Source organism: Alphaproteobacteria bacterium LSUCC0396, assembly GCA_041228345.1.
Classification (GTDB): domain Bacteria; phylum Pseudomonadota; class Alphaproteobacteria; order Puniceispirillales; family Puniceispirillaceae; genus UBA3439.
Window position 1 is genome coordinate 805,316 of record CP166131.1, and the last position, 115,343, is coordinate 920,658.

General features: G+C 50.7%; 97 protein-coding genes and 3 tRNA genes (2 of these 100 running past the window's edge). 38 read left to right on the forward strand and 62 right to left on the reverse strand.

What is annotated here, in order from left to right; genetic code table 11:
- Window positions 1–528, reverse strand: the start of a protein-coding gene (tcuB, locus tag AB8881_04090) for a tricarballylate utilization 4Fe-4S protein TcuB (protein XDZ64507.1). It extends 582 nt beyond the left edge of the window; 528 of the gene's 1,110 nt are visible here — the first part of the coding sequence; it begins with the start codon at window positions 526–528; its stop codon lies off the left edge, out of view.
- A 31-nt stretch (window positions 529–559) separates the two neighbouring features.
- Window positions 560–1,975, reverse strand: coding sequence for an FAD-dependent tricarballylate dehydrogenase TcuA (tcuA, locus tag AB8881_04095; protein ID XDZ64071.1), 1,416 nt, complete (start codon window positions 1,973–1,975; stop codon window positions 560–562).
- Between the two features lie 59 nt (window positions 1,976–2,034).
- Here tcuA and AB8881_04100 point away from each other — a divergent pair, with 59 nt between their 5' ends.
- The 4 genes from AB8881_04100 (at window position 2,035) to AB8881_04115 (ending at window position 6,003) form a co-directional block, all read left to right on the forward strand.
- Complete coding sequence (locus tag AB8881_04100) at window positions 2,035–2,748, forward strand: GntR family transcriptional regulator (protein ID XDZ64072.1); 714 nt, start codon at window positions 2,035–2,037, stop codon at window positions 2,746–2,748.
- Between the two features lie 102 nt (window positions 2,749–2,850).
- Window positions 2,851–3,954, forward strand: coding sequence for an AbrB family transcriptional regulator (locus AB8881_04105; protein ID XDZ64073.1), 1,104 nt, complete (start codon window positions 2,851–2,853; stop codon window positions 3,952–3,954).
- A 16-nt stretch (window positions 3,955–3,970) separates the two neighbouring features.
- A complete protein-coding gene (locus AB8881_04110; GenBank protein XDZ64074.1) occupies window positions 3,971–4,912 on the forward strand; it encodes a D-2-hydroxyacid dehydrogenase family protein in 942 nt (313 codons plus the stop codon).
- A gap of 368 nt (window positions 4,913–5,280) precedes the next feature.
- Entirely contained in the window at window positions 5,281–6,003 is a 723-nt protein-coding gene (locus AB8881_04115; GenBank protein ID XDZ64075.1) for a lysophospholipid acyltransferase family protein, read from the forward strand.
- A gap of 22 nt (window positions 6,004–6,025) precedes the next feature.
- Here AB8881_04115 and AB8881_04120 read toward each other — a convergent pair whose 3' ends face one another.
- Both AB8881_04120 and AB8881_04125 read right to left on the reverse strand, forming a co-directional pair.
- Window positions 6,026–8,362, reverse strand: coding sequence for a DUF3604 domain-containing protein (locus AB8881_04120; protein ID XDZ64076.1), 2,337 nt, complete (start codon window positions 8,360–8,362; stop codon window positions 6,026–6,028).
- Between the two features lie 52 nt (window positions 8,363–8,414).
- Window positions 8,415–9,170, reverse strand: coding sequence for a sulfite exporter TauE/SafE family protein (locus AB8881_04125; protein XDZ64077.1), 756 nt, complete (start codon window positions 9,168–9,170; stop codon window positions 8,415–8,417).
- Between the two features lie 396 nt (window positions 9,171–9,566).
- Here AB8881_04125 and AB8881_04130 point away from each other — a divergent pair, with 396 nt between their 5' ends.
- Window positions 9,567–10,343: a sulfite exporter TauE/SafE family protein gene (locus AB8881_04130; GenBank protein ID XDZ64078.1), complete on the forward strand. Its 777-nt coding sequence runs from the start codon at window positions 9,567–9,569 to the stop codon at window positions 10,341–10,343.
- A 12-nt stretch (window positions 10,344–10,355) separates the two neighbouring features.
- A complete protein-coding gene (locus AB8881_04135; protein XDZ64079.1) occupies window positions 10,356–11,990 on the forward strand; it encodes a GMC family oxidoreductase in 1,635 nt (544 codons plus the stop codon).
- 15 nt (window positions 11,991–12,005) lie between these two features.
- On the opposite strand, the gene AB8881_04140 is transcribed toward AB8881_04135, so the two are convergent.
- Window positions 12,006–12,905 (reverse strand): zinc ABC transporter substrate-binding protein, encoded by a 900-nt coding sequence (locus AB8881_04140; GenBank protein ID XDZ64080.1) that lies wholly within the window; start codon window positions 12,903–12,905, stop codon window positions 12,006–12,008.
- A 481-nt stretch (window positions 12,906–13,386) separates the two neighbouring features.
- Here AB8881_04140 and AB8881_04145 point away from each other — a divergent pair, with 481 nt between their 5' ends.
- Both AB8881_04145 and AB8881_04150 read left to right on the forward strand, forming a co-directional pair.
- On the forward strand, window positions 13,387–13,761 hold the full coding sequence (locus AB8881_04145) for a cupin domain-containing protein (GenBank protein XDZ64508.1): 375 nt from the start codon (window positions 13,387–13,389) through the stop codon (window positions 13,759–13,761).
- Window positions 13,762–13,765: 4 nt separating this feature from the next.
- Window positions 13,766–14,428, forward strand: a complete 663-nt coding sequence (locus tag AB8881_04150) for an RraA family protein (protein XDZ64081.1) — start codon at window positions 13,766–13,768, stop codon at window positions 14,426–14,428.
- Window positions 14,429–14,762: 334 nt separating this feature from the next.
- Here the strand turns inward: AB8881_04150 and AB8881_04155 are convergent, their stop codons facing one another.
- The 6 genes from AB8881_04155 to AB8881_04180 form a co-directional block, all read right to left on the reverse strand.
- The gene (locus AB8881_04155; GenBank protein ID XDZ64082.1) at window positions 14,763–16,097 is read right to left on the reverse strand and encodes a TRAP transporter large permease; all 1,335 of its coding nucleotides are present in this window, start codon (window positions 16,095–16,097) and stop codon (window positions 14,763–14,765) included.
- Window positions 16,090–16,620: a TRAP transporter small permease gene (locus AB8881_04160; protein XDZ64083.1), complete on the reverse strand. Its 531-nt coding sequence runs from the start codon at window positions 16,618–16,620 to the stop codon at window positions 16,090–16,092. Before AB8881_04160 ends, AB8881_04155 begins: the two co-directional genes overlap by 8 nt.
- Window positions 16,621–16,670: 50 nt before the next feature.
- The gene (locus tag AB8881_04165) at window positions 16,671–17,663 is read right to left on the reverse strand and encodes a TRAP transporter substrate-binding protein (protein XDZ64084.1); all 993 of its coding nucleotides are present in this window, start codon (window positions 17,661–17,663) and stop codon (window positions 16,671–16,673) included.
- A gap of 227 nt (window positions 17,664–17,890) precedes the next feature.
- Window positions 17,891–18,637 (reverse strand): sulfite exporter TauE/SafE family protein, encoded by a 747-nt coding sequence (locus AB8881_04170; protein ID XDZ64085.1) that lies wholly within the window; start codon window positions 18,635–18,637, stop codon window positions 17,891–17,893.
- Between the two features lie 12 nt (window positions 18,638–18,649).
- Complete coding sequence (locus tag AB8881_04175) at window positions 18,650–19,540, reverse strand: DMT family transporter (protein ID XDZ64086.1); 891 nt, start codon at window positions 19,538–19,540, stop codon at window positions 18,650–18,652.
- 74 nt (window positions 19,541–19,614) lie between these two features.
- Window positions 19,615–20,100 carry a tetratricopeptide repeat protein gene (locus AB8881_04180; GenBank protein XDZ64087.1) on the reverse strand — a complete coding sequence of 162 codons (486 nt, stop codon included), beginning with the start codon at window positions 20,098–20,100 and terminating at the stop codon, window positions 19,615–19,617.
- A 133-nt stretch (window positions 20,101–20,233) separates the two neighbouring features.
- Between AB8881_04180 and AB8881_04185 the strand changes: the two genes are divergently transcribed.
- Window positions 20,234–20,398 (forward strand): hypothetical protein, encoded by a 165-nt coding sequence (locus tag AB8881_04185; GenBank protein ID XDZ64088.1) that lies wholly within the window; start codon window positions 20,234–20,236, stop codon window positions 20,396–20,398.
- Window positions 20,399–20,428: 30 nt separating this feature from the next.
- Here AB8881_04185 and AB8881_04190 read toward each other — a convergent pair whose 3' ends face one another.
- Window positions 20,429–21,304 carry an NAD(P)-dependent oxidoreductase gene (locus AB8881_04190; protein ID XDZ64089.1) on the reverse strand — a complete coding sequence of 292 codons (876 nt, stop codon included), beginning with the start codon at window positions 21,302–21,304 and terminating at the stop codon, window positions 20,429–20,431.
- Between the two features lie 79 nt (window positions 21,305–21,383).
- A complete protein-coding gene (locus AB8881_04195) occupies window positions 21,384–22,160 on the reverse strand; it encodes an SDR family NAD(P)-dependent oxidoreductase (GenBank protein ID XDZ64090.1) in 777 nt (258 codons plus the stop codon).
- Between the two features lie 196 nt (window positions 22,161–22,356).
- Between AB8881_04195 and AB8881_04200 the strand changes: the two genes are divergently transcribed.
- Both AB8881_04200 and AB8881_04205 read left to right on the forward strand, forming a co-directional pair.
- Window positions 22,357–23,970, forward strand: coding sequence for a flavin-containing monooxygenase (locus AB8881_04200; GenBank protein ID XDZ64091.1), 1,614 nt, complete (start codon window positions 22,357–22,359; stop codon window positions 23,968–23,970).
- A 37-nt stretch (window positions 23,971–24,007) separates the two neighbouring features.
- The gene (locus AB8881_04205) at window positions 24,008–25,630 is read left to right on the forward strand and encodes a GMC family oxidoreductase (protein XDZ64092.1); all 1,623 of its coding nucleotides are present in this window, start codon (window positions 24,008–24,010) and stop codon (window positions 25,628–25,630) included.
- Window positions 25,631–25,651: 21 nt separating this feature from the next.
- On the opposite strand, the gene AB8881_04210 is transcribed toward AB8881_04205, so the two are convergent.
- The 8 genes from AB8881_04210 to AB8881_04245 all read right to left on the reverse strand — a co-directional run bounded on the left by AB8881_04210 (window position 25,652) and on the right by AB8881_04245 (window position 35,327).
- On the reverse strand, window positions 25,652–26,539 hold the full coding sequence (locus tag AB8881_04210; GenBank protein ID XDZ64093.1) for an NAD(P)-binding domain-containing protein: 888 nt from the start codon (window positions 26,537–26,539) through the stop codon (window positions 25,652–25,654).
- 154 nt (window positions 26,540–26,693) lie between these two features.
- The gene (gene pheT, locus AB8881_04215; GenBank protein ID XDZ64094.1) at window positions 26,694–29,099 is read right to left on the reverse strand and encodes a phenylalanine--tRNA ligase subunit beta; all 2,406 of its coding nucleotides are present in this window, start codon (window positions 29,097–29,099) and stop codon (window positions 26,694–26,696) included.
- A complete protein-coding gene (gene pheS, locus AB8881_04220) occupies window positions 29,099–30,184 on the reverse strand; it encodes a phenylalanine--tRNA ligase subunit alpha (protein ID XDZ64095.1) in 1,086 nt (361 codons plus the stop codon). Before pheS ends, pheT begins: the two co-directional genes overlap by 1 nt.
- 165 nt (window positions 30,185–30,349) lie before the next feature.
- Window positions 30,350–30,703 carry a 50S ribosomal protein L20 gene (gene rplT, locus AB8881_04225; GenBank protein ID XDZ64096.1) on the reverse strand — a complete coding sequence of 118 codons (354 nt, stop codon included), beginning with the start codon at window positions 30,701–30,703 and terminating at the stop codon, window positions 30,350–30,352.
- A 13-nt stretch (window positions 30,704–30,716) separates the two neighbouring features.
- Window positions 30,717–30,914, reverse strand: coding sequence for a 50S ribosomal protein L35 (gene rpmI / locus AB8881_04230; protein ID XDZ64097.1), 198 nt, complete (start codon window positions 30,912–30,914; stop codon window positions 30,717–30,719).
- 258 nt (window positions 30,915–31,172) lie between these two features.
- Entirely contained in the window at window positions 31,173–31,676 is a 504-nt protein-coding gene (gene infC, locus AB8881_04235; GenBank protein XDZ64098.1) for a translation initiation factor IF-3, read from the reverse strand.
- Window positions 31,677–31,889: 213 nt separating this feature from the next.
- Window positions 31,890–33,812 carry a threonine--tRNA ligase gene (thrS, locus tag AB8881_04240; GenBank protein XDZ64099.1) on the reverse strand — a complete coding sequence of 641 codons (1,923 nt, stop codon included), beginning with the start codon at window positions 33,810–33,812 and terminating at the stop codon, window positions 31,890–31,892.
- Window positions 33,813–34,124: 312 nt separating this feature from the next.
- The gene (locus tag AB8881_04245) at window positions 34,125–35,327 is read right to left on the reverse strand and encodes a glycosyltransferase family 4 protein (protein ID XDZ64100.1); all 1,203 of its coding nucleotides are present in this window, start codon (window positions 35,325–35,327) and stop codon (window positions 34,125–34,127) included.
- Window positions 35,328–35,432: 105 nt separating this feature from the next.
- Here AB8881_04245 and AB8881_04250 point away from each other — a divergent pair, with 105 nt between their 5' ends.
- On the forward strand, window positions 35,433–36,194 hold the full coding sequence (locus AB8881_04250; protein ID XDZ64101.1) for an alpha/beta hydrolase: 762 nt from the start codon (window positions 35,433–35,435) through the stop codon (window positions 36,192–36,194).
- 70 nt (window positions 36,195–36,264) lie between these two features.
- Here AB8881_04250 and AB8881_04255 read toward each other — a convergent pair whose 3' ends face one another.
- From AB8881_04255 to AB8881_04270, 4 genes are all read right to left on the reverse strand, one after another.
- A complete protein-coding gene (locus tag AB8881_04255) occupies window positions 36,265–36,939 on the reverse strand; it encodes a glutathione S-transferase family protein (protein ID XDZ64102.1) in 675 nt (224 codons plus the stop codon).
- Window positions 36,940–37,014: 75 nt separating this feature from the next.
- Window positions 37,015–37,518 (reverse strand): GNAT family N-acetyltransferase, encoded by a 504-nt coding sequence (locus AB8881_04260; protein ID XDZ64103.1) that lies wholly within the window; start codon window positions 37,516–37,518, stop codon window positions 37,015–37,017.
- 66 nt (window positions 37,519–37,584) lie between these two features.
- On the reverse strand, window positions 37,585–42,123 hold the full coding sequence (gene gltB / locus AB8881_04265) for a glutamate synthase large subunit (protein XDZ64104.1): 4,539 nt from the start codon (window positions 42,121–42,123) through the stop codon (window positions 37,585–37,587).
- A 24-nt stretch (window positions 42,124–42,147) separates the two neighbouring features.
- Window positions 42,148–43,593 carry an NAD(P)-dependent oxidoreductase gene (locus AB8881_04270; protein ID XDZ64105.1) on the reverse strand — a complete coding sequence of 482 codons (1,446 nt, stop codon included), beginning with the start codon at window positions 43,591–43,593 and terminating at the stop codon, window positions 42,148–42,150.
- A 729-nt stretch (window positions 43,594–44,322) separates the two neighbouring features.
- Here AB8881_04270 and AB8881_04275 point away from each other — a divergent pair.
- Entirely contained in the window at window positions 44,323–45,135 is an 813-nt protein-coding gene (locus tag AB8881_04275; GenBank protein XDZ64106.1) for an undecaprenyl-diphosphate phosphatase, read from the forward strand.
- Here AB8881_04275 and AB8881_04280 read toward each other — a convergent pair.
- Window positions 45,132–46,082, reverse strand: a complete 951-nt coding sequence (locus AB8881_04280) for a complex I NDUFA9 subunit family protein (protein XDZ64107.1) — start codon at window positions 46,080–46,082, stop codon at window positions 45,132–45,134. The two genes, AB8881_04275 and AB8881_04280, sit on opposite strands and share 4 nt — an antisense overlap.
- 330 nt (window positions 46,083–46,412) lie before the next feature.
- On the opposite strand from AB8881_04280, the gene AB8881_04285 reads away from it, so the two are divergent.
- From AB8881_04285 to AB8881_04310, 6 genes are all read left to right on the forward strand, one after another.
- A tRNA-Leu gene (locus AB8881_04285) sits at window positions 46,413–46,499 on the forward strand.
- Between the two features lie 110 nt (window positions 46,500–46,609).
- Window positions 46,610–47,221, forward strand: coding sequence for a ribonuclease D (locus AB8881_04290; GenBank protein XDZ64108.1), 612 nt, complete (start codon window positions 46,610–46,612; stop codon window positions 47,219–47,221).
- A gap of 98 nt (window positions 47,222–47,319) precedes the next feature.
- Window positions 47,320–48,036, forward strand: a complete 717-nt coding sequence (gene lptC / locus AB8881_04295) for an LPS export ABC transporter periplasmic protein LptC (protein ID XDZ64109.1) — start codon at window positions 47,320–47,322, stop codon at window positions 48,034–48,036.
- 116 nt (window positions 48,037–48,152) lie between these two features.
- Entirely contained in the window at window positions 48,153–48,977 is an 825-nt protein-coding gene (locus AB8881_04300; protein ID XDZ64110.1) for an LptA/OstA family protein, read from the forward strand.
- 131 nt (window positions 48,978–49,108) lie between these two features.
- On the forward strand, window positions 49,109–49,891 hold the full coding sequence (gene lptB, locus AB8881_04305; GenBank protein ID XDZ64111.1) for an LPS export ABC transporter ATP-binding protein: 783 nt from the start codon (window positions 49,109–49,111) through the stop codon (window positions 49,889–49,891).
- A 124-nt stretch (window positions 49,892–50,015) separates the two neighbouring features.
- Window positions 50,016–50,477, forward strand: a complete 462-nt coding sequence (locus AB8881_04310) for a PTS sugar transporter subunit IIA (protein XDZ64112.1) — start codon at window positions 50,016–50,018, stop codon at window positions 50,475–50,477.
- A 235-nt stretch (window positions 50,478–50,712) separates the two neighbouring features.
- Here the strand turns inward: AB8881_04310 and AB8881_04315 are convergent.
- Both AB8881_04315 and AB8881_04320 read right to left on the reverse strand, forming a co-directional pair.
- Window positions 50,713–50,788, reverse strand: a tRNA-Ala gene (locus AB8881_04315).
- Between the two features lie 242 nt (window positions 50,789–51,030).
- Window positions 51,031–51,432 (reverse strand): TIGR02300 family protein, encoded by a 402-nt coding sequence (locus AB8881_04320; protein ID XDZ64113.1) that lies wholly within the window; start codon window positions 51,430–51,432, stop codon window positions 51,031–51,033.
- A gap of 277 nt (window positions 51,433–51,709) precedes the next feature.
- Between AB8881_04320 and aroA the strand changes: the two genes are divergently transcribed.
- The 10 genes from aroA (at window position 51,710) to AB8881_04370 (ending at window position 61,642) form a co-directional block, all read left to right on the forward strand.
- Window positions 51,710–53,053, forward strand: a complete 1,344-nt coding sequence (gene aroA, locus AB8881_04325) for a 3-phosphoshikimate 1-carboxyvinyltransferase (GenBank protein XDZ64114.1) — start codon at window positions 51,710–51,712, stop codon at window positions 53,051–53,053.
- Complete coding sequence (cmk, locus tag AB8881_04330) at window positions 53,050–53,697, forward strand: (d)CMP kinase (GenBank protein ID XDZ64115.1); 648 nt, start codon at window positions 53,050–53,052, stop codon at window positions 53,695–53,697. The genes aroA and cmk overlap by 4 nt, the downstream gene beginning before the upstream one ends.
- 242 nt (window positions 53,698–53,939) lie before the next feature.
- Entirely contained in the window at window positions 53,940–55,652 is a 1,713-nt protein-coding gene (gene rpsA, locus AB8881_04335; protein XDZ64116.1) for a 30S ribosomal protein S1, read from the forward strand.
- A gap of 244 nt (window positions 55,653–55,896) precedes the next feature.
- A complete protein-coding gene (locus AB8881_04340) occupies window positions 55,897–56,175 on the forward strand; it encodes an integration host factor subunit beta (protein XDZ64117.1) in 279 nt (92 codons plus the stop codon).
- Window positions 56,176–56,187: 12 nt separating this feature from the next.
- Window positions 56,188–56,583: a LapA family protein gene (locus tag AB8881_04345; protein XDZ64118.1), complete on the forward strand. Its 396-nt coding sequence runs from the start codon at window positions 56,188–56,190 to the stop codon at window positions 56,581–56,583.
- A gap of 37 nt (window positions 56,584–56,620) precedes the next feature.
- A complete protein-coding gene (locus AB8881_04350; GenBank protein ID XDZ64119.1) occupies window positions 56,621–57,271 on the forward strand; it encodes a phosphoribosylanthranilate isomerase in 651 nt (216 codons plus the stop codon).
- A gap of 58 nt (window positions 57,272–57,329) precedes the next feature.
- Complete coding sequence (gene trpB / locus AB8881_04355; GenBank protein XDZ64120.1) at window positions 57,330–58,553, forward strand: tryptophan synthase subunit beta; 1,224 nt, start codon at window positions 57,330–57,332, stop codon at window positions 58,551–58,553.
- A gap of 35 nt (window positions 58,554–58,588) precedes the next feature.
- Complete coding sequence (gene trpA / locus AB8881_04360) at window positions 58,589–59,422, forward strand: tryptophan synthase subunit alpha (GenBank protein XDZ64121.1); 834 nt, start codon at window positions 58,589–58,591, stop codon at window positions 59,420–59,422.
- 10 nt (window positions 59,423–59,432) lie between these two features.
- Entirely contained in the window at window positions 59,433–60,302 is an 870-nt protein-coding gene (gene accD, locus AB8881_04365) for an acetyl-CoA carboxylase, carboxyltransferase subunit beta (GenBank protein ID XDZ64122.1), read from the forward strand.
- On the forward strand, window positions 60,302–61,642 hold the full coding sequence (locus tag AB8881_04370; protein XDZ64123.1) for a folylpolyglutamate synthase/dihydrofolate synthase family protein: 1,341 nt from the start codon (window positions 60,302–60,304) through the stop codon (window positions 61,640–61,642). Before accD ends, AB8881_04370 begins: the two co-directional genes overlap by 1 nt.
- 36 nt (window positions 61,643–61,678) lie before the next feature.
- Here AB8881_04370 and trxA read toward each other — a convergent pair whose 3' ends face one another.
- The 11 genes from trxA to AB8881_04425 form a co-directional block, all read right to left on the reverse strand.
- Entirely contained in the window at window positions 61,679–61,999 is a 321-nt protein-coding gene (trxA, locus tag AB8881_04375; protein ID XDZ64124.1) for a thioredoxin, read from the reverse strand.
- A gap of 115 nt (window positions 62,000–62,114) precedes the next feature.
- Window positions 62,115–65,489, reverse strand: coding sequence for a double-strand break repair helicase AddA (gene addA / locus AB8881_04380; GenBank protein XDZ64125.1), 3,375 nt, complete (start codon window positions 65,487–65,489; stop codon window positions 62,115–62,117).
- A complete protein-coding gene (addB, locus tag AB8881_04385) occupies window positions 65,482–68,487 on the reverse strand; it encodes a double-strand break repair protein AddB (GenBank protein XDZ64126.1) in 3,006 nt (1,001 codons plus the stop codon). Before addB ends, addA begins: the two co-directional genes overlap by 8 nt.
- Window positions 68,488–68,598: 111 nt before the next feature.
- Window positions 68,599–69,105 (reverse strand): tRNA (adenosine(37)-N6)-threonylcarbamoyltransferase complex ATPase subunit type 1 TsaE, encoded by a 507-nt coding sequence (tsaE, locus tag AB8881_04390; GenBank protein XDZ64127.1) that lies wholly within the window; start codon window positions 69,103–69,105, stop codon window positions 68,599–68,601.
- A gap of 23 nt (window positions 69,106–69,128) precedes the next feature.
- Window positions 69,129–70,523, reverse strand: coding sequence for an adenosylhomocysteinase (gene ahcY, locus AB8881_04395; protein ID XDZ64128.1), 1,395 nt, complete (start codon window positions 70,521–70,523; stop codon window positions 69,129–69,131).
- Between the two features lie 136 nt (window positions 70,524–70,659).
- Window positions 70,660–71,541 (reverse strand): RNase adapter RapZ, encoded by an 882-nt coding sequence (rapZ, locus tag AB8881_04400; GenBank protein ID XDZ64129.1) that lies wholly within the window; start codon window positions 71,539–71,541, stop codon window positions 70,660–70,662.
- Between the two features lie 37 nt (window positions 71,542–71,578).
- Window positions 71,579–73,141 (reverse strand): stimulus-sensing domain-containing protein, encoded by a 1,563-nt coding sequence (locus tag AB8881_04405; protein ID XDZ64130.1) that lies wholly within the window; start codon window positions 73,139–73,141, stop codon window positions 71,579–71,581.
- Window positions 73,138–73,299, reverse strand: a complete 162-nt coding sequence (locus AB8881_04410; protein ID XDZ64131.1) for a hypothetical protein — start codon at window positions 73,297–73,299, stop codon at window positions 73,138–73,140. The genes AB8881_04405 and AB8881_04410 overlap by 4 nt, the downstream gene beginning before the upstream one ends.
- Window positions 73,300–73,992 carry a response regulator transcription factor gene (locus AB8881_04415; GenBank protein XDZ64132.1) on the reverse strand — a complete coding sequence of 231 codons (693 nt, stop codon included), beginning with the start codon at window positions 73,990–73,992 and terminating at the stop codon, window positions 73,300–73,302.
- A gap of 153 nt (window positions 73,993–74,145) precedes the next feature.
- Window positions 74,146–77,049, reverse strand: a complete 2,904-nt coding sequence (gene polA / locus AB8881_04420; GenBank protein ID XDZ64133.1) for a DNA polymerase I — start codon at window positions 77,047–77,049, stop codon at window positions 74,146–74,148.
- A 170-nt stretch (window positions 77,050–77,219) separates the two neighbouring features.
- Window positions 77,220–77,420 carry a zinc-finger domain-containing protein gene (locus AB8881_04425; GenBank protein XDZ64134.1) on the reverse strand — a complete coding sequence of 67 codons (201 nt, stop codon included), beginning with the start codon at window positions 77,418–77,420 and terminating at the stop codon, window positions 77,220–77,222.
- A 297-nt stretch (window positions 77,421–77,717) separates the two neighbouring features.
- On the opposite strand from AB8881_04425, the gene AB8881_04430 reads away from it, so the two are divergent.
- Both AB8881_04430 and AB8881_04435 read left to right on the forward strand, forming a co-directional pair.
- Complete coding sequence (locus AB8881_04430) at window positions 77,718–78,707, forward strand: ABC transporter ATP-binding protein (protein XDZ64135.1); 990 nt, start codon at window positions 77,718–77,720, stop codon at window positions 78,705–78,707.
- Window positions 78,708–78,903: 196 nt separating this feature from the next.
- Window positions 78,904–78,980 (forward strand) — tRNA-Arg (locus AB8881_04435).
- A 79-nt stretch (window positions 78,981–79,059) separates the two neighbouring features.
- On the opposite strand, the gene AB8881_04440 is transcribed toward AB8881_04435, so the two are convergent.
- Entirely contained in the window at window positions 79,060–79,449 is a 390-nt protein-coding gene (locus tag AB8881_04440; protein ID XDZ64136.1) for a cytidyltransferase, read from the reverse strand.
- A gap of 2 nt (window positions 79,450–79,451) precedes the next feature.
- The gene (locus AB8881_04445) at window positions 79,452–79,865 is read right to left on the reverse strand and encodes an adenylyl-sulfate kinase (GenBank protein XDZ64137.1); all 414 of its coding nucleotides are present in this window, start codon (window positions 79,863–79,865) and stop codon (window positions 79,452–79,454) included.
- 238 nt (window positions 79,866–80,103) lie between these two features.
- On the opposite strand from AB8881_04445, the gene AB8881_04450 reads away from it, so the two are divergent.
- A complete protein-coding gene (locus AB8881_04450) occupies window positions 80,104–82,200 on the forward strand; it encodes a tetratricopeptide repeat protein (GenBank protein XDZ64138.1) in 2,097 nt (698 codons plus the stop codon).
- A 315-nt stretch (window positions 82,201–82,515) separates the two neighbouring features.
- Here the strand turns inward: AB8881_04450 and AB8881_04455 are convergent, their stop codons facing one another.
- Both AB8881_04455 and AB8881_04460 read right to left on the reverse strand, forming a co-directional pair.
- A complete protein-coding gene (locus AB8881_04455; GenBank protein ID XDZ64139.1) occupies window positions 82,516–84,501 on the reverse strand; it encodes a GNAT family N-acetyltransferase in 1,986 nt (661 codons plus the stop codon).
- 328 nt (window positions 84,502–84,829) lie between these two features.
- Complete coding sequence (locus AB8881_04460; protein XDZ64140.1) at window positions 84,830–86,236, reverse strand: short-chain fatty acyl-CoA regulator family protein; 1,407 nt, start codon at window positions 86,234–86,236, stop codon at window positions 84,830–84,832.
- A 140-nt stretch (window positions 86,237–86,376) separates the two neighbouring features.
- On the opposite strand from AB8881_04460, the gene AB8881_04465 reads away from it, so the two are divergent.
- Window positions 86,377–87,567: an aminotransferase class V-fold PLP-dependent enzyme gene (locus AB8881_04465; GenBank protein XDZ64141.1), complete on the forward strand. Its 1,191-nt coding sequence runs from the start codon at window positions 86,377–86,379 to the stop codon at window positions 87,565–87,567.
- Window positions 87,568–87,858: 291 nt separating this feature from the next.
- Here AB8881_04465 and AB8881_04470 read toward each other — a convergent pair whose 3' ends face one another.
- The 4 genes from AB8881_04470 to AB8881_04485 all read right to left on the reverse strand — a co-directional run bounded on the left by AB8881_04470 (window position 87,859) and on the right by AB8881_04485 (window position 91,483).
- Window positions 87,859–88,263: a GFA family protein gene (locus AB8881_04470; protein XDZ64142.1), complete on the reverse strand. Its 405-nt coding sequence runs from the start codon at window positions 88,261–88,263 to the stop codon at window positions 87,859–87,861.
- Window positions 88,264–88,287: 24 nt separating this feature from the next.
- Complete coding sequence (locus AB8881_04475) at window positions 88,288–89,088, reverse strand: SDR family NAD(P)-dependent oxidoreductase (GenBank protein XDZ64143.1); 801 nt, start codon at window positions 89,086–89,088, stop codon at window positions 88,288–88,290.
- Window positions 89,089–89,236: 148 nt separating this feature from the next.
- Complete coding sequence (locus tag AB8881_04480; protein ID XDZ64144.1) at window positions 89,237–90,043, reverse strand: phosphosulfolactate synthase; 807 nt, start codon at window positions 90,041–90,043, stop codon at window positions 89,237–89,239.
- Window positions 90,044–90,526: 483 nt separating this feature from the next.
- Entirely contained in the window at window positions 90,527–91,483 is a 957-nt protein-coding gene (locus AB8881_04485; protein ID XDZ64145.1) for an arginase family protein, read from the reverse strand.
- A gap of 231 nt (window positions 91,484–91,714) precedes the next feature.
- Here AB8881_04485 and AB8881_04490 point away from each other — a divergent pair, with 231 nt between their 5' ends.
- Complete coding sequence (locus AB8881_04490; protein XDZ64146.1) at window positions 91,715–93,025, forward strand: NAD(P)/FAD-dependent oxidoreductase; 1,311 nt, start codon at window positions 91,715–91,717, stop codon at window positions 93,023–93,025.
- A 39-nt stretch (window positions 93,026–93,064) separates the two neighbouring features.
- Here AB8881_04490 and AB8881_04495 read toward each other — a convergent pair whose 3' ends face one another.
- The 8 genes from AB8881_04495 to AB8881_04530 form a co-directional block, all read right to left on the reverse strand.
- A complete protein-coding gene (locus AB8881_04495; GenBank protein XDZ64147.1) occupies window positions 93,065–94,204 on the reverse strand; it encodes an NAD(P)/FAD-dependent oxidoreductase in 1,140 nt (379 codons plus the stop codon).
- A complete protein-coding gene (locus AB8881_04500) occupies window positions 94,204–95,586 on the reverse strand; it encodes an NAD(P)/FAD-dependent oxidoreductase (GenBank protein ID XDZ64148.1) in 1,383 nt (460 codons plus the stop codon). The genes AB8881_04495 and AB8881_04500 overlap by 1 nt, the downstream gene beginning before the upstream one ends.
- Before the next feature lie 3 nt (window positions 95,587–95,589).
- Window positions 95,590–95,892: a (2Fe-2S)-binding protein gene (locus AB8881_04505; protein XDZ64149.1), complete on the reverse strand. Its 303-nt coding sequence runs from the start codon at window positions 95,890–95,892 to the stop codon at window positions 95,590–95,592.
- A complete protein-coding gene (locus AB8881_04510; protein XDZ64150.1) occupies window positions 95,885–97,000 on the reverse strand; it encodes an NAD(P)/FAD-dependent oxidoreductase in 1,116 nt (371 codons plus the stop codon). The genes AB8881_04505 and AB8881_04510 overlap by 8 nt, the downstream gene beginning before the upstream one ends.
- Window positions 96,997–98,253: an NAD(P)/FAD-dependent oxidoreductase gene (locus AB8881_04515; protein ID XDZ64151.1), complete on the reverse strand. Its 1,257-nt coding sequence runs from the start codon at window positions 98,251–98,253 to the stop codon at window positions 96,997–96,999. Before AB8881_04515 ends, AB8881_04510 begins: the two co-directional genes overlap by 4 nt.
- Window positions 98,250–98,606, reverse strand: a complete 357-nt coding sequence (locus AB8881_04520) for a cupin domain-containing protein (GenBank protein XDZ64152.1) — start codon at window positions 98,604–98,606, stop codon at window positions 98,250–98,252. The genes AB8881_04515 and AB8881_04520 overlap by 4 nt, the downstream gene beginning before the upstream one ends.
- On the reverse strand, window positions 98,606–100,699 hold the full coding sequence (locus AB8881_04525) for a TRAP transporter permease (GenBank protein XDZ64153.1): 2,094 nt from the start codon (window positions 100,697–100,699) through the stop codon (window positions 98,606–98,608). Before AB8881_04525 ends, AB8881_04520 begins: the two co-directional genes overlap by 1 nt.
- Window positions 100,700–100,784: 85 nt before the next feature.
- Window positions 100,785–101,777, reverse strand: a complete 993-nt coding sequence (locus AB8881_04530) for a TAXI family TRAP transporter solute-binding subunit (GenBank protein ID XDZ64154.1) — start codon at window positions 101,775–101,777, stop codon at window positions 100,785–100,787.
- 318 nt (window positions 101,778–102,095) lie between these two features.
- On the opposite strand from AB8881_04530, the gene AB8881_04535 reads away from it, so the two are divergent.
- Window positions 102,096–103,025 (forward strand): LysR family transcriptional regulator, encoded by a 930-nt coding sequence (locus tag AB8881_04535; protein ID XDZ64155.1) that lies wholly within the window; start codon window positions 102,096–102,098, stop codon window positions 103,023–103,025.
- A 71-nt stretch (window positions 103,026–103,096) separates the two neighbouring features.
- Here AB8881_04535 and AB8881_04540 read toward each other — a convergent pair whose 3' ends face one another.
- Both AB8881_04540 and AB8881_04545 read right to left on the reverse strand, forming a co-directional pair.
- Window positions 103,097–104,860 carry a TRAP transporter permease gene (locus tag AB8881_04540; GenBank protein ID XDZ64509.1) on the reverse strand — a complete coding sequence of 588 codons (1,764 nt, stop codon included), beginning with the start codon at window positions 104,858–104,860 and terminating at the stop codon, window positions 103,097–103,099.
- Between the two features lie 96 nt (window positions 104,861–104,956).
- Window positions 104,957–105,913: a TAXI family TRAP transporter solute-binding subunit gene (locus tag AB8881_04545; GenBank protein XDZ64156.1), complete on the reverse strand. Its 957-nt coding sequence runs from the start codon at window positions 105,911–105,913 to the stop codon at window positions 104,957–104,959.
- Window positions 105,914–106,197: 284 nt separating this feature from the next.
- Between AB8881_04545 and AB8881_04550 the strand changes: the two genes are divergently transcribed.
- The gene (locus tag AB8881_04550) at window positions 106,198–107,592 is read left to right on the forward strand and encodes a M20 family metallopeptidase (protein XDZ64157.1); all 1,395 of its coding nucleotides are present in this window, start codon (window positions 106,198–106,200) and stop codon (window positions 107,590–107,592) included.
- A 47-nt stretch (window positions 107,593–107,639) separates the two neighbouring features.
- Window positions 107,640–109,091 (forward strand): amidase, encoded by a 1,452-nt coding sequence (locus tag AB8881_04555; GenBank protein XDZ64158.1) that lies wholly within the window; start codon window positions 107,640–107,642, stop codon window positions 109,089–109,091.
- A 12-nt stretch (window positions 109,092–109,103) separates the two neighbouring features.
- Here the strand turns inward: AB8881_04555 and AB8881_04560 are convergent, their stop codons facing one another.
- From AB8881_04560 to AB8881_04580, 5 genes are all read right to left on the reverse strand, one after another.
- A complete protein-coding gene (locus AB8881_04560; GenBank protein XDZ64159.1) occupies window positions 109,104–110,063 on the reverse strand; it encodes an ABC transporter ATP-binding protein in 960 nt (319 codons plus the stop codon).
- Window positions 110,060–111,061, reverse strand: a complete 1,002-nt coding sequence (locus AB8881_04565; GenBank protein ID XDZ64160.1) for an ABC transporter ATP-binding protein — start codon at window positions 111,059–111,061, stop codon at window positions 110,060–110,062. Before AB8881_04565 ends, AB8881_04560 begins: the two co-directional genes overlap by 4 nt.
- Before the next feature lie 9 nt (window positions 111,062–111,070).
- Window positions 111,071–111,961, reverse strand: a complete 891-nt coding sequence (locus AB8881_04570; GenBank protein XDZ64161.1) for an ABC transporter permease — start codon at window positions 111,959–111,961, stop codon at window positions 111,071–111,073.
- Window positions 111,961–112,878, reverse strand: a complete 918-nt coding sequence (locus tag AB8881_04575; GenBank protein ID XDZ64162.1) for an ABC transporter permease — start codon at window positions 112,876–112,878, stop codon at window positions 111,961–111,963. Before AB8881_04575 ends, AB8881_04570 begins: the two co-directional genes overlap by 1 nt.
- Window positions 112,879–112,944: 66 nt before the next feature.
- Window positions 112,945–114,468 (reverse strand): ABC transporter substrate-binding protein, encoded by a 1,524-nt coding sequence (locus tag AB8881_04580; protein ID XDZ64163.1) that lies wholly within the window; start codon window positions 114,466–114,468, stop codon window positions 112,945–112,947.
- A gap of 276 nt (window positions 114,469–114,744) precedes the next feature.
- On the opposite strand from AB8881_04580, the gene AB8881_04585 reads away from it, so the two are divergent.
- Window positions 114,745–115,343, forward strand: the 5' portion of a protein-coding gene (locus AB8881_04585) for a DMT family transporter (GenBank protein XDZ64164.1). Its footprint extends 352 nt past the window's final position; the window shows 599 of its 951 coding nt (coding positions 1–599); it begins with the start codon at window positions 114,745–114,747; its stop codon lies off the right edge, out of view.

The following is a 115,343-nucleotide window of genomic DNA, read 5'->3' on the forward strand; positions in this document are numbered from 1 at the left end:
CGCGCCTGTATGGCGCCAGTAACGCCGCCAGCCCATAATAAACGACATCAGCACAAAAGCTGAAATCGCCAGCGGAATACCTGCCATGACTGTATGCGGCATGATCTTGTAAAATGCGCCCTCACCGACATGCACACCCCAAAATAGCTGCGGCGCAATCATCGCCAGCATCACCCCAACGGTGATTGCCAAACCAAGCGAAATTACCGATGTAACAAACAGCCCGTTACGCCTGAACAATCCGGCCATTGGCGCGGGCCAAGCATAGGCGGCATAGCTGTCGTTCCGCGCCGCCGCCAGCGCCTGCGGCACATTCACGCCAAATTCATGCGGCGGTGCATATTGGCACGCATGATAACAGGCGCCACAATTATGGCAAAGATTGGCAAGATAGCCGACATCACCCTCGTCAAATGAACGACGACGGGTCATCGCCGGAAACACGGCACAAAACCCCTCGCAATAACGACAGGCGTTACAGATTTGCATGACCCGGGTAACCTCACTGGCCGCATCAGGGTCAAGCAGTGCCTTAAGGTCAAACCCCTCAGCTTCGATTTTATCGGTTAAGGACACGTGCCGCCTCCGCTCCTGCAATGCGGCCAAAGACGCCGCCGATTGTCATGCCAATTCCGCCCAAATACCCTTGGCCAAGAACATTTCCGGCCATAATTTCACCGGCAGCAAAAAGATTTGCCGCAGGCCTGCCATCCTGCATCAAAACCTGCGCCCGATCATTCACCGCAACCCCCATATAGGTAAAGGTAATCCCTGGTCGCAGCGGGTATCCGTAGAAAGGCGGCTTTTGAAGTGGTGCCGACCAATTGGTTTTTTCCGGGGTCAGGCCAGTCGTGGCTTTGCCATCGAGTATCATCTGGTCGATCGGGCCAGAGGGACAGGCTGCATTGAACGCATCAATCGTTTTCTTTGCCGCAGTGGGATCAATGCCGAGCTGGCTTGCCAGCCCCTCAATCGTATCGTCAACAATCGGTGTAAAGACCGAAGGCATGAACCGTTCCACCCCTTCAGAGTCAACGATTGCATAGGCAATTTGATCCGGCTGCGCGGCCACCAAACGCCCCCAGATCGCATAGCGCTTTGGCCAAAAATCTTCACCCTCGTCATAGAATCGCTCAGCGCTATTATTAAGCACCACACCAAACGGAACCCCATCAACGCGGCTGGCAATTCCGCCATCATATTTCGGCGCGCGGGCGTCAATTGCCACTGCATGGCATTGATCAAGCGCACCCACCGGCTGTGCCCCACGATCAAGCAACACGCGCAACACTCTGCCTTTATTATACGGCGTGCCGCGAACCAGAAAATTCTTGGCGGCGTCTCCCCAGCCCTCGGCCAGCCAATCGAGATCAGCCTCAAACCCGCCTGCCGCGGTAATAAGCTGTTTGCAACGGATACGATGCGATTGACCCTGCCAAGAAACGTCAACCGACTCACAAAAGCCGTTTTCAAGCGCAATATCGGTTACTTCAGCCTCATAGATGAACTGCACCCCAACCGACTCCGCATGACGGCACAGGCTGTTCAGCATTGCCCGGCCACCGCCAAGGAAAAAGGCATTCGTATGGTTCAGGTTTAATGTGCCAGATAAGGCGGTTTGGAATCTGACCCCGCGCTCAATCAACCATTCCATCAACGCTTGTGAACTTTCCAATGTTAGTTTTGCAAGATGCTCATTTGTAACGCCTTTGGTAACCCTCATAAGGTCATCCCAATATTCCTCAAAGGTGTAGCGATCCGACATAACATCTGTTGGCTCGTCATGAACCGAGCGAAGGTTTCGAGTATGCCGCGTATTGCCACCACGGAATTCGCGAGGTGCGGTCTCTATAACCAAAATTGAACACCCACGCTCAGCGGCGGTAATAGCTGCGCAAACGCCAGCATTTCCACCGCCAATAACCACGATATCCCACGATCTTTCAAAAAGAGACTGACTGTCGTTATCTAACATTCAGGGCGCCTTGATCTATTGCATACATTTGCATACAATATACGAAAGAGGAGGCGTTCATGTCAACAGACTGGGCGGCACATGACCTAATTGTACAGGATCATTACGGCAACAATCTATCGGCGACGGCGCGGATAAGGCATATTCTGCTGGCGGCGATTACGGCGGGTGATATTGGACCGGGTGCGCGGCTAAAAGAAATTGACCTTGGGCAAAAGCTAGGGGTCAGCCGGACCCCGCTTCGCGAAGCTATTGCAGGGCTCAAGGCTGAGGGCATTCTGTCGATCGGTGACGATGGTGGGCTGCGGGTGCGCAAGCTTGGCTATCAGGACATCCACGCGCTCTATCAATTCCGCACCGAATTGGAAGCGATGGCGGCCGCGTTGGCCGCAACACAAGCAAGCCCAGCCGAACGAGAATTTATTGCCGAGATCAGAGCTCGCGAAACGAGCCTTGTCATTGCAGACAGTGATCCGGCAGCTCTTGCCAAAATCAACGGTCAGTTTCATCAATCGATCGCTCTTGCCAGTCACAATTCTTTTCTGATCGAAACCTTGCAGCGCCTCAGCACCCTGATGGTTTTGCTTGGCCCGACCGCCTATAGCCTGAGCGTGCGTGTGCGTGAAATCGGCACCGAACATGATGCGATAAATGCCGCCATTCAGACGCATGATCCAGTCGCAGCCAAGCTGGCAGCCGGAACGCATTTACAAAATGCTGTCAAGGCGCGCCTGCAAATCATCGCAACTGGCCATAAGGAAAATATTGATTAGCCTGCTTATTAACTAGATGTCACATAACCGAACTTTATAAAACGTGATGTCATAAAGGGGCGCAAGCCGCCCGAATATGACCCACCCCTTAAAGGAGTTTCCATGCGGCCCGTGCTGTCGGATATCCCAAACATCATTGTTACCGCAACCATTGCCTTTGGTACCGGCTATGCCTTTCAGTTTATTGGCCTGCCTGCACCGTTCCTGCTTGGTAGTCTTTTTGGCGTTTGGATTATCGGCGCGGCCGTGCCGCCCATTCAAACCCGTATCGGCATTCCGCGCTGGCTTCATGTGCCGGTTATTCTTGGGCTTGGCACATTGATCGGGGCCAATTTCCGGCCCGATGTTCTGGCGCATATAGGATCGGCTGGCATTACTGTTGCGGCAATGATTTTTGCAACGGTTCTGGCGACCTTAGTTGGCCTTTTTTATCTGATGCGGGTGCGTAAATACAGCTTTGTGATGGCTTTATTGAGCTGCATTCCGGGCGGCCAGGCAGAGGTGATCGTGATGAGCCGCGATCTGGTGGAAAAAGACTATGTTGTGGCATTATTTCATCTGGTGCGTGTTGCACTTGTATTCTGCTCAACCCCTTTGATCCTCGCATTGGTTGAGGGTCAGGCAGCGGTTGCGGCGTCAAATACGGCCCTGCTGGCCATGCCAAGCATCGTCAACATCGATATAGAGACCATGCTGACGTTTTTGGCGATTGCCACATTCAGCTTGCCACTAGCGCGGCTGCTCCGTATTCCGATGCCGCATCTAATCGGGCCCCTATTGTTCAGCTCGTTACTCCATATCATCGGATGGGTCGAGTTACCGCGGATTAGTGAATTTGTTATCATCGCCCAGATCATCATTGGCGGGTCGGTTGGCGGGCGGCTGGCGCGGGTACCATTTATCGAGCTATCTGTCTATTTACGCGATGCTATGGTCAATTCGGTCATCATATTGCTGGCCTATGGCGGCACTGCTTATGCAATCGCCGCCCTGACCGGTGTTGATTTCATTATGATGCTTCTCGCCTTTGTTCCCGGCGGCCTTTATGAAGTGACCTTGCTGGCTTTGATATTCGGATTTGATGTCGCCTTTGTCGCCTTTCATCATACGATTAGAGTGATGTTGGTATTCATCAGCCTGCCGTTTATCGTCGCCTATGCACAGAAACGAAACCTCATTCCAAATAACGCAAAATCACCGCATTAAAGATAAGGACTGAAAAATGAAAATAGCAATTCTCGATGACTGGCTTGATTGCGCGTTAACCAGCTGTGACTGGAGCCGACTTGGCGAACATGTCCAAATCGACATATTTCGCGACACCATCACCGGCGATCCGCTTGTTGCACGCTTGCAGCCCTATGACATCATTTGCATGATGCGCGAGCGCACCCCCATTACCGCTGCCGTAATGGATAAGCTGCCTAACCTAAAGGGCATTGTGACCAGCGGCATGCGAAATGCAGCACTGGATATTGATGCGGCCAAAGCCCGAAACATCATGCTAAGTGGCACCGGATCACCTGGCCATGCGACCTCAGAGCTTGCCTTTAGCCTAATTGCAATGCAGGCCCGCCACCTCTTTGAGAGCGCAACTTCAATGCGCAATGGCGGCTGGCAGACACATCTTGGGCGTGATCTTCGCGGTAGCAATCTTGGCATTTTAGGGCTTGGCCGCCTCGGAGGACAGCTCGCCAATTATGCCAAGGTTTTTGGCATGAATATTCAGGCGTGGTCGCAGAACCTGACGGTTGAGAGGTGTAACGAGGTCGGTGTTTCCTATGTTGATCGCGATACGTTGTTCAAAACTTCGGACTTTATCTCAATCCATTTGAAACTATCTGATCGGGTTCGTCACCTGGTCGCGGCAAAAGAATTGGCGATGATGAAGCCAGACGCATATTTAGTAAATACATCACGCGCCCCAATCATTGATATGCAGGCATTGACCACCGCGCTCGCCACCGGACAAATTGCCGGCGCGGCAATTGATGTTTATGATCTTGAACCTGTGCCAGCAGATGATCCCTTGCGTAAAACACCCAATCTGTTGATGACCCCCCATATAGGTTATGTCACGCGCGAGACTATGGCAATTTTCTACGGTGAGACCCTCGAAGCAGTTGCGGCAATGATTGCTGGCCAGCCGATCCGCGGCTTATAGCAATAGCATCTCCATGCGGCAATTTTCTGCCAAAAATGCCGAATAAGGCTGCGCTCAATCTGTAAAAAATGCCGTCGTCAGTTTTGGTTTTCATAAGCCAAAACATCGCGGCGCAGAATTATTTCTGGGGCTGATTTGGATTTTTCATGCCAAAATCAGAAAATGCTGCTTTCACAGCACCTAAAAAATGCTATCTTTGGGTAGTATAGGATGGTTTCCAGAGGAATCCGCTGCGTATGCGACCAAATGTCTCTCACCCCACCGATTTGCACCCTATCTTTTCGTTTGCGAACGGCGAAATGGGCGCACTCTCAAACCATTTTATCAGGTCAATTGAAAAAATCACCGGGCAACCTCGGATCCGCAAATTGTACTTTGATTATGTTAAAGACGATTTACCACCCGAGAATTTCTGGTCTGATGCGCTCCGACGGCTGAATATTTCAATTGATCTGACACGCAGCAATACCGACGGCATTCCCGCCTCGATTCCGGCTACAGGCCGGGTTCTGGCGATTGCCAACCATCCATATGGGGTGATCGATGGTTTGGCGTTATGCGCACTAATGGCTGATGTGCGGCAGGATTATAAGATCATCACACATCGGGTTTTGCGCCAGGCACCTGCAGTTATGGACAAGATTTTGCCGGTTGATTTTGATGAAACCGAAGCCGCACTTGCCAGTAATTTGAAAACCCGTGCCGACGCTACTAAACACATGAAAAATGGAGGCGCGGTGATTATTTTTCCAGCCGGAGCAATTTCTCTAGCGCCCAACTTTGTTGGCAACGCTATCGACACCGACTGGAAAACTTTTGCGGCAAAGCTGGCGCAAGTTCCCGATACAACGACGATCCCGTTTTATTTTGATGGACGAAATTCACTATTATACCAGATGGCGCGCAGGATTAGTGTCACATTGGGCTATTCACTAATGTTCCGTGAAATCTGTAAAAAAATGGGACACTCAATCTCCCTACATATGCGCCAGCCAATTCATGCCAGCACATTATCGCAGTTTGGCTCCCGCACCGAAGTAACTGAGTATTTGCGCCGCTGCACATATGGCAGTGATAATATTCAGCGATAAAGTTCGGCTATAGTGATAGGCTCTAGCGATAGAGGTAGGTCGGGCTGGTCCAGCACAAGGTGCCATCTTCTAGCGTCACCCGAATAAAGATTGGATTATCCCCGTCGCCATCAAGCGCGACCTTGCGCTCGAACTGCAAGGTTTGATGCGGATTAATTGTCGGCAGCCGAAATAGCTTTAGGTAGCGCGGCAGAACCCCGCTATTATCAAACACCTCATCTTCAAAACCAATATCTTCCAGTGGAACACCAGCCTTGATCAATGGTGTTTCGATCTTCAGCGTGCCGCTATAAGGATCGGCTAGTATCATATCAAAGCCGCCAATATTTCCTGTCGTTAATGCACGCCAGTTCAATTCAACAGGTGATGGCTGGTTCAGCGTTTTATCCTTGTTGAAAAAATTAATCGAACTTGCCGAAATAATTTCATTTTCTGACAAGAAGGCTGATCCATCCCAGATCACCTGCCTGAAACGGCCCCGATATTCAGCGCCTTCCCAGATTACGCGAATACGGCTGCCAAGATCTTCCTTGGCATAGGGGCGAATAGTTTCAATCAAGTTTAAACCGTTGAAGATATCAACACGTTCAATTGCCACACTGGCACGGATATCTACCTTGATCGACACATCGCCCGATGGCAAATGGACAATATCACCCATAATTGCCTGATCTGCCGCTTTACCCGTGTCACGCCCATGGCGGGGATCTTCATGGAATTTTGTGCCGCCTTGCGGAAAATCTACATCAAGCGTGATCAATGGCCGGCCGTTTTCACCGCCAGTGGTGGCGTAATGGTGACGTTTCCGGATTGCCTCTAAAATCGCTTCACGGCTTAGTTTATCTATCAAAAAGCAAGTCAGCCCACCTACTGCCCCGAACAGCGCAGCGCCTGGATAGCTGGCACCAGGCCGGCCCTTATGCCCATCTGAATTAGCAACGATACCGACACGGTAACCAAGACGAAACGCATCTTGCACCAGCCATTCGAAACTGCCCCAGCTTGAATGAATTTCCATGGCCTTTTCAAACCGCCCGTCGTGTGCCAGTTCAATATCGGCATAACGGCCACCACAATGCGCGAAAACAACAACATCATCCTCGCCGTGCTCTGCAAAAGCGGCAAATAGCTCAATAGCTGAATTACAGTCAGTATCAATGTCAGAATGGTCGCTTACCAAGGCGTGCGACGACCGACGGATGGTGCGTCCTTCGGTTGGGAAATAGATATTGCGGTCACCGCCAAGCCCGGTATTGCCAGACCATTCATAGCCCGGAATGGCAACAAATTTACCATCCTCGTTAAACGCTTTACATAGGCGGTCAAGCTCACCCCATAAATCACCAGTAATCTGAAAATCGTTACCCTGATGACCTGTGGCATCAACAAACGCATAGTCACGCGCAAACCTGAAATAGGCCTCAGCGCTGCCGGTGCCGATGGTTTCCTCCGACTGGCCATGAAGGTCACCCCAGAAATGTCTCGATACTGGACTATCCTCAATCCGGATTGGGTTTGTCCGGCAAATTACGGTGCCTGACCGATCCAGAAAATCCACATGTAGATCAGCTGCCTCTGCAACCAAAAGGTCAGCAATCTCACCAGAAAAAGACCCGGGCTTCAGACTAACACTCTCGGGCAGCCCTTTAACAGGATGACTGGAGCGAGGATATAACACAATATCGCACTGGTCTGACGGATTGCCCCATTTATCCTCACCCTTGAATTTAATTGAAAACACCTCATTCACCGCACGGATTGTTGGTGCGACCGCCAAATAACGATCCGGCTTACCTGGAATAATTGTAATCGCCGGTTGGACGGGCATCGGCTGATAACAATAGGTCGCAATCGGATCAACCAATACATGGAACTCATAGCTCTCTTCACAGAATGTCTGCAACCGCATCCCCGGCGAGCCACCAGACCGGTCACCAAAGGTGATGGTAATTTGATCACCTTCACGCAAAAACCCACGCACAACTTTCACATAAAGCGTTCTATCCCACGGGCGCACATTACCCTTTGGATCATAATGATACGTGAGAATAGCATTGTTAGACGCTTCAATAGTCGTGTAGTTCGGCCCCTCTGGATCTTCAAATTGTGGTCGAGTTTGGTCACTAGCAAACCGAAAACAAACCCGGATTGATCCAGAATCATCAATGCCAAATTTGCCCGCTGTATAGGTAAGCACAAATGTTTGATAACTTCCCGCCTCAAAGGCGCCGTCGGGGGAAATAGAGACACTGCCCAGTTCATCAGCCGGAATGGGAAATGCAACTGGCGAGCTAGTTGTACCACCAGTGCCGCCTCCAGCAAGAACATCATCCCGGCTTCCCATTGGCATTTCAGTCATAACAACACCTTTGAAACTGATTGTTAAACTTCAGAATGGAGCAATTAAACACCTACATTGATGTTATGATAGCAGTTAATTCGCGTCCCGCAAGAACAAGACCAGATGCAAGAATCAACCATATGAGCAGCCGTTGAAACTGCTGATCATTTAACCGGCGAAACACAAAAATGCCAGTTTGCGTGCCAATAATCGAAAATGGAAAGGCCACCGCAACAATCAGCCAGATATGCTGGTCAATTAACCCACGCAACGCCATCAAAACCATCACCGTTCCCAAAACGATCATGTTAAACGGCTGTACCAGTGCGCGCCGACGCGCCTTGGACCAATCATAAAGTGAGCATCCCATAGTTAAAATCGCTCCGGACATTCCAGCCACCATTCCAAAGAGACCACCAATAAACCCAACAAACACATCGGCTAAAAGATAACGCTTGGTCAATTTTGGCAAAGTCTTACGAAAGGTAAAAAACCCACCAAACAGGATCAGCAGGCTCGCTGCCAAAAATTTCAGTATGGCGACATTGACCGCGTCCAAAACCAGATAGCCAATGATGATGCCAAACAGTGCCGGTACTAAAAACCGAAATTGGTCGGCCTTATCAATCGCATTGCGGACAGCATATAGGCCTTGTACCCCCCCAACTAGCGACATGATCACAACCGTGACAACCGCATCCAGTGGTGGCATCGCCGCCAGCCACCAACCAAGCGCAAAAAGGCCGGTGCCAAATCCAGCAAGACCATTGGCAAAACCACCAGCAAGCGCACCAGCGATGATCAACACTATTACATCAATGCTCATCACAGCCCAATTCTTCAAGCAAAGGTGCGGAGATAAATGGTCCAGGCATGACGGTTTCTAAACATGGGTAGAGCCGAAGGGCTACTGGCTTTGAATCAACCAACACTTGCCTAATAAATCTGCTCATAGGAGCCCCCGCTAACTCCAAAAGTCGTTCGGCCTCATACGCCGCAAACCACCCTTTGGGGCCTGCCGACGTTAGGCTTATTTTTTTAAACCGACAATCCCTTTCACCCTAGACTACCCATAAACTGTGTCATCATATTACTCTTGAAATAAAATTAGCGGCTTCGTCCACATAGATGATTAATGTAAATTGTGAGGTAAAACTAACACAGCATCATGTTTTCAAGCTGAACACAATCTCAGCCGTTGTTTATATCAGGATATAACAAGATGATTATTGAAGCTCAAATTTCAGCCGATTTTATAATCGTGATAACGGCAGTTCTTCTTGGCTGTTTTGTAAAGGGCGCGTTGGGATTTGGCCTGCCGCTGATTGCTACACCCATTATGCTATTTGCACTCTCGCTTCCCGAAACTGTTGCTATTCTTGCTTTGCCGATAATCGTGGCCAACATCCAACAAATCTGGCTGAACCGATCGCATTGGCGTATTTTGAGACAATTTTGGCCACTTGTCGGCGTCGCTACACTAATAATGCTAGTTGGGGCGCCAATTATGGTAACGGTTGATAGTCGTTTGCTCGGCATCTTGATTGGATCACTTATTGTGCTTCACGCTACCTTGTCCAGCTTTCCATTGCCCCAACTTCGCCAACGACGGATCAAAGCCAAAAGCCTCAAACGACTCATTGTTCCAGCAGGTATTACATCCGGCGTTCTAGGCAGTTTTACCAGCATGTATTCTTTTCCGAGCGTTCAGTTATTTATGATGATGCGTATTGATAAAAACGACTTTGCGATGTTACTTGGCGTGTTTCTATCGATGGGCTATACCGCTTTGTGGCTGGGTATTTCTAATGCTGGCTTTCCTGTTGGTGATAGCTTGTTTTTATCAGCTACCATGATTATTCCAGCCATCGTTGGACAACAAGCGGGGCACTTAACACGACAGCACATCACTGAAGAAACCTTTCGTCATTTTGTCCATTTTGCTCTGGCTTGCGGTGGTTTCACGCTTATGATACGGGGTCTGTGCAGTATTGTTTAAGGAGCAGCGGTAATGGCATATGATCACAATCAACCTGACTATATTGTCATTGGGGGCGGATCTGCTGGCTGCGTGATGGCCGCCCGTTTAAGTGAAGATCCGGCTTGTCATGTGGTGCTTCTTGAGGCCGGTGGCGAAGACCGCAACCCGCTAATTCATATTCCGGCAGGCTATATCAAGACGATGGTTAATCCGGCAATGAACTGGATGTTTGAGACCGAGCCCGAAGACAGCAGCGGAAACCGCCGGATCGCCATTCCGCGAGGTAAAGTGCTTGGCGGATCATCTGCGATTAATGCAATGCTATATGTTCGCGGCCAGTCAGCTGATTATGATGGCTGGGCCCAACGCGGCAATCGTGGCTGGTCATATAATGATGTGCTGCCGTATTTCCGTAAGGCCGAGCATTGTGAAGCATTGGCAAATGGTGATGATGATTTTGACAGCGAGATCCATGGCATTGACGGGCCGTTGAATGTGGCGCCGGTACGCACGCGCTATGAAGCCCTTGATATGCTGATTGATGCCGCGGAGAAGCTGGGCTATCCGCGCAACAAGGACTATAATGGCGCCAGTCAGGACGGGTTTGGCTATTATCAGGTAACGCAGAAAAACGGGCTGCGGTTTTCGGCCAAAAAAGCCTACCTACAACCTGCGCGAAGCCGGCCTAACCTTCGTGTTATCACCCATGCGCATGTCACCTCGATCAGCCTAAGCGGAAAGCGCGCCGATGGGGTTCATTATATCCGCCGGGGCAAGGCGCATCATCTAAAGGCGGGGCGCGAAGTTATCCTGTCGGCCGGTGCAATTCAATCGCCGCAAATTCTCGAATTGTCAGGCATCGGCGCGCCCGATCATATCAACCGTCACGGCATCAGTGTTTGCCATGAATTATCCGGTGTTGGCAGTCATCTAGCCGATCATTATATCTCGCGTTTATCATGGCGGTTGCGGCGGAATATTTCGCTTAACAACCGCGCGCACGGGCTTGGGCTTGCTGCCGAGATTATCCGCTATGGCCTGACCCGTCGCGGCCTGCTCAGCCTGCCGGCCGGGGTCCTTAGTGGGTTTGTTAGATCGCGTGACGGTCTTGCCGGTCCCGACATTCAATATCACATTGCTCATGCCAGCTTTGCTAACCCGGCAAAACGCGTCTTTGATAAATTCCCCGGCATGACCTTTGGCCCTTGCCAGCTTCGGCCAGAAAGCCGTGGCTCGGTTCATATCAAATCATCCGATCCTATGGCAGCGCCCGAAATCCGGCAATGTTACCTAAGCACTGATGAAGATTGCCGGGTGCATGTTGCCGGCATGAAAATCGCCCGATCAATCATGCAAAGTGAGCATATGGCACCGCTGGTTGAATCAGAAATGCGTCCGGGCAAAGAGCTTGATACCGATGATGCGCTGCTGGCTTATGCGCGTGAAACCGGCGTGACCCTTTATCATCCGGTTTCAACCTGCCGTATGGGGCCTGATGCAAAATCGGGTGATGTTGTTGATGCGCGGCTTCGGGTTTACGGCCTTGAGGGGCTGCGCGTAGTTGACGCGTCCATCATGCCAACATTGGTGTCCGGCAACACTAATGCACCGACGATCATGATTGCCGAAAAAGCGGCTGATATGATTATTGCTGATCAGCACTAGACCGGGCGGTTAATCCTAATTGCCGCTGAAGCAGGCTTGCATCGCTGTGGCATAGCTTTGCAAAAGATCGGGGTAAAGCTCGACGCCAGCAGGCAGATTACTGGCCACCGGATCTAACCTCCCAATGCGAACCTTGCTGCCCTCGGCGATCAGGTCTAAGGCTTTCTGTCCCAACAACGGTTCAGCGAAAATACAATCAATCTGATGTGTGCTGAGTTCGGAACGTAGCGCCTTTATCCGCGATGCCGTTGGCATGACGTCAGGCTCGCTTGTAATTGCCCCATGATTGCGCAAACCGAACCGACGCTCAAAATAACTATGTGCATCGTGCAGCACCAGAAATCTGGCGGCGGAATATGGTGCCAGCTGCCTTGCAATATCGGCCTGCAAACCTGCAAGACGCACCGACATCTGATCAGCATTCGCCGCATAGATCTTGGCATTTTCTGGATCGGCCTTGCCAAGCCGCGATGAGATCTCCCGAAGCATTACCTGAGCATTTTGCGGATCAAGCCAGATATGCGGATTAATCATATGGCCGTCGTGATCACCATGTTTTTCGTGCCTATCGTGATCGTCACGCTGTTCAAGGCCAGGCTTTTGATGTGCGGGCGCATCGTTGTTAAATTCAAGCAACATCAGACCAGTGGCATTGATCAGCGGTGTCGTTTGGGCGTGTGGCGCAAGCGTCGCCAGTGCTTTTGTTAGTGGCTGTTCCATCGTCGGGCCAACCCAGAAGACGATATCCGCCGCCTGTAAAATGCGGGCCTGTGAAGGTTTTAAGGTAAAATGATGCGCCGATGACGGCGCCTTAAGCAGCAATTCCGGCGTACCAATATCACCCATCACCGCCGCAACCAATGAGTAAATTGGTTTTATTGAAGCAACCACAGATAATGGTCTCTGCGATGCCATTGCAGTAGAATGTACCCCAATTAGGAGCAAGCCCAGCCCACAGAACCTAAAGAAACTGATCAGATGATTTATCGATCCTCGTACCATCATTGTCTTTCCCTAATCCATAATGCTGCAAGCTAGCTTGCGGTTGGGCTTAGTCGATAGTCAGCGCAGTCGACCACGCGTCGAAAGTTCATAATGTAATGTTATACTATAACAAACCAGAAAACTCAACCGACTTTTAATGATACCAGCATCTATGCAGCTGCCGGGTCATTCGCGCCGAGCTGATCGAATCACAAAGTGAGTGAAAACCGCCGCATATAATCTGGGGTGAATCGTGCGGCACCGGTGGTTTTGGTGTTTTCTGCTTGATTTCATCATTCCAGCGGCGTCAAACTAAACCTATCACTCAGTTGGCGGTCGCCAGGTGACGCTGTTCACATCATGATGTACTCCGTTATCAAGAGACAATTCCACCGTTTTTTTAGAGGTTATGATGAGCCAGAAAGATACTAATTTTTTCAATATTGATGCCATGGATCAAGGGATTGCTCGCACCCTTGGCGAGGGGCTTACGACCCGTATTTTCCCCGGTGATCACGCGATGTTATCAGTGGTCCGCATTGCGCCAAATGCTGTTGGCGCAATCCATGGTCACCCGCAGGAACAATGGGGGGTGATGCTGGAAGGCAGCGCGATCCGCATTCAAGCCGGTGAAGAAATTCCCGTTCAAAAGGGTGATTTCTGGTGCAGCCCGTGCGGCGTTGAACATGGCATTATTGGCGGGCCTGACGGTGCTGTCATCCTCGATGTCTTTAGCCCACCACGCCCAGAATATACCCGCCCCGGAAGTGGTTTTGCAACGGAGTAAATAAATGTCAGTTCAAATTTTTAAAAATGACTTCGCCCCGCTATCTGCCGAGAAACTGATACAATGGGCCAGCATACCTCCAGCAATTGCCGGTGATGTGATGAACCGTCAGAATGTCATGGCGGGTCGCATCTCGCCGCTATCAACCGGAATGACAATCGTTGGACAGGCACGAACAGTCAGCGTTCTTGCAGGCGATAATGCCGCCCTTCATGAGGTGATTGGCCGCTTGAACCCAAAGGAGGTTCTGGTGATTGACGCAGCAAACTATAGCGATCGCGCGGTCTGGGGCGGAATTTTGAACACACGCGCGAAGTTGCGCGGCATAAACGGAGTTGTGCTTGATGGCGCGGCGAGAGATGCAGCTGAAATGCGAGCTATGGGGTTGCCAGTTTTTTTGAGTGCTTTATCGCCTGCAGGACCGCACAAAGGCTGGGGCGGCTCAATTGATGATCGCATCAGCTGTGGTGGAGTTGTTGTCATGCCAGGTGATATAATTCTCGGTGATGACGATGGCGTTACTGTTGTGCCACTAAACCGCGCCGATACCATACTTGAGGCGTCACTTGCGCGTATGGCATATGAGGCTGATATATTGGAAAAGTTAGCGTCAGGAGCCGATGTAAGCGGATTATTTCCATCACCAGAATTGGAAATAATATCTTAGTTCAACTTTGCGCAATAAGATAGGTGAGCACATCTTATTACACGCTAATTTTGCAGACTTAAACATATTTTGGGATATATAATTTCCATAGCCTCATGTGAATCACAATAAGACACCTGACTTTTCAATTTAATGAACCTAACGTCAATGCTTGAAAGACGGGCTTACATTATTTCATGTTAATCTCTGGAGCCAAACTTACGTTAGGGAGAGCACCAGAACCTATTTGAAAGGCAGGGACGAAACAAAAACCAACTTCGCACAGTTGTTATACAAAACTGCATGAAAAGCTCAGCTCTCCGCTAAACTTTAAAACATTCACCAGACACTGACCCTAGCCGAACTTACCATAGACCAAATTCGGCAACCAAGTGACGACATCTGGGAAGAGCGCAACAAGCACAAGCACACCAATATAAGCCAGAAGAAACGGGAGAACCGCAACCGAAATCTTGTCAATTCCAAGGTTTGTTATTCGCGCAGCAACGAAAAGGTTTGCGCCAACAGGCGGCGTCAAAAAGCCCACCTCACAGGAAATTACCATCACAATGCCAAATACTATAGGATCAATACCGAGCGCCACCACGATAGGCAGCAGCAAAGGCGTAAGAAGAATAATCTGAGCAATTGACTCAAGGAACATGCCAGTAATTATCAAGATTACTGAGATAATCATCAGCAGCAAGAATGGGTTTTCCGTCACGCCACTTAAAGCTTCTCCAATCATGTCCGGAACAGACAAAAGGCTCATCAACTCCCCAAAAGCTTTGGCTGGACCTACAATAATCAAAACTGCACCTGAAATCATTGCGGTCACTTTTAGGCAGACCAGTATTTTTTTAACTGTTAGCTCTCTGTAAACAACACCACCAATCAGTAATGCATAAAAAACAGCTACAGACGCGGCTTCTGTGGGGGTAAAAGCCCCACTGTAGATACCCCCGAGAATTATGAATGGAGCAAGTATGGCCCATTTCCCATCAGCCATTGTCCTCCCAACCTCTGCCCAAGAGAAAATTGAACCATCACCAACATAATTTCGCCGTTTGGCGATTATATAGACCGTTAACATCAACAGAGCAGTTGCAAAGAAACCAGGTATGAAGCCAGCGAGAAATAAACGCGGAATGGATTGTTCGGCAACAATACCATAAATAATCATTAGGTTACTTGGCGGAATGAGACTCCCAAGCGCACCGCCAGCTGCAGCAATTGCACCGCCCATCGCAGGATCCCAACGCTGCTTAATCATTGATGGTATCATAACAGCGCCGATAGCAGCGGTAGTCGCTGGGCCAGACCCAGACAAGGCTGCAAAAAAAGCACAGCCCAGAACTGCCACTAGACCCAAACTTCCCGTATAATTGCCGATCATTGATTGCGCCATATTCACAATACGGCGTGCCATACCTCCCTGCTCCATTAAGGAGCCCGCGAAAACAAATAATGGAACTGTTACCAGCGGGAATGGCTCCACGCCAGTATACATGGACAGCACAACTTGAACCAAATTCAGGTCCATCATAAAATAACCAATCGCTGTACCTATAGCGACAGCTATTGGAATTGGAACTGCGAGAACAATCATTAAGATCATTGAGCCAAACATGATCAAAGCCTGCTGGCCTTCTGACAGGTCAAAAATAAAGTCCATCAAAAGGTCAAGCATGAGGTAAATCCTCATCGTCACGGGGCTCTAGGATTGGCTCGCCATATTTTATCCAGCGATAATAAACCTGCGCCAACCTCAAAGTCATCAGACCAAAGCCAAGGATAAGGCACATGTATGGCCATTTTTGATCAATATCTAACGCTGGTGAACGGTATTCGTCTTTCCAGAAAGACAGGTCCAACAAAATGCTCTGATAGGTGAGAAAAATTCCAAAAAGAAACCATATAAGATCACTAAAAATTGTCATCCCAAGGGCCATTTTTGATGGCAACAATTGTACAAAATTCATCACACGAATGTGCGCGCGCTCTCGAACTGCCCATGCGACTGAGATATAAACTGACCACAACATTGCATAAATTGCCAATTCGTCGGACCAAGAGGTCGGCATATTAAACAAGTAGCGCATGACGACCTGGAAAAACACCATCGAAGCCATGAACATCACAAGAATACCAGCTAAAATTTCTTCAAAATGTTTTTCTAAAAATTTCCACATTTTAGCAATCTCACTTGTCAAAATGTAAAAGCTGGCCCCCAGGTTTGGGAGCCAGCTTGTAAGTTACTTATTTACTTTGCCGCTGCATAGATCTTATCCATGATTGCGGCATACTCGGGACCGCGCTCCTTGGCGAAAGCAGTGTGCACAGCCTTTGCCTTTTCAACCCAAGGGCCGATATCTGGCTGAGTAAACGTCACACCGGTCGCTTCCATCTTTTTTTGCACGATAGACATACCGTAGTTAGTGTGGAACCGTGATGCAGCAGTGGCAATCTTCGCCGCCATTTGCATAGCTTCCATTTGACTGTCGTCAAGCTTTTTCATAAACGAGTCACTAACAAAAAATGGCGGAGCCAGGACAAAATGTCCAGTCATCGCTACATGCTTTGCAATGTCGTGGAACTTCTGTGAGTACTGAACGTCCAAAGGCAAGTCACCGCCATCAACAGTTCCAGTCTGCGTAGCGGTCAGCGCCTCTGACCAAGCAATTGGCACAGGGTCTGATCCAAACGCCTTATATGTATCAACCATCACAGTGTTTTTTGGCACCCGATACTTCATTTTTGCAAAGTCAGCTAGATTGTTGATAGGCATCTTAGTGTTGTAGATGTGACGGAATGAGAACAGTGGGATCGTGACAAGGTGAACACCAACTTCTTTTGGCATTCCACCCCAAATGTCTTGACCAACCGGACCATCTGCAATCTTCACAGCATGATCATAGTTTTGGATCATATAGGGCAGCACCAACAAATCAATTTTTGGGTAAAATGGTCCGGCGTTGTTCTGCGCAATCATTGTCCCATCAAGAGTGCCAAGCTGAAGTTTCTTAAATTGCTCCTGCTCACTACCCATTTTATGGCAGCAGTGCACCTTCACACGTACCGTGCCGCCTGAAAGTGTCTCGAAGCGCTCAGCAAACAAATGCATGAAAGTGCCATATGGGTGGCCTTCGTTAACCGAGTAACCAATGTTCATCGTTACTTTTTTTGCGTTTGCAGGTCCTGCTACTAGCAGCAGAGCCGCAAACATTGAGCCAAGAACTGGCTTTAAAATTTTCATTTCTTCCTCCCTAAAATCAAATCCAACAAGCCTATAACTTCACTAGGCAATTAACTTTGATTAAAAAAACGTTCCAAAATTTTAATGGTTTTGCAAGTTAATTGATCACTTATCTGCCGGTGTATGAAAAAGAATGTTCTTTAGTCTCAAAAATAATTAAATTTTATCGCCAAAAGAATTTGGTGTTAACGCCGCTGGACCAGATTGAACCCTGAATGCCTGAGCTTCTATGATAAGTTTGTGTAAATTGTTACAATGGCAATCAACGCAAGCGCAATGAGTGCCGCACGGCGAAAATGTTCGTTGCCCTGCTGACGAAAAAACTGTGCGCCCAAATAATTTGACAACACATATATGGGGGCACTGATGATGCCAAACGTTAAAACGTCATTGCTGAACTGACCGTAAACAAGTAAAGCAGCAAAGTTAATCAATGACATTGAACTGAGTGCAATGACAATATTGCCGCGGGTAGTGCTTGCATTATCCGGTAATGACATTAACGCTGTCACTAGGGGAGGCCCGCCCATTCCAGCAGCGCCTTGTATAAATCCGCCTACCAACCCTGAACCTGACATAACAGACTTGCCGACAACACCCTTTATACGCCAGCCCGAAGCGAGAAGAGCCACGGTCATTAGTAGAGTAAAAGAAATGACCAGTTTCATTTTAGCGGGATTGACCTCAACTAAAACAGCGGTACCTAAGGGCACGGCAACAATAATACCGATTAACATCGGCATAACAGTCTTTAAATTCGAATCACGAATACTAGTTGGCACGAGGTAAAGTATCGTTGGAATCTCAATTATAACGAGTATAGCAACAGCAACAACTGGCGGGAGTGTGAAACTAAGCGTTGGCACAATTACAAGTGCTGCGCCGAAACCGAGAAAGCCCCGCATGAACCCCCCAGCCACTATGCTAAGCAGACAAATTAATAAATTTTCATAACCAAGCCCAAGAAAATCCATTTTTCTAATTTATCAACCCTTAGTTCGCTGTTTACAAATTTCATACATCGCCAAGCCAAATACAGATAAAAAGATTAGCCCCCCGCCAAAAAGGGTACCGTGACTTGCGAACTCATCAAAGAAGATCCAAACCCATATTGGTCCAAGCGCAAATTCAAGAAGCATAATAAGAGGGATTTCAGCAGCCTTTAAAACTTTTGTAGACAGCACTAGAAGGGTTTGCCCACAACCTTGCAAGACGCCGCCCCAAATAAAACATAATGCTATGTCGCGTATTTCTGGTACAGCGCTCCACTGACTAAAGATCAATCCAACGACCATGCTAAAGAGCCCAGTAAGTAATAGCACTGGCAACATTTCTACATGCCTATTTCGCCGAAGGGTGACAGCAAAGCAGGAAAAACAAAAGGCTGTCATCAAAGCAAAGACTACGCCCACCAATCCCTCTGAAGTAACGTCATTAGCTATAATAGAGAAGATACCAATGCTCGCAGTGGCCATCGCGAGCTGGGTGGCTCTGTCAATGCGCTCCCCTATCACAAAAAATGCAATTAGGGCCGTAATAAAGGGCGCGAGGGCAATGGTAAATGTTGTATTGGCAACTGTAGTGTTTGAGAAAGCAAAAACATAAAAGGTCTGAGCTCCAGTAAAAAACAGGGCGCCAAGTATACCTTGCCTTCCAATGCTCCAGATTGCCGAAAAAACCCGCTGCCTGTAAAGAGCAGTCAAGACGACTAACATCACAAATGAAAGTGCGAGCCCTCGAAAAAAAACAACTCCAAACGGATCAATATTGTCTAAGCTGCGAAAAATAAGGCCAGCAGTGCTCACAATGGTTGCTGATGCAATCATCATTTTAATTGCTGAGTGCCGTTTTACAACTGAAGAAAGAAAAGTCACCATCGATAAGTCCAAAGGCCTGCAAGTTTTGGGAGAACCGGGTAAAAGCTAAATTTTGACTTAACAGACAAAGCGGCTTAAAAACGGCATTCAGAGTACTGGCTGGCTTGACATGCAGTCGCCTGCGCGACAATTTCATCAAAAGTTCGCGCTGGCAATTCTGCAGCAATTGCCTGAACCATAAACGCAGCGTTGGGGTCAAATTCAGCTGATAACAAGAACCAATACAGCGCCTTTCTTAGACTTTTTTCGACACCCATTCCTTCGTGGTAGCTGTTTGCAAGAGCCGTAAAAGCAAACGGATAACCCTGCTTCGCCGATTGCCTAAAAAGCTCAACAGCTCGCAGTTGGTCTTGGGCCACCCCCTGGCCAGTCTGGTAGAGCAAACCAAGACTTGCCTGTGCAACTTTGTCACCAGATTCTGCCAATGGTACCCATAGTTTGACTGCCTCATCTGGTTTGCCCTCTGAGAGTTTTACAAAGCCAGAATTTAAATCATCTGCAACGGCTGAGGACATATAAAACGCAACCATGGCGATCAATATTATCTTTAGCCACTGCAAATTTTTCTCTCCTAAATATGAGCTTTTGGGCAAATCAAATTGGCAAACATTAAATTTTAGCCATATGATCTTAAAACATGTAGGCTATGAGCGACTTTTTAAAAGTTAAACATCAATCATGTGAGGCGCGTCAATGATCATTTATCGATCAGCAAAAGTGATTGAAGAACTATTCTTGTCAGCCATCCAGAAAATCACTGCACCCAAATCCGTAAAAGATACAATTTACGGAACCTTTCTTGCCCTTGCAGCTTTGTTCTGCCTGTTGTTTGCATTTGAGCAGTTGATTGGCCGTTGACATGTTGATTGATTAGCTTTTAATGCGCAGTCACTGGGAGCCCATGAAATATTCAAGAATAGCTGTTTGATCAAGGGTCCCCATCCCAGCTTTTTCTGCACTGATGAACTCTTCTCGAGCCACTCTTCCAAATTGAACTTTGTGGTTTGCAATTTCTGCAAGCTCTATTGCCATATTCAAATCCTTAACCGCCATAAAAATCGGAAAGTCTGGCGTCAGGTCGCCTGCAAGAACTTTTTTAGGATAATTTGTATTGAGTTGACCAAGCCCAGCCGCCGTTGAACTCATCAATTTTGCCATAGCCCTTACATCAAGTCCCGCAGCCTTTGCTAGAGAAAGCGTTTCTCCAGTCAATGCGTTATTGACCATAGCCATGTAATTATTGACAAGTTTTGCTTTCAAGCCGCAACCTACTGGACCAACATGAAGAATTGTATCGCCAACGGCGTTGAAAACACCATCAAGCGCTGCAACGTCATCTGCCTCTCCACCCGCCATCACGAGAAGGTTGCCGGTGATTGCCTCCCGAGGTGTCCGGCCAACAGGTGCATCAACAAATCTGTGACCCCGGTTGGCAACACGCTTTGCTGTTTCCATCAATTGTGGGTATGAGCCTGTCGACATATCCACAATAAGGCTGTTTGGTGCACAGGTTTCCAAAACGCCACCCTTATCAAACAACACTGCATCAACAACATCACTGTTTGGCAGTATCATCATAATTACATTACGTTGATCAGCCGCCTCACAGGGATTAGTCGATCCGGCCAAGGCGACGCCCTTAAATCCGTCGACAACATTCTGCTGAATGTCGCACACAGCAACGTCAAAGCCCTCTCGAATAATGTTTTTTGCCATTGGAGCTCCCATAATTCCGAGCCCAATAAAAAGGATTTTTTGTTCCACAGTTCCCAACACTTCCTAAAGCTACACTCACATAAGAATTTGATTAAAAGAAAGTTTGATCAATACAGATACATATTGTCTACTTAGGTAACTCTCCATATGGAAGATATCCGCCGGCAAGTGTTATGCCACAATCAGCAACAGTGACAGAACCTGTCATGGCGCTCGATAAATCAGATAACAAAAACAAAGCAATATTGGCAATCTCTGACGGCAAGGCCATTCTGCCCAGCGGCGTCATGTTGAGAATTGGTGATAAATCCCGTCCCGCTGCTTCCTGTTTTCTGATAAATGGGGTGTCAACCCAACCCGGACAGATTGTGTTGACACGGATATTTTTTTTGCTCCATTGAACAGCCATGGCCTGGGTAAGATTCTTTATTGCTGCTTTACCAGCGCCATATCCTAGTACAGGCCCAGGTCTCAAGGCCAACACTGATGACATTGTAACTATAGAACCTCCACCTGTGGCTAGCATTCGCCTGCCAACTAATTTGCAAGTAACGAATGTGCCGTTGATATGATTTTCAAGCACTCTTTTAAAATTTTCTAGTGGCATTTCTTCTATTGGTTCTCGGGTTGGCATTATGCCCGCGGAGGTCACACAACCGTTAAAGGCAGGCATGCTTGTAGAGAGCTTCTCCAGCGCAGCATCTATTGATCCTTCAGACTCAACATCACCAACCGCAAAGTGAGCGCGACGGCCAAGCGCTGTGCATAACTCTTGCGCCGCATCACCATTAATATCAATGATACCAACCGTAGCCCCTTCTTTATGCGCAGCAGTGCAAATAGCGGCTCCAATACCGCTGGCACCACCTGTAACTACGATCGATTTTTGTTGAAGTCTAATCATCAAACCACAATCCTTTTCAAAGAATTTTTATCGCAAGGAGAAACGATTACACCATCACGGACCTACAACTGCAAATTTTTCATATTTGAACAATTCGCATGAGTTGGTAACTTTGCATACAACCGTAGTACAGCTAATCGCACTGAGTACAATTTCTAGTTGAATTGAAAAAAATAATTTCTTGAAAGTTGGTACAATGAAACATGACAATCACACCCTTGACGCTATCGTTGTTGGTGCAGGGTTTTCAGGCCTATATCAGCTGTATTGCTTGCGTGAAAAACTAAATCATAAAGTTAAGGTTCTTGAGGCTGGAGGTGATGTAGGGGGCACCTGGTATTGGAACCGCTACCCCGGTGCGCGTTGTGACTCTGAAAGTCATACTTACTGCTACTATTTTGACAAGCATTTGCTTGAAGAATGGTCATGGTCTGAACGGTATCCTGGACAAGCAGAAATCTTGCGCTACCTAAATTTTTGCGCCCAAAAACTGGACCTCAAAAAAGACATTCGTTTTAATGAGCGTGTGATAAAAGCCGAGTGGGACGCTAATTCACAACTTTGGCACGTAAAAACACAAACTGGTCAGACTTTCATAGCGCGTTTTTTAATTACTGCCGTTGGGTGTCTTTCTTCAGCAAATATGCCAGATATTGATGGCCTTTCTGATTTTAAAGGTGAAATTTATCACACTGGTCAATGGCCCCATGACACAGTTGATTTTGAAAAAAAGACAATCGTCGTTATTGGTACAGGCTCAACCGGAATTCAGGCAATTCCTGAAATTGCGAAGTATGCGAAAAAACTTTACGTGCTTCAGAGAACGCCTAATTATAGCGTACCCGCGCGTAATAGGCCGCTATCCAAAGATTTCCATTCGGCATTCATCGAAGACATTGATTCTTGGAGATCAAAAATGCTTAAGTCACGCCATGGACACCCATGGATAGCACCGGATCGTCAGGTCCGGAAAACCTCACCAGAGGAACGCTACAGGATTATGGAATCTGCATGGGAACATGGTGGGCTCAGTTTTCGTGAAAGTTTTGACGATGTACTCCTAGATGAAGAGTCAAACAACATAATGTCTGAATTTATCAGGCAGAAAATCATGAGTACCGTCCGCAATGTCGAAACAGCGAAAAAATTATTACCGAAAGATCACCCGTTTGGTACCAAGCGGCCACCAATCGATACTAATTATTTTGAGACATACAACCTTGAACATGTGCATCTTATTGACGTCAGGCAAAACCCTATAGCTTCATGCTCCTCTGCAGGAATAATATTTACCGATGACACAAAAATAGAAGCGGATATGATAGTCTTTGCGACAGGCTTTGACGCGATGACCGGAGCACTGCAAAAAATGAACCTTAAAGGGAGGGACGGCCTAAAACTAGAGGAAGCGTGGCTTACTGGCCCACAAACATATCTAGGTCTAGCTGTCCCAAAATTCCCAAACATGTTCACCATAACTGGGCCTGGCAGCCCATCAGTATTAACAAACATGCCACGCGCAATTGAACAGCATGTCGATTGGATTACAGATTTGCTATGCCACATGGTTCAGAGAGGTTACTCCAAGGTTGAAGCCAGCGAGGCAGCTGCCAACGAATGGACCGAACATGTTACCGATGTAGCCAACAAAACGCTTTTACCGAAAGCTAATCATTCCTGGTACCTTGGGGCAAACGTTCCCGGAAAACCACGGGTCTTTATGCCATACGTTTTTGGATTAAATCATTATCGGAACCACTGTGATTCCATCGCGGCAAGCGGATACCAAGGCTTTCTAATCACTGAGTAAATTTACCCAAGCCGGTCAGAAAACGGAGTGGTGAGTTATGACTGAAAACGTTGAAATTTTTGACTACATAATAATAGGCGCAGGCTCGGCAGGGTGCATTCTAGCAAACCGCCTCAGCGCATGCGGTAAGTATAGTGTCTGCGTTATTGAAGCAGGCCCAAAAGACTGGCACCCTATGCTTCATATACCAGCTGGTTTTGTCAAAACTTTAGTTAACCCAAAATTCAACTGGATGTATTCGAGCGAACCAAGTGCGGGCACCAATGGCCGCACCATACCAGCTCCCCGAGGTAAAGTGCTTGGTGGATCAAGCTCAATTAATGGAATGGGGTTCAACAGAGGCCAGAAAATGGACTTTGATGTCTGGGCACAAAAAGGCAATACAGGTTGGTCCTATGACGATATTTTGCCTTATTTCCGAAAATTTGAGAGTTATCAGTCCCAGGATGATCAGTCCTATCGCGGCACCGATGGTGAAATGACCATCAGTGATCTCGATTGGCGAGACCCTCTCTGTGAGGCCTATATCAAAGGAGCAGAGAGTCTAGGCATTTCAAGGAATGCAGATTACAACGGTGCGACACAAGAGGGGATTTCATATCTTCAACGTACCGTACGTGGGCGGTTTCGCATGAGTGCTGCCCGAGCTTTTTTAAACCCAGCTAAAAGACGTCCTAATTTGCGAGTGGTTACAAACGCCCACGTTACCCGCATTCTTTTACAAGGAAAGCGCGCAACTGGCGTCACATTCAAACTCGTTAAAAATCAAGAAATAGAGCGGCAAATTGATGCAGGCCGAGAACTGATTTTATGTGCCGGCGCTATTAATTCTCCGCACCTTTTACAGCTATCAGGAATTGGCGACGCGGATCATTTAAAAGAGATTGGCTGCGAGGTACGTCATGACCTGCCAGCTGTGGGAACCAATTTTCAGGACCATTACGCGACCCGGTTGACGTACCGGGTTCGCGGAGTTAACACAATCAACAATCGCGCGCATGGACTGCCATTGATTGCTGAGATTGCAAAATACTGTTTTGGTAAAAAGTCGATATTAAACCTTGGCCCAACAGCCGTTTTTTGTTTCCTTAAGTCAAATGAGAGTCTGAGCTCCCCTGATATCCAGATCAACTTTACCCCGGGAACGCACCAACGTGGCATGCAGTCTACGTTGGAGAAACAGGCCGGATTTACCATGGCGACCTGGCAACACCGTCCCGAGAGTCACGGATATATCAAGGCAAAAAGCTCAAACCCATTTGAGCACCCAGAAATTCAGCCAAATTACCTGGCCGCCGAAACTGACCAAAACGTAATTTTGGCGGCAATCAAAATATGTCGTAAGCTCGCTCAAACTGATGCCTTGAGACCTTTTATTGTAGAAGAGACTTTTCCAGGTGTTGCCTGCCAAAATGATGAGGAATTGTTGAATTCAGCGCGTGAAATCGGTCAATCAATATACCATTTGATGGGAACCTGCCGTATGGGTACCAGAAATGACAAAACTGCCGTTGTGGATGCAGACCTAAAGGTTCATGGCATTGAAAATATTCGGGTAATTGACGCATCTATAATGCCAACTATGGTATCGGCAAACCTAAACGCAGCGGTAATGATGATTGCTGAAAAGGGGGCAGACATGGTTCTTGGGAGCAATTGATAGTCTTTTAATCAAAAAAAACTATTCCGATATTTTTGAGAGGTTTTTTAAAGTTCTGTATATTCCTGTTGTCCAATCCTCCTCCCCACGTCCCGCTGCACTTGCAATATTGTATACCTCACGGGCAACAGAACCTGTGGATAACGGTACTTTGGAGGATGCTCCAGCCGTTAGGGCTAGACCAATGTCCTTACGCGCCAGATCCAACATAAAAGCTGGCAAGGGATTGTCGCATAAGGCTTTCTCTGGCCAAGCCGTGGTGATGTGCCCAAGCCCTGCCGGAGTCTTAGAGATCACTTCCACCATTACGTCTTGACTAACACCCGACTTAAGGCCTAGTGCTAACCCTTCTGCCGTAACAAGGTTAGATACGGCTGAAATATAGTTGTTAACTAACTTTACGACAGAACCTGAACCTAGTTCACCACAGTATGTTATAGCCTCTCCCATGCATTCCAGGAATGGCACCACACGATCAATATCTTGTTTTTTGCCTCCAACCATGAAAGTTGACTTCCCATTGATTGCATGCGCCGATGTTCTGCCTACAGGAGCATCAACCATAGAAAACCCCCGATCGACAAGGCGTTTGCCAATCTGACGAGTTTCGTCTGGCAGTATCGTGCTCATATCAACAAATATTGCATTACCAGACATTCCATCCGCAATTCCATCTGGACCGAAAACAACCTTTTCTACTATTGATCCAATCGGCAAAATGGCAAAAATCGCCTCGCAGCCTTGTGCGGCTTCTTTTGGTGACTTCGCACCTTTTGCGCCTTGCTTTTCAAGGGCAGCTACAGCTTCTTGCGAAACGTCATAGACCGTAACGTGGTGACCATTTTTTATAAGATGAGGGCACATTGCGCTACCCATCTGCCCTAGGCCTACAAATCCAATTTTTGCCATATGCGCGCCCTTTCCAAGCGACTATATAGAAAATCTAATAGTGATACTTCTAAGAATATTACGCAATAATGCGACACTCACTGTTAGCCTAGACCAGATTTTTTTTGAGGAACCCGACAAAACAAAAGACTGTCCTCTTCAGCACAACGCCAAATTATCCACGAATCACAGCACCGCAGTTTTTGCTGGCAGCGGCAATCACAGCATCACTGATCGCGTCGATTTCAGCCTCACTCAAAGTCGCCTTTTGCGGCGTCAATGTGATTGTAACTGCCAATGATTTATGACCTTCGGCAATCGTCCTTCCCTGATAAACATCGAACAGCTGAACATCACTTACCAATGGTCCCGCTGCCGATTTCACCGCGCGAAGCAGCTGGCTTGCGGCCACATCTTCGGCAAGGATAAAGGCAAAATCCCGACTGACCGGCTGGAATGGCGACATTTTGAGATAGGTACGCGCCGGCCCTCTTGATTTGGCGACCGGCACGTCTTCCAAGAATAATTCAAACCCCACAAGTGTGCTGCGCAAACCGAAATGTGCGGCAATTTGTGGGTGCAATTCACCAAATTGTGCAAGCAGGTTACGCCCTTGCAACAACCGGCCAGAACGACCCGGATGGAAATAATCAGGCCCACCTGCCTCAACCTGAAGGCTGCCGCGCCGCACGCCCAGAACCGCCAATGCCGCCTCGGCATCTGCTTTAGCATCAAATAAATCAACCATCCGGCGACTACCATGCCATTCACGTGGTGCCATCGCCCCATGCCGGATTGCCGCCACTGCAATGCGCTGCTGATCTGGCTCATCACCAAGGAAAACCGGACCAATTTCAAACAGTGCAACGTCGGCCTCGCCGCGATCCTGATTACGCGCCGCCGCTGACAAAAGGTTGGGCAGCGCAGACGGTCGCATGAATGACAACTCCGCGCTAATCGGGTTGACCAGTTTCAGACTGGCATCACCACCGCCAAAAATGACCGCTTCTTTTTCTGCAAGAAACGAAAAGGTAACCGCCTCGGTCAAGCCGCGTTCAGCCAGCGCACGACGTAAGCGTAACGGGCGCACCTGTTTGGCATTGACCGCGGGCTGTGCGACCACATGTTCGCGGGGCAGATGCGTCATTGGCAAATGATCAAACCCGAATATACGGCTCACCTCTTCGACCAGATCGGCCGCACCGTCGATATCACCGCGCCATGCGGGAGGGCTGACCTGCCATCCACCGGCATCATCACGAACTGTAAAGCCAAGGCTTTCCAGAATTGCCTGCTGGCGGGAGGGCGGTACTTGCATACCGGTCAACCGCTCAACCTTATCAGCGGCAAGGAAAATCTCACGCCGCCATTTAGCACCGTCGCCAGCGGTCACGACATGGCTTGCCTGTCCGCCGCAAATCTCGAGAATCATGCGCGCAACATAACCTGATGCCCATTCAGGCGAGGTTACATCTAGACCGCGCTCAAACCGAAAGCGTGCGTCGGAATGAATATTCAGCTTGCGACCGGTTGTGGCAACCGCAATCTGATCAAAGATTGCAATCTCTAAAAACATCTTATCGGTGGCATCGCTGACCCCCGAGCGTTCACCGCCCATGATGCCAGCAAGATCATCCGGCCCGTTCGCATCGCCGATGACGAGCATGTCCTCATTAAGCTCATAGGTCTTTTCATTCAAGGCCGTCATGGTTTGGCCAGATTTGGCCGGGCCGATAATCAACTTACCACCATCAATCTTATCGATGTCATAGGCGTGTAACGGGCGGCCAAGATCAATCATAATATAGTTGGTGATATCCACCAGGGCGCTAATCGGGCGCTGTCCAATTGCGGTTAGCCGGTTTGCCATCCATGCGGGGCTGGCACCATTTTTAAGGCCTGTAAAAGCCCGACCTGAAACCAGCGGGCAGAGATGCGCCTGCTCCGGTTTTAAGTTCAGTTCCCATGATATCGGGCTATCAAAACTGCCGTCCAGCGGGCTGGTGTCGAGTGCTTTCAGCGTGCCATAACCTGCTGCCGCCAGATCACGCGCAACGCCACGAACGCCAAGACAATCAGCGCGGTTCGGGGTAATCGCGATTTCAATGATCGGATCATCGAGACCGGCATAGGTGGCAAAAGCCATGCCAACAGGTGCATCAGCAGCTAGGTCAATAATGCCGTCATGCTCGTCAGAAAGCTTCATTTCGCGTTCAGAACATAACATGCCATTCGACAGCTCACCGCGAATCTCGCCAGTTTTCAGGGTCAGATCAATTCCCGGAACATACGCCCCAACTGGTGCAAAAACACCCTTCATGCCAGCGCGGGCATTTGGCGCGCCGCAGACAACTTGCACGGGCTCACCCGCACCAATATTGACCATGCAAACCCGTAATTTATCTGCATTTGGATGCTGTTCTGCCGAAATCACCTCGGCAATAACGAACGGCGACAATATCTCGGCACGGTCGACAAGGGATTCAACTTCCAGCCCAAGCATGGGCAAAACGTCAATAATCTCGGCCAATGGGCGATCTGTCTCGAGATGCGAGAAAAGCCAGTCACGGGTGAATTTCATTAGACAGCCCCCCCAGCAAGACCGGCATGGATAGACGGCGCATCAAACGGCAGAAATCCGTAATGGCGCATCCAGCGCAAATCGCTGTCATAGAAAGTGCGCAAATCAGGAATGCCATATTTCAACATGGCAATACGCTCGATCCCCATACCAAAGGCAAAGCCCTGATATTTTTCCGGATCATAACCACAATTTGCCAACACCCGCGGGTTGACCATGCCAGACCCCAGAATTTCCAGCCAATCATCACCCGCACCGATTTTCAGCGCGCCATTTTCACGGGTACAGCCAATATCAACTTCGGCTGACGGTTCGGTAAAAGGGAAATAGCTTGGCCGGAATCTTACCGGCAAATCATCAACGCCAAAAAAGGCGCGGCAGAAATCAATCAGACACCCTTTAAGATGCCCCATATGAATACCGTCGCCGATCACCAGACCCTCGCATTGATGAAACATCGGCGAATGGGTTGCGTCATGGTCAGACCGGTAAGTACGGCCCGGCACAATGATGCGGATTGGCGGCTCGTTCGCCTCCATCGTGCGGATTTGTACTGGCGATGTGTGGGTGCGCAGCACTTTGCGCTTACCATCGGCATCAGCTGGCAGATAAAATGTGTCATGCTCCTGACGGGCGGGATGTTCAGGCGGAATATTCAGCGCGGTGAAATTATAGTAATCGGACTCGATATCGGGGCCTTCGGCGACCTGAAACCCCATCTCGGCAAAGATTGCAATCACTTCTTCGATTGTACGCGACAATGGATGAAGGCGGGCCTCGGTTTCCGGCCGGCTTGGCAAGCTGACATCAATCCGTTCCGCCGCCAGCCTTGCATTTAATGCGGCCGCGGCCAATGTGGTCTGCTTGGCGTCAATCGCCGCAGCAATCATATCCTTGACCTTGTTCAGTGCCTGTCCGGCCTGTTTGCGTGCCTCGGCATCCATGCCGCCAAGGTCGCGCATCATCACTGAAATCCGCCCCTTTTTGCCAAGCGCATCAATGCGGATCGCCTCCAGCGCATCAAGATTGTCGGCGGCACCAATGGCGTCGATAATTTCTGTGGATACAGCATCAAGGCTTTGCATTATGTGTCACCGTTGGTCGTCATGTCGTTTTGAACAGAAATTTAGCTTTAAAAAAACGAGCCGCTGTGATCGCAGTCGCCAGATCAATCATGGTCAAAACCAATCATTTTTTCTGGCACCGGTCAACACAACGGCTCGTCTGTCGTCTCGATTTTGGGATGATCCCTAGCTTGCCGCTTTTGACCGCTCTACCAGGGCCTCAAATGCGCGTGGCTCGTTCACTGCCAGATCGGCAAGCATCTTGCGATCAATCTCGATTCCAGCTTTGATCAGGCCGCCCATCATCTGTGAATATGTCACACCATATAGGCGTGCCGCAGCATTAATCCGCTGAATCCACAAGGCGCGAAACTCCCGCTTGCGCACACGCCGGTCGCGATAGGCATATTGACGTGCCTTGTCGACGGCTTGGGTCGCGGTTCTGAATGTGTTTTTACGACGTCCGTAATAGCCTTTTGCCGCCTTGATTACCTTGGCGTGCCGGGCGTGAGTCGTGGTACCTCTTTTAACGCGTGCCATGTTCCAGCCTCCGTTAAGCGTATGGAAGGAAACGTTTTACAATGCGCGCATCGGCATCACACAAGATCATGGTGCCACGAGCTTGACGTTTCATTTTCTGGGAACGGCGACGTAGGTTATGGCTGAGGAAGGCAGCTGAGCCGCGAACCTTGCCATTTGCGGTGAGGCGAAACCGTTTTTTCGCACCGCTTTTGGTCTTCATCTTGGGCATTTTGACCTCTTTCTTCTTAAAAGGAAGCTTGTTCCATCCCCATCAATCGATAGGCATGAAAAAGCGATAAGCCGGCCGGGCATGCCCCGTTTTTTCAGGCCCGGACGCGACGCAAGACTTTTGATGGCCGGTTTATATAGCCAAAGCCCAGTGGAATCAAGCCCTGATCCCACTGAACGATAAATGTTTGTGACGCAGAAATGCTAGCGTGCGGATGCGATCCAGAAATCGTGATCGTCGATCAAAGTCCGAAAGCGGTTATTTTGGTGCCAGAACCATAATCATCTGGCGACCTTCCATTTTCGGCATGGCCTCGACCTTGGCAAATTCGTCAGTTTCGTTGCGAACTCGTGTCAGAACAACCGCACCAAGATCTTGGTGTGCCATTTCCCGGCCGCGAAAACGCAAGGTCACTTTGACCTTATCACCACCGCTCAGGAATTTCTGCACGCTGCGCATTTTGACCTGATAATCATGCTCGTCAATATTCGGACGAAGCTTGATTTCCTTGACCTCGATGATCTTTTGTTTTTTACGGGCTTCGTTGGCGCGTTTCTGCGCTTCATACTTGAATTTACCGTAATCAAGTATTTTACAAACTGGCGGGTCAACATTCGGTTGCACCTCAACCAGATCAAGCCCGAAATCTTCGGCTTGACGAATTGCTTCTGTTGTATCCAGAACGCCAAGCTGGTTACCTTCTGGATCAATGCAGCGTACTTTTGGTGCACGAATGGCGCCATTGACGCGCGGGCCATCCAAAGTGGGCGGCGTATTACTATGTGGACGTGCTATTTAACTCTCCTATAGCGGTGTATATTGCTCAGTTTGATGCAAACCATTCATCGGCAAGCCTGCAACCGTTATTTAATTACCAAAAACAGCGGATTGATACCAGTTTTTTCGATTTTCTCAACATTCAATTATCATCACTGGTGTTTTTATCTCTCAAGATAGCCCTTGATGACCAGATACCTAGCCAGCCATATCCGGGGCCAGACTTTCGCCTTTCAGCATTGCTAGTGCGTCTGCCATATCAATAACCTGCTGATCAGTCGAGCCAAGACGGCGAAGCGCAACAGTTTTCGCCTCGGCTTCACGCCCGCCAACCGCCAGAATAAATGGCACTTTCATGACACTATGTTCGCGAACCTTATAGCTGATCTTCTCGTTCCTCAGATCGGTCTCAACCCGCAGGCCCATCGCCGCTGCTGCATCGGCAACCTCGCGGGCATAATCATTGGCCTGATCGGTAATCGACGCGACGACAATCTGCACCGGTGCCAACCATGCCGGCATCCGCCCAGCATATTGTTCGATCAAAATGCCAATCCAGCGTTCCATTGACCCCAGAATCGCACGATGCAGCATAACCGGACGATGCCGGTTACCATCTTCGCCGACATATTCGGCATTCAGCCGGTCAGGCAGAACAAAATCGACCTGCAAGGTACCGCATTGCCAGTCGCGCCCAATGGCGTCGCGCAACACAAATTCCAGTTTCGGGCCATAAAACGCACCTTCTCCCGGGTTCAATATTGTATCCAGCTTGGCCGCCTTGGTGGCATCGGTCAGCGCCGCCTCGGCGCGGTCCCATGTGGCATCACTGCCGGCACGCACGTCAGGACGATCAGAAAACTTCACCCGTACATCGGTAAAGCCAAAATCAGCATAGATGGATTGCAACAGCGAACAGAATTTCACCGACTCAGCAGTGATCTGATCCTCGGTACAGAAAATATGCGCATCATCTTGGGTAAAGGCGCGCACCCGCATGATGCCATGCAGCGCTCCAGACGGCTCATTACGATGGCAAGATCCAAATTCAGCCATCCGCAATGGCAGGTCACGATAGGATTTAATGCCCTGCCGGAAAATCTGGACATGACAAGGGCAATTCATCGGCTTTAGCGCCAATGTGCGCTCATCTTCCGATTGCGCGGTAAACATATTCTCACCGAATTTTTCCCAGTGACCCGACGCCTCCCACAGGCTGCGGTCAACCAGTTGCGGGGTTTTGACTTCGCTATAGCCGGCGGCATCAAGACGGCGCCGGACATAGGCCTCAATTTCGCGGTAAAGCACCCAGCCCTTGGCGTGCCAGAACACCGACCCAGCCGCCTCTTCTTGCAAATGGAACAGGCCAAGCTGACGCCCCAATTTACGATGATCACGTTTTTCAGCCTCTTCCAGCATATGCAGATAGGCCGCCAAATCCTTTTCATTTGCCCATGCGGTGCCATAGATGCGCTGTAGCATCGGCCGCTTGGAGTCGCCCCGCCAATAGGCACCGGCGACTTTCATCAATTTAAACGCATGACCCAGCTTTCCGGTTGAAGGCAGGTGCGGTCCACGGCAAAGATCAATAAAATTGCCTTGCTGATAAAAGGTAACGGTTTCATCCGCAGGAATCGCCTCAACAAGCTCAATTTTGAACGGCTCATGGTTTTTCTTGTAAAAGGCGACCGCCTCATCGCGGCTCCAGACGTTGCGGATAATCGGCTCATCACGATCAACAATTTCATGCATCCGCGTTTCAATGGCGGCTAGATCATCCTCGCTAAAGGCGGTTTCGCGGTGGAAGTCATAGTAAAATCCGTTTTCGATTGCGGGGCCGATGGTAACTTGTGTTTCGGGAAACAGTTCCAGCACTGCCTCGGCCATTACATGGGCGCAATCATGACGCAACAATGCCAGTGCCTGCTCATCCTTTAGCGTGACCAGCGATAGCCGCGCATCGGTCTCGATCGGACGGGTTAGATCCCACTCAGCATCATCAACCACTGCCAGCAATGCCGCCTTGGCAAGACCCGGCCCAATATCGGCCGCAATCGTTGCAGGTGTTACCGGCGCGGCATATGATCGCTGTGATCCATCGGGAAGCGTAATATTTGGCATTATTGTTCGAAACCTCTTATTATCAATGCGGCCAGTTTTTGTGAAACCGCGTCACTCTGCGCCCGTGCCGACCATAGCCTCACCCTCGCTTAAACTCAAGCACACTAAACGTAAATAGACTGGTAAACGCAAGTACACTGGTGCTTTACCATGTTAAACTTTGGGCATGGTGCTTTGGGTGTCAGATGTTGGGTGCAAATCATGTGCCGTACCTAGACACAGCATGGCAGCTATTATCCGTGCCGGCACAATCCGCCAAAAAACACGTTCACAATTGCCGTGTATTCCCTATGCAGAATTGCCGTGTATTGCCTATGATTTTTTGCCGTGCTTTGCCGCATTCTGATCCAGCACACGCCGGTAAATTTTCATCGTTTCCCAACACATTGTTTCAGTGGAGAAATGCGCCTCAATATGCTGGCGCGCGGCGATCGAAAGAGCCTTACGTTTGCGCGGGCTAAGGTCAAGCGCCGCCTTTATTGCGGCGGCAAGACTATCAACATCTCCCGGGATTGCCAGCCAACCGGTTTCACCATGCTTGATCGACTCGATGGCACCGCCATGTTCGAACGCCACAACCGGCCGCCCCATTGCCTGCGCCTCGAGGGCGACGCGGCCAAACGGTTCAGGGGTGATCGATGGCATCACAACCACATCCGCAACCATAAGCGCGGCGGGCATATCATCAACAATCGGCGTCAGGCGGAACCGGCCTTCCAGCCCCAATTGCTGACCATACCGCACCAAGTCGGACACAAAGGCCGGCTTACCGTCACCAGCACCAACCATCAGACAGATAAAGGGCTGGTCTTTGATTTTCACCAGCGCCTCTAACAATATCCGGTGGCCTTTCCATGCGGTGGCACGGGCTGGCAACATGATCACCGGCGCATCTTCGGGAATTGCCATGCTATCGACAAAATTAACAATCCGCGTCTGGTTTACCTTTCCGGGATTAAACAGATTTGTATCAACGCCGCGATGCACCACTGTCATCCGGTTCTCGATGCCGACATATTGCTGGGTGATTAATTCTTTCACATAATTTGAAATCGCAATCACATGATCGGTTTTCAGCAATTTCGCATTGTAGAACCGTTTGAGCGCAGATATGGCGACAAAGCGGCCATGGACGGTACTGACCGTGCCGATCCCAAGGGCAGCAGCGGCAGGCAGCGCAATCCAAGCCGGCGCGCGGGAGCGTACATGGACAAGATCCGCGCCTTCACTGCTAAGAATAGCCTTTAGCCGGCGCCGGATCTGCGGCCAGCGAAACGGGTTTTTGCTATGCACATCAAGCTGATGGTGGGTAACCCCAAGCCGATCAAGATGGCGCACCATGGGCCCCCCGCACGACACAACAACCGCACGACCACCATGTCGTTGAATGGCATCAGCCGTTTCAACCGTGCCGCGTTCAACGCCGCCACGCACCAATGCTGGCAGGATCTGCACAATCGTTGGCGCGCTCCTGCAACGCTGTTTCAGCAAATTTGATTCTGGTGATAATGTCATTGGCTTTCTAAGATGGCTATGATTTGCAAGATTGGTCAAGATTTATTCAGGATAGAACCAAATGATAAAAGAACTGGCGATTACCGGATCAAGAAAGATAGGCTTATGGACTCTATTTCGCGGCACACAATAAACCACTCAACCAAGATCGCCTATAAAAGACTTGTTGGTAAGGCACCGGGCATTATCTTTTTATGTGGTCATGGCTCAGACATGGAAGGCAGCAAGGCGCTATTTCTTGAAAATTGGGCGCAACAACAAGGTCGTGCCTTTCTGCGGTTTGACTATAGCGGGCATGGCCGCTCGGATGGCGTGTTTCTGGAAACCAATATTTCCAACTGGACAGCCGATGCAATCGCAGTTCTCGATGATTTGAGCGAAGGCCCGCAAATCCTTGTCGGATCATCACTCGGCGGCTGGATCATGCTGAATGTCGCGCTGGCCCGGCCAGATCGGGTTGCTGGCTTGATTGGCATTGCGGCCGCACCAGATTTTACCGAAGATTTAATCTGGCAACCGCTTGACGCCCAATCCCGCGCTGATATGCAAGCCACCGGCCATATCGCCATGGCCAACCCCTATGCTGATGATCCGGTCATCTACCCCTATCATCTAATCGAAGACGGTCGTCAGCACCTTCGCCTTCGAGGGCCTTTGCCCATTCACGTGCCAGTGCGTCTTTTGCAGGGCATGAATGATGCCGAAGTGCCATGGCAAACCGCGACACGGCTTGCTGATTGCCTAGAGTCTGACGATGTCATGCTGCATTTTGACAAGACAGCGACACACCGGTTTTCAGAACCGGCACAATTGCAATTGATTGAGACAACCATCACAGAATTGCTTGATCGGCTGGGGGCAGATTAACGCGTCAGCGTTGGTAGGCTAGCGATCAATTAGAAAACCGGCTTGCCCCCTAAATTCAGCCAGCTTGGGTTCAAAAATCTAAATCGCTGTAATGATCTGGTGGGGTCAGGCCAACAACCTGATCGCCAAGCAGATCGCGGAATGATGGGCGCGACTTGATTTTTGCGTACCAGCTTTTTGCCTCAGGGTGGCGGCTCCAATCGATATCACCCAAGAAATCCACCACCGACAAATGCGCCGCTGCCGCCAGATCAGCCAGCGACATCTGTTTACCGGTCAGCCAGTTGCCCTGCTCGGCAAGCCAGTCGATATAACCAAGATGGATTTGCAGGTTACTCATCGCGGCGCGCAAAACGACCGATGATGGCGTGCCCTGCCCTGAAAACCGTTTCACCACCCGTTCGGACAAAAGCGGCGTTCCCACTTCACGGCTGAATTTATATTCAAACCAATGTACCAACCGGCGAATCTCGGCACGCGCGGGGGCTTCACCCCATAACAGATTATGCTGCGTGGTATCTTCGGTTTCTTCGATAAATTCGGCAATCACCATTGCACCGCTTATTGCCAGCCCATCCTCGGTGACCAGTACCGGCACATCACCGGCCGGATTTAAACTCAGAAAATCCTCACTACGCTGCCACGGAATTTCGAGCTTTGGCAAAACCAGCAAGCCACGCTCGGCTAGCAAAAGGCGGATAAAACGTGACGATGCTGATAATTGATAATGATGCAAGACCCGCATAAAACTCTAACCCCTTCGCCGAACACAGCCAGAACGCGCCGCCAAAATCATACAGTGTTCCGGCATCATATAAAATTAAAGTGGCGGGGTAAGTCCCCGCACAACAAGGCCAGCCTTTGGCAGACTTGCCAGCGCGCCCGGCACCAGCTCGCAAAATTGTAGTCGTTCCGGTTCGACAAACCCGGGCCAATCGAGGCCAAAGCCGGCAGCCGGTATAAATCCAAATTTCGGATAATAGTCAGGCTCTCCCGACACCAGCACCAACCGCCATTCGCCAAGCCGCGCAAGACGCATACCCTCGATAACTAATTGCCGGCCAAAGCCCTGCCCGCGAACATGCGGCTGAACTGCAAGCGGCCCAAGCAATAAAATTGTCTCATCGCCAAGCATCACTTCCCAAAAGCGCAACGAGCCAACGGGTTGATCATCATCATAACCAACAAGACACAAGGTCTCGACAGGCGCACCCGGACGCAAGGCCCAAACCGATCGGTCATACCGATCCGGTCCGAATGCCTTAATCATCAATTCCTCGACGACCGCACTATCTGCCTGTGTTTGGTGCTTAATCTGGAACATAATTATGCTTTATAGCAAAGCAGTACTGGAAACAATCTGCTTTTATACTCCATGCAAAATCAGCTGTTACGCAGTTTCAGACAGATCATCCTCAACGCTAAGTGGTACATCCAGAACTGGAATAATCTCGGTTGGCACCACCTGCCAGAAATTTGCCACGGCGGTATCCCACTGATTCAAGATCCGAGCTGCAAGCGCGCTCTCAGTTTCACGGGCGTGCTCGGCAACCAGATCGCGTAGCACCGTTTCCCAATGCGGGTGCGCAATGCGGCCAAGCTGCAGGCTTTCCGGATTAACGCGGGATTCAAACGTTCCCGCCTCATCGTAGATAAAGGCCATACCGCCAGTCATGCCAGCCCCGAAATTATCACCAACTTCGCCAAGGATGACGACCTTACCGCCTGTCATATATTCACAAGCGTTCGATCCACTGCCCTCTACAACAGCTGTTGCACCAGAATTACGAACGCATAAACGTTCGCCCGCCTGGCCAGCCGCAAACAGCTTGCCCGACGTCGCCCCGTAAAGCACGGTATTCCCGATGATGGTATTCGCACTGGCAACAAAACTGACCGCTGCCGATGGCCGCACCACAATCATTCCGCCTGAAAGACCCTTGCCGACATAGTCATTGGCGTCACCGATGACATCGAGGCGCAGGCCTTGTGTGGCGAAGGCGCCCAAGGACTGACCGGCTGAGCCACGAAGCCTCACAAGAATATGCCCCTCACGAAGTCCGGTCATACCGAACCGCCGCACAATATGCGAGGACAGCCGCGTGCCGATGGCGCGCTGGGTGTTTTCAACATTGTAAGACAATTGCATCTTTGATCCATTTTCAAGAGCCAGCTTGGCATCGACAACCATCTGCGCGTCCAGCGTGTCCGGCACTTCGGTGCGCGGGCCGCCACGGCTGCTGGTCAATTCATCTTCGCCATCAGCCCGAACCAGAATCGGGTTGAGATCAAGATCATCAAGTGCCTCATCACCGCGGCTAACCTGCGTGAGAAGATCCGTCCGGCCGATCACCTGCTGTAATGAGGTGAACCCAAGTCCTGCCAGAATTTCCCGCACTTCTTCTGCTAGATGGGTGAAGAGCTGCACGACTTTTTCTGGTGTGCCTTCAAATTTTGCACGCAGATCATCGCGCTGGGTACAGACCCCAACCGGACAGGTGTTCGAATGGCACTGACGCACCATGATACAGCCCATGGCAATCAGTGATGATGTGCCGATGCCATATTCATCCGCCCCAAGCATCGCCGCCATAACCACATCACGGCCGGTTTTCAGGCCACCATCAGCTCGCAAAACCACCTTGTTGCGAAGGTCATTCATCGACAGAACTTGATGGACTTCAGACAGACCCATTTCCCATGGGAGACCCGCATATTTGATTGAAGATTGCGGGCTGGCACCAGTACCGCCGCCATGACCCGATACCAGAATCGAGTCGGCCTTGGCCTTGGCAACACCGGCGGCAATCGTGCCGATACCGGTCGATGCCACCAGCTTTACGCAGACCTTTGCATCGGGGTTAATCTGCTTTAAATCATAAATCAGCTGCGCCAGATCCTCGATCGAATAGATATCGTGATGTGGTGGCGGCGAAATCAATGTCACCCCGGGGGTCGAGTGGCGCAGGCGTGCAATCAGGCTATCAACCTTAATGCCGGGCAATTGCCCGCCTTCACCGGGCTTTGCACCCTGTGCGACCTTAATTTCAATTTCCTCGCAATTATTCAGATATTCAGCCGTGACCCCAAACCGGCCCGAGGCGATCTGTTTGATTGCGCTTGACGGATTGTCACCATTTTCACGAAGTTTAAACCGCGCTGGATCCTCGCCGCCTTCACCCGAATCAGACTTTGCCCCAATCCGGTTCATTGCGATCGACAGAGTTTCATGTGCCTCGGGGCTGAGTGCGCCAAGTGAGATACCCGGCGAGACCAGCCGTTTACGGATGTTGGTGATCGACTCGACACGGTCAATCTCGACCGGCGCATCGGCTGGTTTAAACTCCATCAGATCGCGAAGATTAACCGGCCCCTGACCGTTCACCAATGATGAATATTTTTTCCAGCTTTCAAACGACCCACTGTCGCAAGCATGCTGCATTGCATGGATCATCTGGCCGTCAAAGGCATGGCGCTCGCCTGATTTGCGATAGCGGAAGAAACCACCGACCGGCAAATGCAAATCATCGTTGGCATAGGCCTTGTTGTGCATATCAATGACGCGTGTCGCAATGCCCTTCAGGCCAAGGCCCGAAATACGTGATGAAATTGGCGGAAAGAAATCGGCAACAAGTGACCGCGATAGGCCAAGCGCCTCGAAATTATAGCCACCGCGATAGGATGCGATAACCGAAATGCCCATTTTTGACATGATTTTCAGCAGGCCTTCTTCGACCGCCTTGGCAAAATTGGCAACCGCATCACGCAGCTCCATACCGACCAGCAGGCCGCGCTCATGCCGTTCAGCAATTGCCGCTTCGGCCACATAGGCGTTGACCGTTGTCGCGCCAACCCCGATCAGCACAGCAAAATGATGCACATCCAGACATTCACCACTGGCGACATTAACCGAGGTAAATGTCCGTAATTGCTGGCGGACAAGGTGCGAATGCACCGCCCCTGTTGCTAGGATCATCGGGATCGGAATGCGGGTTTCCGAGACGTGACGATCGGTCAGCATCACATGCTCACACCCCGAGCGTACCGCCTCTTCAGCTTCGGCCCGGATCCGTTCAATCGCGTCAGTAAACGCAGTGTCTGATCCATCATTTTCAAAGCTACAGTCAATTTCAGCAGCCTTGTCGCCAACGTAACGGCACAGCGCGTCCCATTCTGGTACGGTCAAGACCGGCGAATTCAGGACAAGGTGATCGCATTGTTCGGGTGCCTCATCAAGAATATTGCCAAGATTGCCGAGGCGCGTGCGCAGCGTCATCACATGACGTTCACGCAGCGAGTCGATGGGCGGGTTGGTCACTTGCGAGAAATTCTGCCGGAAGAAATGATGAAGGCCGCGATAGCGATTCGACAACACCGCCAGCGGGGTATCATCACCCATCGAACCGATGGCCTCTTTGCCGGTTTGCGCCATTGGCTGCAAGACCAGTTCCATATCTTCCATGGTCCAGCCAGCCATCATCTGGCGCCGGCGGGCCTCAGTTTTGCTCAGCGGCTGACTGGTTTTGCCCGTTGAATTGGCCAACAACGCATCCATCTGTTTGGCGCGGCCAATCCATGAATTCCAATCGCATTTTTTGGTGAGGGCATCTTTTAATTCGCCATCTTTATAAAGACGGCCCTCGGCAAGATTAATGCCGATCATCTGTCCCGGCCCAAGCCGCCCACGTTCGGCGATTTTCGTATCGGGAACAACCACCATACCGGTTTCAGAGCCGGCAATAATCAACCCATCATGGGTCACCACATACCGCAATGGCCGCAATCCGTTGCGGTCTAGGCCGGCAACAACCCAGTCACCGGCATAGGCGGCAATCGCTGCCGGCCCATCCCACGGTTCCATCACCGAATTGCAATAGGCATAAAGTTTGGCGCGCGGGTGATCACTGCCAACATCAATCGCCTCGGGGATCATCATGGTTTTGACCATCGGCAATTGCCGCCCACCATGCACCAGTAATTCAAACACCGCATCCAGCGCTGCTGAGTCCGAGCTACCGCCAGCCACGACCGGTTTCAAATCATCAATATGATCACCAAAAACGGCCGATTCCATACGGTCTTCATGGCAGCTCATCCAATTCTGGTTGCCACGAATGGTATTGATCTCACCATTATGCGCCAGCACCCGGAACGGCTGTGCCAGCTTCCAAGTTGGCATTGTATTGGTTGAATAGCGCTGGTGATAAATCGCAAAGGACGAAATAAAGCGCGGATCAAGCAAATCAGGGAAAAACGCCGTAACCTGTTCGGCCAGAAACATGCCTTTGTAAATGATTGACCGGCTGGACAGCGAGCAAAGATAGAAATCGCTGATCATATGCTTCATCACTGCTTTTTCGATCCGGCGACGCACAACATAAAGCTGGCGTTCAGCCTCTGTTGCGTCCATTTCAACCGGCATCGAGAACATGATCTGCTCGATTTCAGGCCGTGTCGCGATCGCCTTTGTGCCAAGCGCCTTGATATCAACCGGCACCTGCCGCCAGCCATAGATGCTGTGACCCACGGCCAGAATTTCCTGCTCGACAATACAGCGGCAACGTTCCTGCGCCGCTAGGTCAGTGCGCGGCAAAAACACCATGCCAACCGCAAGCCTGCCACCATCATCATCATGGCCGGTACGCGCAATATGCTCGATGAAAAAGTCCCGCGGGATTTCAATGTGAATACCGGCGCCGTCACCCGTCATGCCATCCGCATCCACCGCACCACGATGCCAGATCGCCTGCAATGCCTCGATCGCAGACTCGACCACTGCGCGATTTGGTTTGCCATCACGCGCCGCAACAAAGCCAACGCCACAAGCATCATGCTCCATTTCTGGCCCATAGACACCAGCCTCAATTAACTTTGCCTCATTTGCAGCACGGCGCTGAAGATAGGCAGCTTCATCAAAAATCTTGGTCATTTTAAACTCCCTTTACGCGGCGCTCTAACGTCCGGCACCAGCGGCACGCGGCGCATCAGCGGCGGCCGTAATCCATTGATCAATTGCTTCGGCCGCATCACGGCCATCACGAACACCCCAAACGACAAGCGAGGCGCCGCGAACAATGTCACCAGCTGCAAACACGCCATCCAAATTCGTCATCATGGTTTGCCAGTCAATTTTCAAAGTTCCCCAGCGGGTAACCTCCAGCCCTTTTTGATCAAACATCGCTGGCAGATCCTCAGGATCAAACCCAAGCGCCTTGATCACCATATCGGCTGGCAGTTCATGCGATGAGCCCTCAATTACCTCGGGCACCTGCCGGCCGGTTGCATCGGGCTGGCCAAGGTGGATCCGCTGTGCCTGAACGGCCCGTACCTTGCCATCACCCAGAAACGCTTGCGGGGCAGACAGCCATTTGAAAACGACACCCTCTTCTTCGGCGTTCTGCACCTCACGTTGCGAGCCCGGCATATTCGCCCGGTCACGACGGTACAGACAGCTAACCGATTTGGCCTTTTGGCGAATCGCCGTACGAACGCAATCCATCGCCGTATCGCCGCCGCCAATTACCACAACATCTTTGCCTTCGGCATTCAGCGCCCCAGACTCAAACACCTCAACCTTGTCACCAAGGCTTTTCCGGTTTGATACCGTCAAATAGTCGAGCGCCGGAACAATCCCATCAAGCCCGCTTCCCGGTGCCGCGATGTCGCGCGCTTTATAAACGCCAGTTGCCACCAAAATAGCATCATGTTTTGCCCGGATATCGGCAAAGCTGGTCTCGCCACCAATATCAACGCCAAGATGGAAATGAACCCCGCCATCGCGCAATAGCTGTCCGCGCCGCTCGACAATAGATTTTTCCAGCTTAAAGCCCGGAATACCATACATCAGCAAACCGCCAATCCGGTCATAGCGATCATAGATATGCACCTGATAGCCCCGATGACGCAGCATCTCGGCAGCGGCCAGACCTGCCGGCCCCGCCCCAATAATGCCAATTGATTGTGCGCGCTCGATGCGCGGGGCTGCTGGCTTGACCCAGCCTTCGGCAAAGGCGGTCTCGGTAATATGTTTTTCAACCGCGCCAATGGTTACCGACTCGAACCCTTTTTCGATCACACAACTGCCTTCACACAGCCGATCCTGCGGACAGATGCGGCCACAAATCTCGGGAAAATTATTGGTCTGCGATGACAGCTCATAGGCTTCCTGCATCCGGCCTTCGGCGGTTAGCATCAACCAATCGGGAATATTGTTGTGAAGCGGACAATTCACCTGACAGAACGGAACCCCGCATTGCGAACAGCGCGATGCCTGTGATTCGGCTTCGGACGCATCAAACTCGTCATAAATCTCGTCAAAATCAGCGACGCGTTTTTCCGCCTTGCGCTTTTCAGGCATGGCTTTTTCAGTCGATACAAATTTCAACATCTTCGACGACATTTTAGCTTCTCCTAACCACTTCAGCTATTCAGCTGGGTGATGAACATTGCGCTCAACACCGATTATCCAACCCCGAACCCGAACCAATTGTCCGGCACGCCCCACTTCAGCAGGCCTCACTTCAGCACACACATCATAAGCCAGCCTTTAATCGGCAAAAAGAGGCGGTTTTTTTCGTCTGTGGCGTGCTGTTTTAGCGGTGCCACTAGCCCCAGCGGTATGGCACCTTCACCCATTCCCCGAGGCCGTTAAATCAGTTTACATCTTGTCAAAAAAAGGCAGGATCTACCCACCTTCCCAGCGACTGTTTCGCCTATTTTCAGTCTCTATTTTTCTTTTCTGGCCTTAACACCCGAAATCAGCGCCGCTTTTTATCACTTTTGTCTTGCGGGGCCCTTTTCCACCTGCCGGTTGGCTGGGGCGACTACACAGAGACAAAGCGAAAGCGAATAATTAGTCAACAACTGTTACCTTTTTTCAAACATAATTGCAAGTGAGATTCAATTATGCGCATGACTATCAACAGAATCCGCCAAACTATGGCCGATTTGGTACTAATTAAAATCTGGCCTGACGAAAACCCCACCGCGCCTGACCCGTAATTCACCGAATATCTCGCCGAACAGATTGCGGTATGGTATATCGCGGTATAGCTGGATGACCAAACCTTTCAGCACCGACTGTCGGCAGGCGTTTTGAGCCTTGCTGTAGGGAGCCTGTTTGATGCCGATGAGCCTGCTAATTCTTGTTGCTGCAATCCAAGGACTAACTGAATTTTTACCGGTTTCATCATCCGGCCATCTGGTCCTTATCCCCATCGTGACTGATTTTCCCTATCAGGGGCGGGCGATTGATGTTGCGGCTCACGTCGGCACCTTGATTGCGGTTGCAGTTTATTTGCGGGCTGAGATTATCGCCATTCTGCGCGCGCTGTTGCGCCTTGGCCGCGGTGATGAGCATAATGCACGCCTTGGTATCATGCTAGTTTTGGCAACCATTCCGGTGATTATCGTCGGCTATATCGTGAATTACGCCAATTGGCACTGGCTCGACATGGTTCACACCCTTGCCGTTGCCAATCTGGTATTTGCCGCAATTTTGTGGGGCGCGGATAAAGTGCCGGCCGCACAGCATGATCTAAAACAGATCAGCTGGCGGCACGCGCTGGTGATCGGCGTTGTGCAAATCTGTGCGCTGGTTCCCGGCGCCTCGCGGTCGGGTGTGACGATGAGTGCTGCCCGCTTCCTCGGCTTTGACCGGGTTACAGCGGCGCGGTTTTCGTTGCTATTGTCGCTGCCAACAATTGCTGGTGCGGGCTTGCTGAAAACGATTGATCTGGTGCAAAGCGGCGATGCCGCGCTTGGCAGCGATGCGGTGATTGTTGCGGTCTTATCCGCCGTGCTCGCATGGCTTGCCATACGCTGGATGATGGGCTGGCTTGCCGTCGCCAGCTTTGGAATTTTTGTCTATTACCGTCTGGTGCTTGGCGGGCTGTTATTGCTAGCGTTAACGCAAGGCTGGATCGCCCCCAGCATCACCTAAGACCGAAAAAGACCACCCGGCCGATAACGGTCAAGATAGCTTGGTAACACCATATCAACCGACGTTGCCGTGACGCCGAGATCAGCCAGAGTTCGGGCCTTTTTCGAAACGACATTATCGCATTTCAGCAACCTTACCTGATCACGCGTAATCGGCGGGTTTGGAAATAATCCGGCAAATGCCGCACCGCATGACAATGCCAAAAATGGCACTGGCACAAGCAGGCGCCGGCGCTCAATTTGCCGTAAAGTTATTTCCATCAACCGGCGAAAGCTATAGGCTTCTGGCCCGCCAAGTTCATAAATATTGCCCGCGGCAGGCTTGGCCAGTTTACCGCCTAGCCCCAGACTTGCCATGATTGCACTGACAACATCTTCGACATAGACCGGCTGCATCTTCATTTTGCCGCCACCCGGCAATGGCAGAGCCGGTGCCATCATCGCCATCGCGGCAAAGCGGTTAAAGAAATCATCGCGCGGGCCAAAAACAATCGACGGCCGCAGCACCACTGCCGCCGGAAACGCCTTTAACAAATTGGCTTCACCTGCTGCTTTGCTTTGCGCATATTGGCTTGGCGAGTTTGCATCAGCGCCAATTGCCGAGATATGGACAACCGCCTTTACATCATGCGCCGCCGCCAGCGCCCCAATGCGCCCGGGCAGGCCCGCTTGCAGCGCCTCAAATTTCTGACCGCCGCCTTCGGCCAATATGCCGACAAGATTTATCACAGCATCGGCTGACTTAATGACTGTTTCCAGCACAGTCTCATCCAGCGCATTACCCGCCACAAGGGTGATCTGGCCAACATTGCCCATCGGTTTGAGATATTTCGCGCGCTCACTATTGCGGCATAAAACCACAATTTGCTTGCCGGCACGTGCCAGCCGCTCGACCGTTGCCCGCCCAACAAATCCAGATCCACCAATTACAGCCACTGTGTTGATCATCACTATAACCCTCGTTGGATTAACCCCTGTTTGACCGCCCATCCCGGAACGGCGCTATCACCCTATCGGCAACAAGGCAGCCGGATAAAACTGGACTTTACGTCTTTATGATGACTGCAAATTAGGTCAAGCCTGACAGCTTTACAATCCCAGCCGTGCAAATTTGCAATAAATTAGGGTTTGGCGGCCCGATCAAACAGCGATGGGGCGGTGCATTTCGGCGCCATGATCGCTGTTATAATACCAGTGTAAAAAGGTTTGACACGCCAGCGTTTGTGGCTATTCTCACGCCGTCAGTAGGGCAGCGGTTTTTCGCAAGGCCAATGGCGAGCCCAGGTGGCGGAATTGGTAGACGCGCTGGCTTCAGGTGCCAGTGACCATTAGGTCGTGGAAGTTCGAGTCTTCTCCTGGGCACCATTGTCTTTATAACCGGAAACCCAAGGCACCATAGCCGGTGTGAGGGAGGCGCAGCCCGGGTCCTTTGATCGAGGCTCAACAAGACGCATTGGCCAAAAAGCGAGGCATCTATGACAATTTATATTCATTCAGACGATTTGCCAGCTGATGTTGATCTTGGCGATGTGGTGGCAATTGACACTGAAACAATGGGGCTTAACCCCCAGCGTGACCGTCTATGCGTTGTGCAGCTATCGAGCGGTGATGGCGATGCGCATCTTGTGCAAATCGCAAGCCCGAAAAAGCCCAGCCCGAACCTTGCTGCCTTGCTTGCCAACCCTGCCATTACCAAACTTTTCCATTTTGCCCGTTTTGATATTGCCAGCCTGAGCCATGGCATTGGCCCGGTCGCTGGCCCCATTTACTGTACCAAGATTGCCTCAAAGCTAGTCCGCACCTATACCGACCGACACGGCTTGAAAGAGCTTTGCCGCGAATTGCTGCAAATTGATATTTCGAAACAGCAGCAATCATCAGATTGGGGCGCAGCCGTCTTAACACCCGAACAGGCCGAATATGCAGCGGGAGACGTATTATTTTTGCACCGCATTCGCGAGCGGCTTGACATGATGCTGGCACGCGAAGGCCGCAGCGATGTTGCCGCACAATGCTTTGCATTTCTGGCAACGCGTGCCAAGCTTGATCTTGACGGCTTTGCTGATATGGATATTTTTCACCATTAAAGCGCGGCCAGCTGGTAAAGCGCGGCCAGCCGATTGCTGGCAGACGGTTGCTGGCAGACGCATCCATTAACGATCGTTCAGGAACTGACTTTAAAGAAATGGCCGAGACAAAAGGACAAAGACAAAGCCGCTTTACCCCGCGCGCCAAAGCCGCAGCAGTTCCGAGCCAGCGGCGCTATCCATTATCATTGCTATTGCTTGGCGTTGGTGCGGTCTTGACCCTTGCTGTTGCCAGCTGGCTTGGCCTGTTGGCGAACGGCAAGGATGTATCGCTTGAGATCAAAGAGGTGAAACGCAACGACACCGGCGAGGTGCAGCTGACCGGAGCGCGCTATCGCGGCCTGACCCCGGCTGGCAGGCCATATCAAATTACCGCAGCCAAGGCCAATGAAGCGCCCGACGGGTCGGGTCGGGTCGACATGGATCAGCCAACAGCCATCGTGACCTTGAGCAATGGCGCGTTGGTAAATCTTGAGTCAAATGCTGGCACATATAATAAAGAAACCGATATCGTGATCATGACCGGCGCGGTTGTCGTAACCCAGCCCGCCCGCAATCTTCGCCTCAATACCGAAGCATTAGAGGCAAATTTGCAAGCCGGTGAGATGCAGAGCGATGTGCCGGTTGAGGTGCAAGACATTGACAGGCGCATCAATGCCGATAGCATGAAAGTCTATGACAATGGTGCGCGTATTATTTTTGGCGGGGCGGCAAAAATGGTGATCAAAAACAGTAACGCCATCGCGCCGTCACCCACACCATCACCCGTACCAGACGCCGACAAGGAACTGCAAAAAACCAAGGCTAAAACCTGATTATTGGCGTGAAATTAGCGTGATATTGATTGGCAGAACAACGACTTAGCAACAAACCCTAGAATTCAAACGGAAAGCCTAACCAAAAGCCTAGCGAAAAGAAAGTAACCGACATTATGCGCCGACCTCTTCCATCCTTGTTATACACGTCTCGCATAATTGCCGCCGGTGTAATTGGTCTGGTACTGATCAGCAGCCTAGCCACTGCATCTATGGCGCAAACGTCCAAAAACTCGGGCGATGCTGCCCCGTTACCGATCACGATCGAGGCCAGTGAATTCCTAGAATGGGATCAAAATAACGGCACATATGTTGCCAAGGGTAATGCCTATGTCGAACAGGGCAGCGCGAACATTTCAGCCAATCATATTATAGCAAATTACGAAACCGGCAGAGAATCCCGAGACATCACCCGCGTGATCGCCACCGGTGCCGTCACCTATGTTGAGGGTGAAAATACTGCCAAGGGAGACAGGCTGGATTATGATCTTAACTCCAGCCGTTATGTATTGACTGGCAAAAAGGCGTCGGTCGTTGGGCCGCGCGGTGCGATGACGGCAACCCAATCAATCACATATGATACGACTGATGAAGATAACCGCAAAGTCACTGCAATTGGCAAGGCGCATTATAAAAACAGCGATGGCCGCAGCATATTTGGCGATAAACTGATTGCCTATATTGGTGCCGATGGCAGCTTGAAAACCATAGATGCCTTTGACAATACCAAAGTCATAACCACCGAAGGCACCACCGCAACTGCCGATGAATTGAATTATGTCGCCAGTACGTCCCTTGCAAATCTTGTCGGGAATGTTGAAATCAACGATAAGGCGAATATCATGCGCGGCGATCGTGCAGAGATTGATTTTGACAAAGAAATCAGTAAGATAATGTCAAGCCCAACCGGCAAGCGCGTCACTGGCATCCTGACGCCGTAAACCTTGCGGCCGGATTTACCATCTGGCATTGCGGGTATTGCGCCGACAACTCATTGACAATTAGTGATTAATCGGCCGATATATAGATATTCATTGGGGCGTCAAAGCCTGATCGCTTTAAAAAGGGCATCATGGTGTCTGACAATATACAATTAGATTTTGGAATGGTGCGGCCCGTTTTGGTGCCGGGGAATGAGGGACTGCGTGCCAAAGGCCTTGGCAAGAGCTTTAACAAACGGCGTGTAGTCCGCAACGTATCGCTGGGGCTGCAACGCGGTGAAGCGGTTGGCCTGCTCGGGCCAAACGGTGCCGGCAAAACGACAACTTTTTATATGCTTGCTGGGTTGCTGCCGGCTGATGAAGGTCAGGTTTTCATTGATGGGCGCGACGTTACCGGCCTGCCGATTTTCCAGCGCGCACGCTTTGGCATGGGCTATCTTCCGCAAGAATCGAGTATTTTTCGCGGATTGACCGTTGAACAGAATATCCGCGCCGTTCTTGAAACGCTGGAAGATTACGAAGATGAACGCGACGCGACCCTAGATGACTTGATGGCCGAATTTGGCATCACCCATCTTCGCAACACCCCGTCAGTCAGCCTTTCAGGTGGCGAGCGCCGCCGTCTTGAAATTGCGCGCGCCCTTGCTGCGCGCCCAACATTCCTGCTGCTAGATGAGCCACTTGCCGGTATTGACCCGATTGCACTTGGTGAAATCCGTGATTTGATTAGCCACCTCAAAACGCACGGAATTGGCGTTTTAATTACCGATCACAATGTTCGTGAGACACTCGATATTGTAGATCGCGCCTACATCATCCATGACGGCACTGTGCTGATGGAGGGCACCCCTGATGAGGTGGTTCAGCATAGCGGTGTGCGCCAAGTCTATCTTGGTGAGCGTTTTAGCATCTAAAAGCCGGCGATCACCGCTTGACAGCCTATCACGCACACCCTATACCTGCGCCGCTTTGGCACTGCTTGCCGTCTCGATAGGGGCTAGCGATGTTAAGGCACGATTCATTTCACAGGTCTATTTTATGTCCATCATTGATTATATCGCCGCCGATCAGGTAATGGTTGGTGTCGTCAGCAGCAGCAAAAAGCAGCTGATTGAACAGCTTGCTGAACGCGGTGCGGTGCTTACTGGCATTTCCCAACGCAGCCTTTTTGAGATGATCATGCGCCGCGAGCGTCTTGGCAGCACCGCCATTGGTGACGGGATTGCGATTCCCCATGCCGTGCATGGCGACCTCACCCGCACGATTGGCATCATTGCTGTTCTCGCCACGCCGATTGATTTCGATGCGGCCGATAAAAAACCCGTCGATATTGTGTGCCTTGTGATCGGCCCACAAGACGCGGATTGCGATCATCTGAAATGCGTTTCAAGCGTGGCAAAATTGCTTGGTGACGTCGCTGTTCGTAATCAGCTTCGCCAGGCCAAAACTGCCGAGGCGTTACTGCAATCTCTTGCAGCCCGCAGTGACGTTGCCGCCTAGTCAGCCCCATCGCCTGATTTTTTTTAAGACATGAAAACGCTTGCAAGCCCGCACCGTTTGTAGCCCCCAGTTTTTGTTCCCCTCGGCTGGGCGCAAACAGTCAGGCCAACGCTAGACGACCAGCGGAAACTGCTTGGATCGCGGAAACTGCTTAAAGCGCGGCCACTGCTTAGATCGCGGCAATGCGTCTAGGCTCCTCTGCCGCCAGCTTTCTGCTTTGGAATATATGGGAAATTGGTGGAGCTAAGCGGGATCGAACCGCTGACCTCTACAATGCCATTGTAGCGCTCTCCCAGCTGAGCTATAGCCCCTTGTTACCGTTTATGCCGTGCCTAATGTTTTTATCGTTGCACCGGCTAACGGGTCCCAATTCGTGCGGCGCCTGCGCGCTGAGATGGATGTTTATCGCAGGGGCGATGCCCGACGCAAGTGATTTTTATCCGGTATAGGTAATTTTTACCCCGCAGCGGGGATTTTTATCTGGCAACGGGCGTTTCGATTGCCGTCGCCAGATACGCACCGATCAATCAAGCCTTGGCAGGCGTGATCACGGTTACTCGTCTTTCTTGTCAAGATTGGGCAATAATTCATCGCCATCGCTGATATCATCATGAATGATGCCGGGCCCGTCCGCGTCATCGACATCAACATCGTCATCATCGTCAAAATCGATATCATCATCGATCTCGTCAACGGCAGTGTCAGTATCGACATCTTCATCTTCATCAAGATCAAAATCGTTATTGTCAAGATCATCCGCATCATCGGCGTCGCCAGACAGCTGCGCCTTTGACGCGCTTTTCGGTGCAGCGCGGCCTTTGCGGCCCTTTAGCAAATTTTCTGGATCAAATTCCGTGCCACAGCCCGGACAAATAATCGGACTGCGTTTAAAGTCATAAAAGCGCATGTCACATGACAGGCAAGACCGCTTAACGCCAAGCTCTACCTTTGCCATTCTCTAAAATCCCCTGCATTAACCCATAGAAACGACATATTGATCATCATTACGGGATTTGAAACAAATTTTGCAAGCTGTCAAAACAATTTTCGCCGGTTTTCTTAATTTTATTTCCAAGCCAGCACTCGGTTTTAACGATTCTGGACTTTTATGTCATAGATTGCCCAGCGGGTATGTCATAGATTGCCCAGCGTGCCCTAAAAATGTTAAAAGCGGCCGAGCTAGGAAGAGGCAGGCAAAATCGCCAGTCAGTAACCCGAAAAAAGGTTTTTTGATGTCATCACATTCGCATGATCAACTTGTCTCGCACAAGGCCGGTTCGCTTCGCGGCACAATGCCAATCCCGGGCGATAAATCAATTTCGCACCGCTCGCTTATTCTGGGCAGCCTTGCCATTGGCACGACCAAGGTCAAAGGCCTGCTAGAAGGTGCTGACGTGATCTCGACGAAAAATGCGCTTGTTGCGCTAGGTGCTGAAATTCGGCGCGATGATGACGGGATATGGCATATTACCGGCGTTGGGCTAAACGGCATGGTCTCGCCGGTGACGCCGCTTGATCTTGGCAATTCAGGAACTGGCGCGCGGCTGTTGATGGGCGTGGTTGCCGGGCAAAACATTACGGCGACTTTTTGCGGTGACGCTTCATTGAGCGTGCGGCCAATGGCGCGGATTACTGACCCTCTTGCCGAAATGGGCGCATCTGTTGCCTGCCGTGATGGCGGCCTTTTGCCGGTGACAATTACCGGCGCCGTTACCCCGATGGCACTCCAATACCGCTCCAAAGTTGCCTCGGCGCAAATTAAATCAGCAATTTTACTGGCTGGATTGAATGCCCGCGGCACCACGACAGTGATCGAGCCACACGCGTCGCGCGACCATAGTGAATCGATGCTACGCCATTTTGGCGCATCGGTTGAACAGAAAATCGAGAGTGATGGCACGCATCATGTTCATCTGGCGGGCGCGGCAACCCTTCGCGCCGCAGACATCATCGTGCCAAGCGACCCGTCATCTGCCGCATTTGCCATCGTCGCGGCGTTGATTACACCGGGCAGCGACATCACCCTCGTTGGGATTGGCATGAACCCGCTTCGTACCGGCCTGATTACAACTCTTGTCGAAATGGGCGGCGACATCGTTAAAAGCAACGACCGGATCGAGGGCGGTGAAGCCGTTGCCGATTTAACCATCCGCCACAGCCAGCTGCACGGTATTACCGTTCCAGCCGAGCGTGCCGCATCGATGATTGATGAATTTCCGATTTTATCAGTTGCCGCCGCAACGGCAAGCGGCACGACCCAGATGCTTGGCGTTGCCGAATTAAGGGTCAAGGAAACTGACCGGATAAAGGTGATGGCCGACGGCCTTGCCGCATGCGGCGTTGCGGTTGATTATGATGATGATTCGATGCGCGTTTCAGGCAGTGTCATAAAGGGCGGTGCGACATTATCAGCCCAGCATGACCACCGAATCGCCATGTCGTTTTTGACGCTTGGCCTCGTTGCCGAAGCACCGATTGCCGTTACCGGCTGTGCCACAATCGAAACCAGCTTTCCCGGATTTGCCAATGGGATGAACCAGCTTGGCGCCGATATTCGCCCCGGGCCAAACGCATGATCATCGCCATTGACGGATCCGCCGCTAGCGGCAAAGGCACACTTGCCAAACGCCTTGCCGCGGATCTTGGCTTTGATTATCTCGATACAGGAGCGCTCTATCGCGCCGTTGCACTCAGCCTGCTTAAGGCTGGCGCGGATGGTGATGATATCAATGAAAAACAGGCAGTTAGGTTATCTGCGTCGCTTGATCTTGAATTAACACAATCACCAGAAATCCGTAATGACCGGATTGCCAGCCTTGCGTCGCAAGTGGCGGCACTTGGCCCGGTACGCGCTGAATTGCTGACCCTGCAACGGGCCTTTGCCGCAACGCCACCGCACGGCAATGGTGCGGTCCTTGATGGCCGCGATATCGGCACAATTGTGCTGCCCAATGCCGATTTGAAATTCTTTATTGACGCCGATATTGACATTCGCGCCGAGCGGCGCACCAAAGAGTTGCTTAAGGCGGGACAATCGGTTATGTTCCGCGACGTTCTGGCGGAAATGCAGGCGCGTGATGACCGCGACCGGACTAGGTCGGTGGCCCCGTTAAGGGCCGCAGATGACGCAATCACCATCGATACATCCAGCATGGATGCAGCGGCGGTTTTAGCACTAGCCCTGTCGCATATTGATCGTGCTTTTCCGTCAAAGCGATGAGCCCGAACCGGAAACCTTGCGAACATTTCCGGTTCATTCAAATGATAAACAGACTGCCGGCGAAACAAACTGGTCGCCAAAAAACCCGCTTGGAACCAAGCCATATTGCTAGAAACAGCAACTATGATTTGGTTATCGTTCGTTCAATGCGGCCCTCATGTCGGCTGAGGCACTAAACATTTCGATCCTGTTTCTAGCCGTATGGAGGCTAGCATCGGAATAGCGACAAAACGGAGATTTTTTTGACATCTACAACGAATTCGGCAGCCGATGCTGCCACTGAAAACTTTGCCGATCTTCTAGCCGAGAGCTTTGGCGAAGGCACCAATGTCGAGGGCAGCGTTGTCCGCGGCTTTGTTATTGGCATCGAGGGTGATGCTGTCATCATTGATGTTGGCCTGAAATCTGAAGGCCGCGTTCCGCTAAAGGAACTTGCTGCCCCCGGACAAAAGGCAGATGTTTCAATCGGCGACGAAATTGAGGTTTATGTCGAGCGTATGGAGGACCGCAACGGTCAGGCCGTACTGAGCCGCGACAAAGCCCGCCGCGAAGAAGCTTGGGGCGTTCTCGAGACGTCATTCGAAAAGCAAGAGCGCGTTACTGGTGTTATCTTTGGCAAGGTCAAAGGCGGCTTTACGGTCGACTTGTCGGGCGCAACCGCGTTTCTGCCGGGAAGCCAGGTCGATATCCGTCCGGTTCGCGACCTTGGCCCGTTGATGGGCACCCCGCAGCCATTCCAGATTTTGAAAATCGACCGTCGCCGTGGCAACATCGTTGTTTCACGTCGCGCTGTGCTGGAAGAATCACGCGCCGAAGCAAGGTCAGAGCTGGTCTCTAACCTGCAAGAAGGTCAGGTTCTTCAAGGTGTGGTCAAGAATATCACCGATTACGGTGCGTTCGTTGATCTTGGCGGCGTTGACGGCCTGCTGCACGTGACTGATATTGCATGGCAGCGCATCAGCCATCCATCAGAAGCCCTGCAAATCGGCGAAACTGTCGAGGTTCAGGTGATCCGCTTTAATGCTGAGACACAGCGTATCTCGCTTGGCATGAAGCAGCTTCTGTCTGATCCTTGGGAAAATGTCGATGGCAAATTCCCGATCGGTGCCAAAATGGAAGGCCGCGTCACCAACATCACCGATTACGGCGCATTCGTTGAACTGGAGGCCGGTGTTGAGGGTCTTGTCCATGTCTCTGAAATGAGCTGGACAAAGAAGAACGTTCATCCGGGCAAAATCGTTTCAACCAGCCAGCAAGTTGAAGTTATGGTTCTTGACGTTGATCTGTCAAAGCGCCGTATCTCGCTTGGCCTGAAGCAGTGCACCAACAATCCTTGGGAAGATCTTAGCGCCACCTATCCAGTTGGCACCGAGATCGACGGCGAAATCCGGAACATCACCGAATTTGGTCTGTTTGTTGGCCTGAATGAAGATATCGACGGTCTTGTTCACCTGTCAGATATCAGCTGGGAAACTGCTGGTGAAGAAGCGCTTGAAGGCTTTACCAAAGGCGATATGGTCAAGGCGAAAGTCCTCGATATTGATGTGAATAAAGAGCGTATCTCGCTTGGCATCAAGCAGCTTACCGACGATCCGTTCGCCGGTCAGGCAGATGCTTATCGCAAGGGTGAAGTTGTTACCTGTACCGTTAGCGCGGTTTCAGACAATGGCATCGATGTAACCATTGGTGAGAACATGACCGGCTTTATTCGCCGGACTGATCTTAGCCGTGACCGCGCAGAGCAGCGCGCTGACCGGTTTGCCGTTGGCGAAAAAGTTGATGCCATCGTCACCAGTGTTGACAAGAAAACCCGTAAATTGTCGTTGTCGATCAAGGCCCGCGAGTCAGCCGAAGAGAAGCAGGCGATGGCCGAGTTTGGATCATCAGACAGCGGCGCCAGCCTTGGTGATATCCTCGGTGCGGCACTTGCCAAGAAAGAAACCGACGATAAGTAAGCCGATTATCTGGATGAGGCCATTATCTGCCTTAACTTTCAGATATTACTGCTTTTAACGATTAAGCCAGCCGATCACCAGATTGGCTGGCTTTTTTTTAAGCGCCACCCTAGGCCGTAGTGGGCTGGCAGCCCGTCCATTACCATGCTTATTGCAAACTTCAGCCGATTCTGAGTTGACCCGCGATTGGCAAAAAGGCATCCTTATCAGAATATATAAAAATGAATATAAGGGAGCGTATTCTGTGACACGGTCAGAACTTATCGCGAAATTAGCGGCAAAGAATCCAGCACTTTACCACCGTTATATTGAACGGCTGGTCGGAACAATCCTAGACGAAATTGGCGGCGCGCTTGAACGGGGAGACCGGGTTGAACTGCGCGGGTTTGGGGCCTTTTCAGTACGCGAACGAAAAGCACGGATCGGTCGCAACCCAAGAACTGGAACAAGCGTAGAAGTATCTGAAAAGAAAGTGCCTTTTTTCAAGATGGGAAAAGGTATGCGCGAGCGGTTAAACCGCTAGACGGATCAAATCATGCGACTATTAGGTCGGCTTTTATGGCTAGGCATCAGCATTGCTTTGGTTTTGTTTGCGGTTATATTTGCAACGTCAAACGAAACCCTGATCACGCTTCGTCTCTGGCCATTTGAAAGCACCCTGACCGCACCAATATGGTTGCTGATCCTATCCAGCTTTATCATTGGCGGCTTAATGGGCGCTATTACCCTGTGGGGGCAATGGCTGGCGGTGCGGGCAAAGCTGTGGCGACTCCAAGGACAATTCAACAAGTTACAGGCCAATGCGGATAAATTAGGGGCGGCATCAGCCGCCGCGCCGCATCCCGTCCTGACAGCACCAGCCAGATCTGTAGGTGCCGACGATCAACCGGCCGCATTAGACCAATTGACCGCCGATCGGCGCTTGCATTAAGCATTGATGCCATCCGGCCTCAGCTAAAAGGATAGACATGACCGCTCAGGTTAAAATCTGCGGAATATCATCGGCAACTGACTATCATATCTGCCGAGAGGCTGGCGCGCGCTGGGTTGGCATGGTTCATTACCCCGGATCGCCGCGTCATCTAGACGTGGCCAAACTGGCCGAATTGGCCGCCTGTGCCGATATAGCGGGGCCGAATGACCCTTTGCGGGTATTGCTGAGCGTGAATATTATTGGCGACCAGCTGATGCAGCTGATTGAGGCGGCGCGCCCGGATATTCTGCAACTTCATGGCACCGAGTCCCAGCAAGATGTGGCCGACATCAAGGCCCGTACCGGTTTGCCGGTCATCAAGGCCATCGCCATTGAAACGCCGCAAGATCTGGATCAATGCGCGAAATGGGATGATCTTGCTGACTGGTTGCTGTTTGACGCCAAAGTGCAACCGGGGTCTCAGCCCGGCGGCACCGGGCACCGATTTGACTGGACAATTTTGGCCGGCTATCGCGGCCGCCTGCCTTGGATGCTGGCGGGTGGGCTTGACCGTCATACTGTTGCAAGCGCGGTCAAAATCAGCAGTGCAAAGGCAGTCGATGTTTCATCTGGTGTTGAATCCTCCCCCGGAAAAAAGGACGCAGAACAGATTCATGCCTTTATTAGGGCAGCCCAAATGGTTTAAAACAATTCCTGGGGGCCGCGCGTTGGTATTACCGACATTGACAGGATGAGAGCTTTTTATGAGCAAAACCAATCTAAACACGTTCCGTAACCAGCCTGACGAGGCTGGACGCTTTGGTATTCATGGCGGGCGGTTTGTTGCTGAAACGCTGATGCCGCTGATTTTGAATGTCGAGAAGGCCTATAATGAAGCCCGCGCTGATAAATCATTTCAGCGAGAGATGCTGTATTATCAAAAACATTATATTGGCCGCCCCAGCCCGCTTTATTTTGCCGAACGCATGACCGCGCATTTCGGCGGGGCCAAGCTATATTTGAAACGTGACGAGCTAAACCATACCGGCGCGCATAAAATCAACAATGTGCTGGGTCAGGCGCTGCTTGCCAAACGGATGGGGAAAACCAAGATCATTGCCGAAACCGGCGCTGGTCAGCACGGTGTTGCGACGGCAACTGCCTGTGCCCTGTTTGATATGGAATGCGAAGTCTTTATGGGCGCTGAAGATGTCGAACGGCAAAAGCCAAATGTCGACCGGATGCGCCTTCTTGGGGCGAAAATCCATCCGGTTACATCCGGGACTGGCACGCTAAAGGACGCGATGAATGAGGCGTTGCGCTATTGGGTAACCAATGCCGACACGCATTTCTATATTATCGGTACCGCCGCAGGCCCGCACCCATATCCGCAGATGGTGCGTGATTTTCAGTCGGTTATCGGCATTGAGGCGCGCGAGCAAATTCTTGAAGCCGAAGGTCGGCTTCCCGATGCGCTGGTTGCTTGTATCGGTGGCGGCTCAAACGCGATTGGCCTTTTCTACCCTTTCCTAGACGACACTGAGATTGCCATCTATGGCGTTGAGGCCGCTGGCAAGGGGCTTGGTAGCGGTCTTCACGCTGCGTCATTGACCGGTGGAACGCCCGGCATCCTGCATGGTAACCGCACTTATCTGCTGCAGAATGATGACGGGCAGATTACTGATGCGCATTCGATTTCCGCCGGATTGGATTATCCGGGCATCGGGCCGGAACATTCATGGCTGCATGATATTGGCCGGGTCAATTATGTTAGCGCCACTGATGATGATGCGCTTGTTGCATTTCAGCTTTGCGCCCGTCTTGAAGGCATTATTCCGGCATTAGAGCCATCGCACGCGCTGGCTTATGTCAGCACCGTCATCGGCGATATGGATCCTGACGAGATTGTCATCTTGAATATGTGCGGTCGCGGCGACAAGGATTTGGGTGCGGTGCTTCCAGTTCTTGAAAAACTTGGCCGCATGTAAGCCGCAAGCCCTTTTAGATTGGAAAAGAGATAATCATGGCAGGTCGCATCGACATCGCATTTGCAAAGGCCAAAGCCGAAAACCGCGGCAGTCTGGGGGTATTTATCACCGCAGGTGACCCTGATGCTGCCACCACTGATGCCTTGCTGGATGGGCTGGTTGAGGTGGGCGTCGATTTTATCGAGCTTGGCATGCCGTTTTCTGACCCTATGGCAGATGGGCCGGCAATTCAGGCAGCCTCACTGCGCGCCTTGAAAGGCGGCATGACGCTTGTCAAAACTATGGAAATCGCACGTAATTTTCGCCAGCGCCACCCTGATATGCCGCTGGTTCTGATGGGCTATTACAACCCGATCTATATCTATGGAAATGATCGGTTCATTGATGATGCCGTGGCGGCGGGCGTTGACGGGTTGATCATCGTTGATTTGCCGCCTGAAGAAGATAGTGAGCTGTGTATCCCGGCGCGCAAAGCAGGTTTGAACGTTGTTCGCCTCATCACACCGACAAGCGATGATCAGCGCTTACCGGCCATTTTGGCCGAGGCCAGCGGGTTTGTGTACTATGTTTCGGTGACCGGCATTACGGGCATGGCCAGCGCAGCTGCCACCAGCATTGATCAGGCCTACAAGCGTATCCGCAAACAGACTGACCTGCCGATCGTAACCGGATTTGGCATCCGCACCCCCGAACAGGCGGCCGAGTCAGCGCGCCTTAGCGATGGCGCGGTTGTTGGATCTGCGGTGGTCGATCTGATTGCTGATGCTGTTGCTAATCCGGCAAGCACCGATGAAGCAGAAAACCGCGCCGCTGTCGTCCGTAAAGTTGCCGCATTTGTCGGTGATCTTAGCGCTGCTATCCGCGCATAGGGAGATTGCTATGAATTGGATTACAAATTCTGTCCTTCCAAAAATCAAGGCATGGGTCAAATCTGATGATGTGCCAGATAATCTTTGGGTAAAATGCGGCGCCTGTAAACAGATGATCTTTCACCGCGAATTTGAACAGGCTCACAATTGCTGTGCAACCTGCGGCCATCACGCGGCCTTGCCACCGGCAGCGCGTTTTTCAATGCTGTTTGACGCTGGAAAATTCGAGAAAATCGCGTTAACCCCGATTGAGGATGATCCCTTAAAATTCCGCGACAGCAAAAAATATACCGACCGGCTGCGCGATACCCGTAACAAAACCGGCCTTAACGACGCTATTGCTGTCGGGGCTGGCGAGATTAACGGCTATCCAGTAGTGATCGCAGCATTTGATTTTCGCTTTATGGGCGGCTCGATGGGCCGCATGGTTGGCAATGGGATTGTTCGCGCAGCAAAAGAGGCGGTTGACCGCAAAGCGGCGCTGATTACAGTGCCGTCAACCGGCGGCGCACGGATGCAGGAAGGCGTGTTATCGCTGATGCAATTACCGCGGACAATCGCCGCTGTTGAGATGGTTCGTGATGCCGGCCTGCCCTATTTTGTTTTGCTGGCGCACCCCACGACCGGCGGTGTTACCGCGTCATTTGCGATGCTCGGGGATATCCAGATTGCCGAACCTGGTGCCATCATTGGCTTTGCCGGTCGCCGTGTGATCGAAGAAACTGTCCGCGAAAAACTGCCTGATGACTTTCAGACGGCCGAATATCTGATGGACCATGGTATGGTAGATGCCGTTGTGCCGCGTGCCGAACAGCCTGTTTATATCGGCCGCCTGCTTGATTTCATGATGGGATCGAAAGACAGCAGAAAGCGCGCCTGATGCCAGCTTCATCATCGCCGCAGGCTATCGCTGCGGGCCGCGCGGGTGCCGCGCTTGACCGGTTGGCGCGGCTCCACCCAAAATTGATTGATCTTGGTCTTGATCGTAGCTTTGCCTTGCTTGAAAAGCTGGGGAACCCGCATCATCGCCTGCCACCAACAATCCATGTCGCCGGCACCAACGGCAAAGGGTCGGTGATCGCATTTCTGCGGGCCATCGCCGAGGCCGCTGGCCTCAAGGTTCATGTCTATAGCTCGCCGCATCTTTGCCGGTTCAATGAGCGTATCCGGGTTGCCGGCCAGCTGATTGATGATGGCGCGCTGGCCGATCTGTTGGAAGAGGTCGAAACCGTCAATGGCGATATGGCGGTGACGTTTTTTGAGGTCACAACGGCAGCGGCAATGCTCGCATTCTCGAAAACACCGGCCGATCTGCTGCTGCTTGAAACTGGCCTCGGCGGCGCCCTCGACTCGACCAATGTCCTAGCCCAACCCTTGGCAACGATTATCACCCCGATTGCCCAAGATCATGAGCATTTTCTTGGCACCACCCTCACCCAGATCGCTGGTCAGAAGGCTGGTATCATGCGGGCCGAAACCCCGTGTTATAGCGCCCAGCAAGCCCCTGAAGCCTTGAGAGTTCTGGATGATTATGCAGCAGAAATAGGCACGGCGGTCATTGTCGCGGGGCGCGATTTTGGCATCAACAGGCCAGCAGATGGCGGCATTGAAATTACCCTTTATGGCGCGGTCACCTTGCTGCCGCGCCCCGGGTTACGCGGGCCGCACCAGCTGGATAATGCCGGTTTGGCAGCTGCCTGTTTTTGCGATCTTGCCAGCAAGGGGCTGTTGGCATCATGGCCGCGAAACAGTGACAGAAAAATACTTGCCAGCGGGATAGAATCGGCCGTCTGGCCAGGACGTGTGCAGCATTTGGCAACCGGCGCGTTGGCTAGACATTGGCCACATCAGGCAATCTGGCTTGATGGGGCCCATAATGCACATGGGGCACAGGCGCTGGCGGCGGCGCTGGGGCAAATTCATCGCGGCAAATGGAACATCATTTGTGGCGCATTAAACACCCGAAACCCCGCAGAATTCATCGCACCACTCGCCGATCTTGCAGGGCCGGTGCGCTGTCTTGCCATTCCGGATCAGGACGCCAGTCTAAGTGCGGGCCAGATGGCCGATGCCGCAACCCAACAAGGGCTAGATGCAACGCCAGTTAGCGGGATCATGTCGGCTTTTGACAATCTCGACTTAACCTGTCCGGTGATCATTTGCGGCTCGCTTTACCTTGCCGGACATATATTGGTGCAAAATAAAACGCTGCCCGAATAGGACAGCGTTTAAAATTCCAGCCTGTCATTGCCCGCTTTAGACTGATTGTTCAATCCAGCTTTCCAGCTGTGATTTTGGCAGCGCGCCCATTTTTTCGGCGACAACTTCACCATTTTTGAAAATAAGCAATGTCGGGATCCCACGAACATTATATTTTTGCGGTGTCAGTGGGTTTTCGTCGATGTTCAACTTAACAATTGAAAGGCTGTCCTGCTTTTCGCCAGCGATTTCTTCGAGCGCGGGACCAATTGCCTTACACGGACCGCACCATTCGGCCCAGAAATCAACCAATACAGGTTTGTCCGATTGCAAAACATCTGCACTAAAATCGCTATCCGTGGTTTTTGAGGTTGCCATTGTGATTCCATTTCATTGTAAAAATCTGCGGCATTTGCACCGCGGTCTTAACGGTTTGAATTTATGGAACGGGCGGCATCACGTCAAGCGCAGCGTCGTGAATATTTATCATTGATCAACGATGATAAGCAGCAAAAATTTCGCGCAATGCCTGAACACGCGCCTCATGCTCGATCACCTGATAGTCAAGCGTATCAACCCATATGAGCCAGCATTCAATGTCTCGCCCCGGATAGATTTCACGAAGCAATCCATCATAAAGCGCCATTTGTTGAAGATAGCTGCGGGGTATGCTGCCATTTCCAGATTGACCTGTTTTAAAATCAGCCAGAATAATACGCTCAGCATCAACATAGAGCCGGTCAATCTGCCCGGCGATCCCGACACCGTTCAACCGCCCATTAATCGGCACTTCAACCAGCGCGTCTGGGCCAAAAAGCGGGGCAAATTCGGGCATCTGAATTAGCCGGAGCAGCCTGTCAATCAGGCTGGTCGCCATCGTATCTGGAATTATATGGACCTTAGCCGCAACCTGAACAGCGCGATCGCGCCGTGCCGCCGGATCAAGGGCGGGCAGCTGTTCCAGCAAACGATGCGCAAGCTGACCATAGGCAAGGCTGATTTGCCGTGTTTGCGCGGCCTGCTGGCCAGCATTACCGCCAAGCGATTGCGGATCATGGTCAAGGCCGGGCTGGGATGGGCGGATTGGCCGCCCCGAACGATCGTCTTTCGGGGCCGGGCGCCACAGCCAGTCAGCCGCATCATCAAGCAGCTTTTTTGGCGGCAAATTGGGCTTTATCTTTATTTCCTGATCATCATCGCCAGCCTGTTCGGCCATGATCAAAACGGTTCCGTCAGCCAAGGTTTTGGCCTTGTCTGATAATGTGATCACATCGCTTAATAGCGCGTAATTACTGTCCTTTAATGTGCGCACCCCATGGGGCTTTTCCCAGCCACCAATGACCAGCCCATCGCGGGCACGGGTTAGCGCCACATAAAGCAGCCGGTTGCTTTCCTCGGCCGCCAGCGCTGCTGCGGCCATGCTCGCATCTTCAATAAAATCAGGCCGCGGCAGACCTGATGGCGGTAGCCAATAATGGACCCGTCCATCGCGTGATGGCAGGACTGGCGCTGGCCGATTTTTACCGGTCAGAAGGTCAGGCAGGATTACAATTGGCGCTTCTAATCCTTTTGCCCCATGGATTGTCATGACGCGCACCTCGTCGCTGCCAGATGCGTCCATATCGCGTTTAACCTCGCCGCCACTACTGCGGATCGTGGTCAAGAACTCAAGCAACGACACACCGCCACCAAGGGCAAAATTTTGCGCCAGACTCAAAAAATGATCGAGCGATTCATCAACCGCGCGACCAAGGCGATCTCTGAATTTCTGCCGCCCACCATCAACAAGAACATAGCTGAAAAAACCGAATACGGATTCGTACTCGGCGCGATTTTGCCATCGGCTGAGCTGGTCAGCCATCTTGCCCAACGCACTGTCAGCACCGCGATGCACCATCAGCCGCGAAATCAAGCTAGCCTTGCCACGGTCATAAGCAAGGTCATAAAGCTGATCCTCAGTCATGCCAAATAACGGCGATTTTAACACCGCCGCTAATTGAAGATCATCGTCACCAAGATGCATTACATCACCAAGCGCCAGCAAATCCTGAATTTCAATCTGTTCGGCAAGTTTCATCCGGTCAGCCCCGGCAACCTGCACATTCATGCTTTGCAGTGCCGATAATAGCAATTCGAAAAACTGTCCGCGTTTACGAAGCAGGATCAGAATATCACCAGCATTCACCAATTTACCGGACGGTAGCTGGCGGCTTCCAATCCAGCTTTTAACCCGCCGCGCCAACAAGGTAGCCGCATGCACCTCGGGCGCAAGATCATCATCCCTCGTTACCAATGGCCATAATTCGACAAAACCGCCAGCGCCACTGCGCGCCATCTCATGCTCAGTAAAATCACTAATACCAGCAAGATCGGGGATCGCGTCATTCACCAGATTTAAAATCGGGCTTGCCGAGCGGAACGATACCGATAAAGGCACATCACGAAAAATCACAGAAACAGCATTGGCACGGCGCGCAAGGTCACTCCGGTTTTGGTTCATGACCGCCGGATCGCCCCCCTGAAATGAATAGATCGACTGTTTAAAATCGCCAACAGCAAACATTGTTCGCCCCGGATCTTGGTCGTCCTTTTTGTGGTGCGCGGCGCCCTCACCGTCGAAAAACTCATCAACCAGCCGCCGCAGCAATTTCCATTGCGCTGGGCTGGTGTCCTGTGCCTCATCAATCAACAGATGATGGATGCCGTTATCAAGTTTCCACGCAACCCATTGCGACGCCTCACTCATCGCCAGCAGATCATTCGTGCGGGTAATCAGATCATTGTAATCAAGCAGACCCCGTTGCGCCTTTAGGCGGTTATATTCTTTATGAAAGGCTGTGCCAAACTGATAGAGAGCCATCGTGCGGTCGCGGCAAATCTGCGCGGCCTGATCAATCAAGAGCGGGCGCAGCCGGTCGGCAACCTGCTGTTGGATCGCGTCTATATCGGGCATAATCTTGCGAATAGCCGGATTGGAAAAACTGGCACGTTGGCGGCCTTTGCTGAATAATGCATCAACAAGAAATGACCATTTATCAATGCGGCCTGCGGCATCCTGTGCCAACCACACATCCATTTTGGCACCACGCTCCTGCTGAGTTGATACCCCTGACGCCTGCAACACCGCCGAAACTGCCCGCAGCCTCTCATTATCAATTTGCGCCAGCTCGTCTGCCAGCCTAGTCCGGCTTATGGTGGCATCAACAACACCAAGCTCGTCACGGAAATGCGCGTCGATACGGGCAAGACAGTCCGGCGCATCCAGCCCCTCACTGCGGTTAAGCAGATCATTCATAATCTCTTCGATCCGCGCCTCACCGATCGTCTCGGCAATCAGCAATATCGCAGCGCCAAGTTCAGGCGTTGGATTGCCAAGAACATTCGCCCGCGCCACAGCCTTTAACCGATTTTGCTCGTCATCTTCGGCAAGCTGAACATGAGGCGCGACACCTGCCTCAATCGGAAAACGGCGCAAGATCGACTGGCAGAATGAATGCACCGTCTCGACGCGCGGCCCGTCGTCATTATCAAGAATTTCGGCGAACAGGCTGCGGGCGCGTTGGCGGGTTTCCTGACTTGGCGTGGTAATCCCCATGCTTGCCAAATCATCGCCAAGCCCCTTGGCCGAGATCGTTGCCCAATTGGCAAGGCGTCTAAAAATTCGGTTGCGCATTTCTGCGGCGGCGGCGCGCGTATAGGTTACGCATAAAATACCATCTGGCGGCGCGCCCGCTAACAGCAAGCGAAGCACACGGTCAGTCAGCACTTTGGTTTTGCCAGTACCTGCATTGGCCGACACAAACACCGATGCAGTGGGATCAGACGCGGCCGCCTGAGCCGCACTCGCGCGGGCAATCATCTCATTCATCAGCGATCTCCCCATAAAGCCATTCGCGGCTTCGGCTTAGATGCTGATAGGGTTTGAATTTAGGCACAATCTGTGGGTTTGGCTCACTTGGATAAGGCGTCTCAGCCTGATCAAAACATGCCGCAAGCGCCTCCAGACGATCCCGAATTTCAGCTGCATCAAAAAGTTCCTTGAACGGCGCTTTAATCTCGCCCGGTGCCGATTTCTTACCGCTTAGCTGCCAATATTCCAACGCCTCAATCGGGCCTGCTGACAAGCCATCAAAGCCACCCTCAAACGCGATCAACCCCTCGACCGCCAGCTGGTTGCGCGCGCCCGAATTGATTAAATTGGCAGCCGGCGCAGCGCCAGTTTTATAATCGACAATCGTCCAACTGTGATCCTGATTATATTCCAGCCGGTCAGCACGCGCAGTCAGTTTGATCGGGCCAAGCGGTGCTTGCAGAAACACCGCGCCGTCCCTTTCGGCATAAACTTCCCTAAGACCCGCGCGGCGACGATGTTCATTCTCGACAAACCATGCCGCCATCGCTTCGAAGCGGGGCCACCAGAAATGGCGGATCGAGGGCTGATCAATTCGGGTGGCAAAACGCTGCCTGCCAAATTTCAGCAATTCAGCCAATGCGCCAGTCGTTAATTCACCCCTTGGATTGGCCTTGCAGAAATCAGCAAGCGCATCATGAAACAGAATACCGCGAAGCGCCGCATCAGCAGGCCGGTCAACGTCATCCAGTGGATTTAGTCGCAGGATTTTTTTCGCATAAATTGCATAGGGATCAGTGACCCAAATATCAATTTCGGTTGCCGAGAACTGGCGGGGGCGACTGGCCAAGGGTGGACAAGGGGCGGGCCGCGTCGCTGGTTGCGGAACCGTCGTCGGCTCGCATTTTGCCAGCCATGATTTTTCCAATTCGCCATTGTCGATGACGTCATCAAGCCCAAGCGCGCTCACCACCACTTCCATGCGCTGAAGCCACCGGCTTTTGGTTGTTGGTGTTCCAGCCTCCTTGCCTGCACGCGTTATAATGATGTCCTTGCTGCAAATGGCCATATAGACGTCATGCGCACTAAGGCCGCTACGCCAGTTCCGTGGTGGCAAGCCAACCGCTGCCCGCATTGCGCCGTTCATCCAAGGATCGGCATCCGGGCGCGGCGGCCAGTTCCCCTCATTGAAACCGGCGATGATCAAGCGGTTTTTGCCAATCACCTGAAATGGGTGCATTCGCGCCTCAACGGCCCCTAAAATAGCAATCCTTGGATGCGGCGTGCCATGCGGGTGAACCGTTTCCGCATCAAGAAGCTGGCGCATAATCTGCGGCATCTCGCGGGCATCAATGGCGCTATCACGGCCATCACTGGCAAGGCTACGGAACAGGTCACTCGCCACCATGCCGTCAGCGCCTTTCCATAATTCCATCGCGCCAACACCGCGGTCAGCTGCCATGCCGCTGCTATCCATGACAGTTGCGCATAGCCGTTCAGCCGCTTCGCCAATGCCTTCGGCAAGGCTAGCTAAGGTCGGATTTGGTGCCCGCCAGCACTCGATCAACGGGGTGAGATTGGCAATAATATGGGTTTCAAAAAACGCCCGCAGATCACCATCATCAAGCATCGCCGCCAGCCCGGCCAGCCCCCCATCCGGACGCGCCCCCCGCAAAGCCGCCAGCTCGACATTGTCAACATGACGACGAAAATGAACCGGGTTCATGCCGCCCGCACAAAACGGGTGCTTTAATAATGACAATAACCGCATTGGCGCAAAATCCGCATCTACCGCATCGCAAAGAAGCGATAAAAACCGGCCAGGCGGGCACAGCGATAATCGTTTACCGGCCGAGTCCTCAACAGCAATATCCCAGCGCAGCAAATCTGCAATGATCAGTTCGGCAAGCTGGCGATCAGGGGTTACAACAGCAGCTGTCTGATCCGGTGTTTCCAGCGCCTCTCGAAGTGACAAGGCAATTATATTCGCCTCTTCGCGTCGATCGCGCGCGGTGATGATTTTGAGACCAGCAAGGGCGGTGCGGTCAATCAGCGGGCCGGTATCGCCGAGGCGTTGCCAATGTGCACTTAGCGCGGCAGGACGAAACACCTCCTGCATCAATTGCCGGCGCGCGGCCAACTCTGGCGGCACGACAGGCGATGTAACAACCCAGTCGCGCACCTGATCAGACGTTATGTCAAGCGCGCTTAACAGCTGCGCCAGCTGGTATTGTGGATGACCGCTATCTTGTGAAATCGCTGGCCATTGGTCGCCAGCCTGACGGTCTAGCCCGGGAAGCACGACATGACCATCAGGCAGTTGCGCCACCACCCCGATCAATTCACGTGTCGCCGCGATCGAGCCGGTCGAGCCGGCAACCACCACCAATTGATCCGGCGGCTGCTCACGCCAAAGCTGGGCGCGGCGGCGCAAAAGCCGGTTACGCCGATCAACCACATCTAATACTCCTTCTTGCGCCAGAATATCTGGCCAGCGTTCAATCAGTATCCCAAGAAGGGTCAGAATATCCTGCCAATGTGCAGAAAAGCGCTCGGGCAATAACGCGCAAAGCTGTTCAGCTGTGGCATCGGCGTTATAAAGCTGATCCAGCAATTCGCCAAGCTGGTCCGCAAGGTGCATGGCCTGTGGCTGGTTGGGATAATGACCGCCAAGCGGGAAATGGCGCAGCAATTTAGCAAGATTAATCTGGCGTCTAATCTTCGAGATGGGCGGCGGCAAATCACCGCTATCGTCATCGCCCAGAAACGCGGTTAGCCTGCCATCATCATCACCGCCAAAATCACCAATCGGCAATAGCCGCGGCAATAGCATCGGGGCGCCATCGGCACTATCCAGAAATGCGGCCTGTAAAGCCTGGGCTGCACGCCGCGATGGCAGCAGAACCAACCCACGTGCCAGTCTTTCTGGACTGCCAGCCAGCTGTCTAACGCCAGCCGCCAGATCACGGGCGAACGGCAATCCGGCATCAATGCTGTAAACCAAAGGGGGTGTCATAAGACAACTATAAAAGCAACAAGATTGAAAGGCGAGACCCGTTTACTGCCATCACTCAAAACCGCCCGTAAAAGACCAGTAACCGGCCAGCCAAGACCGGCATAAACTTGCTCAGCCCTCGCTTAATCGGTTCCTAAGCAGGTTAATACGATCAGCCCAATGCGGCGGGGCGGTGATGTCGGCAAACCGTATATTCGATAGAGGCGCGGCATTTTCAGCATCGGTATCGGGCATATATAGATGAATAGAAAGATTGGTTTTAGGCAGCAGCTTTTTCAGCCGGTCAGGCCATTCAATCAAGCAGACCGAATCAACAAATGCATCATCAAGCCCGAGCTGCATAGCGTCTTCGGGCGTTTCAACCCGGTAAAGATCGAGATGCCAAAGCGGGGTTCCATCACCAAGAGCATAGGTCTGAACAAGCGTGAAAGTTGGGCTTGGCACATCAGTTTCATCAGGGTTTGCCGCCTGAATAATCGCACGTGCCAACGCTGATTTTCCAGCGCCAAGCGGGCCACTTAACGAGATAACATCGCCCGCCATCAACCCCTCGGCCAGCAACGCCCCAAGCCGAGCCGTTGCTGACAAATCAGGTAATTCCAATTGGAGAACTGGCATTTTTTTCGGGCCTTGGCTATCAATTAATAGCGATATTGCTCACTCTTAAACGGGCCTTGTTGTTTCACCCCAATGTAATCGGCCTGATCAGGACGAAGCGTGCTAAGGCTTGCGCCAACCTTGGCAAGATGCAGAGCGGCGACTTTTTCATCGAGGTGGCGCGGCAAGGTATAGACCTTATTTTCATATTGATCACCGCGCGACCAAAGCTCGATCTGTGCCAGAACCTGATTTGTAAAGGACGCCGACATCACAAATGACGGGTGGCCAGTACCGCAACCAAGATTGACCAAACGCCCCTTTGCAAGCAGGATCATCCGCTTGCCGTCAGGAAATTCGACTTCATCAACCTGCGGCTTTACTTCTGACCATGTCATATTATTCAGCGACGCAACATCAATCTCATTGTCAAAATGGCCGATGTTACAGACAATCGCACGGTCTTTCATATCACGCATATGATCAATGGTAATCACGTGCCGATTGCCGGTCGCCGTCACAAAGATATCCGCCTTTGGTGCTGCCTGTTCCATGGTGACAACTTCATAGCCTTCCATTGCCGCCTGCAACGCACAAATCGGATCAACCTCAGTAACCATCACCCGCGCACCGCCCTGACGAAGCGATGCTGCCGACCCTTTACCAACATCACCATAGCCCGCAACAACAGCAACCTTGCCAGCCAGCATCACGTCGGTTGCGCGGCGAATACCGTCAACCAGTGACTCGCGGCATCCATATAGATTGTCAAATTTTGACTTGGTGACTGAGTCATTCACATTGATCGCAGGGAATGGCAACCCGCCCATTTCAGCGAGCTGATACAGGCGAAGAACACCTGTGGTGGTCTCTTCAGAAACGCCCTTTAGCGCATCACGCTGGCGGGTGAACCAGCCTGGGCTGCTGGCAAGCCGGCGCTTTAGCTGCGCCTTTAGATATTCTTCTTCTTCGGTTTCTGGATTAGCCAGCACATCCTCACCAGCCTCGGCCCGCGCGCCAAGCAGAATGTACATGGTGGCATCGCCGCCATCATCGAGAATTAGATTAGCTGTCTGGTCATTCGGCCAGTCGAAAATACAATCAACATATTGCCAGTAATCGGCCAAGGTCTCGCCCTTGATTGCAAAGACCGGAACACCAGATTTGGCAATCGCTGCCGCGGCGTGATCCTGGGTTGAAAAGATATTACAGCTCGACCAGCGCACATCGGCGCCAAGATCGACCAACGTCTCGATTAGGACTGCCGTTTGCACCGTCATATGAAGACAACCAGCGATCCGGGCGCCAGCTAATGGTTTGGCTGACCCAAACTCATCGCGAAGTGCCATAAGACCCGGCATTTCTGTTTCAGCGATTGATAGTTCCTTGCGGCCCCAATCAGCGAGACCAATATCTGCAATCACATAATCCGTCGCCATCGTTTCATCCTATCTTTTTTGTCGGTAAAAACTGCGCTTCGTTTAGCAAATTAACACCGTCTTTGAAAGGGCTAGATATAGCCGCGGCAAATCGCGCCGCCTAGGGGGCCGTGTTCGCTGGCAGCAGGCCAAAGACCTAGTCAGCTATTTTTGCCAATTCACGATGTTCAAGGCGCACCGGATACCCCTCGGCCTCAATCCATTTTGCCATTTGCGCGGCGGCCCATACCGATCGATGCTTGCCACCGGTACAGCCAAAGGCAAGCGTCAAATGCGGCCGCCCATCAATCTTCATCCGGGCAAACATAACCGATAGCATCGCTTTGAATTGCCCAAGAACGTCTTGTGCCGCATCATCCTTTTCCAGAAACGCCGCTACCTTGGCATCAAGCCCGGTTAAATCGCGTAACCCGTCATCCCAATGCGGATTTTTTGCAAATCGCATATCAATGATTTGATCGGCAGTTTCGGGAAGACCATGCCGATAAGAAAATGACAGAATATGAACCGGCATTGGCGGCGCCGGTTCAAGATGCAGCGCGTCCAGCAGGCTGCGACGAAGATCAGCCGGTGCCAGCCCGCTGCTATCAATCACGATATCAGCTAAGGTCTCAACATCGGTCATGCGCTCCATGTCTGCCCTGACCGCGGCATCAAGATCCATCTCATAACCAAGCGGATGCTGGCGCCTCGTGGCGTTATATCGGCGCATTAAATCGGCATGACCGGCGCTGATAAACACAATTTTAAAGCCATCACCAAGCCGCTTTGCCAGATTTTTCACAAGGCGCGCCACGGCATCAGCCCCAAAACCGCTAGTACGGGCATCAAGCCCGATCGCAATCGACCGGCCGCCCGTTTCAACCTCAAGCGCGATCAATGGATCAACCAGTGCTAGCGGCAGATTATCGACCGCGGCAAAGCCATAATCCTCCAGAACTTTCAATGCAGTCGAATGACCGGCACCCGAAACACCGGTTACAAGCACAAGCTTTACTGAAGAAATATGGTTTGACATGACATCACTTTACTACAGCCATCAGGAAAAAACAGCTTTAGCTTTCTGATGGCAAAACAAGCCGGAAGCGGGCACCGCCGCCGAGCCGGTTTGCGGCGGTCAGTTTCCCATTATGCGCATCGACAATCTGCCGCGCAATAGACAGACCAAGTCCAGAATGTTCGCCAAAACTCTCGCCGCTTGGCCGTTCGCTATAGAACCGGTTAAACACGGTTTCAAGCTTGCCATCAGGGATGCCGGGGCCATCATCCAATATATCCAAGACTGCCATTTTATCAGCAGCATCATGGCTGAGGACAAATTGCACTGCCCCCTGTTTCGGGCTGAACGAGATTGCATTGCTAAGCACATTATCAATGACCTGAACGATCCGGCTCTCATTCATCCGCACCATGATCGGTGCTGCCGGTTTCTCAAACAGCAATTTGTGCTGGCTATGGGTTTGCGCGCGCATCTGCAGGAAATTATCTATCAAGCTGGCAAAATCAACCGGATCGCGGATTTGCCCGATGATTTCGGTATCAACACGGCTGGCTTGGGAAATATCGCTGATCAAACGATCAAGCCGCTGCACATCTTGTAAGATAACCGCCAGCAGCTTTTTTTTCTGCGCAGCCGTTTTTGCCCGGCTAAAGGTTTCGGTGGCACTGCGTAAAGATGATAGCGGGTTCTTGATTTCATGCGCCACGTCAGCGGCAAAAGCCGCGGTGGCTTGAATACGCTTTTGTAATTCATCGGTCAGTTCAATTAGCGAGTCCGACAATTGACCAATTTCATCATTGCGATGCGGCAGGCGCTGCAGACGGCTGGACATATCTGCGCTTTGTCGCAATTTATCGGCTGCCGCCGCCAATCGTGAAATCGGCCTTGTGATGGATCGCGCCAGATAAAGGCTAAGGCCAAGCGTGACCAACAGCACCCCAACAAATAGCTGTAGAAATACGATATTCACATTTGCCAGCTCTTTTTCAATCTTGCCACCGCCAATTGAGACCATCAACGCACCACGGACAAGGCGTAGGTTTTGCACCGGCACCGCAACTGACAGCATAAGGTTACCATCACGGTCAATGCGCAAAGCACGGCGCGGCTCACCGGACAGCGCCGCAATGACCTCGGCATAATGGCTGGCACGTTGGCGCCGCCGCTCGACATATTCGGGTAATTCATCATAGGGGCTAAACCAGCCCGATGCCGCCGTCACCATATCATTCAGAAAGTTACGGGTTTGCCGATGCCAGCTTTTACCCCGATGCCGCCGGATATCGACATTTGGCTGAAAGCCGCTGCGCCGCGCCGTATCAGCAAGCAACGAGCCATTCGGTTGAAACACCCGCGCCCGTAACGAGCTGCCGAGGCCAACAAGTGGCAATAGATGGGTCATGGTTTCAGGCGATAGCTGGCGGCGGGCAACACGCCGGTCACGATCCGCCTCGGCCAGTGCCAGTGACCGTGCTAGGGTGAAACCCTGCCGTTCAAGCGCAACAAATTCTGACTGGATTAAGGTGGTGCGATATTGATCTAACGACAGCAGCCCAGCCAGAAAAATAGCCAGCGGAAACAGCATAATTGCCATAATCCGCGCGGTTAGGCGGCTCATGCGAAGCGGCGACACAAGCCTTTGCGCCTTGCCACGGATCCAGCCAGATAATCGACGCCAACGCAAAATCCCGATAGTCCCGCTCCCTCGGCGATCACCATAAACCCCCGAAACCTTATCGCCGCCATTATGCCGCGTTCGGCATCGCCGCGCGACATTTATGATGTTTTATATTTATAGCCGATTCCGTAAAGCGTTTCTATCTGGTCAAAATCCGTGTCATGCGCACGTAATTTGCGACGCAGCCGCTTGATATGGCTGTCAATGGTGCGGTCATCGAGGAAAATGCTTTCGCCATATGCAGCATCCATCAACTGGTCACGATTTTTCACCATGCCCGGACGCGATGCCAGCGCCTGCAAAATAAGAAATTCAGTCACCGTCAGCTTTACTTCCTGACCACGCCAGCTGCATAAATGGCGGTCAGAATCCATGAGTAATTCACCAAGACGGATGACATTCGGCCCCGTTGCCTTCATTGCCCCGCCGCTGGCACGGCGCAGCACGGCACGAATACGAGCCAGCAATAATCGCTGTGAGAACGGTTTGGTGATATAATCATCTGCGCCCATCCCAAGGCCAAGCGCCTCGTCAAGCTCATCATCTTTACTGGTCAGGAAGATCACCGGCATTTGTGACAGGCCGCGTATTTTCTGCAGCAATTCCATACCATCCATGCGCGGCATTTTAATATCAAACACACCAAGATTGGCTGGCCGTCTGGCAAGTCCCGCAAGCGCCGCCTCGCCATCATGATAGCAATCAACCTCAAAGCCTTCGGACTCAAGCGTCAAGGATACCGAGGTCAGAATATTCTGATCATCATCAACAAGCGCAATTCGGTCTGCCATTATAGTCTCCCACTTCCCCATCACCTGACTTAAGAACAAGCCTGCCAGTCTATCAGCCTGCAATCTGCAAATAAAACAAGGCCAATATAGGGCAGAAAGTCGGCATAATCGGGCCAGCATTATACATTGGGGAAAATCCTAATGGGACCAGCCTTAATGGGCATCAGCCCAACTGTCAGCGATCCCAGCCTCGGCAACAATCGGTACAGCAAGCGACAGTAACGGCGCCGCAGCATTTTCCATAACCGAAGTGATCAGCTTGGTTGCGGCCTCGGCTTCGGCTTCGGGCGCCTCAAAAATCAATTCATCATGCACCTGCAACAACATGGTCGCGTTCAGCCCCGCCGCGCTGAGGGCTGGCGGTATGCGGATCATCGCGCGTTTAATAATATCGGCCGCACTGCCTTGGATTGGCGCGTTGATCGCTTGGCGTTCGGCAAAACCACGCATGGCCTGATTTCCGCCGTCAAAGCCGGTAATATGAATGCGGCGCCCAAACAGCGTTTCGACATAGCCATCCTCGCGTGCCGATAGCTTTATCCGTTCCATATAATCCCTTATGCCGGGGAAATTCTTGAAATAGGCGGTGATGAAATCGCCAGCTTCTCCGCGTGAAATTCCCAGCTGACGCGCCAGCCCAAAGGCCGAAATGCCATAGATAATGCCAAAATTAATTGCCTTTGCGCGGCGTCTGTTTTCACTGTCCATTTGATCAAGCGGCACGCCAAATACCTCGGACGCTGTGCGCGCGTGAATATCCAACCCGGCATGAAATGCCTCAATCATCGTGCTCTCGCCGGCAACATGCGCCACGAGACGCAACTCGATCTGCGAATAATCGGCAGAGATCAATTTATGCCCGGGCGCCGCGATAAAGGCGGTGCGGATCTGCCGACCCTCAGCGGTGCGAATGGGAATATTCTGCACATTCGGATCGGATGACGACAGGCGGCCAGTACTAGCACCGACCATTGAAAATGATGTGTGAACCCGCCCCGTTGCAGGCAGGATCGAGTCAACCAGCGCATCCGCATAGGTTGATTTCAATTTTGCCAATTGTCGCCAATCAAGAACTTTAGCGGCAATCTCAACACCCGATGCCGCCAGATCTTCAAGCACATCAGCCGACGTAGAATAGGCACCTGTTTTGGCCTTTTTGCCGCCTTGCAGCCCCATTTTATCAAACAGAATTTCACCAAGCTGTTTTGGCGAGGCAATGTTGAAATCCTCGCCAGCAAGCTGATGAATCTCGGTCTGCAACGCTGCCATACGGCTTGCAAAATCATTCGACATCCGCGCTAATATCCCGCGATCAACGGTAATGCCACTTGCCTCCATTTCAGCAAGAATCGGGATCAGCGGGCGTTCCAGCCTTTCATAAACAGATGCCACCCGCTCTGTACTGAGGCGCGGCTTAAACTGATGCCAAAGACGAAGCGTGATATCAGCATCCTCGGCCGCGTAATCCAGCGCCGCCTCTGGTGCCAGCGTGCCAAAGGCAACTTGCTTGGCACCCTTGCCGCAAACATCGGAATATTTGATCGTGTCATAATCCAGCCAATGCTTTGCCAGATGATCCATCGAATGACCACCAACACGCCCGCCATCCAATACATAAGACAGGCACATTGTATCATCGACCGGGCCTAGCTTTACCCCGCCATTGCGCGGCCATAGCAAGATATGCGAGTCATATTTCAAATTATGCCCAATTTTTAAAACCGCCGGATCTTCGAATACCGGCTTTAGCATCGCCATTGCCGTATCAAACGGAATTTGCTGATACGAAACCGGAGCCTCAGCCGAAAAATCTAGACCGCCCTGCGCGTCACCATTTTCAGCGATTGCGCCGTGGCGCAATGGCACATAACAGGCGTTCCCCGGCGTTAGGGCCATTGAAATGCCAACCAGATCAGCCGCCGCAGCGTTCAGGCCACTGGTTTCAGTATCGACCGCAAGAAACCCCTGCGCCGTCGCCGCGGCAAGAAAGCCCGCCAACGCATCAATGTCGGTAATAAGCTGATACTGGGTCGTTACCGGATCAAGCGCGACAGCGGGGCTTTGGGACACTGATCCGGCAGCACCCCCTAAATCTGGTGCTGATGGTGATGGTGATAATGGTGATGCGCTGGCCGCCATCGACCGCACGGCACCACCAATTTTGCCGTTATGGTCACTGCCAGACCCATTATGCCCATGATCAGCGCCGATGCGAACCAGTAATCGTTTGAATTCCTGTTCTTGCAAGAACGCAGTCAAGCGATCCATATCACGGGGCGGGGTCGATAGCGCGGCAAGCTCAAGCGGCATCGGTGCATCGTCACGAAGCCTGACAAGCTGGCGTGAAATACGCGCCTGCTCGGCAAAATTAATCAAATTTTCACGGCGCTTTGGCTGTTTAATACTGTCCACACTTGCCAGCAAATTATCCAGATCGCCAAAAGTCTGAATCAATTCGGCTGCGGTTTTCACCCCAATACCCGGCACCCCGGGCACATTGTCAGTAGAGTCGCCAGCCAGAGCCTGCACATCAACCACTTTTTCCGGCGGCACACCAAACCGGTCAAACACCTCATCCGCGCCAATGCGGCGCTGTTTCATCGGGTCAAGCATCGTGATATCACCACGAACCAGCTGCATCAGATCCTTGTCTGACGAGACAATCAACGTTGCAAGGCCAGCCTCCTCGGCAACCCGCGCATAGGTGGCAATCAGATCGTCAGCCTCAAAACCCGGCGCCTCAAGTAACGGCAGGCTCAACGCCTCGGTCGCAGCGCGCACCAAGGCAAATTGCGGCACTAGCTCTTCGGGCGGTTCTGACCGGTTCGCTTTATATTCAGGATAAATGTCCGAACGAAATGTCTTGCGGGCAACGTCAAACACCACCGCCACATGATCGGGCGCCAGATCATCAACAAGCTTCATTAACATTGCGGTAAAGCCATAAACGGCATTTACCGGCGTTCCGTCGCTGCGGGTCATGGGTGGCAGGGCGTGAAAGGCACGGAAAATATATCCCGACCCGTCCACTAGTACCAATCTACCCTTCTCAGCCATAAATCCCCGCATTCATCCTGCTGGCAATCTTGCCAGCTATTTTTTTCGGCACTATTACATCCGTTACGGGCTAGCCCGCCCCACACCCGATATGATGCGACCGGTTTCGCCCCTCACCATCACGCCGCGACTGTCAATCACAACGCCGCTGATGACGACACGGCGTTTCGCTATTTCGCCGCAACAAATACGCATGAGCAATAGGGGCAGGTAACCTTGCCACCCGTGCCAAGCGTTAACCAGACTTGCGGATGACCAAGCGCTCCGCCGCCACCATTGCAGGCAACACGCGACTGGTTTGTCACGATTACATTTGACGATGATGGAGCGGTTGATTGATCAGCCGCATTGCTAGCTTGTTCTGGGGTCATGCTATCCTCAATGGTATCGAATAAAGTGGCAGAAAATGGCGCTGCGGCCAAAAACCTTTTTGCCCGCCTTTAACCTATAGCGGCTTGCCAATTGATGCAATTGTAACCGGCGCAGGCGGCGGAAGAATCTTTCGATAGGCCCAAAAGATTTCAGGCGGGCACTTGGCAAAGCGGCTCGCGGCCCCGGCTGTTGCGGATATCGCCCCTTGCCGCCCCACACACATCGGCCTATATCTTGGCAGGTGAGCAAAGCCGAATTTTCATCCACGAATTTTCATCCACAAGGGGGGCGCCATCATGACCGTACAAAATGCTGGCATTCATCATACCGCCTTTACCCATAGCCCCAAATCCGGGCTGGCGATCGAGGCGCGCGGGGTGAATAAAATATATGATGCCGCCGGGCGCGCGCATCACGCGCTTAAATCGGTTGATATCGAGGTGCCGGTTGGCTGTGTTTTCGGGCTATTAGGGCCGAATGGCGCTGGCAAATCGACCTTTATCAACATTATGGCCGGAACTGTGCTGAAAACCAGCGGCAGCATTTCAATTTGGGGAACGGATATTGACGATAATCCGCGCCAGTCGCGGGCCAACATCGGCATCGTACCGCAGGAATTGAACATCGACGCTTTTTTCACGCCACGCGAAACGCTGGATATGATGGCAGGCCTGTTTGGCGTGCCGAAATCCGAACGTCACACCGATGAAATTCTGGAAATGGTCGGCCTGACCGAACAGGCAAATTTCTATTCGCGTCGTCTGTCTGGCGGCATGCGCAGGCGGCTACTAGTTGGCAAGGCGATGGTGCATCGCCCCCCAATTTTGGTTCTGGACGAGCCTACCGCCGGCGTTGATGTCGCACTTCGGCAACGGCTGTGGGATAGCATCAAAATGCTGAACCGGGCCGGTGTTACGGTGGTGCTGACGACGCATTATCTAGAAGAGGCAGAGGCGCTGTGCGACCGTATCGCCATTATTAACAAGGGCGAAATTATCGCGGCAAAGACAAAGGACGAGCTTTTGGCGTCAGCCGGGCAAAAAACACTGCATCTAAGCCTGAAAGCACCGCCGCCACAACCGCTGCCAGCGGCGCTAATCGCGCTTGGTGCGCACTGGCATTTTCAGCATAAAGAGCGCGAAGCCCGCTTATCGATTATTTTTGATCCGGCGACCAGTAATGCAATTGATATTTTGCAAGCGGTACAGGCAGCCGGCTGCGATATCAGCGATATCAGCACCGCCGAGCCCGACCTTGAAGATGTGTTCCTCAGCCTGACGAATTAAGCCAAGCTGCGGGGCGGATCATGTCAAACGGCATTACCCCCTTGGCAGCGGCACAAAGTCAGTATAGAAGATAGCTATCCAGACGTTGGCTGGTTTACGCCAGCCAAGTTGTTCCGGCCAGCTCGCGCTGGCGAATTATTGTTGTTAGGCTCGGCGCGTTTTACCCCTTGGTAATAACGCCAGCAGCAATAAGGACGCACTCGTAGCTCAGCTGGATAGAGCGCTGCCCTCCGAAGGCAGAGGTCAGAGGTTCGAATCCTCTCGAGTGCGCCATTTTCGTATATTTTTCAATATATTACTGCGCCATTTTTTTCGGCCTGGGTAAAAAATTTGGCTGTTGCGATCAAAAAAATCATAAAATCCCTTTTTTTCTTAGTGCTTGCCTTATCTTGGTCGCACTTATTTCAGTAACAGATTTGTCAAAAGTTTCTTCTTCAAAAGAATACCCCACACCTCTTCCATAGGTGATATTCACAATATTGGGAACCAACATAATTTCATATTCAACTCCTCTTTTAAAACTATCTTGAAGTAAACTTTCTTCAATATTTGAACAGACTATATCCCAGCTAAATGGATTATCATCTTGTCCATCACCACCAGATGCACCTTGAACATCTCTGACTTGAATTATCACCTGTCCTGTCTTTACGACGCACCTTTTAAAAAGAGCTTGGTGACCATCATGCCACGGCTGCCATCTGCCCAACATCTGCACTGTTGGTTTTTTCCAATCAAACATATTTACCCCTTAACCCGTAAGACTTCTCGAGCAACATCATGATGATTATTGTCATTCCATTCTGTTATACGCATTTCAACATTAACAGGACGTTCAAATAACTTATTCGTATCCTCGTATCGCCCCACGTTTATTGTGTCCATCCAGACAGTAAAATCTGCATCGAACATTTGTCTGGTTTTCATGGTGGGGCAAACAAAATCACACACTACAAACCTCCCATGGCTTTTCTCAAAATCTGCGAAGGTTTTCATCCTATTAGATTGCCTTATTCTTCCGTCTTCAGAGAAGTCCCAATCGTTTGCCATTTCTCGAATTTTGTCTGCATTGAACCAAGCAGAACCAATTAATGGAACCAACCTTTCAGTCAGATACGTTTTACCACTGCCTGGTAACCCCATTATTAAAATTTTCATGAGAAACCTCATAATTACTAATTGGTTGTATTTTCAAGAATCTGAAACCCATTAGTGAAATACTTCACGCCATCACAGCTGAAAGGTGTTAACGACATGCGTTGCACTTTACAATTTAATTTTTTAAAAAAATTTGGCTTTGTAATAAGTCAAGTGATAACTTATATTTACTGAATATTCACGCTAATGAGCATTCGGCAGTTATTGGTCAACTCAGGACTTTAAGCAACAAGTGAACTTGACAATCAACCAAGCGCTCAAGCAGGCGATTACAGCCCATCAAGCGGGCAGGGTTCAAGATGCGGAACGCGTGTATCGAGCTATTTTGCAATCTCAGCCTCTCCATCCAGATGCCAATCACAACCTTGGGGTAATATTAGTATCCGCTAATAAACCTGATATGGCATTGCCATTATTCAAAACTGCGTTGGATATAAATCCGAATATAGAACAATTTTGGGTAAGTTGTATTGATGCACTCGTAAAAGTCAAAAATCTAAAGGAAGCTAAACAGGCTATCAAAAAAGCTAAAAAGAGAGGATTTAATGCCAAGAAACTGCAAGCATTAATTTGTCAGTCAGAAAGAACAGTTGGCGCAAAATTGCCATCTCATGAAAACATTCGTCGTCTTTTAGAATACTATCAGAACGGGCGATACGGTGATGCTGAAAAGCTAGCAATTTCCATCACTCAAGAATTCCCAAAGCACCAATTTGGATGGGGGGTACTTGGAGCAATATATTGGCAATCGGGGAGACATTCTGAAGCGGTGAACGCTAACCAAAAGGCAGTGATATTATCACCGCATGATGCCGACGCTCATAGCAACTTAGGCACCACTCTCAGAGAACTAAGAAGGTTAGACGAAGCTGAAGCAAGCTACAGGCAAGCGACGGCGTTAAAACCTAACTTTTTTGAAGCCCATAGCAACTTAGGTGTCGTGCTGCAAGAATTAGGCAGATTGGATGAAGCGGAAGCTAGCTACAACCTAGCCATAACTTTGAAGCCTGACTTTGCCGAAGCCCACAACAACTTGGGTAACACTCTTCAAGAGCTCGGAAGATTAGACCAAGCTGAAGCAAGCTACAGGCAAGCGATAGCGTTGAAACCTGACTTTACTGAAGCCCATAGCAACTTGGGTGTCGTGCTGCAAAAATTAGGCAGATTGGACGAAGCTCTAAACAGCGAGAAACAAGCGATAGCTCTTAATCCTGACTTTGCCGAGTCCCACTACAACCTAGGCACCATCCTTAAAGAGCTAGGAAGATTAGAACAAGCTGAAGCAAGCTACAGGCAAGCGATCGTGTTAAAAGATGACTACGCTAAAGCCCACTTGGCTCTTACATCAATGAAAAAATTTAATGCGCAGGATTCGCAATACTTTAAAATGCTGGAACAATATTCTGATGAAAATATTTCGGATGAGTGCCGCTGCCAAATTAACTTTGGGTTAGCCAAAGCTTGTGAAGATTTAGAAGACTTTGAGCAAGCGTTTCTGCATTATACAGAGGGTAATGCGCTGCGTAAAAAACTTTTGAATTATAATATCGATCGAGATGTAGAGCTCTTCACACGTCTCAAATGCAGTTATCTAAAAATAGAAAAAAATTCATTAGAACCTGACAAATTATCAAAGAATTTAATGCCGATTTTTATTGTTGGGATGCCACGCTCTGGAACAACTTTAGTTGAACAAATAGTTTCTTCTCATTCGCAAGTTACTGCAGCAGGAGAGTTACCTTTTGCAGCACAATTTGGCGCTGCTATTGCTCATGGTTTTTCTGAAGCAACCGACGAGTCCTTACTGAACTTCCGAACTAAATATTTAAAAAAACTTGAGAGTTTCTCGAATGGCAATTTGATTATTACAGACAAGATGCCACAAAACTTTCATTACCTGGGATTACTTGCTTCTGCTTTTCCTGAAGCTAAAATAGTACACGTTAAAAGAAACCCTGCCGCAGTATGTTGGGCAAATTACAAGCAGTATTTTGAATCAAAGAATATTGGCTACTGTTACGCGATTGATGACGTAGTTAGTTATTATAAACTATACGAAAACCTTATGGATTTTTGGATAAGCAAGCTCAGTAAAAGAATATATAACCTTGATTACGAACTATTAACAATTAATCAGGAAAGTGAGACTCGGCAGCTAATTGAATATCTAGGCTTAGACTGGGATGAAAACTGCCTATCACCTCAAAACAATACGAGAAGCGTAGGAACAGCGTCTAACCTTCAAGTTAGGCAAAAAGTTTACAAAGGTAGTTCAGAGCAATGGAAAAAATATAAACCATTTTTAAATGGTGTGTTTGACCAATTTTCTAGTTGATATAACACTGACACCGCTGAAATAACTATACTACAATTGAACATTTGCTATACTACGATCAACTTACGGACTGATTTTATTATATTTTAACATACAACCTGTGCCCTCCGAAGGCAGAGGTCACAGGTTCGAATCCTGTCGAGTGCGCCAATTTCTCCAAGGCTTTAGCTGCATTTGTGCAGTCCTTCAAAAGCTCATTGCTCCAATGATGCTCCACGGAGGACAGCTATCTGAACGTTTTACACGCTCTTGAACGCGCATCGCCAAAAGAGAAAAGAGACATGTATATGGTAAATGAAGATTGGCCTGATGCTGTTAAATTTGGGTTCTGGCTCTTGCTAGAAGAATGCGCTGATGAAATGATGTCATCAGCTGATTGTAAAGGTCAGCCCCAATAATCTTGTCCTCAATTCCGGCGTCAATATTTGGATTATCATTTACCTCAATGATAAAGGCGCGGCCGTCTATTTCTTTTATATCGACGCCATAGAGACCGTTGCCAACGCTAAGGCTAGCCCGAATGGCCGCATCGAGAACATGGGTCGGCACCTCTGTCACCGGGACAGTCTCAAAATCACCCGAGTCCACTTTGTTGTTCGATTTGTGATTATATATTTGCCAATGCCCCCGCGACATAAAATATTTGCACGCGAAGAGCGGTTGGCCGTCGAGAACCCCGATGCGCCAGTCATAGAGGGTTGGCATGAACTCCTGAGCGACCAAAACATAGCTTTTCTCTAAAAGTAGATTTGCTTTGGAGAGAAAGGCATCAGTAGTTTCAATTTTGAATACACCGCGTGAAAATGACCCGTCTGGAATTTTTAGCACGAGTGGAAATGCGAGACTGGTCGCCATTTCGTTGAGATTCCCCGATGTGACAAGCCAGCTTTTTGGCATGTTCAAATGGGCGCGCTCGAGAACTTCCTTCAAAAAAACTTTGTTCGAACAGCGGAGAATGGATTGGGGATCATCGATCACTGGCATGCCAAGTCGGTCTGCTGCAAGTGCGAATTCATATGAATAATTGTTAAGTTGCGTTGTTGTTCTGATAAACAGCCCATCGAAAGAGGCCAGCCGTTTTATATCTGTCTTTTCAATCACGCTGCAGGCGATATCGATCTTTTTACCGGCGCGAATGAAGGCGTTTATGGCGCGGCTATTTGATGGTGGAAGTAGCTCACGCCTGTCAATTAGGATGGCAAGATCAAAGGCTGAATGACGTATGAAGGCCGGGTTTGGAATCGGCGAGGACACTGCCGCTTTAAGCGCTTCAGAAAAGCGTGGCCGATCCTTTTCATCCACCGCAGTAAATGATAGTGGCCAGACGTAACGCACGTCCCACCCATTGCTGCTGCGCTGTAATAGCACCTCAAGTACAGGTGATGGAAATAACCGGTAACATTGCCGACAAAGGCGGCGTGCCCAGTCAGCGTCGGTTTGACCAAAATAAAATTCAAGCGATATTTTATCATGCGCATGTTCGTTTTGTGCCAGATAATCCTGTGGTAACAGCGAACTTAGCACGCCAAGATGTTTCTTATAAAGCCGCCGACGCACCAGACTGGATAGCGTATCGACACTTGGCAATGTTCGATTGCCGCGCGCCTCGGCAATTAAGGAAACATAATATCCTGAGCCCAGATATTCATCACTCGGGCAAAGATTGATGATATGATTCTGTGCCCCTTGACGGTCAGTCGCGATTAGAAATTGTCGCGCAACAATGACTTCCAGTTTTGAGTTTCCTGTCAGATGCAGGTTTAAATGGCGTGCATCTTGCGCGCGTGACACGACGATTAGAGTGCGCTGGCGTCTCGCCGGCAGTTGATCCGGCTGGATTAGCGTTGTGGTATCACCAAGCACGGCAACCATCTTCAGCGCATCTGCACCATCTTCATAATAGGCAGGCAACCGCCTCTGAACAGCAAAGCCAAGCCCTTGATAAAAGCCTATCAGGTTGGGTTTATTGGCCCTAACCTCAAGCGACAAAAGACGTTTGCCTTCGTGCGCGGCACTGTTTCGCATTGCATTCACCAGCATTTCGCCGATGCCGTTTTGGCGCCAGCGCTCTAATACTGCCAGTGAATAAAGACGGGCACTCTTTCCGTTTCGTCGCCAATGGATCAGCGCATATCCAACCGCTGTGTTGCCAACCCGTGCCACTTTCATGACCTGAACTGGATTTTTGAGACTTCGGGAAAAGGACCGGCGTGAAAGCCTGTCCGTCGGGAAACAACTATTCTCGATCGCGACGAGAGCCTCAATATCTCTGGTCTCAGCATCATTGATGATTATGTTCATAAAATCAGGACGACATCACTGCATGTTGACTGAAAAATTTACTTCCGCTTTTGCCAGTGTTTTGTCAATTGAATTATTGGAGCGCGGCACTGTGACTGACAACAGATCCAAGACAAAGGCTTTTTCGTTATCAGCGATAATATGGTTTGAAGAAACTAAGAGATAAGGGCGGCTAGGAAGCCTTGTCTTGATACAGAAGCCTATAATCTGCCAGAAACTGTGGATAGCGCCCTCTTCAGGATAGCCCCGGGCACCCGCCGGCCGCACATGTGCCTCGCGCATATCGTGCGATTGAGTCAGGGTTATACTGAATTGCTCCCTTTTTTAGTCAGCTCTCATACCGCGTTTCACCCCGCTTTGTTGGGTCGGTGTTAAGTTCCGTCAATAACGGTTCATGCGCCCGTTGTGAGCAGTTATGCCTGAGGCAAAGATGACAGTTTATGCCTATCTTGCTAAAAGTGTCTTTATCTGGCGGCGGAAAAGCTGATGTGTAGATCAATTTGCTTGAATGTTTGATGCTGCAACCAAGTGATATCGCTAACCGTCGATCTTGAGTTTGCATTGAATAAACTGGGCGTTCAGTTGTTCTTGCTAAGGTAAAAAATTTCTCTCCATCGGGTAATTCGACATATTGAGGTAAAATAACGCCGGGTGTCCGAAAGGCTGTATGCAAGTTCCATACAGGGCATGATCCCCCGTGCTCGGCGATGTTAAAGCTCGTAGCGTTAAACCGTTTTGTTACATTTCCGGCCTTGTCAACGCGAAGAAAGAAAAATGGAACGCCGCGTTTGGTCTCTCTTTGCATCGTGGTCAATCGCTGGCAGGCCTGTTCGAATGAAACAGCAAAGGCAGATGCCATCCTGTCGATGTCATATTTGCTCTTTTCTGCCATTTCATGAAAATCGTCATATGGCATCAAAACAGCAGCCGCAAAGTAGTTTGCCAGCTCAACATGACAGCGCGCAACGGCATGCGATGAACCACTCCTGATATTTGATGTAATGCCATCCATGACGTCCGCTAATTCAACAAAACATAGTATATGTGCCAGTTGGAATGTGCGGTTCTGATAATCCAAGGCTTCAGAGAGCTGGATCACGCGCGTATCAGTATCGTAAATACGCAAAGAATCATTCATTTTTTCAACCGGTTTTGTCTCAACGGTTATGCCGTGCTTTTTTAGAAGACGCTGTTTGAGCATGTATAGCATTTCATATGGCTGACTTGGCTCTTCTAATCTAAGTGTCTCAGCCGCCTGCTCCAACTCATCAAAATAATTGAAATTGTCACGGAAAAAGTCATGAATGATCGCGTCAGGCGAGGCTGTAAGCAACTCTGTCGGCATACGTTCATTGCCAAACTTCATTATATTGTCGATTGCGATACGATGACTTTGATGAAGTTTTAGAAAGTTTTGAACCAGAGATGGGGCATGGTCTATTGCCGCACGAAGCTCCTGCAAATCAGGCTGGGTCGTTGCAAATAGCGGGTCTTGGATCGCATTGCGCAGATCTGCCAGCAGATTCGTGCTTTTGTCCATCACAACATCTCGCCAATCGACGTTGTAATTATCTGCCAAAGCCATCAATATCGGGACTGATAAGCTTCTTTGATTTTTTTCAAGAAGATTAATATAGGCGGCGCTAACTCCGAGGATTCCCCCCATTTCAGCCTGTGTCTGGCCTTTTTCGCGGCGGAGCTGGCGCAATTGCGTTCCGATAAATGTTTTTTGCATATTCCAATGGCTCTCTTCGGCATATTAACAAATTAACAAAATCTAGAATTGTTATATAAACACTATACACAATAACACTATTTTTGGTGATATTTGACTATTTTTGTTTAAACCTTTCCTCCCACGCAATGGAGGACGTTATGATTGGTTATAAAACTTTGGCTGTACCCGGCCCGACGAACATGCCCTATGAAGTGCAGCGCGCAATGGAAGTTCCATTGGAAGATCACCGCGCTCCTGACTTTCCAAATTTCACGCTGCCGCTATTCGCCGATCTTAAAACGATATTTCGGACTGAAACCGGCCGTGTGTTTGTGTTCCCCGGTTCAGGAACGGGTGGATGGGAGGCGGCCATTAGCAATCTTTTGTCTGCCGGCGATAACGTTCTGACGTCAACCTATGGCCAGTTCTCCTCACTCTGGGTCAAAATGTGCCAAGACTTTGGCCTAAATGTGCAGAATATCGACGTTACTTGGGGCGAAGGCGTGCCGCTCGATGATTATTATTCAGCCCTCTCGGCTGATAAGAGCCATTCCATCAAAGCAGTGCTTGTCTGTCACAATGAAACAGCAACGGGCGTTACAAGTGATGTGAAGGCTGTCCGTCAGATACTGGATGACCTCAACCATCCAGCACTGCTTTTTGTTGATGGGGTTAGCTCGGTTGGAAGCCTTGAATTTCGAATGGAAGAATGGGGTATTGATGTCGCTGTATCGGGTTCACAAAAAGGTTTTATGATGCCGACAGGGCTTTGCATTGTTGGTGTTAGCAAAAAGGCCTTGGAAGCATGTTCAACGTCGAAATTCCCCCGCGGGTATTTCAGCTTTCAGGAAATGATGAAAATGAATGAGCAGGGCTATTTCCCATACACCCCTGCGGCCACACTTTTGCGAGGTCTGCGGGCATCAATCGATCTTCTTCACGTTGAGGGATTGGACAATGTTGCAGCACGCCACAATCGCCTCGCCGCTGGCGTTCGGGCTGCAGTTGATGCTTGGGGGCTTAAGAATTGCGCTGCTGAACCGAAGTGGTACTCGGATACGGTAACGGCGATCGTTGTTCCTGAAAAACATGATGCCAATGATGTCATCAATGCGGCTTATCATAATTATGGCGTTTCACTTGGTGGCGGACTTGGAAAAGTCGCTGGTAAGGTCTTTCGTATTGGTCATTTGGGCTGGCTGAACGAAACAATGGTTCTCCGCGCCCTTGGTGGGGTTGAAATGGCCATGCGGGACGTCGGCATCCAGTTTCAAGCCGGTAGTGGCGTTGGTGCTGCAGTTGAACTATACACTGACACGCGCCAGCCTCTTAGCTTAGCTGCTGAATAGTGGCTTTGCCCGTAAAGGAAGTATGGCCGCTCGCCATTCCTGATAATCTTGGGGTTAATTGGAGGCTAGAAAATGTCGCCCGATTAACCCTGTTCTTCTCTGCCCTGCCTTGGCCCTGCCATGTTTAGACCCTGCCTTGGCTCTGCCATGCTTAGGCCATGCCTAGGCCATGCCTAGGCCGTCATGACTGAACAGGGTCGGGAAATGGCTGCAAGGAAGCTGCGGGTCATCCGAACAGCCTTTTGTTAAGGGTGACTTTTGGTGCTGTCCGAAACATCCCACGCTATCGACCTATTCTTGGCCAGCCAACCGCGCAGTCAACTCGTTTTCGACTAGCGTTAGATCCACCCCATTATTCATGGTCACATCTTGGAAACTACGATAGTCAAGCTCGTCGATACAGCCTAAGTTGATTCCACAAATATTAGGTGTGGTTCGCCTTTGGTGGTGAGTCATGATCCCACATTTTGAACAAAAATGATGGGTGGCAATTTTTGTATTCCATTTGTAATGGATCAGATATTCGGCGCCGCTTTCAATTTTAACATCGTCACTTGGGCATGATAGCATAACCGCACCGCGACGCTTGCAGAGGCTGCAATCACAGCGCCGGACAGCACTCATATCAATATTGCGCGGGATTGAAAACTTAACTGTTCCACAGTGACAATTGCCATAAAATCTATCTTTATCCATCCGCTTTTCCCCTTGCATAATTTTTTAATCACACCGCGCCGACATGCCGCCATCGACAATAATCTCAGTGCCGGTGATAAAGCGCGCTTCATCCGAGGCCAAAAAGAGAACAGCATTTGCAGTATCAATTCCATTTCCCATAAAGCCAAGCGGAATACGGGCAAGCCTTTGTTTCAATAAAGCATCAACATTGCCCCCGGCGCGCTGACCAGCAAGCCGCGCCTCCACCATTGGCGTATGCAATTGCCCCGGAACCACAGTGTTTACTCTAATACCCTTTGGCGCATATTCGACAGCCACTACCTTAGAGAGTTGGACAACCCCAGCTTTAGACGCGGCATATGCTACCTGAGCCGAGCCAGTCCAGCGGAGCCCAGACGTGGAGGCAATATTGACAATCGATCCAGATTTCTTTGCGGCCATATGTGGCAGTGCGAATTTACAGGCGTTAAAAACACTCGTCAGATTATAGTCAATCTGGGCCTGCCAGTCTTGTTCTGATAATTCAACTGGCCCACCTTTTTTTGACCCGCCAACATTATTCACCAAAATATCAAGCCGACCAAACCTTTTGATACAGTCTTCAACCATAGCCCGGACCTGATCCGAATTGGTAACATCGCATTGATGCGGAATGATGCGGTCCTTGTGCGCCGCATTATGTTTCATCGTGTCCTCTAGTTGATCCAATGACAAGTCAACCGCCAGCACGCGCGCACCTTCTTCGATAAACCTTGTGGCAATCGCGCGGCCGTTTCCCCAACCAGCACCAACACAACCAGCACCGGTTACAATTGCAATCTTGTTATCTAGACGTCCCATCAATGGGTTCCTTTAAAATTTTTCCTAAGGCAAAGATTACCTAATCTTCTGCGCCCTGCACAAGCGCTTGTAGGGCATGTTACTAGCGGTGTTTTGATGACGCAAAGCATTGAGATCAAAGCACAAAGAAAATTCTTATAAGCGCTAAATATTAGCTTTTTTCGAGAAAATCGAGAGGCCCGGCAGATCCCAATCCAAGACGAGTTGTTTCAGTCTCTATCACCACATCGGGTGTCACGTTGCCCAAATTCACATCTGGGCCAAACGTTTTCACAAGGAATTTTTTTCCGGCATAAATTTGAACCGTGGTACTCCCAACGCGCGGCGTTGCGAGTTCAAAGATACATCGGGTAATATCAACATTTTGCCGAAGAGCCAAAATCAACGCCTCGTTTGGCACGCCTCCATGCATCAACTCAGCTGCCTCGATTAGGGCAAACTCTGCGCCCATTTCCAAAACCTCATTCACGTCGTCAATGATTGACATTATCGAAGAGCTTTGCCTTTTATCGCCGATCTCGCCAACAGGGTTCATGCCCTGATCGCGAACCATATCAAAGAGCTGTTGCCTCAAACCTTGGCCAAGTTGAACCATATTGTCAGAAATTTCTATAATATCGAAGCCAAGAGCCTGCGCTTCACTCAAATGTCGCGGCATGGCATCAACGCCCATTGTGTGAAGAACATATTCTTGAAATTGGCCTCCAAGAAACGGCCTAATATCGTTTGCGCGCAGCATCTCAATTTTTGCCTGCAAATGCGTCTTCTCAAAAAGCCGGGATGTGCCAGTAGCAATTTTGAACAAATCAATATAATGACCAGCAACGTCAATAAGGTCAGACAAAGACGCCAACCCCAATTGATAGTCGGACACCATTGTGATACCAGATTTGCGGGGCTTTGAGACGGTTCTACGCTTATCAATAGAAACAAATTCGAAAGCTGTCGTAAACGGCATCTGAAAATCTTTCATTAATTGTTTGAGGTCATAGCTTATACAGCAAGCTGCCTTTTGACATCACAAATCTGAGCGATACCCCGTTTCTAAAACGGCAATTACGCACTCGCTGGCGTCGACCTATTCTAAGCCAACCAATCTGATAATGAGTGTTATGTCTTTAGCATAAATGTCTTTGGAGGGCCCTTGTTATATTGCGCCGTTTGCCGGCGATGAAGGAACCGCGCATCACGCAAACTGCCGCCGCCCATCCTTTCAATGGGGACACCGGCAGATCAGGCGTTACAGTCGTAAGAATTCCGACTTGCCGCGTCAGTCAGCAGGTGACAGCATCATTGAGGCTTCAGGCCAACGCGGTGGCAAGAGCTTATCTCGAATGCGCCATTTTTCCTTCCGTCACTGTGCATAAATCATTTCAATCTAAACGGTCGCACATGGCGCGGCTGGTTGTCCAAGGCCGCATGCAGCCGCCTCAAAGCCGCCCTACCCCGCCCGGTCTTTTGATTTCATTAACTGCAGCATGATCAGCTTGAGTATCAATCGGCCAGCACCAATCATCGAAAGCTGATTCAGATCATTTTTTGGCGCCAACTCAACAAGGTTCAACCCCACAATCTGTCCCTTTGCCGCTAGTGCCTCAAACAGCTCGATAATATGCCACCACATCAGCCCACCCGGCGCGAGCGCAATTGTTCCCGGCATCACCGAAGGATCAAGCCCATCAACATCCAAGGTGACAAAAAACTTGCCCGATGATGGTAGCGCAGCAATCACCGGCGCGATACCGTGTCGGTGAATATCCTTTGCCGGATGAATCTGTGCGCCCCATTTGCGCGCAATGTCTATTTCCGACTTTTGCGCACTCCCAAACGAACGGATGCCGATCTGGTGAATGGCAGTAATATGGTCCTGCTCGGCGGCGCGGCGCATGGGGCTGGAATAGCCGTCATAAATGCCATAGCGTTCATCACGCCAATCCAAATGCGCGTCAATCTGAATTAAGGTGATATCTGATAGGGCATCAAGCCCCCTTATCACCGGGTTGGTCACGCCATCATCGCCGCCAATGCTAATTGGCATAATACCGCGCTGAACGGCAAAGCGAACGGCATTTTCTGCAGCGGCGTAATGCTGCTGAATATCGCCCCCGTCAAAAGGAATATCGCCGCCATCGACGATTGCAAAATCATCCAAACAGATAGCGTGCTGGAAATCAGCATCTAGCGCTTGACCATCAATTAGAATCCGCGGGCTTGCTGCACGCAACGCAACCGGGGCAGTCGATTGGTTATTAGGAAACAAATGCTTAAGATAGGGCTTGCCATAAGGCACACCAAAAATAACCGCCTCGGCGTGCAGATCTTGCCAGTCGCTAATGACCGGAAGATTAACGAAGCTGGTGTCGGTGGGCGGATTGGTTTTGGGAATGGTGATCGTCATGATGCTACTATGCTTTCTCCTAGAGAGCGGCTTGGTAATGGCCAGGCATAAGCTGCAATGACCACCGGCCAACGCATTAGTATTTTAGTAAAGCATAGTCTGATAGAAAAATCACATAGAATGCCATTTTGAAAAAAGCAGCCTTTTCATTTTTAAATCTTGGACTAGCATAAACCCAAATTGTCCGCCATGTCTGCGCGGCGCACGATGTCTTGATAAAGGATAGGAACAATGACAGGCATTTCAGATGATCCCTATTGGTGGCAGGCGGCACCACCACAGGATTTTATCATTGATAACTGGCCGACGCGCGCTGATGTGGTGATTATTGGCGGCGGCTATTCCGGATTTGGCGCTGCTATTCCGCTGGCCCGCGCCGGGCTTGATGTGGTGATTTTAGAGCGCGACCAGGTCGGGTCGGGCGCCTCAACGCGGAATGGCGGCATTACCAGCGGTAATTTGCGGCTGTCTTTCGATGATCTGACCAAAAGATTTGGCGCAGAAAAAGCCACAGCTTTTTACCAGGAAGCCAAAGCGGCGCGGGCTGATCTGGCACAGTTTATCACCAGCGAAAAGATTGATTGCGACCTTCAGCAATGTGGGCGTCTGGTTGGTGCCTTGCGTCCAGAATCGCTCGATAGCATGAAAAATGATGCTGAAAGGCTGACCAAATTGCTTGGTATTGACGCCGTTGTCTATGATCGCGCCAGCCTGCCTGATTACATTGATACATCGCGTTATTGCGGCGGTATGATGCGCGACGATATTGGCGGCATTCATCCAGCAAAATTACTGGCTGGCATGTGCCAGGTCGCAACTGCAGCTTCGGTCAAAATCGCAACCCAGACAAAAATGGTCGCGGTGAGCCGGCAACGCACTTCATCACCCACCCCCAAATTTCGTGTCGAGACCAGTCGCGGGGTTATTCATGCCGGCCATGTTATCAGCGCAACAAATGCATACACAGATGCAGGTCAGCCATGGTTGCGCCGCCGTCTTATTCCGGTGATTTCCGAGATGATTGCTACCGAAGAGCTTGGCGAGAATATGGTCAAAAGCCTGATGCCGGGGTTGAACATGTATGGCGAAGCCCTGCAGCTTGGGCATTATTACCGTCCATCACCTGATGGAAAACGCATCCTCTTGGGCGGGCGCCGGATGAGTCCGAATCCGGTCAGGGCGCGTAAAAGGCTGGTCGGGGGATTGGCCTCAATCTTTCCCCAGCTTGCCGATATCGCCATCACAAATCACTGGTTTGGGTTTGTTGCCTTTCCGTTCGACCAGCTGCCAAAGCTGGCGGTTCATGATGGGGTTATTTACCCAGCTGGCTATTGCGGTTCGGGAACGGTTTGGGCGCGCTGGCTAGGTCAAAAAGCGGCGCATATGGTGCTTGCTGATCTGAATGGAAGTGCATTTGAGGGAAGCGCATTTCAGGGCGTTCCGTTTCGCACGATGCCGTTTTATTCTGGCGAACCATGGTTTTTGCCATTGGCCATGGGGCTATATGCGATTCAGGATAAATTCAAAACAACGTCAAAATAACCGAGCCTTACAGTCAGACTATATCAGCCGCCAGCGTACCTAACGGCGGCTGGTTTGATCCGGCGACTCAGCGAAACGGTGCGGTGAAAACGCCGCAAGATTAACTCGCGTTTGCCGCGCCATAACCAGATCTGCCAAGGCTTCGCCAACTGCTGGCCCAAGCTGGAACCCATGTGCCGAAAACCCAAAGCCATGAATTATACCTGCTTCGCCACCATTGCCGATAATCGGCAAATCATCCTTTGTATAGCCTTCGATTCCAGCCCATGCGCGTAAGATGGCGACATCGCGCAAATGTGGAAAGACGCGCCCTGCGGTCATCACAAAACTGCTTAGACCGGCTGGAATGATTTGTGTCAAATTACGCGCTACATCTGCAACACCGCGCTTACCACCGCCAATTACCATCGACCCATTATCAAGCTGTTTGAATGACAATGTGCCACCCATGACCCCAACAACAGATTGCAAAAATATTGGCTGGCGATCGGTGATAACAAGCATTGGCGCATGCGCCTCGATTGGCAAAACATCACCGGTCATTCTGGCAATTCGCCCACCCCAAGCACCAGCACAATTCACCACAATATCGGTTTCGATCATGCCAGCATCAGTTGTCACCTGCCAATGTTCACCAGATCTATCGATTGATGTCACAGTCACCGGCGTTCGAAATTCGGCACCAAGAGCCACCGCCTTATCATGAAAGGCGCGCGTAATTTTCCACGGCAGGGCCCAGCCATCGCCCTGAACCAGAACACCGCCAAGAACCGATTTTGTAAGATGCGGAATGCGGCAAAGCAGCTGGTCACGATCAACCCATGTTTCATGCTGGAATCCGGCCTTATGTAATTGCTGTATGCGCCGAGACGCAAGATCAGCCCCCGCATCATCAAGCGCGACCTTGACATAAAATTGCCGATGAAACCCCTTATCGATATCAAGCAATTGATCAATCTGGTTCCACCAGTCCATCGCCGCAACCGAGAGGGGAATTTCCGCAATATCGCGCCCAAGACGACGAACCCCGCCAGCATTAACCCCTGATGCATGGCGCCCGACATGATCTTTATCGACAACAATGACCGGCTGGCCACGCTGGCTCAAAAAGAACGCTGTAGCGCAGCCTTGGATACCTGCGCCAATAATAACAACAGGCCGCGTAGCAGCCGGTCCCACTAGTCTGGCCATGGTCCCTCAAGGCTGGCAAGCTCGGCAAGGGTGATCGGCTTTACCGGCGGACGAAGCCGGTAATAGCCGGTTTCTGTCATTGATTGACCCGTATGGGACGCAATCATTTCCTGAACGACCAAGCCGCAACTACGCCCCTGACAACGCCCCATCCCCGCGCGGCAAAAGGCTTTTAGCTGATTTGGGCCGCTGGCACCGCTGTCAAGCGCCGCATCGACATCGGCTTTGCTAACAGCCTCGCATCGGCAGATGATCGTCTCGTCAGCCTGCGCCAGCCGGAAATGGGCCGGTGGTAAATAAAGCCGGTCAAGAAATGGACGGATACTCAGATAGTGCAGATGCCGCAATTTATAATATAGCTGTGCCAGAAAACGCGGCTTGCCGCAGCGGGCGACAATCGCGCTTGCTGCTAATCGTCCGGCAATTACGGCCGCCTTGGCACCACCAATACCAGCACCATCGCCGGCAATATAAATCTGCTCGTCAGACGATTTTCCGGTGACATCAATTACTGGTCGCCAGCAATGTGCCTGATGATCCCATTGATGCGCAAGCCCGGTTGCCATTGTCAGATTAACATTCGGCACAACGCCCTGATGCAAAAATATATGGTTGGAGCCGATCTCAATTTTGTCTCCGGTCGACAGGGTGCAAGACACGCCCTGAGCCTGCGACTGCCCGATGATTTCAACCGCGATTACATGGTTAATTACCTCGGTATTACGACGGATATCACCGAGCCATTTCCGCCCCATCGCTACCATTCCGGGTTGCAAGAATGCCAAAGGGGCAAATGGAATAGCCGATCGCCATTGTTTGGTGCCAGTAATGTCAATAACAGCCCGAACCGACAGCCCCGCTTTGATATATTGCCACGCAGTCAGATATAGAAGCGGGCCAGACCCGACAAATACCGCATCTTCAGCCCCAATTGCTGCCTGTTTTAACAGAGTTTGCGCGCCGCCAACGCTCATCACACCAGGCAATGTCCAGCCCTTTACCGGCATTGGTCGTTCAATCGCGCCGGTTGCAATGATGATATAATCGGCGGTGATTAATTCGGCTTTGCCCTGCGAGACAAGTGCAATTTCATGCGTATCGGTGATTTGCCAAACTGTGCAATCGGGCCGGTAAATGGCACCACAATCGGCAAAGCTCTGGGCAAGCTTGACGCCGTCATAATAGCTCTGACCAAGATAGGCAGGTGAGGTTTTCTGATTGGCCTGCAGATTCCGGTAAACCTGACCGCCATTATCTTTCTGGTCATCAATGACGATCGTCTCGAGACCAGCCTTTGTTGTTGTCAGAGCCGCCGCCATACCAGCAGGACCAGCGCCAATGATGACAATTTGAAAATGCTGATTTGCCATCTTTTATCCTGATGTCTTGCCGGCGTTATCGGGCACATTTTGACGCTGAATCATCATGCCATCTCGAACGGTGATCTGGCATGCCTGCTGATTGGGCCTGCCGTTAATTTCGACAAGACATTCAAAACAAACACCCATCATGCAATAAGGACCACGCGGATCATTTTTTTCGGCAGTGCGGAATTGAACCTTGCCAGCACGCAATAATGCCGCGGCAAGATTATCACCATCAAAAGCGGTTATTGCTTCTCCGTCAAAGTGAAGATGAACAATCTTGCCATTTTGGGGCATTGTCGATTTAAACATTGAACCGCCTCTGGGAAAACCCTTCAAGCTCTGGGCCTAAACCACCCTCGGCAATATAGCCGGCAAGATCGAACGCATGTGCTGCCGATAATGTTACACCGCTATGACAAGATATGGCAAAGGCACCCGGTATCGTTTCAGACTGATCATAAATCGGATAACCATCTTTTGACATCACCCGAAGCGCAGCCCAGCTTCGCACCACCCCAACATCAGCCAAGGCAGGCAGGGTCGCCAATGCACGATCGGCAATCCCGCTAACAATATCGGGGCGAACACTGGTTTCAAATCCGGCATCCTCATGGCTGTCACCGATCATCAATCCACCTTCGTCAGTTTGCCGTAAAAGCAAACTCGGCAATGCAATTTGCTGATCAAGCTTTTCAGTCACGACAATCTGCCCCTTTTGCGGCTTTAGCGATTGCTGCAGACCAACCATTGGGGCAAGTTCGGCATTGGCAAGCCCCGCCGCCAGAACAATTCTTTGACATTCAAAATCACCTTTTTCGGTGCCAACGCGGATGCTATTTCCTGTTTTATCAATTGTGCGAACCGCAGCATTTGCAAGGCAAACACCGCCATTTCTGATTAGACCAGTTTGCAAAGCCCGCATCAGATAGAGCGGGTTCACATGTCCATCATGCTGGCAATAGGCCGCCCCGACAACCTTGGGGCCGATGCCGGGCATAATCTCTTTCAGTGCAGCACGATCAAGCATCTCGAACTGGAACCGGCCATTTTGATGGGCCCGAAGATGATCCAGCTTTTCAAATCTATGCTGCATTTCGGCCTCGCTAAGGCATATGCTAAGGCCACCTTCTTGATGCAGACCCAAGGCGGGGCCGCCGGTTTCCTGCAAGTCCCCGGCCAGCTTTGGCCATAATTCGGATGATCGCATTGTCCAGTCAGCATAGGCCGGAAAATAGGCACCCTTACCCTGCACCCAGACCAGCCCAAAATTACCGCGTGCCGCCCGCAAAGCATTATCTTCAGCGTCAAGCAACAGCACTGACAAGCCACGACGCGACAGCCCATAGCCGATGGCAAGGCCGATCAGACCACCGCCAGCGATAATTGCATCAAAATTGGATTTGGTAATATCGGTCATTGGAACCGCATGATGCTGTATGGTAACAGCGTTTTGTGATCTATATTTTTGGTGATGCAATCAGCGATTATCTCGGCGGTAGCTGGCGCCATGCCCAACCCATAATGCGAATGCCCAAAAGCGGCAATGATATTATTCACACCCGGAATCTTACCAAGACAGGGAAGGCTGTCAGGAAAGCTTGGGCGCGATCCCATCCACTCATCCGGATCAGCACAGTTTAATTGCGGAAAAAGCTTTTTGGCTTGATCAGCAAAACGCCGTGCACGCGCATAATTTGGCGCAGCTTCAAGACCAGCAAATTCAGCCGTACCGGCAACCCTGACACCAGCTTGCATCAAGCTGGCGACATATTTCTGGTCGGCATCCATAACCGAATGATTGATGGTGATACCCGGATTGCGTAATACCAGATGATAGCCACGCTCAGCTTCAAGCGGCAGCTTAATACCAAAGCGTGCCAGCAACTGACATGACCATACGCCGGCGGCCAGCACAATTTTTTTAGCCGAAAACACCCCCTTATCAGTGACCAGCTGGCAACCACTACCCTGATCGGGATGAATTTCGTGGACCTTTGTTTGGATGTGATTGGCACCCTTTGCCAATGCCTTTTCCGCCAAGGCAATTCCAATCCCCGCAGGGTCACTTGCACGCCCCTGATGTTTGATCAGAATTGCCGCCTCAAAATCATCAGCAATATGCGGTTCGATTTCCTTTAGGGCCTGCTTGTCAATCAGTTCGATTGGCACCTGACGCGCCTGACGCAACTGCCAACCGAGATGTTCAAGCGACGCCGCATTTGAATTTCGATAGACATGAACATACATGGAGTCGCGAACCAGCTGTTCTTGTCCGGTTCCGGCAAGCCGTTTTTTATAGGCGGCCACACTGCCCCTGCTTAAGCGGAATAGACCATCAGCAACCGGATCAAGCCGTTCAGACCGCCCTGCCGCCAGAAACCGCAAAACCCATGGCATTAATTTTGGTAAATAGCCGAGGCGGACCGACACCGGCCCTTCTGGGTCGATTAGCCAGCGCGGAACCTGTTTCCACAAGTCCGGCATTGACTGCGGAACACAGGTCCATGGCGAGATGACGCCGGCGTTACCATAGCTGGTTTTACTACATACCGGCGCAGGGTCAAAAATCGTGACCTTCATGCCGCGTTCAACAAGTTCAAGCGCCGTACAGACGCCAATAATGCCTGCCCCAATAACAGCAACATCAATCCTCGTTTCCGGCAGTGTCATCGGTCCGGTTCCCCTTCATACCGATCACCGCGCGATGATGGCGCCGATATCACCAGAAAGCGGATTTCTTCAACCGTCTGATTAACAATTGCATGGGGAGTTTTGGGCGGGATATGCAAGGTCATACCCGGGCCAATCTCAATATGCTGGCCATCCGCAAACTGCATCACCGCGCGCCCCGCCAGCATATAGAAACATTGTTCCGCTTGATTGTGATAATGATGTTTTTCGCTGCAGCCAGGTGCCAGCGTTTCCTCAATCACAAGCAAGCCCGCAGTCTCGACAAGTGGCCAGCCAACACCGCCATTACCCCAATGATAGGCCGTCTGCGTATCACGTGATGCCGGATGCATCAAACCACTCCTGATTTTGGCTCCTGGCTGAAATAACGCGCATATATTTGCCACACCAGCACCGGCGACGCAAAGGCCAGTGAATAGAATGCCGCTGTGGCGCTTGGCGAAACTAAAAGCAAACCAGCAATTGCAAACATGACACGGCTTGGCCCGTTCATCGAAACCAGAAAATAGCCCGCCACCGACGCTGAAATCATGAACACACCCAAAGCACAGGTTATGGTTGTCTGGAAAAATTCGGCATAGGTGAAATAATCATCAAGAACAATCAGCATTGCCGGTGAATAGACAAACACCATCGGCACCAGCAGCTTGCCAATGCCAAGCGAAAAGGCCGACAACCCAGTTTTGAAAGGGTTTGAACCAGCAATACCAGCCGCAGCATAAGCGGAAGCACAAACCGGCGGTGTTATCTCAGAAATCACACCGTAATATAAGACAAAAAGATGCGATGCCAGCGGGGGAACACCGAGTCCTGATAGGGCAGGCTGGGCAACGGTTGCCAACATCACGTAAAGCGCTGTTGTCGGCAAGCCCGCGCCCATTAGGATGCAAGTAATTGCAATTAGAATGAGAGAAATAAACAGCGTAATGTCGTTTAAGGAAAAATCAATTAATGGCACATAGCTAAACCAGCCTTGAATCGTTTCACCCATGCCAAGCGCGCTGTTGGTTACCATGAAGCCCAAGCGAAAACCAAGGCCAGTGGCATTAACGACACCAACGACAATCCCAATTGCCGCACATACCGCTCCAACAGAAAGAGCATACTTCACCCCTTGCGACGCACCAGCCATCAAATCACCTACACCGATACGGTGGTTTGGATTTATAAAGCCAACGACTAGTATGGACGTGATACCCCAAAACGCCGCCATGTGCGGTGAATAGCCAGAAAACAAGACATAAATCAGTACAATAAGAGGGATAGCTGTCATCCAACCTTGCTTGAGCACCGCCAAAAATTGAGGTATCTGTTCAGGGCTAAGGCCTTTAAGGCCTAATTTTTTAGCCTTAAAATGGACAATAGACATAACTCCAATGTAATGCATTGCTGCAGGTACAGCTGCTGCGATAACCACCGTAGTGTATGAAATTTCAAGAAACTCAGCCAAAACAAAAGCTGCGGCTCCCATGATAGGCGGGGTAATTTGTCCACCAGCACTAGCCGCAGCTTCAACGCCACCAGCAAAATGTCCGGGATAACCGCTTTTTTTCATGTTCGGTATGGTTAGTGATCCCGTTGATACGGTATTGGCGATTGATGATCCTGAGATCGTGCCAAACAGCGCCGAAGATACGACCGAAACCTTTGCTAGGCCGCCGGTATATCTGCCGGCAACGACTGTCGCCAAATCAACGAAGAATTGTCCAAGGCCAATGCGCTGAGCCAAAACGCCAAACAGCACAAAATGAAACACCACTGTCGAGACAATCCACAAGGTAACCCCATAGATACCAAGATCTGGAAAATACATGTTATTAACAAAAAGTGACCAGCTCAGACCTGGATGCTTCATGATTTGAATAGGAATTGATTGCCCAAAAATCGCGTACGCTGTGAATAAAAGAATGATGATCGGTACAATTATACCAATCGTTCGCCGTACCGCTTCAAGCAGGACAAAAATCAAAACTGTTCCAAAAAATACATCAATCGGCAAGGGCACACCCATGCGTAGCACTTGTTCAGGAACAACTAAACTGAACCCCAAGAAGTGAAACTCAAACCCATACCAGCTAAAGCCAACATATAGTGACGCCGTCACACCCGCAATCATCAGCAGCCAGTCATAGATTGGCACACCGGAGAAGCTCCACCACGGTTGTTCATTTACCGACCGTTGCCGCAGACGCTTTGACGCAGGAAAAGAAATAAAGATTAAAATAATGACGCCCGACATATGGGCACCCATATGCCAATAATCCACCGGCACACCAATGCCCGATGTCACGTAATGATAAAGTGCAAAAATAATACTGAAGGAGAAAACAAACTTAGCAAGCCATGCGCCAATCGGCCTTGTGGCAAGTGAGTCGTCATATTTGCTCTCAAGAGATAATGCCCGCTCAAGGCTAAACTTTTCCATGACTCTGCGCCCCTGATCGAGAGGTAATATTCAAAATTTGGATTTGTTGGGGCGGCAACTGACCGCCCCAACAGAAATTATGGAATTACATCAAGCCAGCTTCTTTGTAGAAACGCTCGGCGCCAGGATGCAATGGAATCAAAACACCCTTCAACGCTGTTGCTTTCTGGATGGCTTTGCCTTTTGGATGACCTTTATCTAGCAACTTGCGGGTATTGTCGTTCCACAATGCTTTGGTGATCTCATAGATAAGGTCGGCAGGCTGATCGATTGACGTGATAAACTGACCATTCACCGCGACAGTGTTGACGTTATAGCCGATGTTTTCATAAACACCCGCTTCAATGACGTCTTCAACATAGTAAGGAATGATCTGATTGATCGTCTTTTGCTCATCAGCTGAAAAGCTGTAAAGATCAAAGCCTTTGGTTGAACCCAGCTGGATCAGGGATGAAAGCGGTGTACCAGCAGCATAGAAGAACGCGTCGATTTGCCCATCAGCAAGACGCTGTGCGCTTTGTCCAACGTTCAACTCATATTCTTCAGCCTTGATATCATAATGCTTGAGGATCATGCGAACAGACACCTGAGTACCGGAACCTGCCGCAGCCACGCCAACCTTCATACCGTTAAGGTCTTTCAGGCTGTTTAGCTTTGTTCCCTTTTTAAGCACCAAATGCATGCTCTCCGGGTAAAGATTTGCAATGACGCGGATCTTGTCTTTTTTGTTGTCCACAAACTTGCCTTCGCCGTTATAGCTTTGCACAACAGTTTGTGCCCCTGCCAGACCGGCATCAAGCGAGCCTGCTTGAATGGCATTAGCGTTAAAAACCGATGCAGTTGTTGAAACAGCAATCGCAACCAGACCAGGCACACCACAGCTGCCGCCTTTCTCACATGGGCGTGAGCCTGGCGGGTTTGAGATTGCGTTAGCGATCAAACCACCGATCGGGTAATAGGTGCCACCAGTGCCACCGGTGCCAATCCGGAAAAATTTCATGTCCTGCGCCTGAGCCACACTGCCCATTGCAAGCAATGAAACCAAAGCTGTAGCAAATAGCTTGCTTAAATATTTCATGCGTTCCTCCACAATATTTGCGTCTATTAATTTAGCATTTGCAGCTGATTGCCCGTAAGGCATGGTTTCAGCTAAACGCCTAGCCCAACAAATGAAGGGTACACCCCTAATCTAAGCGCGATGCACGACGACAGGGCAATCCCCCAATTGCCTATTCAGCATCACAAAAAAAATGACGCCAATTAACAACAGATTAAATTCCAGAAAATCCATTAGCACAAATTATAAATTATTCTAATTCCATAAGTTTTTCTTATTGGCTATCATATGAATTCTGGCAAATAGAAAAATGGGCACCGCATGATCAGCATATGGCAAATGACAGTAATTCGGGAAATAATGACTGCTGGCTCAATTTCTGCAGCGGCGCGTCAATTGGGGCGTACCCAGCCTGCACTGAGCGCCACCGTTAAAGAAATTGAGCGAAACATGAATTGCCAACTATTTGAGCGTGAAAAAGGTCGTCTAATCCCCATGCCTGAGACCTTTTTCCTGCTCGACAGAGCCACGGCGATTTTAGAACAGGTTGACGACCTTAAACGGCTGTTAAAATCGGGTAATGAAGCAATCCCAAGGAAAATAAATATAAGTTCTATGCCAGTCTTTGGTGATCATTTTTTGCCGGGGATTATTGCTGAATTCTCCAAAGATTATCCACAGGCTAGTTTTCAGGTTGCCGTTCAAGGCTCGCCCGAAGTGATTGCCAGCATGGAGGCACAACGATTTGATGTTGGCCTTGCCGAGCGCGGCGAAGATAGCGATTTAATTCACTGTCGGCATTTTGACGTTGATTGTGTTTGTGCTTTACCAAATGGTGATCCGCTGTTGGCCAAATCAGTGATTGAGCCTGCCGACCTCGCAGGTCGACCATGTGCCAGCTTTCTTCCCGAACATCATATTGCCAAGGCGCTAAAAGCGACTTTTGACAATGCCGGCGCAGCTTTCGATCCAAAATTTCAGATGCAGAATGGTGCTGCCCAATATGAAATTATCGGATCAGGCGCAGGCTTTGGCGTCTTCAGCCCCTTAAATGCCTGGATACATAGACACCTTTGGTCAAATAACAACAACATTGCCTTTCGACGATTTAAACCGCAGATAACTTATCGATTTTCTATCATTACTCCAAAACGTCGGCCGCTATCACGATCGGCAATGGCCTTTGCAGCGACACTTGAGGCTGCAGTCATCAAAATGCTGGCAGAAGCGCAAAGTCACGTTGATGATGGCACGTCGGTCACGTCATAATGATGTCAGTCATAATAACATCGGCGCTTGCCAAATCTACGATATAGGCACGCGCCACCAACGATTAGAATTTAGTTCATCAGCAATAGTGCCATGCCCAGAACAAGGCTTATCAGGCGGCGAAACGGTTTGGCTGCACTGATTACCGCATAGGATGTCAGACCAAGAGCGAGGGCAATTTTGCAAAACGCAAATAATGACAATACAGGCGTCGTGTCGATTGTCAGCAGCTCGGGATGCATCACCATACCAAGCGGGATCAGATAAAGTCCGATACCAAGCGCCATCGCCGTCAGCCCGACCCGCAGCCAGTTTTCACCAACCATGCCAGCAGCGATAAACACCCCACCACAAACGGGCGGCGTGATTGTCGATAAAAGCGCATACCAGAAAACAAACAAATGCACCGTCAATGGTGCCATTCCAAGATCAATCAATGCCGGCCCTGCAACCGAAACACAGATCACATAGGCCGCGGTTGTTGGCACTTCCATGCCAAGGAAAAGACAAGCAAGCGCGGTTAATAATAATGCTGGCCAGATCATTCCGCCCGAAAAAGACAAAATAAGTGATGTCACCTTAATCCCGAGACCGGTTATTCCAAGCACGCCTATGATAATCGATGCGCAAAGAATTATTGACGCGATCATGGCAATCTGGCCGCCGGCTATGACAGCCGCGTCACATATGCGCCCCACGCCCGCACGAAAGCTTATTACCAGTGATCCGTTAATAAATAGCAAAAATGTTGCGGCTAAGATGGCCACTGCGGCGGCATATTGCGGGGTAAAACCGACATACATAAAAAACAAAAGAACGGTAAATGGTATCAAAAAGAAGCTGGCCGTTATCAGCACGTTTCGAAAAGCCGGACGCGCCGCGGGATCAAGCGGGCGCAGTCCGAAACGTATTGCATAAATATCCACCCCAATCCAAACGGCAAAGAAATATAATAGCGCCGGCAGTGCAGCCGCGACAATGATCTCGCCATAGGGGATGCCGGTTAATTCGACCATGACGAACGCGCCTGCGCCCATTAATGGCGGCATGATCTGACCGCCTGATGACGCCACCGCCTCTACCGCCGCCGCGATCCGTTTTGGATAGCCAAGTGAGGTCATCGTTGGCAATGTTACAATACCGGTAGAGGCCACATTTGCCGATGCCGAACCTGATATTGACCCAAATAATGCTGACGATAGAACCGATACTTTTGCCGCGCCCCCTCGCAGCCGCCCTGCCGCCGATGTCGCAACATTCATAAAGCCGGCACCAGCCTCGCCCGCATTCAACATGGCCCCAAAAATAACAAAAATCGCAACGATTGAGACGGAAACACCGGTTAATGTGCCCCAGATACCGCCCTCGGCGATTGTCATTGTGCCAAGAAAGCTGGCAAGCGGCGTTCCCGGATGGCCAAATTCGCCCGGAACATAGTTACCAAACAGCCCATAGAAAAGCGCGATCAAAGCCAGCAGAGGAAGCGGCCAACCAATGGACCTGCGCGCCATTTCCAATACCGTCATCAACAGGATAACTGCAACAAACGTCTGAAACTGATTGGCAAGATAGCCATATTGATCGAGCAGCAAATTGTGATTTACGACAATCCAGAGGCAAGCCGCCATTCCGATGATGGTAAAGCCCCAGTCACAAACGCGCCGCAACCCAATTGATGATTTGAACAGAAAAACCCACGGGATAACCAGCGCCATGTGAAGCGGCCTTGATACAAGATTGGGCACAAGGCCGGAAAAAATGAGCCATAGATGAAACACAACAGATAAAGCCCCAAGCCCAATCCAAATAGATCTTGTTGATTTCAACGGTGCCATCATTGACAGATTTCCAGCTTAATATCCGATAAAAAAGGGCAACCATTATCACCAACGCTTGCCCCTATCATCTTGGTTTCACTGAACCGAAAATGATCAGTGATGTGATGCCAGCTTGGCACCGACCTCTTTATAGTATTTTACGGCGCCCGGATGGATCTCGGTCACAATATTATCAAGCATATCAAGCGATACACCATTCCACCATTTTGCCGCAGAACCCATGGACGCTTTCGCTTCCCAAAAGGTTTTGGTCAAGGCATAGGCTGTCGCGTCATCCATATCTGTTGTGGCAAAGGCGACAACGGGCAATGATGTTGTGGTAATCTCCGACGACTGACCAGCATATGTGCCAGCCGGTATCTCGAGCCGCGTGCGCTTTGACAGTTTGATTTGCTCATCAGATAGAGACAGCACCCTCGCACCGGCAGATGCTGCCGCCTCGATCACATTTGGTGCCGGGTAGGATCCGGCCGTCACAAACCCGTCAATCTGGCCATTCTTTAGCGCAGGAACCGCATTCGATAATTCAACCTCAGCCAGCTTCACCTTGCCTTCAAGGCCAAACAGCTTGAGATATTTTGCGCCTTCTCTCGCACCAAACGACCCCTTGCCAAGCAAAATTGTCTTGCCCTCCATACCGCTGAAATCGGTTACACCTGACGCTTCCGACATCACAAAATGCATGGTCAAAGACGGAATTGGGAACAAAGCCCTGATTTCATTAAAGCGCGGATTTGCCTTATCCTTGAACATCGCCTTGCCACCACGGGCCAGATTGATCAGCGTGGGCGGTGTGGTGAACACATAATTACCTTTACGGCCGATCACTTCCATCACATTTTGAACCGACCCCTGACTCTCTTCGACGGTGACAGTTATGTCGCCCTTCGAGCCTTGCTTCACCCCCTCGGCAATCTGTACCGCCATTTGATAATAGGATGAAGTCGACTTTGCCGATTTATAGGTAACGCGCGTTTCACTTATCGCTTGTGTTGCTGGCACGATCATCGCCGCCGCCAGCAAAATCTTTGCTATCGAATTGAGTTTCATTGTTTTTGCCTCCCAAAATATTTTTAAAACCCTAGCACATTAGGCTAGTGGTTCAATCGCAATATCAAGCCGGCATTTATAACAAGGCCGCGTTGTCATTATTCTTGATACTGCCACGGCAATGCGCTTACAGCGTCAGTCACTATGCCGTTTTAGCCATAAATCAACCGATCCCTTCCAAGGTTATTGGCTGAGAATAAACTTCACTTTTTCATCATGCTGGTTTTATGCTCATGGGATTAGCTTTGCCGCAAATGCGGGTATGTGACGAAAGGGAAATGGCAATGAGCCGAGAACAGGCATTATCCAAAATTGACGAATATTATCACACCGGCGGTTTCGAGGCTGACCTTGCGCGCAGGATCGCTTATAAAACCGAAAGCAACCTTGCCGGATGCGAGGCCGCTTTACAGGCCTATCTTGATGATGATCTCGTGCCATATTTATCCGACCTTGGATTTGATTGTGAAATCTATCCAAACCCGCGCAACGACGCCGGCCCATTTCTGGTGGCGCGGCGCATCGAAGGCGATGATCTACCAACGGTGATGACCTATGGTCATGGCGATGTGGTTGCTGGATACGATACCCAATGGGACAATGGAATGTCGCCATGGCAAATCACCAAGGATGGACAGCGCTGGTATGGCCGCGGCACCGCCGATAATAAGGGCCAGCACACGATTAATATGGCCGCATTGAAAACCGTACTCGAGGCGCGCGGCACGCTTGGCTTCAATGTTGTCATTCTGATTGAAATGGGCGAGGAACGTGGCTCGCCCGGGCTAAAGGATTTCTGTGCCGCCCATCGGGATCTATTCAAGGCCGACGTATTTATTGCGTCTGACGGGCCGCGCATCCACCCCGATAAACCGACCATTTTTATGGGATCTCGTGGGGTATTTAATTTTACCATGCGACTGGATTCGCACGCTGGCGGTCATCATTCCGGGAATTGGGGCGGCCTGCTGACCAACCCCGGCGTGGTCATGGCACATGCGCTTGCCAGCATGATTGATCGAAATGGAAAAATTCTTGTCGAAGGATGGCGCAACACCCAAATCCCAAATTCGGTTCGCGCAGCAATTGCCAAGCTAGAGGTTGGGGGCGGCGAAAACGCACCCGAGATTAACCCAAATTGGGGCGAGCCTGATATGACGCTTGGTGAACGGGTTTTTGCCAGCAACACGTTTGAAGTGCGTGCGTTTGAAACTGGTAATCCGCGATCACCAGCCAATGCTATCCCGCCAAGTGCCGTGGTGTTTGGGCATCTTCGCTATGTTGTTGGCACCGAAGTTAGCCAGTTAATGCCGCTGCTGCGCGCGCATCTCGACAAGCACGGATTCAATGATATCACGATCACCAGCGAGCGCGATCCGATGTATGCTACACGGCTTGATCCCGATCATCCATGGGCGAAATGGGCGCTGAAATCGCTTGGCGAAACGGCCAGTGAGGATATTTCTGTGATGCCAAATCTTGGGGGATCATTGCCCAATGACGTGTTTGCAGATTTGCTTGGATTGCCGACCATCTGGGTGCCGCATTCTTATGCTGGCTGCTCGCAACACGCACCAAACGAGCATATTCTGGAATCAATCACCCAATCGGCGCTACGGCTAATGACTGGGTTATGGTGGGACCTTGGTGCCGGAAACACCCCACGGAACAGCAACTGAGCAAATCTCTTTATCTTTGTCCTAATCTTTACCCATGAGGAAATAATATGTCAGACCTATGTGACATGACCGCTGTCGAATTACGCCGCATGATTGGACGCAAAAACATTTCGCCGGTTGAGCTGCTGGATAGTTGCATTGCCCGGATCGAAGCGACAGATGGGGCGCTTAACGCCGTTGTTACGCGTTCATTTGATCACGCCCGTGACGCGGCAATTGACGCTGAAAAAGCCGTTCTGAGTGGGCAGGAATTGGGTTTGCTACACGGGCTTCCGGTTGGCATCAAAGATCTTGAAGCGACCGCCGGGATCCGCACCACTTTAGGCTCGACACTTTATGCCAATCACATCCCAACCAAGGATCAGGGGTCAGTTGCGAATATTCGCGCCGAGGGCGGTATCATTATCGGCAAGACTAACACACCGGAATTTGGTGCGGGGGCAAATACACGCAATCTTGTATTTGGTGCCACCGGCAATCCTTTCAATCCAGAAAAAACCTGTGGTGGTTCGTCGGGCGGATCAGCGGTTGCGCTTGCCACTGGTATGATGCCGCTTGCCAGCGGATCTGATTATGGGGGCAGCCTGCGCACGCCTGCAGGTTTCTGCGGTGTTGTCGGCATCCGGCCATCTCCGGGGGTTGTTGCAGCAGAAGGGCGGCCGGTTGGCCTGCTTCCTTTTTCCGTTCTCGGGCCGATGGGGCGCACCGTTGACGATGCCTATCTATTGCTGCAGGCACAGATGGGCGTTGATCCGCATGATCCATTTTCAACATCACCTGACATCGATTTATTTGCGCCCCTTGAAGGCGCCGATCTTGGCAGCATCAGGGCAATGATTACGGCCGATCTTGGCGCCGCGCCAATGTCAAAAAGCTATCGGTCGCTTTTCGCCGACCGGGTTGGTGTTTTCGGCCGTCACTTTTCGACTGCGATAGAGGGCAGCCCCGACTTTACCGATGGTGATAACTCATTTGAAGTTTTGCGCGGGGTGAATTTTGTTGCCGCACATGGTGAGCGTGTCCGTCAACACCGCGACAAGCTAAGCCCGAACGTTGTCGATAATGTTGATCGCGGCCTTGCCTATAATCTGGAAGATGTTGCAATCGCACATCTGCAACAAAGCAAGATTGCCCGCAACTGGCTCGATCTCTTTGACGAGGTGGATGTGGTCATTTGTCCAGCCGCATCAACCTCACCATTCCCGCATGATCAATGGTCGGTTACAGAGATTGATGATGTGCAAATGGAAACTTATATGCGCTGGCTGGCGATCACCTATTTGCCAACAATGGCGCTTGCAAGCGCGGTTGTTCTGCCATGCGGGCTAGATGATCATCACATGCCGTTTGGCATCCAGATTCTGGGCGCGCCCGGGCGTGATCGGCTTGTTATTGAGGTTGCAAAAGCGCTCGAGGACGTGCTTGCTGTGAACGAGAAAACCCGTCGCCCTCTTCCCGATATAGCCAATCTGGCAAATGTTGCAAAAGCGGCAGGCTAACGCCTAGCGGGATCAATCCTCATAAAGATGGCATTCGACATAATGCCCTTTTTGAGCTTTTCCGACTGGCGCAATGCCAGAGCAATGCGGCATTGCGTTGGCACAGCGCGGATGAAACGAACAGCCTGTCGGTGGGTCAATCGGATTTGGATAACTGGCGCCTAACTGGTTATTCGGAATCCCCAGATTTGGATCAGGGGTCAGAACTGAATTCAACAGCGCGCGTGTATAGGGGTGCTGCGGATCATTAAACAATTTATCGGTATCGGCGACTTCGACAATACGCCCAAGATACATCACAGCCACCCGCGTTGCGATATGTTCGACCACTGCCAGATTATGACTGATGATAATATATGTTAAATTCAACTCATCGCGCAGGTCGTTCAACAGGTTCAATATCTGCGACTGCACCGAGACATCCAGCGCCGATGTTGGCTCGTCACACACGACAATTTGTGGCCGGTTGACCAGCGCACGGGCAATTGCCACGCGCTGGCGCTGGCCGCCCGATAACTGATTTGGAAAGGCATTACGAAGGCGCGGCGGCAACCCCACCAGCTCCATCGTTTCCTCGACTCGCCGTTGCATACTGTCCAGATCAGCAACGCCCTGCACCTTCATCGGCAACGCGATGATAGAGCCGATCGTCTTTCGCGGATTGAGCGACGAATATGGGTCTTGAAAGATAGGCTGCACAGTTCGCGCCAACTCGAGCCGCGGCACATCATTGATCGGCTTGCCACATAGCTCAACCGTGCCCGATGATTGTGGCAACAGACCAAGCAGCATTTTGGCAAGCGTCGTTTTTCCACAACCCGACTCGCCAACAAGTGCCAGAACCTCGCCGCGCGCAACCGTCAGATTTACCCCATTCACTGCCTTGAGCTGTTGCTTTCCCCGAAACATACCGCGTGAAATAGAGAAGTTCCGGGTTACATCCTTTGCATCAATCATTAGTTCAGCCATCATGCCACCTCACTTTTTGCCAGTGTTTTAGCATCATGGATGCAGCGATAAGCCTGTGTTTTACCTTTTGGGTCACGCAGCGAAATATCACTCTGACGACACGCATCGCTGGCCATATCGCAGCGATCAGCAAACCTGCAGCCAGTAAATTCGCCAATCAGCGACGGCACCATACCCGGGATTGACCCAAGTGGCGTACCGCGCTTGGTTTTTCCCGGCACCGGAATACAACGCATAAGCCCGCGGGTATAAGGGTGAAGCGGGTTTTCAAAAATCTGCTGCGCCGTGCCCTGCTCGACGATTTGGCCCGCATACATCACCGCAACACGGGTCGCAATTCGCGCCACCACGCCAAGATCATGTGTGATCAGCATCAGCCCCATATCAAATTCATTTTGCAGGTCTTTCAACAACAACAGGATCTGCGCCTGAATCGTCACATCAAGCGCCGTTGTCGGCTCGTCAGCGATAATCAATTCCGGTTCACATAAAAGCGTCATGGCAATCATAACCCGTTGACGCAACCCACCAGATAATTGATGCGGATATTGACCAAGCCGCTGATCGGCCGCAGTGATGCCAACCTTTTCCAGCATACGCTTTGCCAGATCGCGCGCCTCATCACCTGATATGGTGCGATGACGGTGCAATGTCTCGATCATCTGATTGCCTATGGTAAAGGCCGGGTTCAGACTGGTCATTGGCTCTTGGAAAATCATTCCCATCTTGTTACCCCGAATATCCGACATTTGTTTCTCGGAATAATCAAGGATACTCGTGCCCGCCAGATCAAGCTGTCGTAGCCTCCGGATCGCTTTTTTGGGCAACAGATCCATTATCGCCAACGAGGTCAATGATTTGCCACAACCAGACTCACCAACGATGCACAGCGTCTCACCCTTATCCACATGAATATTGAGGTCGTCTACTGCATGCAGCACGCCCTCGGCGAGGGGAATATCCACCGATAGATTTTTGACCTCAAGCACTCGATCAGGCATCCCCACCCCCTAGTTCCTATTTTCCGGTGCAGTTATATCCCGTGCACCATCACCCATCAGATTGATAGCTAGAACCAGCATAAACAACGCCACTCCTGGTATAGCAATCAACCATGGCTCAAATAACATCATATCCTTTCCTTCGGACACCATCAGCCCCCAGGATGGCAATGGAGGTTGAACGCCAAGGCCAAGGAACGACAATGCGGCTTCAAGAATAATCGCGTGCGCAATTTCAATCGTTGTGATCACGATCAGATTGTTAACCACGTTCGGCATCACCTCTGCGATCAAAACACGTGAGGTTGAACAGCCAACCGCCCGTGCTGCAGCAACATAATCCATCGAACGAATTTGCAAGGTCGATGACCGCATCACCACGGCAAATCGATCCCACAATAACAAGCCCAACACCGTCACGACCACCTGCAGCGACCCACCAACAATCGCCACAACCGCCAACGCCACTAGAACGACCGGCATCGAGAGCCTGACCGTGATCAGAAACGTGACGACCATATCAACGCGGCCACCAAAATAGCCCGCCATAACCCCCATAAAAGTACCGATGATGCCAGAAATAACTGCAGCCCCGATGCCAATGAGCAGGGAAATTCGAGCCCCATATATCAACCTTGACAGGTAATCACGCCCAAGGTGATCCGTGCCAAGAATATGCTCCCAGCTACCACGGCTGTCCCAAACAGGCGGCACAAGACGCCGCATCAAATCTTGATGATACGGATCGTGCGGGGCAATAAGCGGGGCAAGCAAAGCGATGGCAATGACTGTAATGACAATGACCGAGCCGATGATCATGCCCTGATGGCCTTTGACTTTTTTAATCAGCGAAGACAATTTGCCTGACCTATTTATGTTTGCACTATTTGATAATGACATCAGCTAATCCTGATCCGAGGATCAAGCCACGCATTTAGCAAATCAGCAAAAAATGTGAGAACAATGTAAAATAATGAAAAGACTAGAATAAGCCCCTGCACTGTCGGTAGATCATTTCTGGTAATTGACTCCCAAGCTAAAAAGCCAGCCCCATGCAAAGCAAAAATTGTTTCGACAACAATCGACCCCCCCAACATAAACCCAAACTGCACCGCAGCTAGGCTGACAACAGGGATAATCGCGTTACGAAGAGCATGTTTAAAGAGGACCACTACCGGCCGTAATCCCTTTGCCCGCGCGGTTCTTATGTAATCTGTGCTGAGAACCTCAAGCATGCCAGTTCGCGTTAGCCGCATAATCGCTGGCGCCGCATAATACCCAAGAACCACGGTTGGCATTACAAAATGCAGCCATGTATCGGAACCGGATGTTGGCAACAGACGCAGATTTACTGACAGTAAAACGATGAGCATCAGGGCAAACCAAAAGCTTGGAAGCGCCTGCCCCATAACAGATAAGAACAGCGCAACGCGGTCAATAATGCTGTTTGGACGAATTGCAGCAGCAACACCAAGCGGAACTGAGAATAGAATTGCAAAGGTAATTGCGCTAACCCCAAGCATCATGGTGGTGGGCAATCTTTCACCAATCAGGGCGCTGACGTCAGTTCGGAAATAATAGCTTTTTCCCAGGTCACCACCAATTGCACGCTGAAGCCAGTCAAAATACTGGACAAGGATAGGCCGGTCAAAGCCATATAGTTTACGAATGGCCTCAATATCCGCGTCTGAAGCCGTTTCACCAGCCATAGCAATCGCTGGGTCACTCGACAGATAGAGCAGACCAAAGCTGATAAAAGAAACCGTTAAAGCGACTAATGATGCGAGGCCAAACCGCTTCAATGTATAAAAAAGCATCAGAGCATACCTGTCAAAACGTCAGTGAGAGAGCTGCGCGCCGTTCGGCGCGCAGCTATCGTTTATTTATTTCCATTTTGCTGTGAAAAAGCGCGGAATTTCATCTGCCGTAGGCGTGAATTCGACGTCTTTCGAGAACGCATACCATGTATTATATGACCATAGCGGGAACATAAATACCTCTTCCGATATGCGAGAAAGAGCCGCTTTATAGGCGTCCTTTCTAACTTGGGGATCTACATTAGTATCCCCAATTCCCAACTGCTTGATAACCTCAGGGTCTTTTGAATAATCGTCCTTACCACCAGATTGGAAGTGGCTGGTAATGGCTGAAACATCATTAATTGAGTATGATCCCCATGTACCAAAGTTAAATGGCGACGCACCTTCCTGAACCTTGTCTCGGAATGCCGCATATTTCAGATACTCAAATTTTGTCTTGATGCCGATTGCATTCAGATTGTTGATCATGGCTTCAGCATAATCACGGTTTCGGTAGGCAAGGAACGGTGTTTCAAACCCATTTGGATAGCCTGCCTCGGCCAGCAGCTTCTTTGCCTTTTCGGGGTTGTAATCATATTTTGGCACATCCTGAGTGCATCCAAACTGCGACGGAAAGCACAGTGAATTCACAACAATTGACTCGCCCTGCACCAAGTTTTTGACGATGCCCTCACGATCAATCGCATGGGCAATAGCTTTGCGCACCCGAACATCGTTCATGGGATTTTTACTGTGACGTCCCATTGCATCGAAATTCAGATACCCAATTCTCATGGTTGAGGAATTCTTTACAGTAAATGCACCCTGTGATTTGATACGTTCGGCTTGATCTGGTTTGACTTTCCAAATCCAGTCAATACCGCCCGAAAAAAGCTCTGCGAGTTGTGTGTTGCTCTCAGCAATGGTACGAAACACAACATTTCCTATATTCGCTTTTCCCTTTGGGCTGCCGCTATGGTGGCCATCATATTTCTTGAACCGGTAGCGTTTACCGGGTTCAACACTTGTGACAGCGTAGGGCCCCGTTCCGACAGGCTTTATCGCCATACCTTCAGGGCCAACTTTACCATAGTAATCATTTGGGTACATCACGATCGGGCCAGATAAGAACTCTAGCGCGGCAGGAAACTCTTTTTTCAAGTTCAACCGGACCTTGTACTCACCGAGTTTCTCAGCACTACTCCACCAGTTCACATTCCGCGCGGGTTTTGCTCCATTTTTTGGATCTGCTACGTAATTGAGCGTAAACACCACGTCATCCGCATCAAACTTTTCACCATTATGAAACTTCACTCCTTTACGAAGTTCAAATTCAAGGGTTTTCGAATCAACCCAGGTGTAGGATGTCGCCAAATTCGGCAAATACTCATTTGTTTTGGGGTCCCTGTAAAGAAGCGCATCCCAAACCATACGTGAAATGATGATGCCCTCGCGCGCTGTATTGTAATAATTATCGATAGATTCCAACTCACGATCAATCGCAACGTTGAGCGTGTCGTCAGACTTTCCTGCATGCGCAACAGAGGCACCACCTGTCGCAAGCAAGGCGCCAACAAGCAGCGACGAGACATGTTTTTTTATGATCATTAAAACCTCCCTTTATATTCATTTGTATAGTGATGCTGAACACTCTTAGACAAAAGTCAAACACACCTTTTTCGCTGTGTCGAGGCACTTCACGAGAAAATCCATTATTTCGTCGGTGCAGACACTCTGATCAGCCAAATCTTTCTGGCAGGGAAAACATTCGTTTTAAATGTTTGGATTTTCGGTCTATATCTTATTGTTAGAGTAAAGAAGGCAGAACAAATCTAATAATATCCTGACAAATTCGACTTGACCCAACAATCTTTGGAACATGGTTTGAAATCTGACACCAAACAGCAAAAGCGATCGCTACTAAGCCGGTTGCAGAGCAAAGATACTGCGCTACAATCGGTATTCTGGATGTTGATTTCCTGCTGTGCGCTATCAATGCTCGCCGCACTTGGCAGGCTTTTGGGAGAATATGAGGTAAGCGCGTTCCAGACGGTGTTTTGCCGTTTGCTGTTCGCCTTTCTGGTGATGGTGCCACTGGTAATGCATCAAGGGCTAAAGACGGTCACAACTGCGCAGCTTAAAACCTATATCATTCGATCAGTTTCCGGCATGGTGGCAATGTGGACATGGTTTTATGCGGTAACGCTTATTCCCATTGGCGAGCAAACAGCACTTAGCTTTCTTGCTCCTCTTTTTACCACAATCGGTGCCGCCTTTGCGCTTAGAGAAACCGTGCGGATGCGACGATGGGCGGCGATTTTTACCGGTTTTGTCGGCGCCCTGATTATTATTCGCCCGGGCATCGTCGATATCAGTCTTGGTCATTGGGTCGCCATTTTATCGGCGCTGGCAATGGGCTGTTCGGCTCTTATCATCAAACATCTAACCCGTCAGGATAATCCGCTGATCATTGTGTTTATCTC

Coding starts and splice junctions, on each gene's coding strand:
- pheS (XDZ64095.1), bottom strand. CDS start 30,184: ATGCAAAGCCTTGATGCTGTATCCACAGAAATTATCGACGCCATTGGT.
- tcuA (XDZ64071.1), bottom strand. CDS start 1,975: ATGTTAGATAACGACAGTCAGTCTCTTTTTGAAAGATCGTGGGATATC.
- AB8881_04460 (XDZ64140.1), bottom strand. CDS start 86,236: ATGCAAAAAACATTTATCGGAACGCAATTGCGCCAGCTCCGCCGCGAA.
- AB8881_04165 (XDZ64084.1), bottom strand. CDS start 17,663: ATGAAAATTTTAAAGCCAGTTCTTGGCTCAATGTTTGCGGCTCTGCTG.
- AB8881_04405 (XDZ64130.1), bottom strand. CDS start 73,141: ATGAGCCGCCTAACCGCGCGGATTATGGCAATTATGCTGTTTCCGCTG.
- AB8881_04440 (XDZ64136.1), bottom strand. CDS start 79,449: ATGTTTGATTGGAAAAAACCAACAGTGCAGATGTTGGGCAGATGGCAG.
- AB8881_04280 (XDZ64107.1), bottom strand. CDS start 46,082: ATGATCAACACAGTGGCTGTAATTGGTGGATCTGGATTTGTTGGGCGG.
- AB8881_04105 (XDZ64073.1), top strand. CDS start 2,851: ATGCGGCCCGTGCTGTCGGATATCCCAAACATCATTGTTACCGCAACC.
- AB8881_04445 (XDZ64137.1), bottom strand. CDS start 79,865: ATGAAAATTTTAATAATGGGGTTACCAGGCAGTGGTAAAACGTATCTG.
- AB8881_04345 (XDZ64118.1), top strand. CDS start 56,188: ATGCGACTATTAGGTCGGCTTTTATGGCTAGGCATCAGCATTGCTTTG.
- AB8881_04430 (XDZ64135.1), top strand. CDS start 77,718: ATGACCGTACAAAATGCTGGCATTCATCATACCGCCTTTACCCATAGC.
- AB8881_04245 (XDZ64100.1), bottom strand. CDS start 35,327: ATGACATTATCACCAGAATCAAATTTGCTGAAACAGCGTTGCAGGAGC.
- AB8881_04480 (XDZ64144.1), bottom strand. CDS start 90,043: ATGCCGTTTACGACAGCTTTCGAATTTGTTTCTATTGATAAGCGTAGA.
- AB8881_04580 (XDZ64163.1), bottom strand. CDS start 114,468: ATGATCATAAAAAAACATGTCTCGTCGCTGCTTGTTGGCGCCTTGCTT.
- AB8881_04125 (XDZ64077.1), bottom strand. CDS start 9,170: ATGAGCATTGATGTAATAGTGTTGATCATCGCTGGTGCGCTTGCTGGT.
- AB8881_04255 (XDZ64102.1), bottom strand. CDS start 36,939: ATGCGGGTCTTGCATCATTATCAATTATCAGCATCGTCACGTTTTATC.
- AB8881_04350 (XDZ64119.1), top strand. CDS start 56,621: ATGACCGCTCAGGTTAAAATCTGCGGAATATCATCGGCAACTGACTAT.
- rapZ (XDZ64129.1), bottom strand. CDS start 71,541: ATGTCAAACCATATTTCTTCAGTAAAGCTTGTGCTTGTAACCGGTGTT.
- AB8881_04575 (XDZ64162.1), bottom strand. CDS start 112,878: ATGCTTTTTTATACATTGAAGCGGTTTGGCCTCGCATCATTAGTCGCT.
- AB8881_04425 (XDZ64134.1), bottom strand. CDS start 77,420: ATGACCCCAGAACAAGCTAGCAATGCGGCTGATCAATCAACCGCTCCA.
- AB8881_04120 (XDZ64076.1), bottom strand. CDS start 8,362: ATGACTGAAATGCCAATGGGAAGCCGGGATGATGTTCTTGCTGGAGGC.
- accD (XDZ64122.1), top strand. CDS start 59,433: ATGAATTGGATTACAAATTCTGTCCTTCCAAAAATCAAGGCATGGGTC.
- addB (XDZ64126.1), bottom strand. CDS start 68,487: ATGACACCCCCTTTGGTTTACAGCATTGATGCCGGATTGCCGTTCGCC.
- trpA (XDZ64121.1), top strand. CDS start 58,589: ATGGCAGGTCGCATCGACATCGCATTTGCAAAGGCCAAAGCCGAAAAC.
- AB8881_04200 (XDZ64091.1), top strand. CDS start 22,357: ATGAAACATGACAATCACACCCTTGACGCTATCGTTGTTGGTGCAGGG.
- AB8881_04175 (XDZ64086.1), bottom strand. CDS start 19,540: ATGGTGACTTTTCTTTCTTCAGTTGTAAAACGGCACTCAGCAATTAAA.
- AB8881_04145 (XDZ64508.1), top strand. CDS start 13,387: ATGAGCCAGAAAGATACTAATTTTTTCAATATTGATGCCATGGATCAA.
- trpB (XDZ64120.1), top strand. CDS start 57,330: ATGAGCAAAACCAATCTAAACACGTTCCGTAACCAGCCTGACGAGGCT.
- AB8881_04210 (XDZ64093.1), bottom strand. CDS start 26,539: ATGGCAAAAATTGGATTTGTAGGCCTAGGGCAGATGGGTAGCGCAATG.
- AB8881_04515 (XDZ64151.1), bottom strand. CDS start 98,253: ATGACACTGCCGGAAACGAGGATTGATGTTGCTGTTATTGGGGCAGGC.
- AB8881_04485 (XDZ64145.1), bottom strand. CDS start 91,483: ATGACGATCACCATTCCCAAAACCAATCCGCCCACCGACACCAGCTTC.
- AB8881_04320 (XDZ64113.1), bottom strand. CDS start 51,432: ATGGCAAAGGTAGAGCTTGGCGTTAAGCGGTCTTGCCTGTCATGTGAC.
- AB8881_04560 (XDZ64159.1), bottom strand. CDS start 110,063: ATGATGGCTGAACTAATGATTGATGCAAAGGATGTAACCCGGAACTTC.
- AB8881_04470 (XDZ64142.1), bottom strand. CDS start 88,263: ATGGATAAAGATAGATTTTATGGCAATTGTCACTGTGGAACAGTTAAG.
- AB8881_04520 (XDZ64152.1), bottom strand. CDS start 98,606: ATGCATCCGGCATCACGTGATACGCAGACGGCCTATCATTGGGGTAAT.
- AB8881_04185 (XDZ64088.1), top strand. CDS start 20,234: ATGATCATTTATCGATCAGCAAAAGTGATTGAAGAACTATTCTTGTCA.
- lptC (XDZ64109.1), top strand. CDS start 47,320: ATGGCCGAGACAAAAGGACAAAGACAAAGCCGCTTTACCCCGCGCGCC.
- addA (XDZ64125.1), bottom strand. CDS start 65,489: ATGAATGAGATGATTGCCCGCGCGAGTGCGGCTCAGGCGGCCGCGTCT.
- AB8881_04570 (XDZ64161.1), bottom strand. CDS start 111,961: ATGTCATTATCAAATAGTGCAAACATAAATAGGTCAGGCAAATTGTCT.
- cmk (XDZ64115.1), top strand. CDS start 53,050: ATGATCATCGCCATTGACGGATCCGCCGCTAGCGGCAAAGGCACACTT.
- pheT (XDZ64094.1), bottom strand. CDS start 29,099: ATGAAATTCACCCGTGACTGGCTTTTCTCGCATCTCGAGACAGATCGC.
- AB8881_04300 (XDZ64110.1), top strand. CDS start 48,153: ATGCGCCGACCTCTTCCATCCTTGTTATACACGTCTCGCATAATTGCC.
- trxA (XDZ64124.1), bottom strand. CDS start 61,999: ATGGCAACCTCAAAAACCACGGATAGCGATTTTAGTGCAGATGTTTTG.
- gltB (XDZ64104.1), bottom strand. CDS start 42,123: ATGACCAAGATTTTTGATGAAGCTGCCTATCTTCAGCGCCGTGCTGCA.
- AB8881_04505 (XDZ64149.1), bottom strand. CDS start 95,892: ATGTTTAAATCGACAATGCCCCAAAATGGCAAGATTGTTCATCTTCAC.
- AB8881_04465 (XDZ64141.1), top strand. CDS start 86,377: ATGATTGGTTATAAAACTTTGGCTGTACCCGGCCCGACGAACATGCCC.
- AB8881_04370 (XDZ64123.1), top strand. CDS start 60,302: ATGCCAGCTTCATCATCGCCGCAGGCTATCGCTGCGGGCCGCGCGGGT.
- AB8881_04275 (XDZ64106.1), top strand. CDS start 44,323: ATGAGCCTGCTAATTCTTGTTGCTGCAATCCAAGGACTAACTGAATTT.
- rpmI (XDZ64097.1), bottom strand. CDS start 30,914: ATGCCCAAGATGAAGACCAAAAGCGGTGCGAAAAAACGGTTTCGCCTC.
- AB8881_04130 (XDZ64078.1), top strand. CDS start 9,567: ATGATTATTGAAGCTCAAATTTCAGCCGATTTTATAATCGTGATAACG.
- aroA (XDZ64114.1), top strand. CDS start 51,710: ATGTCATCACATTCGCATGATCAACTTGTCTCGCACAAGGCCGGTTCG.
- rplT (XDZ64096.1), bottom strand. CDS start 30,703: ATGGCACGCGTTAAAAGAGGTACCACGACTCACGCCCGGCACGCCAAG.
- AB8881_04310 (XDZ64112.1), top strand. CDS start 50,016: ATGTCCATCATTGATTATATCGCCGCCGATCAGGTAATGGTTGGTGTC.
- AB8881_04555 (XDZ64158.1), top strand. CDS start 107,640: ATGTCAGACCTATGTGACATGACCGCTGTCGAATTACGCCGCATGATT.
- AB8881_04540 (XDZ64509.1), bottom strand. CDS start 104,860: ATGGCACCGTTGAAATCAACAAGATCTATTTGGATTGGGCTTGGGGCT.
- polA (XDZ64133.1), bottom strand. CDS start 77,049: ATGGCTGAGAAGGGTAGATTGGTACTAGTGGACGGGTCGGGATATATT.
- AB8881_04290 (XDZ64108.1), top strand. CDS start 46,610: ATGACAATTTATATTCATTCAGACGATTTGCCAGCTGATGTTGATCTT.
- tsaE (XDZ64127.1), bottom strand. CDS start 69,105: ATGCCAGTTCTCCAATTGGAATTACCTGATTTGTCAGCAACGGCTCGG.
- AB8881_04205 (XDZ64092.1), top strand. CDS start 24,008: ATGACTGAAAACGTTGAAATTTTTGACTACATAATAATAGGCGCAGGC.
- AB8881_04155 (XDZ64082.1), bottom strand. CDS start 16,097: ATGCTTGACCTTTTGATGGACTTTATTTTTGACCTGTCAGAAGGCCAG.
- AB8881_04150 (XDZ64081.1), top strand. CDS start 13,766: ATGTCAGTTCAAATTTTTAAAAATGACTTCGCCCCGCTATCTGCCGAG.
- AB8881_04455 (XDZ64139.1), bottom strand. CDS start 84,501: ATGAACATAATCATCAATGATGCTGAGACCAGAGATATTGAGGCTCTC.
- AB8881_04195 (XDZ64090.1), bottom strand. CDS start 22,160: ATGATTAGACTTCAACAAAAATCGATCGTAGTTACAGGTGGTGCCAGC.
- AB8881_04410 (XDZ64131.1), bottom strand. CDS start 73,299: ATGTCGCGCGGCGATGCCGAACGCGGCATAATGGCGGCGATAAGGTTT.
- AB8881_04415 (XDZ64132.1), bottom strand. CDS start 73,992: ATGGCAGACCGAATTGCGCTTGTTGATGATGATCAGAATATTCTGACC.
- AB8881_04550 (XDZ64157.1), top strand. CDS start 106,198: ATGAGCCGAGAACAGGCATTATCCAAAATTGACGAATATTATCACACC.
- lptB (XDZ64111.1), top strand. CDS start 49,109: ATGGTGTCTGACAATATACAATTAGATTTTGGAATGGTGCGGCCCGTT.
- AB8881_04565 (XDZ64160.1), bottom strand. CDS start 111,061: ATGCCTGATCGAGTGCTTGAGGTCAAAAATCTATCGGTGGATATTCCC.
- AB8881_04500 (XDZ64148.1), bottom strand. CDS start 95,586: ATGGCAAATCAGCATTTTCAAATTGTCATCATTGGCGCTGGTCCTGCT.
- AB8881_04100 (XDZ64072.1), top strand. CDS start 2,035: ATGTCAACAGACTGGGCGGCACATGACCTAATTGTACAGGATCATTAC.
- AB8881_04535 (XDZ64155.1), top strand. CDS start 102,096: ATGACAGTAATTCGGGAAATAATGACTGCTGGCTCAATTTCTGCAGCG.
- thrS (XDZ64099.1), bottom strand. CDS start 33,812: ATGCCAAATATTACGCTTCCCGATGGATCACAGCGATCATATGCCGCG.
- AB8881_04490 (XDZ64146.1), top strand. CDS start 91,715: ATGACAGGCATTTCAGATGATCCCTATTGGTGGCAGGCGGCACCACCA.
- AB8881_04530 (XDZ64154.1), bottom strand. CDS start 101,777: ATGAAATATTTAAGCAAGCTATTTGCTACAGCTTTGGTTTCATTGCTT.
- AB8881_04170 (XDZ64085.1), bottom strand. CDS start 18,637: ATGGATTTTCTTGGGCTTGGTTATGAAAATTTATTAATTTGTCTGCTT.
- ahcY (XDZ64128.1), bottom strand. CDS start 70,523: ATGGCGACGGATTATGTGATTGCAGATATTGGTCTCGCTGATTGGGGC.
- AB8881_04110 (XDZ64074.1), top strand. CDS start 3,971: ATGAAAATAGCAATTCTCGATGACTGGCTTGATTGCGCGTTAACCAGC.
- AB8881_04140 (XDZ64080.1), bottom strand. CDS start 12,905: ATGGCATCGCAGAGACCATTATCTGTGGTTGCTTCAATAAAACCAATT.
- AB8881_04545 (XDZ64156.1), bottom strand. CDS start 105,913: ATGAAACTCAATTCGATAGCAAAGATTTTGCTGGCGGCGGCGATGATC.
- AB8881_04270 (XDZ64105.1), bottom strand. CDS start 43,593: ATGTCGTCGAAGATGTTGAAATTTGTATCGACTGAAAAAGCCATGCCT.
- AB8881_04525 (XDZ64153.1), bottom strand. CDS start 100,699: ATGGAAAAGTTTAGCCTTGAGCGGGCATTATCTCTTGAGAGCAAATAT.
- AB8881_04260 (XDZ64103.1), bottom strand. CDS start 37,518: ATGTTCCAGATTAAGCACCAAACACAGGCAGATAGTGCGGTCGTCGAG.
- AB8881_04135 (XDZ64079.1), top strand. CDS start 10,356: ATGGCATATGATCACAATCAACCTGACTATATTGTCATTGGGGGCGGA.
- AB8881_04510 (XDZ64150.1), bottom strand. CDS start 97,000: ATGACCGATATTACCAAATCCAATTTTGATGCAATTATCGCTGGCGGT.
- AB8881_04250 (XDZ64101.1), top strand. CDS start 35,433: ATGGACTCTATTTCGCGGCACACAATAAACCACTCAACCAAGATCGCC.